This window comes from Labrys neptuniae (genome assembly GCF_040797145.1).
Classification (GTDB): Bacteria; Pseudomonadota; Alphaproteobacteria; order Rhizobiales; family Labraceae; genus Labrys; species Labrys neptuniae.
Map to the genome: position 1 here is coordinate 282,708 of NZ_JBFNQD010000006.1, position 98,326 is coordinate 381,033.

Annotated in this window: 89 protein-coding genes and 1 pseudogene (1 of these 90 running past the window's edge); 46 read left to right on the forward strand and 44 right to left on the reverse strand. The window is 64.4% G+C overall.

Annotated elements, in window-relative coordinates:
• On the forward strand, window positions 1-149 hold the end of the coding sequence (locus tag ABXS05_RS19285) for an MFS transporter (protein ID WP_367625050.1). The gene continues 1,159 nt to the left of window position 1, outside the view; the window shows 149 of its 1,308 coding nt (coding positions 1,160-1,308); the start codon falls outside the window, past its left edge; it ends in the stop codon at window positions 147-149.
• Window positions 150-232: 83 nt separating this feature from the next.
• Here ABXS05_RS19285 and glmM read toward each other — a convergent pair whose 3' ends face one another.
• Both glmM and ABXS05_RS19295 read right to left on the reverse strand, forming a co-directional pair.
• Window positions 233-1,573 (reverse strand): phosphoglucosamine mutase, encoded by a 1,341-nt coding sequence (gene glmM / locus ABXS05_RS19290; protein WP_311932889.1) that lies wholly within the window; start codon window positions 1,571-1,573, stop codon window positions 233-235.
• Window positions 1,574-1,787: 214 nt separating this feature from the next.
• Window positions 1,788-2,159, reverse strand: a pseudogene (locus ABXS05_RS19295) (winged helix-turn-helix transcriptional regulator); the annotation flags it as partial.
• A 184-nt stretch (window positions 2,160-2,343) separates the two neighbouring features.
• Between ABXS05_RS19295 and ABXS05_RS19300 the strand changes: the two are divergent.
• On the forward strand, window positions 2,344-3,060 hold the full coding sequence (locus tag ABXS05_RS19300) for an SDR family NAD(P)-dependent oxidoreductase (RefSeq protein WP_311932888.1): 717 nt from the start codon (window positions 2,344-2,346) through the stop codon (window positions 3,058-3,060).
• A gap of 66 nt (window positions 3,061-3,126) precedes the next feature.
• On the opposite strand, the gene ABXS05_RS19305 is transcribed toward ABXS05_RS19300, so the two are convergent.
• From ABXS05_RS19305 to mnmA, 4 genes are all read right to left on the reverse strand, one after another.
• On the reverse strand, window positions 3,127-3,594 hold the full coding sequence (locus ABXS05_RS19305) for a GNAT family N-acetyltransferase (RefSeq protein ID WP_311932886.1): 468 nt from the start codon (window positions 3,592-3,594) through the stop codon (window positions 3,127-3,129).
• Window positions 3,591-4,628 (reverse strand): peptidoglycan -binding protein, encoded by a 1,038-nt coding sequence (locus ABXS05_RS19310; protein WP_068297785.1) that lies wholly within the window; start codon window positions 4,626-4,628, stop codon window positions 3,591-3,593. The genes ABXS05_RS19305 and ABXS05_RS19310 overlap by 4 nt, the downstream gene beginning before the upstream one ends.
• Before the next feature lie 16 nt (window positions 4,629-4,644).
• Window positions 4,645-5,634, reverse strand: coding sequence for a flagellar motor protein MotA (locus tag ABXS05_RS19315; protein ID WP_311932885.1), 990 nt, complete (start codon window positions 5,632-5,634; stop codon window positions 4,645-4,647).
• Window positions 5,635-5,754: 120 nt separating this feature from the next.
• Window positions 5,755-6,924 carry a tRNA 2-thiouridine(34) synthase MnmA gene (mnmA, locus tag ABXS05_RS19320; protein ID WP_367625051.1) on the reverse strand — a complete coding sequence of 390 codons (1,170 nt, stop codon included), beginning with the start codon at window positions 6,922-6,924 and terminating at the stop codon, window positions 5,755-5,757.
• Window positions 6,925-7,229: 305 nt separating this feature from the next.
• Here mnmA and ABXS05_RS19325 point away from each other — a divergent pair, with 305 nt between their 5' ends.
• Together ABXS05_RS19325 and ABXS05_RS19330 are read left to right on the forward strand one after the other, a co-directional pair.
• Window positions 7,230-7,994 carry an outer membrane protein gene (locus tag ABXS05_RS19325; protein WP_367625052.1) on the forward strand — a complete coding sequence of 255 codons (765 nt, stop codon included), beginning with the start codon at window positions 7,230-7,232 and terminating at the stop codon, window positions 7,992-7,994.
• 127 nt (window positions 7,995-8,121) lie between these two features.
• Window positions 8,122-8,637, forward strand: coding sequence for a prolyl-tRNA synthetase associated domain-containing protein (locus ABXS05_RS19330; RefSeq protein ID WP_311932878.1), 516 nt, complete (start codon window positions 8,122-8,124; stop codon window positions 8,635-8,637).
• Between the two features lie 263 nt (window positions 8,638-8,900).
• Here ABXS05_RS19330 and ABXS05_RS19335 read toward each other — a convergent pair whose 3' ends face one another.
• From ABXS05_RS19335 to ABXS05_RS19360, 6 genes are all read right to left on the reverse strand, one after another.
• Window positions 8,901-9,494, reverse strand: coding sequence for a hypothetical protein (locus tag ABXS05_RS19335; RefSeq protein WP_311932876.1), 594 nt, complete (start codon window positions 9,492-9,494; stop codon window positions 8,901-8,903).
• Window positions 9,495-9,603: 109 nt separating this feature from the next.
• Window positions 9,604-9,975: a hypothetical protein gene (locus tag ABXS05_RS19340; RefSeq protein WP_202908557.1), complete on the reverse strand. Its 372-nt coding sequence runs from the start codon at window positions 9,973-9,975 to the stop codon at window positions 9,604-9,606.
• A 99-nt stretch (window positions 9,976-10,074) separates the two neighbouring features.
• Window positions 10,075-10,614 carry a hypothetical protein gene (locus tag ABXS05_RS19345; RefSeq protein ID WP_367625053.1) on the reverse strand — a complete coding sequence of 180 codons (540 nt, stop codon included), beginning with the start codon at window positions 10,612-10,614 and terminating at the stop codon, window positions 10,075-10,077.
• Between the two features lie 222 nt (window positions 10,615-10,836).
• Window positions 10,837-11,427, reverse strand: coding sequence for a hypothetical protein (locus ABXS05_RS19350; RefSeq protein WP_367625054.1), 591 nt, complete (start codon window positions 11,425-11,427; stop codon window positions 10,837-10,839).
• Window positions 11,428-11,794: 367 nt separating this feature from the next.
• On the reverse strand, window positions 11,795-12,310 hold the full coding sequence (locus ABXS05_RS19355; RefSeq protein WP_311932872.1) for a hypothetical protein: 516 nt from the start codon (window positions 12,308-12,310) through the stop codon (window positions 11,795-11,797).
• Window positions 12,311-12,589: 279 nt separating this feature from the next.
• A complete protein-coding gene (locus ABXS05_RS19360; protein WP_367625055.1) occupies window positions 12,590-13,480 on the reverse strand; it encodes a response regulator transcription factor in 891 nt (296 codons plus the stop codon).
• A 683-nt stretch (window positions 13,481-14,163) separates the two neighbouring features.
• On the opposite strand from ABXS05_RS19360, the gene trxA reads away from it, so the two are divergent.
• The 4 genes from trxA (at window position 14,164) to ABXS05_RS19380 (ending at window position 17,331) form a co-directional block, all read left to right on the forward strand.
• Window positions 14,164-15,060 carry a thioredoxin gene (gene trxA / locus ABXS05_RS19365; RefSeq protein ID WP_311932871.1) on the forward strand — a complete coding sequence of 299 codons (897 nt, stop codon included), beginning with the start codon at window positions 14,164-14,166 and terminating at the stop codon, window positions 15,058-15,060.
• 127 nt (window positions 15,061-15,187) lie between these two features.
• The gene (locus ABXS05_RS19370) at window positions 15,188-15,847 is read left to right on the forward strand and encodes an LON peptidase substrate-binding domain-containing protein (RefSeq protein WP_311932870.1); all 660 of its coding nucleotides are present in this window, start codon (window positions 15,188-15,190) and stop codon (window positions 15,845-15,847) included.
• A 12-nt stretch (window positions 15,848-15,859) separates the two neighbouring features.
• Complete coding sequence (locus ABXS05_RS19375) at window positions 15,860-16,060, forward strand: Trm112 family protein (RefSeq protein ID WP_367625056.1); 201 nt, start codon at window positions 15,860-15,862, stop codon at window positions 16,058-16,060.
• 68 nt (window positions 16,061-16,128) lie between these two features.
• On the forward strand, window positions 16,129-17,331 hold the full coding sequence (locus tag ABXS05_RS19380; protein ID WP_367625057.1) for a serine hydrolase domain-containing protein: 1,203 nt from the start codon (window positions 16,129-16,131) through the stop codon (window positions 17,329-17,331).
• A 32-nt stretch (window positions 17,332-17,363) separates the two neighbouring features.
• Here ABXS05_RS19380 and ABXS05_RS19385 read toward each other — a convergent pair whose 3' ends face one another.
• Window positions 17,364-18,251 (reverse strand): LysR family transcriptional regulator, encoded by an 888-nt coding sequence (locus ABXS05_RS19385; protein ID WP_367625058.1) that lies wholly within the window; start codon window positions 18,249-18,251, stop codon window positions 17,364-17,366.
• 98 nt (window positions 18,252-18,349) lie between these two features.
• Between ABXS05_RS19385 and bla the strand changes: the two genes are divergently transcribed.
• The 4 genes from bla to ABXS05_RS19405 all read left to right on the forward strand — a co-directional run bounded on the left by bla (window position 18,350) and on the right by ABXS05_RS19405 (window position 23,285).
• On the forward strand, window positions 18,350-19,234 hold the full coding sequence (gene bla, locus ABXS05_RS19390; RefSeq protein ID WP_367625059.1) for a class A beta-lactamase: 885 nt from the start codon (window positions 18,350-18,352) through the stop codon (window positions 19,232-19,234).
• Window positions 19,235-19,354: 120 nt separating this feature from the next.
• Window positions 19,355-20,911 carry a DUF4153 domain-containing protein gene (locus tag ABXS05_RS19395; protein WP_367625060.1) on the forward strand — a complete coding sequence of 519 codons (1,557 nt, stop codon included), beginning with the start codon at window positions 19,355-19,357 and terminating at the stop codon, window positions 20,909-20,911.
• A 17-nt stretch (window positions 20,912-20,928) separates the two neighbouring features.
• Window positions 20,929-21,633, forward strand: coding sequence for a response regulator transcription factor (locus ABXS05_RS19400; RefSeq protein WP_311932864.1), 705 nt, complete (start codon window positions 20,929-20,931; stop codon window positions 21,631-21,633).
• The gene (locus tag ABXS05_RS19405; RefSeq protein ID WP_311932863.1) at window positions 21,630-23,285 is read left to right on the forward strand and encodes a sensor histidine kinase; all 1,656 of its coding nucleotides are present in this window, start codon (window positions 21,630-21,632) and stop codon (window positions 23,283-23,285) included. Before ABXS05_RS19400 ends, ABXS05_RS19405 begins: the two co-directional genes overlap by 4 nt.
• 14 nt (window positions 23,286-23,299) lie before the next feature.
• Here ABXS05_RS19405 and ABXS05_RS19410 read toward each other — a convergent pair whose 3' ends face one another.
• The 3 genes from ABXS05_RS19410 to ABXS05_RS19420 form a co-directional block, all read right to left on the reverse strand.
• Complete coding sequence (locus ABXS05_RS19410; protein WP_367625061.1) at window positions 23,300-23,608, reverse strand: type II toxin-antitoxin system RelE/ParE family toxin; 309 nt, start codon at window positions 23,606-23,608, stop codon at window positions 23,300-23,302.
• Window positions 23,544-23,834 (reverse strand): type II toxin-antitoxin system ParD family antitoxin, encoded by a 291-nt coding sequence (locus tag ABXS05_RS19415; protein ID WP_367625062.1) that lies wholly within the window; start codon window positions 23,832-23,834, stop codon window positions 23,544-23,546. Before ABXS05_RS19415 ends, ABXS05_RS19410 begins: the two co-directional genes overlap by 65 nt.
• Window positions 23,835-23,985: 151 nt before the next feature.
• Window positions 23,986-24,921: a LysR family transcriptional regulator gene (locus tag ABXS05_RS19420; protein WP_367625063.1), complete on the reverse strand. Its 936-nt coding sequence runs from the start codon at window positions 24,919-24,921 to the stop codon at window positions 23,986-23,988.
• Between the two features lie 162 nt (window positions 24,922-25,083).
• Between ABXS05_RS19420 and gstA the strand changes: the two genes are divergently transcribed.
• Complete coding sequence (gene gstA, locus ABXS05_RS19425; protein ID WP_367625064.1) at window positions 25,084-25,710, forward strand: glutathione transferase GstA; 627 nt, start codon at window positions 25,084-25,086, stop codon at window positions 25,708-25,710.
• Window positions 25,707-26,402, forward strand: a complete 696-nt coding sequence (locus tag ABXS05_RS19430) for a glutathione S-transferase family protein (RefSeq protein WP_367625065.1) — start codon at window positions 25,707-25,709, stop codon at window positions 26,400-26,402. Before gstA ends, ABXS05_RS19430 begins: the two co-directional genes overlap by 4 nt.
• A gap of 174 nt (window positions 26,403-26,576) precedes the next feature.
• Here ABXS05_RS19430 and ABXS05_RS19435 read toward each other — a convergent pair whose 3' ends face one another.
• Both ABXS05_RS19435 and ABXS05_RS19440 read right to left on the reverse strand, forming a co-directional pair.
• The gene (locus tag ABXS05_RS19435; protein WP_367625066.1) at window positions 26,577-28,571 is read right to left on the reverse strand and encodes a CocE/NonD family hydrolase; all 1,995 of its coding nucleotides are present in this window, start codon (window positions 28,569-28,571) and stop codon (window positions 26,577-26,579) included.
• 115 nt (window positions 28,572-28,686) lie between these two features.
• A complete protein-coding gene (locus ABXS05_RS19440) occupies window positions 28,687-29,586 on the reverse strand; it encodes a GntR family transcriptional regulator (protein WP_367625067.1) in 900 nt (299 codons plus the stop codon).
• 121 nt (window positions 29,587-29,707) lie between these two features.
• Here ABXS05_RS19440 and ABXS05_RS19445 point away from each other — a divergent pair, with 121 nt between their 5' ends.
• The 5 genes from ABXS05_RS19445 (at window position 29,708) to ABXS05_RS19465 (ending at window position 35,976) form a co-directional block, all read left to right on the forward strand.
• Entirely contained in the window at window positions 29,708-30,901 is a 1,194-nt protein-coding gene (locus ABXS05_RS19445; RefSeq protein WP_367625068.1) for a C45 family autoproteolytic acyltransferase/hydrolase, read from the forward strand.
• Between the two features lie 69 nt (window positions 30,902-30,970).
• Window positions 30,971-32,530, forward strand: coding sequence for an ABC transporter substrate-binding protein (locus ABXS05_RS19450; protein ID WP_367625069.1), 1,560 nt, complete (start codon window positions 30,971-30,973; stop codon window positions 32,528-32,530).
• 49 nt (window positions 32,531-32,579) lie between these two features.
• Window positions 32,580-33,524 (forward strand): ABC transporter permease, encoded by a 945-nt coding sequence (locus tag ABXS05_RS19455; protein WP_367625124.1) that lies wholly within the window; start codon window positions 32,580-32,582, stop codon window positions 33,522-33,524.
• A complete protein-coding gene (locus tag ABXS05_RS19460) occupies window positions 33,521-34,360 on the forward strand; it encodes an ABC transporter permease (protein ID WP_437178678.1) in 840 nt (279 codons plus the stop codon). The genes ABXS05_RS19455 and ABXS05_RS19460 overlap by 4 nt, the downstream gene beginning before the upstream one ends.
• A complete protein-coding gene (locus ABXS05_RS19465) occupies window positions 34,357-35,976 on the forward strand; it encodes an ABC transporter ATP-binding protein (RefSeq protein WP_367625070.1) in 1,620 nt (539 codons plus the stop codon). The genes ABXS05_RS19460 and ABXS05_RS19465 overlap by 4 nt, the downstream gene beginning before the upstream one ends.
• A 56-nt stretch (window positions 35,977-36,032) precedes the next feature.
• Here the strand turns inward: ABXS05_RS19465 and ABXS05_RS19470 are convergent, their stop codons facing one another.
• Genes ABXS05_RS19470 through ABXS05_RS19485 form a run of 4 tightly spaced genes read right to left on the reverse strand, consistent with a single transcriptional unit; the run spans window position 36,033 to window position 42,107 of the window.
• Window positions 36,033-37,376, reverse strand: coding sequence for a lysine N(6)-hydroxylase/L-ornithine N(5)-oxygenase family protein (locus ABXS05_RS19470; RefSeq protein WP_311932849.1), 1,344 nt, complete (start codon window positions 37,374-37,376; stop codon window positions 36,033-36,035).
• On the reverse strand, window positions 37,373-39,232 hold the full coding sequence (locus tag ABXS05_RS19475; protein ID WP_367625071.1) for an IucA/IucC family protein: 1,860 nt from the start codon (window positions 39,230-39,232) through the stop codon (window positions 37,373-37,375). Before ABXS05_RS19475 ends, ABXS05_RS19470 begins: the two co-directional genes overlap by 4 nt.
• A complete protein-coding gene (locus ABXS05_RS19480; RefSeq protein ID WP_367625072.1) occupies window positions 39,229-40,320 on the reverse strand; it encodes a GNAT family N-acetyltransferase in 1,092 nt (363 codons plus the stop codon). The genes ABXS05_RS19475 and ABXS05_RS19480 overlap by 4 nt, the downstream gene beginning before the upstream one ends.
• On the reverse strand, window positions 40,317-42,107 hold the full coding sequence (locus tag ABXS05_RS19485) for an IucA/IucC family protein (protein ID WP_367625073.1): 1,791 nt from the start codon (window positions 42,105-42,107) through the stop codon (window positions 40,317-40,319). Before ABXS05_RS19485 ends, ABXS05_RS19480 begins: the two co-directional genes overlap by 4 nt.
• A 153-nt stretch (window positions 42,108-42,260) precedes the next feature.
• On the opposite strand from ABXS05_RS19485, the gene ABXS05_RS19490 reads away from it, so the two are divergent.
• Entirely contained in the window at window positions 42,261-43,487 is a 1,227-nt protein-coding gene (locus ABXS05_RS19490; RefSeq protein WP_367625074.1) for an MFS transporter, read from the forward strand.
• Here the strand turns inward: ABXS05_RS19490 and ABXS05_RS19495 are convergent.
• Genes ABXS05_RS19495 through ABXS05_RS19505 form a run of 3 tightly spaced genes read right to left on the reverse strand, consistent with a single transcriptional unit; the run spans window position 43,469 to window position 47,273 of the window.
• Window positions 43,469-44,707: an MFS transporter gene (locus tag ABXS05_RS19495; protein ID WP_367625075.1), complete on the reverse strand. Its 1,239-nt coding sequence runs from the start codon at window positions 44,705-44,707 to the stop codon at window positions 43,469-43,471. The genes ABXS05_RS19490 and ABXS05_RS19495 overlap by 19 nt on opposite strands.
• The gene (locus ABXS05_RS19500) at window positions 44,704-45,072 is read right to left on the reverse strand and encodes a hypothetical protein (RefSeq protein WP_311932842.1); all 369 of its coding nucleotides are present in this window, start codon (window positions 45,070-45,072) and stop codon (window positions 44,704-44,706) included. The genes ABXS05_RS19495 and ABXS05_RS19500 overlap by 4 nt, the downstream gene beginning before the upstream one ends.
• A gap of 2 nt (window positions 45,073-45,074) precedes the next feature.
• Window positions 45,075-47,273, reverse strand: coding sequence for a TonB-dependent receptor (locus ABXS05_RS19505; protein WP_311932841.1), 2,199 nt, complete (start codon window positions 47,271-47,273; stop codon window positions 45,075-45,077).
• A gap of 263 nt (window positions 47,274-47,536) precedes the next feature.
• Between ABXS05_RS19505 and ABXS05_RS19510 the strand changes: the two genes are divergently transcribed.
• Window positions 47,537-48,580, forward strand: coding sequence for a helix-turn-helix transcriptional regulator (locus tag ABXS05_RS19510; protein ID WP_367625076.1), 1,044 nt, complete (start codon window positions 47,537-47,539; stop codon window positions 48,578-48,580).
• A gap of 83 nt (window positions 48,581-48,663) precedes the next feature.
• Here the strand turns inward: ABXS05_RS19510 and ABXS05_RS19515 are convergent, their stop codons facing one another.
• Entirely contained in the window at window positions 48,664-49,173 is a 510-nt protein-coding gene (locus ABXS05_RS19515; RefSeq protein ID WP_156771783.1) for a hypothetical protein, read from the reverse strand.
• Window positions 49,174-49,341: 168 nt separating this feature from the next.
• Window positions 49,342-50,280, reverse strand: a complete 939-nt coding sequence (locus ABXS05_RS19520) for a LysR substrate-binding domain-containing protein (RefSeq protein WP_367625077.1) — start codon at window positions 50,278-50,280, stop codon at window positions 49,342-49,344.
• A 104-nt stretch (window positions 50,281-50,384) separates the two neighbouring features.
• Between ABXS05_RS19520 and ABXS05_RS19525 the strand changes: the two genes are divergently transcribed.
• The 3 genes from ABXS05_RS19525 (at window position 50,385) to ABXS05_RS19535 (ending at window position 52,293) form a co-directional block, all read left to right on the forward strand.
• Window positions 50,385-50,555: a hypothetical protein gene (locus ABXS05_RS19525; RefSeq protein WP_367625078.1), complete on the forward strand. Its 171-nt coding sequence runs from the start codon at window positions 50,385-50,387 to the stop codon at window positions 50,553-50,555.
• A 67-nt stretch (window positions 50,556-50,622) separates the two neighbouring features.
• A complete protein-coding gene (locus ABXS05_RS19530) occupies window positions 50,623-51,228 on the forward strand; it encodes a methyltransferase (protein ID WP_367625079.1) in 606 nt (201 codons plus the stop codon).
• Between the two features lie 102 nt (window positions 51,229-51,330).
• A complete protein-coding gene (locus ABXS05_RS19535; protein ID WP_367625080.1) occupies window positions 51,331-52,293 on the forward strand; it encodes a nucleoside hydrolase in 963 nt (320 codons plus the stop codon).
• A 112-nt stretch (window positions 52,294-52,405) separates the two neighbouring features.
• Here ABXS05_RS19535 and ABXS05_RS19540 read toward each other — a convergent pair whose 3' ends face one another.
• A complete protein-coding gene (locus ABXS05_RS19540; RefSeq protein ID WP_367625081.1) occupies window positions 52,406-53,626 on the reverse strand; it encodes a BaiN/RdsA family NAD(P)/FAD-dependent oxidoreductase in 1,221 nt (406 codons plus the stop codon).
• A gap of 41 nt (window positions 53,627-53,667) precedes the next feature.
• Here ABXS05_RS19540 and ABXS05_RS19545 point away from each other — a divergent pair, with 41 nt between their 5' ends.
• The 8 genes from ABXS05_RS19545 (at window position 53,668) to ABXS05_RS19580 (ending at window position 64,711) form a co-directional block, all read left to right on the forward strand.
• Window positions 53,668-54,579 (forward strand): LysR substrate-binding domain-containing protein, encoded by a 912-nt coding sequence (locus tag ABXS05_RS19545; protein ID WP_367625082.1) that lies wholly within the window; start codon window positions 53,668-53,670, stop codon window positions 54,577-54,579.
• Between the two features lie 260 nt (window positions 54,580-54,839).
• Window positions 54,840-55,982 (forward strand): ABC transporter substrate-binding protein, encoded by a 1,143-nt coding sequence (locus ABXS05_RS19550; RefSeq protein ID WP_367625083.1) that lies wholly within the window; start codon window positions 54,840-54,842, stop codon window positions 55,980-55,982.
• Between the two features lie 300 nt (window positions 55,983-56,282).
• Window positions 56,283-57,314 (forward strand): ABC transporter ATP-binding protein, encoded by a 1,032-nt coding sequence (locus ABXS05_RS19555; protein ID WP_367625084.1) that lies wholly within the window; start codon window positions 56,283-56,285, stop codon window positions 57,312-57,314.
• The gene (locus ABXS05_RS19560) at window positions 57,314-58,255 is read left to right on the forward strand and encodes an ABC transporter permease (protein WP_311932832.1); all 942 of its coding nucleotides are present in this window, start codon (window positions 57,314-57,316) and stop codon (window positions 58,253-58,255) included. Before ABXS05_RS19555 ends, ABXS05_RS19560 begins: the two co-directional genes overlap by 1 nt.
• A gap of 219 nt (window positions 58,256-58,474) precedes the next feature.
• On the forward strand, window positions 58,475-59,281 hold the full coding sequence (locus ABXS05_RS19565; RefSeq protein ID WP_367625126.1) for an ABC transporter permease: 807 nt from the start codon (window positions 58,475-58,477) through the stop codon (window positions 59,279-59,281).
• Between the two features lie 131 nt (window positions 59,282-59,412).
• Window positions 59,413-60,843 (forward strand): gamma-aminobutyraldehyde dehydrogenase, encoded by a 1,431-nt coding sequence (locus tag ABXS05_RS19570; RefSeq protein ID WP_367625085.1) that lies wholly within the window; start codon window positions 59,413-59,415, stop codon window positions 60,841-60,843.
• A gap of 343 nt (window positions 60,844-61,186) precedes the next feature.
• Entirely contained in the window at window positions 61,187-62,929 is a 1,743-nt protein-coding gene (locus ABXS05_RS19575) for a tetratricopeptide repeat protein (protein WP_367625086.1), read from the forward strand.
• A gap of 135 nt (window positions 62,930-63,064) precedes the next feature.
• Window positions 63,065-64,711 (forward strand): AMP-binding protein, encoded by a 1,647-nt coding sequence (locus tag ABXS05_RS19580; RefSeq protein ID WP_367625087.1) that lies wholly within the window; start codon window positions 63,065-63,067, stop codon window positions 64,709-64,711.
• Window positions 64,712-64,788: 77 nt separating this feature from the next.
• Here ABXS05_RS19580 and ABXS05_RS19585 read toward each other — a convergent pair whose 3' ends face one another.
• The 5 genes from ABXS05_RS19585 to ABXS05_RS19605 all read right to left on the reverse strand — a co-directional run bounded on the left by ABXS05_RS19585 (window position 64,789) and on the right by ABXS05_RS19605 (window position 70,741).
• Window positions 64,789-66,030 carry an amidohydrolase family protein gene (locus ABXS05_RS19585; protein ID WP_367625088.1) on the reverse strand — a complete coding sequence of 414 codons (1,242 nt, stop codon included), beginning with the start codon at window positions 66,028-66,030 and terminating at the stop codon, window positions 64,789-64,791.
• Window positions 66,031-66,032: 2 nt separating this feature from the next.
• On the reverse strand, window positions 66,033-67,556 hold the full coding sequence (locus tag ABXS05_RS19590; protein ID WP_367625089.1) for a gamma-glutamyltransferase family protein: 1,524 nt from the start codon (window positions 67,554-67,556) through the stop codon (window positions 66,033-66,035).
• Window positions 67,557-68,133: 577 nt separating this feature from the next.
• A complete protein-coding gene (sciP, locus tag ABXS05_RS19595) occupies window positions 68,134-68,409 on the reverse strand; it encodes a CtrA inhibitor SciP (protein WP_068297942.1) in 276 nt (91 codons plus the stop codon).
• Between the two features lie 129 nt (window positions 68,410-68,538).
• The gene (locus ABXS05_RS19600) at window positions 68,539-69,825 is read right to left on the reverse strand and encodes a chloride channel protein (RefSeq protein ID WP_367625090.1); all 1,287 of its coding nucleotides are present in this window, start codon (window positions 69,823-69,825) and stop codon (window positions 68,539-68,541) included.
• Window positions 69,826-69,961: 136 nt separating this feature from the next.
• Window positions 69,962-70,741 carry a class I SAM-dependent methyltransferase gene (locus ABXS05_RS19605; protein WP_367625091.1) on the reverse strand — a complete coding sequence of 260 codons (780 nt, stop codon included), beginning with the start codon at window positions 70,739-70,741 and terminating at the stop codon, window positions 69,962-69,964.
• A gap of 169 nt (window positions 70,742-70,910) precedes the next feature.
• Between ABXS05_RS19605 and ABXS05_RS19610 the strand changes: the two genes are divergently transcribed.
• Both ABXS05_RS19610 and ABXS05_RS19615 read left to right on the forward strand, forming a co-directional pair.
• Entirely contained in the window at window positions 70,911-71,774 is an 864-nt protein-coding gene (locus ABXS05_RS19610) for an alpha/beta fold hydrolase (RefSeq protein ID WP_367625092.1), read from the forward strand.
• Window positions 71,775-72,003: 229 nt separating this feature from the next.
• A complete protein-coding gene (locus ABXS05_RS19615) occupies window positions 72,004-73,575 on the forward strand; it encodes a serine hydrolase (protein WP_367625094.1) in 1,572 nt (523 codons plus the stop codon).
• A gap of 306 nt (window positions 73,576-73,881) precedes the next feature.
• Here the strand turns inward: ABXS05_RS19615 and ABXS05_RS19620 are convergent, their stop codons facing one another.
• Together ABXS05_RS19620 and ABXS05_RS19625 are read right to left on the reverse strand one after the other, a co-directional pair.
• A complete protein-coding gene (locus tag ABXS05_RS19620; RefSeq protein ID WP_367625095.1) occupies window positions 73,882-74,742 on the reverse strand; it encodes a DMT family transporter in 861 nt (286 codons plus the stop codon).
• Window positions 74,743-74,768: 26 nt separating this feature from the next.
• Window positions 74,769-75,296, reverse strand: a complete 528-nt coding sequence (locus ABXS05_RS19625; protein ID WP_367625096.1) for a GNAT family N-acetyltransferase — start codon at window positions 75,294-75,296, stop codon at window positions 74,769-74,771.
• Window positions 75,297-75,404: 108 nt separating this feature from the next.
• Here ABXS05_RS19625 and ABXS05_RS19630 point away from each other — a divergent pair, with 108 nt between their 5' ends.
• Entirely contained in the window at window positions 75,405-76,811 is a 1,407-nt protein-coding gene (locus tag ABXS05_RS19630) for an aminotransferase-like domain-containing protein (protein ID WP_367625097.1), read from the forward strand.
• Between the two features lie 8 nt (window positions 76,812-76,819).
• Here the strand turns inward: ABXS05_RS19630 and ABXS05_RS19635 are convergent, their stop codons facing one another.
• The 3 genes from ABXS05_RS19635 to ABXS05_RS19645 form a co-directional block, all read right to left on the reverse strand.
• Entirely contained in the window at window positions 76,820-77,611 is a 792-nt protein-coding gene (locus ABXS05_RS19635) for a metal ABC transporter permease (protein WP_367625098.1), read from the reverse strand.
• A 121-nt stretch (window positions 77,612-77,732) separates the two neighbouring features.
• On the reverse strand, window positions 77,733-78,521 hold the full coding sequence (locus tag ABXS05_RS19640; RefSeq protein ID WP_367625099.1) for a metal ABC transporter ATP-binding protein: 789 nt from the start codon (window positions 78,519-78,521) through the stop codon (window positions 77,733-77,735).
• Window positions 78,518-79,396 carry a metal ABC transporter solute-binding protein, Zn/Mn family gene (locus ABXS05_RS19645; protein WP_367625100.1) on the reverse strand — a complete coding sequence of 293 codons (879 nt, stop codon included), beginning with the start codon at window positions 79,394-79,396 and terminating at the stop codon, window positions 78,518-78,520. The genes ABXS05_RS19640 and ABXS05_RS19645 overlap by 4 nt, the downstream gene beginning before the upstream one ends.
• 245 nt (window positions 79,397-79,641) lie before the next feature.
• Here ABXS05_RS19645 and ABXS05_RS19650 point away from each other — a divergent pair, with 245 nt between their 5' ends.
• The gene (locus ABXS05_RS19650; protein WP_367625101.1) at window positions 79,642-81,687 is read left to right on the forward strand and encodes a DUF4139 domain-containing protein; all 2,046 of its coding nucleotides are present in this window, start codon (window positions 79,642-79,644) and stop codon (window positions 81,685-81,687) included.
• 263 nt (window positions 81,688-81,950) lie between these two features.
• Window positions 81,951-82,535: a class I SAM-dependent methyltransferase gene (locus tag ABXS05_RS19655; RefSeq protein ID WP_311932811.1), complete on the forward strand. Its 585-nt coding sequence runs from the start codon at window positions 81,951-81,953 to the stop codon at window positions 82,533-82,535.
• A gap of 28 nt (window positions 82,536-82,563) precedes the next feature.
• Here ABXS05_RS19655 and ABXS05_RS19660 read toward each other — a convergent pair whose 3' ends face one another.
• Entirely contained in the window at window positions 82,564-83,451 is an 888-nt protein-coding gene (locus ABXS05_RS19660) for a cupin-like domain-containing protein (protein WP_367625102.1), read from the reverse strand.
• Window positions 83,452-83,837: 386 nt separating this feature from the next.
• Between ABXS05_RS19660 and ABXS05_RS19665 the strand changes: the two genes are divergently transcribed.
• The gene (locus ABXS05_RS19665) at window positions 83,838-85,556 is read left to right on the forward strand and encodes a caspase family protein (RefSeq protein ID WP_367625103.1); all 1,719 of its coding nucleotides are present in this window, start codon (window positions 83,838-83,840) and stop codon (window positions 85,554-85,556) included.
• A gap of 227 nt (window positions 85,557-85,783) precedes the next feature.
• Complete coding sequence (locus ABXS05_RS19670) at window positions 85,784-86,407, forward strand: GNAT family N-acetyltransferase (RefSeq protein WP_367625104.1); 624 nt, start codon at window positions 85,784-85,786, stop codon at window positions 86,405-86,407.
• A gap of 1 nt (window position 86,408) precedes the next feature.
• Here the strand turns inward: ABXS05_RS19670 and ABXS05_RS19675 are convergent, their stop codons facing one another.
• The 4 genes from ABXS05_RS19675 to ABXS05_RS19690 all read right to left on the reverse strand — a co-directional run bounded on the left by ABXS05_RS19675 (window position 86,409) and on the right by ABXS05_RS19690 (window position 88,991).
• On the reverse strand, window positions 86,409-87,554 hold the full coding sequence (locus tag ABXS05_RS19675; RefSeq protein WP_367625105.1) for a PQQ-dependent sugar dehydrogenase: 1,146 nt from the start codon (window positions 87,552-87,554) through the stop codon (window positions 86,409-86,411).
• A gap of 57 nt (window positions 87,555-87,611) precedes the next feature.
• Window positions 87,612-88,127 carry a hypothetical protein gene (locus ABXS05_RS19680; RefSeq protein WP_367625106.1) on the reverse strand — a complete coding sequence of 172 codons (516 nt, stop codon included), beginning with the start codon at window positions 88,125-88,127 and terminating at the stop codon, window positions 87,612-87,614.
• Between the two features lie 205 nt (window positions 88,128-88,332).
• On the reverse strand, window positions 88,333-88,587 hold the full coding sequence (locus tag ABXS05_RS19685; protein ID WP_367625107.1) for a hypothetical protein: 255 nt from the start codon (window positions 88,585-88,587) through the stop codon (window positions 88,333-88,335).
• Window positions 88,584-88,991, reverse strand: coding sequence for a VOC family protein (locus ABXS05_RS19690; RefSeq protein ID WP_367625108.1), 408 nt, complete (start codon window positions 88,989-88,991; stop codon window positions 88,584-88,586). Before ABXS05_RS19690 ends, ABXS05_RS19685 begins: the two co-directional genes overlap by 4 nt.
• Window positions 88,992-89,163: 172 nt before the next feature.
• Between ABXS05_RS19690 and ABXS05_RS19695 the strand changes: the two genes are divergently transcribed.
• Window positions 89,164-90,078, forward strand: coding sequence for a bestrophin family protein (locus ABXS05_RS19695; protein WP_367625109.1), 915 nt, complete (start codon window positions 89,164-89,166; stop codon window positions 90,076-90,078).
• A gap of 76 nt (window positions 90,079-90,154) precedes the next feature.
• Here the strand turns inward: ABXS05_RS19695 and ABXS05_RS19700 are convergent, their stop codons facing one another.
• On the reverse strand, window positions 90,155-91,213 hold the full coding sequence (locus ABXS05_RS19700) for a putative bifunctional lysylphosphatidylglycerol flippase/synthetase (RefSeq protein ID WP_367625110.1): 1,059 nt from the start codon (window positions 91,211-91,213) through the stop codon (window positions 90,155-90,157).
• 381 nt (window positions 91,214-91,594) lie between these two features.
• On the opposite strand from ABXS05_RS19700, the gene ppaT reads away from it, so the two are divergent.
• The 6 genes from ppaT to ABXS05_RS19730 all read left to right on the forward strand — a co-directional run bounded on the left by ppaT (window position 91,595) and on the right by ABXS05_RS19730 (window position 97,980).
• Window positions 91,595-92,818, forward strand: a complete 1,224-nt coding sequence (ppaT, locus tag ABXS05_RS19705) for a pyridoxamine--pyruvate transaminase (protein ID WP_367625111.1) — start codon at window positions 91,595-91,597, stop codon at window positions 92,816-92,818.
• Window positions 92,802-94,415 (forward strand): ABC transporter substrate-binding protein, encoded by a 1,614-nt coding sequence (locus ABXS05_RS19710; protein ID WP_367625112.1) that lies wholly within the window; start codon window positions 92,802-92,804, stop codon window positions 94,413-94,415. The genes ppaT and ABXS05_RS19710 overlap by 17 nt, the downstream gene beginning before the upstream one ends.
• 104 nt (window positions 94,416-94,519) lie before the next feature.
• Window positions 94,520-95,500, forward strand: a complete 981-nt coding sequence (locus ABXS05_RS19715; protein ID WP_367625113.1) for an ABC transporter permease — start codon at window positions 94,520-94,522, stop codon at window positions 95,498-95,500.
• Window positions 95,497-96,327 (forward strand): ABC transporter permease, encoded by an 831-nt coding sequence (locus tag ABXS05_RS19720; protein ID WP_311932794.1) that lies wholly within the window; start codon window positions 95,497-95,499, stop codon window positions 96,325-96,327. Before ABXS05_RS19715 ends, ABXS05_RS19720 begins: the two co-directional genes overlap by 4 nt.
• A complete protein-coding gene (locus ABXS05_RS19725; RefSeq protein WP_367625114.1) occupies window positions 96,324-97,214 on the forward strand; it encodes an ATP-binding cassette domain-containing protein in 891 nt (296 codons plus the stop codon). The genes ABXS05_RS19720 and ABXS05_RS19725 overlap by 4 nt, the downstream gene beginning before the upstream one ends.
• Window positions 97,207-97,980 carry an ABC transporter ATP-binding protein gene (locus ABXS05_RS19730; RefSeq protein ID WP_367625115.1) on the forward strand — a complete coding sequence of 258 codons (774 nt, stop codon included), beginning with the start codon at window positions 97,207-97,209 and terminating at the stop codon, window positions 97,978-97,980. The genes ABXS05_RS19725 and ABXS05_RS19730 overlap by 8 nt, the downstream gene beginning before the upstream one ends.
• Window positions 97,981-98,326 lie beyond the last annotated feature (346 nt).

Here is a 98,326-nt window from a genome sequence, read left to right on the forward strand (position 1 = left end):
GCGGCCTGACGCCCGTCGTCGGGGTCTGGCTGGTCAAGACCTATGGCGTGCAGTGGCTGCCGCTGTCGCTGCTCTTCATGGTGATCGCCGGGCTTACTCTGCTAGCGAGCCTGTTCCTGCCCATCGAAGAGGAGCAGGTCCGGTCCTGAAGGCGCTTTGGGGGGCGGGTCTTCTGACCCGCCTTTCCGGTGAACGCGATGTTTCGAGCGGGTCGGAAGACCCGCTCCCCGACTCACGCTGCCTTGGTAATGGCCTCGATCACCTCGTCCACGGCAGTCTCGACGCTGACGCGGTCGTCGCCTTCGGCCATGACGCGGATGACCGGCTCGGTGCCGGAGGGACGGATGACCAGGCGGCCGCTGTCTCCGAGCTGCTTGCGCGCGCCCTCGATTGCCTTGGCGACCTTGGGATCATCAAGCACCTTGCCGCCACCCGTGCGCACATTCTTGAGGATCTGCGGCAGCGGGTCGAAGCGGTGGCAGACCTCGCTGACCGGGCGATCGGCCTTCTTGAGCACCGCCAGCACCTGCAAGGCGGCGACCAGGCCGTCGCCGGTGGTGGCGAAATCGGACAGGATGATGTGGCCCGACTGCTCGCCGCCGACATTGTAGCCCTGCGCCCGCATGCGTTCGAGCACGTAGCGGTCGCCGACCGCCGTGCGCTCGAGCTGCAGGCCGAGCCCGCCGAGATAGCGCTCCAGGCCGAGATTGGACATCACCGTGGCGACGATGCCGGGCTGGGTGAGCTTGCCCTCGTCCTTCCAGTCCGAGGCCACCACCGCCATCAACTGGTCGCCGTCGATGACGTGCCCCTTCTCGTCGACGATCACCACGCGGTCGGCGTCGCCGTCGAGGGCGATGCCGATATCGGCACGTAATTCGCGGACCTTGCGGGCCAGGGCATCGGGTGCAGTGGAACCGACATCCTTGTTGATGTTGTAGCCATCAGGCTCGACGCCGATCGGAATGACGTCCGCCCCGAGTTCCCACAACGCTTCCGGGGCGACCTTGTAGGCGGCGCCATTGGCACAGTCGACCACCACTCTGAGGCCATCGAGGCGGAGCTGGCGCGGCAGGGTGCGCTTGGCGAATTCGATATAGCGGGCACGCACGTCGTCGATACGGCGGGCCCGGCCGAGATCGCGCGAGCCGGCCAGGCGCGAGGACAGGTTGGTGTCGATCAGCGCCTCGATGGAGCGCTCGGTCTCGTCGGAGAGCTTGAAGCCGTCGGGACCGAACAGCTTGATGCCGTTGTCGTCATAGGGGTTGTGCGAGGCGGAGATCATCACGCCGATGTCGCAGCGCAGCGAATTGGTGAGCATGGCGACAGCCGGGGTGGGCATCGGGCCCAGCAGCATCACGTCGACGCCGACGGCGGTAAAGCCCGCCACTAGCGCATTCTCGATCATATAACCCGACAGGCGGGTATCCTTGCCGATCACCACGCGATGACGGTGCTCGCCGCGCTGGAAGGCGAGGCCGGCCGCCATGCCGACCTTCATCGCCAGTTCCGGCGTAATGACACTGTTGGCCCGACCGCGAATGCCATCGGTGCCGAAATATTTGCGACTCATGCGACAACCCCAAGATTTTCCGGCACGATTATGCCCGAAATCATGCGGAAATTTGCTTCAAAAAATGTTTTCAACCGTAACAGGACACCTGTGCCGCCGGCGAGCGGGTTGGCTCCTGCGCACCTGTCTTGCCGCACGCTCAGCGAGGGCGAGCCATGGCAGTGCCGACATGGCCGGCGGCGGGAATGAGCGGGGGCCCTGAGGGCGCTTCATGGCTTTGGTCATATTGCGCGCGTGCCTGGTCGATAGCCTGGCGGTTGATATAGGCCCAAGCGACCAAGGCCTTGGCCGCGGGGAACAGGCCGCGGCCAACCTCCGTCAACTCATAGTCCACTCGCGGTGGGATCGTCGCAAAGGTCGTGCGGGTCAGCAAGCCATCGCGCTCCAGCCCGCGCAGGGTGAGTGTCAGCATGCGCTGCGAGACACACCCGATCCGTCGCTTGATTTCGTTGAAACGCAGCGGGCCGTCATTGAGCTTTGCGATGACCAGAAGGGTCCACTTGTCGCCAACCCGGTCGAGGATCTCGCGGAACGGTCGGCAGGTTTCCTCACTGGGTTCAGGCAGGTCGATGTCACTCGGTATCACGCGTGTGCCTTCTTGCGGCGTGGAAGTCGGTCTTAATAATAGTCTTGGTCACAAAGAAATACCAATCCGGCCGGCGCGAAAGCCGGCGTTAGCGAGGGCGGTGCACCACCGCTCGCGCCAACCCGTTTGCGTGCGCGCCGGAGCGATGCCGACCGAACCAACGTGTAAAATGAAGGATGTTTGGATGACCAAGACAATTGCAATCTTCGGAGCCGGTTCAGGGCTTGGCACGGCCGTCGCCCATCGCTTCGGCAAGCAGGGTTACAAGGTCGCGCTGGTGGCGCGGCGCCGGGAGCCTCTCGACAGCCTGGCCGCCGATCTCGGCAGCGGCGGTATCGAAGCGGCGGTCTTTACCGCCGATCTGGCCCATTCCGGCAATATTGCTGCGGTGGTTTCTGCGATACGGCATCGCTTCGGCAGCATCGATGCGGTCTATTATGCACCCGTTTCGGTCATTCCGTTCTTCCCGGCCCAGGAACTGCCAGTAGAGGTCTTGCGCAACCATATGGAGCTCTTCGTCTATACGCCCCTCGTGCTGGCACAGGCCGTACTGCCCGAGATGCTCGACCGCGGCGAGGGTACCATCCTGATGCCGCATGGCCTGTCAGGCCATACCGCTTTTCCCTTCATGAGCGGGCCTGGGCCGGCGGCGGCGGCTTTGCGCAACTTCCTGCAAAGCCTGCATGGCGAGGTGGGTGCCAAGGGCATCTATGTCGGCATGCTGTGGATCGGCGCACTGATCCAAGGCAGCGAATTCCATCGGCAGCATCTCAAGAACGAAGCTGGCGGCCAGTTAACCGGCGAGTTTCCGCAAGCAAGGCCGGACGAACTCGCCGATATCCTTTGGGAACTCGCCACCAGGAAGGATCGCTTCGAAGCCGTCTATCCGCCGCAGAGCTGACGAGCCTGCGCTGTACCTATTGCGGCATGTCCCGGTGAGGCCGGGACATGCCCGATGCCGAGACGACTATCGCCGCCATTCATAGTCGAAGGTCGGCAGGCCGGAGGCGGGGTTGACGCCGCTGCCGATGCGCTCGAAGTCCTCGCGCTCATAGAAGCGGATCGCCCTGTCGTTGAAGGCATTGACGGTGAGGCGCAGGACGGAGCGAGCCTGCTGCTTGGCAAACAGCATCAGCAGGTGAGCGGTGCCGCTGCCCCGTTCGCTGGATGGCAAAGCGATCTGTTCCAGTTCCAGCACGTCGCTTGCCTTCTGGATCAGCACCAGCATGCCGATGATCGGGCTCGCCCCGGCGTCCTCGCGTGACGCCACGAAGATCTCAGCCTGAGATCCCTGCCAATGGGCCCACATTCCAGGCCAGCGCGCCTGGTAGTCGAAGGCGGGATAGGTTTCCTGCCAGGCTGTGCACCACAGCGAGCATAGAGCGGGTTGATCGGCTGCGCCGGCCCGGCGCAGCGTGACGGCGGTCATGCTCATCGCTCGGTCAGCTTCAGCTCGATGCGGCGGTTCTTCTTGCGCGCCTCGTCGGTACCGGCGGTATCGATCGGCTGGAATTCGGCAAAACCGGCTGCGACGAGGCGCTGTGCCGGGATCCCCTTCGACATCAGATATTGCACAACGGAGATGGCGCGGCTGGATGACAATTCCCAGTTGCTCGGAAATTGCGGCGAGTTGATCGGCCGGTCGTCGGTGTGGCCGTCGACGCGCAGCACCCAGGGAATATCGGTGGGAATCTTGTCCTGCAGGTCGAGGAGGGCGGCTGCGAGCTTGTCCATCTCGGCCTTGCCCTCGGGCTGCAGCGTGGCCTGCCCCGCCTGGAAGAACACCTCCGACTGGAAGACGAAACGGTCACCGACGATGCGGACATCCGGACGGTTGCCGAGCACTTCGCGCAGGCGCCCGAAGAAGTCGGAACGGAAGCGGGAGAGTTCCTGCACGCGCTGGGCCAGCGCCGCATTCAGGCGCGAGCCGAGATCGGCAATCTTGGTCTGGCTCTCGCGGTCCTTGGATTCGGAGGCGTCGAGGGCCTGTTCCAGCGCGGCGATCTGGCGGCGCAGGGCCGAGATTTGCTGATTGAGCAGTTCGACCTGCGCCATCGCCTGGTCGGAAATGCGCTTCTGGCTGTCGAGCTCACCCTGGATTTGCGCGACCTGTCCGCCCTGGGCGCTGGCGGCTGCGGCATCCTTCTGGGCGTCGTCGAGCAGGCCCTGCAAGCGCGTCTTGTCGGCATTGGCCTTGTCGAGGCCGCTGGTGAGTACCGACAGCTGTTCCTGGGCGTTGCGGCCATTGGTGCGTTCCAGCGCAAGCAGCTGCGACAATTCCGCGATCTGGGCATTGAGCCGGTTGAGCGCCTCGTCCTTGCCGGTGACTTCCTGGGACAGGAAGAACTGGCCGAGCACGAAGATCGACAGGATCATGATGATGGACAGGAGCAGGGTCGACAGGGCGTCGACGAAGCCCGGCCAGTAATTGATGCCCTCGCCGCGACGGCGGCTGCGCCCAAGCGGCATTACTCTGACTCCGGCATCAGTTCTTCTCGCGCTCTTGCGTCAGGCGCTCGAGCACGCTCTTGATGTCGCGCTGCTGTTCGGCCTGGCTTTCGACCCAGTCGCGGATCATCTGCTGCTCGGAGCGCATATGCTGCACCAGGCCCTGGATGCCCTCGGCGAGCTGAGCCATGGCGGCGGTGGCATTGCGGCCGGAACCGGCCTCGCGCGAGCCGTCGGCCATGCGCTCGATCGCCGATTTGATGGCTGCCATCTCGCCGTCCGAGCCGCCGCGGGCCAGGCCTTCGGCCTCGATGTCCGTCACGGTGGCGGCGAGCCAGTCCTCGAGTTCGGTATAGAAGCGGTTCTGGGCCTGCCCGGCCTGCAGGTCGAGGAAGCCGAGGATCAGCGAGCCGGCAAGGCCGAACAGCGAGGACGAGAACGACACGCCCATGCCCTTGAGCGGGGCAGCGAGGCCGCTTTTCAGGCTTTCGAACACGGTGCTGGCGTCGCCGCCGCCCACCGACATGGAATTGATGACGTTGCCGACCGAACCCACGGTCTCGATCAGGCCCCAGAACGTGCCGAGCAGGCCGAGGAAGACCAGGAGACCCGTGAGATAGCGCGAGACTTCGCGCTGCTCGTCGAGGCGCATGCCGATCGATTCGAGGATGGAGCGCAAAGTGGAGAGCGAGATCGAGCGCCGGCCGACCTTGTCACCCAGCAATGTCGCCATCGGTGCCAGCATCACCGGCTGGTCCCGAAGCTCCAGGCCGGGATCGCGCAGGCGATAGGCATTGACCCAGCGCACTTCCGGCAACAGGCGGATCACCTGGCGGAAGCCGAAGACGATGCCAAGCAGCAGCGTGAAGATGATCAGGCCGTTGAGGCCGGGATTGGCCATGAAGGCGATATAGAGCTGGCGATAGAGCACGGCGGTGACGCAGGCTGCCAGCACCAGAAAGATCAGCATGCGGATGAAGAAGATCCGGGGGGAAGACAGCTTGTAGGGATCAAGGTCTCTGGCCATCGCACCACGCCGTTTCAACAATCCACACGCGAACCCTCGACAGGAGGGCTCTCCTTTTCGGCCAGAGCTTAACGCAATGCAAGGACCGAAAGCACGCGCTCAATGGCGCGCCGGGCCGGATCAGGCTGCAGCGGTCTGGCCGCCATAGGCGAAGACGGTCTGCGGCCGTGCGCCCCGAATGAAGCCGCCACCGAGCACGCGGGCCTGGCCATCGGCGTGGTCGTAGAACACGGCAGCCTGTCCGGGTGAAACACCGTCCTCGGCTTCGGCAAGCTCGATCGTCGGGCCTTCCGGACCGAAATGCAGTAAGGCCGGCTTGGGCGCGCGGGTGGAGCGCACGCGCACCGCGATCTCCAGGCCTTCGGAAGGCAGGTCTTCAAGCGCGCCGTCGCCGATCCAGTTCACATCGCGCAGGGCGACATGGCGCGTCGCTAGTGCTTCGCGCGGGCCGACGATCACCCGTGCCGCCTCGGCATCGAGACGGATGACGTGCAGCGGTTCGCCGGTGGCGATGCCAAGGCCCTTGCGCTGGCCGATGGTGTAGTGGATGACGCCCTGGTGCTGGCCGAGCACGCGGCCGTCCAGATGCACGATTTCGCCGGGAACGGCGGCACCGGGCTTGAGCTTCTCGATCACCTGGGCGTAGCGGCCCGACGGCACGAAGCAGATGTCCTGGCTGTCGGGCTTGGCCGCTACCGACAGGCCGAAACGCTCGGCGGCCAGGCGGGTTTCCGGCTTGGTCATCTCGCCGAGCGGGAAGCGCAGGATGTCGAGCTGCTCCTTGGTGGTGGCGAACATGAAATAGCTCTGGTCGCGCTCGGCGTCGCGCGGGCGGAACAGGCCGCGCCCTCCGGGCACCGCACGGCTGGCAACATAATGGCCGGTCGCCAGCACGTCGGCGCCGAGGTCGCGTGCCGTGCCGAGCAGATCGCGGAACTTGACGCGCTGGTTGCATTCGACACAGGGGATCGGCGTCTCGCCGGCAACATAGGAATCGGCGAAACGGTCGATCACCGCCTCCTTGAAGCGGCTTTCATAGTCGAGCACGTAATGGGGAATGCCGATGCGGTCGGCGACCTCGCGCGCATCGTGAATGTCCTGGCCGGCGCAGCAGGCGCCCTTGCGATGGACCGAGGCGCCATGGTCATAGAGCTGAAGCGTCACCCCGATCACGTCATAGCCCTGCTCCTTGAGAAGAGCGGCACAAACGGAAGAGTCGACGCCGCCCGACATGGCAACAACGACACGGGTGTCCTGCGGCCGGCGCGGCAGGTCGAGCGAGTTCAACATGGCATCCTTCCGTCCATCAGAGGGTCAAGGTCTCTGCGACGGCGCTCCTTTACGCGATTTTGGCCGCGAGGGGAACGCCGATGTTCGAACGAAAGCCGCCGGGTGCGGCGCTGCCGATGTTTGTTCCTATCTTACTCTACGTAATTATTTTGTGCCATTTGGGGCGTTAACTATAATTATTAAGTATATCTATTATGGATTGCTCAATAAAAAAACCGGTGTTGCATTTATGTCATAGGATTTCATGTAAAGGCGGTGCTATCAGGCGTTCGAGCGTAACAAGTGCCAAGTGCTGGGGTATTAAAATGCAAATTCTTAGGAATGCTCTGCTTGCGGGCGTCGTCATTCTCGCGCCGGCAGCGGCATTCGCCGCCGACCTGGCGCCGCCGCCCGTCGAGCCGGTCGCGCCGGAAATCGTGCCATCCTTCACCTGGACAGGCTTCTATGCCGGTCTGAGTGCGGGCTATGGCCGCGGCAATCTCGACACGGATCTGAAGGCGGTGCCGACTGCGACGGCAAATGATCTTCCTACGGCGCTTGGCTTCGGCCTGAACGGTGGTGTGGCTCGCGTCAAGGATACCGCCAATGGCTTCGTCGGTGGCGGCCAGATCGGCTACAACTACCAGCTCGATCCGCATTGGGTGATTGGCGCCGAAGCCGACCTGCAATATGCCGGCCTCGATTCCAAGAAGACCTTCATCGGCGACCAGAACATTCCGGTGACCGTGAAGACCGAGCTCGACTGGTTCGGCACGGCCCGTCTGCGTGCCGGCTACGCCTTCGACAATGTTCTGGTCTACGGCACCGGCGGCCTGGCCTATGGCCATGTGAAGTCGAAGGTCACCACGGGTGGCACCAACCTGTCCGGTTCGGAGACCAAGTTCGGCTGGGCCTTGGGTGCCGGTGCCGAATATGCGCTGACGCAGAACTGGACGATTCGGGCCGAATATCTCTATGTCGATCTCGGCAAGGCCGAGACGATCAAGGCCAACAGCGACATTGCCCAGGTTACTGCCAAGGCGGACGTCTCCGTGCATACGGTGCGTGCCGGCGTGAACTACAAGTTCTGACCGGAGCTTCGCTGCCGCGCCAATTCTCAGGGCTCCGCATGGCGGGGCCCTTTTACTTTGGCCGGTCAGCCTTGCGCCAGCCGGCCCGTCGTTCTAGTCAGGGGGCCTTTCCAGGAGACCCCGAACCATGCCGGCCACGCCTGACGACCTGTTCGCCTTCTTCGCCAAGCTCGGCATCGCAGTGACGACCGTCGAGCATCCGCCCCTGTTCACGGTGGAGGATTCGAAGGCGCTGCGGGGGCAGATCGCCGGCGGTCACACCAAGAATCTCTTCCTGAAGGATCGCAAGGGCCGGCTGTTCCTGGTGGTGCTGGAGGAGGATGCCAGCGTCGACCTCAAGCGCATCCACGAGATCATCGGTGCTCAGGGCAAGGTGTCCTTCGGTTCGGCCGAGCTGCTGACGCAGGTCTGGGGGGTGTTGCCGGGCGCGGTCACGCCCTTCGGCGCCATCAACGATACCGAAGCGCAGGTGACCGTGGTGCTCGATCAGGCGTTGCTCGAGAATGACAAGCTCAACCATCATCCGCTGGTCAATACGCAGACCACCACGATCGCCCGCGAAGACCTCATTGCCTTCCTGCGCGCGACCGGACACGAGCCCAGGATCCTTGCCGTCTCGCAGCCTCAGCAGGCGGACGCCTGAGGCCGAGCGCGCTTCCATCGATGCGCACCTCGCTCTGATTCCAGGTCTCGAAGATGCTGGGTCTCGAAGATGCTGGCGCATCCGAGGCTCGAACACCTGGCGGCATCAGGCGTCCTGTCGAGGATTCGGCGAAAATCATCAGAAGGCACCAAGAATCAAAAGCACCCAGAGCCACTGAACATGGCTCTGGGCACAAGCCCCGACATCCCGTGCCGGCGCATGGTGTGGAAAGCCCGTCGGGTTGCCGACGGGCATGATCCCGTTCAGTCGAGACAGCCGCGGAAGATGTCGTATCTCATACATTTGCGGCGAGGCGCGTAGGCGGTTTGGGTCGCGGTAGTCCCGCGGGCATAGCGCTGGGCCGGTTGCTGCACGCCGGCTACGCCAGCCGATGGTGCCGCCCTGGGGCCGACCTGGCAACGAATGCCTTCCGTTGCCAGGGCACCGGCAACATCGGCATCATAGCACAGCATCTGGGTAGCGGCCCTGCGATAGCCCATGGCCTGAAGGGTGCGGGCGTAGAGGCGGATATTGCAGCCCTGGTCGAGCTTGGTGGTGCCGAAGCTGAAGCCGAAGCCGGCGCCCGAGCCGCCGACGCTGACACTGCCGAGGCAGGCTTCGATGCCGGCCGCCGCGAGGCCCGGGGCAAACGCCGCGGGAGCCTGGCGTCGATCGCGATTGTTCAGCGTGGCGCCGCCGACATTGCCTGTGATGTTGCCATTGCCGTTGCCATTGCCGGATCCGTCGCCGGAATTATTGCCGTTGTTAGTTCCGTTCTGGGCCTGTGCCAGCGAGGCAGCGGTAAGGAAGATGACGATGGTGAAGAAATAGACAATACCCTTCGCAAGCGATTTCATATGCGTTCCCCCAAACACAAACACGCCCACAAACTTTTGGAAAGTCTATGAGGTGTACAGGAGGCTACGCTACAAATGTGATTTTCGCAATGAATACAATATTTTATCGCTAAGGAACCTGACGGGGAGTAATGCCGCAGCGTTGAAGTTCTTTCATGAGGCGCTTGTAGTCCCAGCTATACGTTGCCTCGTTGTGGTTTTCGTTATTGTCACTTGTGAAGCAGTTTCCGTTTCCGTTACCAGAATTGAAATTGCCGTTATTGTTTCCTTGATTGAAATTTCCATTAAAGTTGCCGGTATTGCCGTTGCCGTTGTTGTTTCCTCGCCCAACGCTGTATTGAACAAGGATAACATCATCTCTCCGCAGTATCCGGATTTGAGATGCCCCGTGCTGCGGGCCTGGGACATGGCAGCGGGAAAGCGCCGGAACCTGGGGGGTAGGGGGAGTCTGCCAACAGCCGATATCGAGGTCTGCGATCATGGTTGCATTCCTGTGATCAGGGACGGCGTGGTTCAGTATAAACCATAAAGGCCGGACCGACCCAGCAGTCGATCCGGCCGAAGCTGCCTCGGCAGCCTCCTATGGGTTGCCGTTTCCGTTGCCGTTGAACGAACCGACGTTTCCGTTGCCGTTGAACATGCCACCATTGTTGTTGCCGTTCAGCGCGCCGATATTGTTGTTGCCGCTGGTGGAACTGGAGTTGCCGCGGCCGTTATAGGCGCCGATATTGCCGGTGCCGCCATTGCCGTAGCCAATATTGCCGTTGGCGTCCGGCGCGCCGTTGCCGTTGGCATTGCCGTTCAAGGTGCCGGTATTGGCATTGCCGTTGTAGTTACCGTTGCCGAGCCCGTAATTGCCGTTGCCATTGCCGTTGCCGTTGGCGAGGCCACTATTGGCGTTGCCGTTCCTATTGCCGCTGAAGCCGCCCCAGTTGCCGTTGCCGTTGCCGTTGCCGTTGCCGATGCCGGTATTCATGTTGCCGTTGGCATTGCCGTTGCCGACGCCGACATTTCCGTTTCCGTTTCCGTTTCCGTTTCCGTAACTGAAAGCGTGAGCTGCGGAGATCGAGGTGCAGGCGAGCGCGGCGTAGAGGGCCGCATGGAACACGGTGATTCTCATGGTTCTACCTTTCCTGGACTGGGTTCGGGAAAGGCATTGCCTTCCCATTGTGGTCGTCGGATTTCCGGAAAAACTGGGAGCGCGTGGACATGCGATCGACCCCGTCCCGCGGCGATGGGCGCCGGGGGACTAAAGATGGGGCTTTGCCGGGATCACGTGCCTCGGGCGATCGTCCGGCGTGCCTTCAGGCCGAGGAAGGCGCGCCGTCTCGCGTCCTTCGGCTTACCGCGAGGTGCAACCCAGGTTCTGGATATTGCAGCTTGAGGGCAGGGCCTGATTTCTGGGCGACGCGCTGGTTGCAGTGACCTTCACGCCGGCGGGCGGATCCGGGTCATTGGGATCACCCATGCCGTAATTGCCGTTGCCGTTCATGTTGCCGTTGCCGACGCCGGTGTTGAAATTGCCGTTGTAATTGCCGTTCAACGTGCCGGTATTGAAGTTACCGTTCAGGTTGCCGTTGCCGATACCGGTATTGCCGTTGCCGTTATAGTTGCCATTGTCGGTTCCGGTGTTGCCGTTGCCGTTCATATTGCCGTTGCCGGTCCCGGTATTGCCGTTGCCGTTCATATTGCCGTTGCCGGTCCCGGTATTGCCGTTGCCGTTCATGTTGCCGTTGCCGGTTCCGGTGTTGTTGTTGCCGTTGCCGTTGCCGTTGTTGGTGCCGGAATTGCCGTTGCCGTTGCCGTTACCATTGCCGGTTCCGCTGTTGCCATTGCCATTGCCGTTGCCATTGCCGAATCCCGCATAGGCGCTGAGGACCGGGGTGCAGACCAGTGCCGCACTCAGCAGCAGCCGCGTGAGGAGGGTGCGCATGATACTGTCCTTTCTTGCGACTCGAAAAACAGCCTGGCCCCGGAGGCCGGGAGGCGTGTTCAATGATCGGGCGGTGCGGTCTGTCGCTGCCGCGGCCCGTCCATGATGCAATCTGACTGGACCTGCACGGAGCGTTCGAAGCGGTTCGTCCGTCGGATCGAGCCGCCTGATGCCGGGCCGGAAAGGCCTGGATGCGGGATCCTCTTCCGTCGGCCGTCCGCAGGACGCTACGCCGGAGCAGGGAGGGAGGAGGAGTGCCGCATCCAGATTTCAGAGCTCGAGCAGCGAACGCTGAACGCCAGGGGAGGCGGGAGCTGACCAGTGGCTGGGAGGAAAGCCGGGCCAGCTCCCTGAGAGCAAGCAAAGCTTACTGGTTGGCGTTGCCGTTGCCGTTGCCGCTGAAGGCGCCCCAGTTGTGGTTGCCGTTCACGTTGCCGTTGCCGATGCCGTAGTTGGCATTGCCGTTCACGTTGCCGTTGCCGAAGCCGAAGTTGTGGTTGCCGTTGGCATTGCCGTTGCCGAGGCCGACGTTGCCGTTGCCGTTGGCATTGCCGTTTCCGATGCCGGCGTTGCCGTTGCCGTTGCCGTTTCCGTTGACGGCGCCGGCATTCCCGTTGCCGTTCAGGTTGCCGTTGAGGGCGCCCCAGTTGCCGTTGCCGTTGCCGTTGCCGTTGAAGGCGCCGGTATTGGCGTTGCCGTTGCCGTTGCCGTTGCCGAAGCCGACATTGCCGTTGCCGTTGCCATTGCCACTGCCGACGCTGAAGGCCATCGCGGCGCTGGAAACGCTCAGGATCAGGGCGGATGCGATGAGAAGCGATTTCATAATGGTCTCTCCACTCAGTCTGTCTTGTGAGGTGCTTAAGGCTGTAATCAGCAGAAGCATTTGCTTTAAGCCCGCGGTGATTACAGTTTTAAGCTTATTGATTTTTCAGTGTAGAGAAACTTGTCTATTGGAATTAGTACAAAGGGGTATTAAATCAAGGGCGATATACTAAAAATTGATTTGGGCATGCCAAATATTGCCGCGCAGCGACGCAAATACGCGCCATGCAGCTCAAAAGCCCCGGATTGTTCGAGAGGAAATTTTCAAGGCGTGGAACGGCTGGATCAGAGTTCCCCAACACACCCAGCTCGGTCCATCGGACGTCTTTTGTGGCCGTCGTCAGTAGGCGATGGCAGGAACGGCCATTTGGCTGTCTTCGCAATCGGGCCCGATCATCATGGTGGTGCCGGGTGCGCGCATCTGGCTGCCGCACATCAGGGCGACTTCGGTCCGGTTGCGCAGATGGAATTTGCGCATGATGTTGCGGATATGAACTTTTGCGGTGCTCTCGGAAATGTTGAGGGCATGCGCGATGATCTTGTTCTGCTTGCCCTTCTGGAGCAGGCTGAGGACGTCCATCTCGCGGTCGGTCAGGCTGAGATGGATGTCGGAACGCAATTGACGTTCGGGCCGCGGTTTGGGCGCGCTCAAGGACGGTTCCGTAAACAGGGGAGGCGCGCTCGCATAGGAAATTGGCTGAGAAGCTGCTTCCTCACGTGGTGGCAGCGACAGGCCCTGCCGGATCGCACTCACCATGGCATTGAAGCCCATCGAAGCTGTGATCCAGCTATGAACGCCGGCCTCGTCCATCAATCGTCCGATTGCAGGATCGCTGTTGTCGGTAACCACCAGCAGGGGCAGCTTGCCGATACGGTTTTGCAATTGCTGAATGACGAAGTTGATGAAGAGCGGGTCCGTGCTGCGCTGTACCAGGCTCAGTATGGCGAGCGAGGCTTGTGTGCCACCTTCTCCGGGAGCGCCCATGATGCGGACATCGATATCGTCGGCCGCCTCCTTGAGGGCATGGGAAAAGATCTCGCCCAGCAGGGGACGGCTCTCGATCAGCAAGACGACTTTGCGGTCCACAACAGGCAACGCGCCTGGCTCCGTTTGTCTATGATCATGGCAATCCAGCATGTCATTGCAGGTGACGTGGTGACTCATGATTTGGCCTCTTGAAAGTTCTGGCGTTACTTCCTCTACAAGTCTTCTTGTGGGTTGGGCCTTCACCCTAATACGTCGTTAGGGTGTTAGCCATTACACCTGTGTGGCTGTTCTGCGTTGCCAACCTGCACGGTCGGTTGTCGCACGCAGCCACCTTCATCGGCCGCCACGAAATTCTTTGCCGTGGGGCTCGAAAAGTAAAACGATTCACGAATAATAGGATGCCAGAATATTGATTATCGCGATGTGCCATTTATCTCACAGAAACGACTATTCGCGAAAGTCTTTTGGGATTAATCCGAAAGGGACCTTCCCCATCGTCAACACCAAAAGGTATCATATTGAGGCAAAAGGCGATTTTCAGCCTTCCCGGTTCGTGTATGCAGGTTATATTAAGGGTGGCGTGAATTCGCCGTGATTTGAGTGAAGTTTCCGAATACGATTAAAAAACTTTAATCTTTAAAAATATCCCGGTAGTCGTCCGTGTATAGGTAACAATCTTTTCTTTCTATACGCGGCAGCCTGTGGCGCTCTTCAATATGTTGCGGGGCCGTTTTGCTGGTGGTTGACTACCGCCGTTACCCCTTTTGGGGGTTATTGGCGAAAAATAGGTACCAAGTTTCATTTGTTCCATTCTCGCAACAAGCAAGATGAAATTTATTGTTTCGTACGGCAATGGCATCTGACGGTTGCCTTCGAGGCGTTTTGCCCCCATCTAACCGCGGACGAAGCTTTCCAAGCGGGTAGGAATGATGAGCAACGACGCTGCCGGAACCAACGGTCTGATCAAGGATACCACCACCCAGACCTTCATGGCCGACGTGATTCAGGAATCGATGAAGCAGCCGGTGCTGGTCGATTTCTGGGCCGAATGGTGTGGCCCTTGCAAGCAATTGGGGCCGATCCTGGAGAAGGCCGTGCTTGCAGCCAAGGGCAAGGTCAAGCTGGTGAAGATGGATATCGACAAGCATCCGCAGATCGCCGGGCAATTGGGGGTTCAATCGATTCCCGCCGTCTTCGCCTTCTCCAAGGGTCAGCCTGTCGACGGCTTCATGGGGGCCATTCCCGAAAGCCAGATCAAGGAATTCATCACCAGGATCGCCGGTCCCGGCGGCGATCCGGATACGGAGGCCTTGCTGGCCGAGGCCGAAGCCTTGCTCAACGAAGGCGATGGAGCGGCAGCGGCTCAGCTCTTCGCGCAGATTTTCGAGCAGGACGCCGAGAACCTGAAGGCGATCGCCGGCCTTGCGCGCTGTGCGCTTGCCGCCGGAGAGCTCGATCAGGCCAAGGCCACGCTTTCGCTTACGCCAAAGGGCAAGGAGAATGATCCCCTCATCGCCAGCGCCCGGGCCGCACTGGAACTGGCCGAACAGGCCAGCGATGTCGGTGATCTGCAAGGGCTGGCGCGCCAGGTCGAGGCTGATCCAAAGGATTACCAGGCCAAGTTCGACTACGCCCTGGCTCTCGCCGCTGCCAATAGGCGCGAGGAGGCGGTCGACCAGCTGCTCGACATCGCCCGGCGCGACCGCAAATGGAACGAGGACGGCGCGCGCAAGCAGCTCGTGCAGTTCTTCGAGGCCTGGGGCCCGATGGACGAAAACACCATCTATGGTCGCCGCCGGCTGTCGTCGATCCTGTTCTCATAAATAGTGACGCGGCCCGCTAGCAGGCCGTAAGATGCCGCCCGGAGGTCGCGGTCGCGACCTTGAGAAACTGTCATGCCCCGTCCTTGGGCCATGACAGCCTCCAGGCCCGTTTGAGGAATGGCAGCCGATGCATCCCTTGTTCAAGACGGAGGCCGATCTGCCTCCTGTCGTTCCGGTCTTTCCCCTGGCCGGCGCCCTGCTGTTGCCGCGTGGCCAACTGCCGCTGAACATCTTCGAGCCGCGTTACCTGGCCATGATCGACGACGTGCTGAAGGGACCGCGCCTGATCGGCATGATTCAGCCCGAGGACGAGGAAAACGAGACGATGCCGCGCCTGTTCCAGGTCGGCTGCGTCGGGCGTCTCACCCAATTCGCCGAGACAGGCGATGGGCGCTACCTCATCCAGCTCACCGGCATCTCGCGTTTCAAGGTCCTGTCGGAGGAAACCGTCACGACGGCCTACCGCCAATGCCGTATCACGGCCGAACCCTTCGCCATCGATTTCACCCCGCGTGCCGGTGAAGAGGAGGTCGACCGCAAGAGCCTGATCGATACGCTGCGCGCCTATCTTGCCGTCAATCGCTTCCAGGTTGACTGGAACGACATTCACGAGGCCTCCAACGAGGCGCTGGTCAATGCGTTATCGATGATGAGTCCGTTCGGGCGGCGCGAGAAACAGGCGCTGCTCGAGGCCTCCTGCCTGCGGGAGCGCGCCGAGATCCTGGTCGCCATCACGCAGATCGAACTTGCCAAGAGCGGCGACGGCTCCGATACGCCGTTGCAGTGAGGATGAGTGCCGATGCCCACGCCGACACCGCACCGCCCACCGCCGCTGACCGATCCCAAGCTCCTGGAATTGCTGGTGTGCCCCCTCACCAAGACGACGCTGGAATATGATGCGGAAAAACAGGAGCTGATCTCGCGCGCCGCCAAGCTTGCCTATCCCATCCGGGATGGTTTCCCTATCATGCTGCCCGAGGAGGCAAGGATCGTCGAATAGGACGGCTGATCGAATAGATCGGATCGTTCCGTTCATTTGCCTCGATAGCCGAAAGGAAGACGCAGAGAATGTATGACAGCCCGCCGGAGCTCCAAGGATCGACACAGGAACCGACCGTTCTCGGCGCCGCCTCCATTCCACGCGAGGATTGGGACCGGGCGCCGTGGAACCGCTGGTCGTTCCAGCATGTGCGGGAACTGGTGCCGACGGCGCAGGTCTGGCGTGGGCCGGGGCCGGCCACGGCGCTGCCGGTCGCCTTGCAGGACATCGATGGGATCGCTTTTGAGAGCGACGGCCAGCCGGCAACGATCGGAAGCTTCTTCGAGGCGAATTACGCCGACGGATTTCTGGTGCTGCATCACGGCAGAGTGGTGGCGGAGCGCTATTTCAACGGCATGACGAGCCACAGCCAGCATCTGTCGCAATCGGTCGCAAAATCGGTGGTGGGTACGGTTGCCGGCATCCTGATCGGGCGCGGCGTGCTCGATCCCGCCGCGCCGGTCACCTATTATCTGCCGGAGCTGGAGACGACCGCCTATCGTGGCGCCACCGTGCAGCAAGTGCTCGACATGACGACCGGCGTCGTGTTCGACGAAACCTATACCGCGCTCGATTCGCATATCGCCAAGATGGACGTGGCCAGTGGCTGGAAGGCCCGCAAGGATCCGAGCTGGCCGACCCATGTCTTCGAGCTGATCCTGCAACTCCAGGCCAGCCAAAGTGTCCATGGCGCCATCTTCAACTACCGCTCCGTCGAGACCGACGTGCTGGCTTTCGTGCTGCAGAGCGCCACCGGCTTGTTGCTCCCCGAATTGGTGAGCCGAGAGCTTTGGTCACCGATGGGGGCCGAGGAAGATGCTTATTTCACCGTCGATTCCGCCGGCTATGGCCTGGCGGACGGTGGTTTCAATGCCACCTTGCGGGACTACGCCCGTTTCGCCCTGCTGCATCTCGGCGGTGGGGAGATCGGGGGCCGGCGCCTCCTTCCGTCCTCCTGGCTGGAAGACACGCGTTTCGCTGCGCGGCCCGATCTCTTCCAGGGCGTCTATCGCGACATTCTCCCTCGGGGCGCCTATCGCAACCAGTTCTGGATCGAGGATGTCGAGCGCGGGGCCTATATGGCCCGGGGTGTGTTCGGACAGCTCATTTATATCGATCCCGTCGGCGAGTTTGCCGCCGTGGTGCTGTCCAGCTGGCCGGAATTCCTGCACGCACCGCGGACGCGCGCCAGCCTGGCCGCGGTCCGGGCGATCCGCGACGCCCTGGCGTAGGCGGAGGGGCGCGCGAGGGGGCTTTTTCGAGGTCACGCGGGCAAGGTCGTTTGCGTCTGGCAGCCTGCCAGGAGCCAGGCTCGGAACGCCAGCATCGCGGGCGAAGGCTGGCGTGATTTGAGATGAGTCAGCCAGTATGAACCGGCGTGAACCTCGGTCTCGAAGGGGCGCATCAGCCGGCCGCTGGCCAAGGCGCTCGAGAACATCGCCGTCGGCAACAGGCCGACGCCGATGCCTTGGGCGATGGCCTCGGCCATGGTGACCGAGGAATCGAAGACGACGGCATGGGTGGCGGGGCCGCTGGATCCTGCTGCGGCGAACCACAATTGCCATTCATCCTCGCGATAGGATCGCAGAAGCACTTCACCTGCGAGATCCGCCGGCCGGCGCAACCGTTCGGCCGCGGCCGGCGCACAGACGGGCGAGAGCGGGGCAGGCATCAGAAGCATCGCCTCGGTGCCATGCCACAAGCCGTCACCGAAGCGGATGGCATAGTCGAGGCCGTCGCCGGCCAGATTGATGCGGTTGTTGTTGGTCAGAATGCGCAGGTCGATGAAAGGATGCGCCTCGCCAAAGGACCGCAGGCGCGGCAGCAGCCAGCCGGCGGCGAAAGTACCGACCACGCCGACCGTCACCACGTCGCGGAAATGGCCTTTCTCGAAGCGGTCGAGCGTGGCGCCGATGCGCCCGAAAGCTTCGTTGAGGACAGGGACGAGCGCCTGGCCTTCCTCGGTGAGGGCGAGGCCGCGCGGCAGGCGGCGGAACAGGCGCACGCCCAGGATCTCCTCCAGGTTCTTCACCTGGTGGCTCACGGCAGTCTGGGTCACCCTCAATTCGAGCCCGGCGCCGGTGAAGCTGAGATGACGCGCCGCCGCCTCGAAGGCGCGCAGGGCATTGAGAGGCAGATGCGAACGGATCATGGATCCCCAAATTTTTCTCAGGTCTGAGGCGATTTATCATCGTTTGCCCTCCGCTCAGACCGCAGCCATCCTGACATCGAACGGTGTAAGGAGTTGGTATGACCAGACGGAATTTCATGGTTGGAGCAAGTGCAGCCCTGTTCTTGCTACCATTCGGCGTCGCGTTTCCAGTGGCCGAATCGCGAGCCTCGACGGATTTCGCAGCGGCAATCAGGCGGATCGAAGGCGAGGTGGGCGGACGCCTGGGCGTTGCCGCTCTCGATCTCAAATCGCGCATGAGGCTGGCTTATCGACCGGACGAGCTCTTCCCGCTCTGCAGCACCTTCAAGCTGTTGGTTGCCGCTGCGGTGCTCGCTCGGGTCGACCAGGGGCATGAACAACTGTCCCGTCCGGTCCCGATCGGGGCCGCGAGGCTGCTGCCCAATTCGCCGATAACGGCCAGGCATGCCGGCGGCCATCTGACCCTGGCGGAGCTCTGCGAGGCTGCGATCACCGTGAGCGACAACCTGGCCGGCAATCTCCTGCTGGAAGCCGTCGATGGACCGGCCGGATTGACCCGTTATCTGCGCTCGATCGGTGACCCGGTCAGCCGTCTCGACCGCTGGGAGGTGGAGCTCAACGAATCGCTGCCGGGTGATCCGCGCGATACCACCAGCCCCGCAGCCATGCTGGCGGACCTCCAGCGCCTGCTGGTCGGAGAGGCGCTGTCGCCGTCCTCGCGCAGCCAGCTCACGGCCTGGCTGAAGGCCAGCCGAACCGGTGATACCCGCCTGCGGGTCGGGTTGCCCGCAGGATGGGCCTTCGGTGACAAGACAGGAACCGGCGAGCGCGGTTCGACCAATGATGTCGCCATTGCCTGGCCGCCCGGTCGTCCGCCCCTTCTCATTGCTGCCTATCTGACCGGCACGATTGCGGCGGCCGACCGCCGCAATGCCGCCCTGGCTGCCGTGGCCAAGGCCGTGATGGAGCATTTGCCCGCGTGAGCGCGGGAAGGGCGCAGTGGGTCCCTGCACGATTTCTGCACGAGGAGCCCACCGTGCCGCCACGAATGCTGTATGACGGCTGAACACCGGCGCAGCAGGATGGAGGCCATGGAGGAACCCATGCCGATCGCATCCGCCTCGCCGGGCCAGACCCTGCCGGCCCGCAACCATTCGCCCCTTCGACCGAGCTTCGTTCTCAAGGTCCTGGCCATCACGGTGCTGGCCGTCCTGGCCGACTTCGTCCTGTCGGCCGGGCAAGCCCTGCCGCAGGTGGGCAGCATCATCGGCTTCCTGGCTTTTGCCTGGCTTGGAGCGCTGCTGGCCTGCGACAGCCTGATGCGCCGCAGCCGGGCCAGTCGCTTCGCGGTGATCGGCGCCAGCCTGGCGGGTTTTGCCTTGATCGTCGAGCCGAGCCTGCTGGCCGGCCTGCTCTTCCTGACGGGATTGGCGCTGGCGCTGTTGATGCCGCGCCATGGCGAGTTCGGCAATGCGCTGGCCTGGGCCGTGCGCCTGCCCCTTTATGGGGTTCTCAGCCCGATGGCGGCCCTGCTCGATGCAGGCCGGCTGGTTCGGATCATGCGGTGGCGAGGAGGCTTCGCTCTTGGCGGGATCGCGGGGGGACTGCTCGTGGCCAGCCTCGGCTCGGTTCTTTTCCTGCTCTTGTTCTCCGACGCTAATCCCCTGATCGGCCTTGGTTTCGCTGCCTTTTGGGATGCGCTCGCCCTGCAGAGCGGAGGTACAGGCCTGTTCTGGCATGGTCTGTTCGTCCTGGCGAGCGTGGTTGCGCTATGGGCGAGCTTCAGGCCGCTGCGCCTGCGCCCCTTTGCCGGTGCCTCCACGCGTGCGTCGCTGCCGGTCCTGCCTTCCTGGCCCGGGATGGCGCCGGTGGTGATCGCGCTTGCTGCCTTCAACCTGGTGTTCGCCCTCCAGAATGCCTCGGACATCGCCTTTCTGTGGAGCGGCGCCAAGCTTCCCGAAGGCGTGACCTTTTCTCAATATGCCCATCGCGGCACGCAAGCCCTGGTTCTTGCGGCCTTCCTGGCGGCGGGCTTCGTGCTGGTCTGCCTGCGTACGGGCTCGCCATTGGCGGGCAAGGCGAGCGTGCGCCTGCTGGTCTATCTGTGGATCGGCCAGACCATGCTGCTGGTGGCCTCCACCATGGTGCGCATCGTCGCCTATATCGAGGCCTATTCGCTGACCTATCTGCGTATCACGGCCTTGATCTTCCTCTTCCTGGTGTTGACGGGATTGGCGCTGATCTCATGGCGTATCGCCCGCCGGCGCGATGGCGTGTGGCTGATCAATGCCAACGCCTTATGCCTGGCCAGCGTGCTCGGCGTCTGCTGCTTCGTCAATTTCGAGGGGGTGATCGCCCGCTGGAATCTCGAACGGCAGGGATCGCCGCAAACCTTCGAGCGGCGAGACACATTTTATGTGGGGAGCCTCGGCGGCACGGGCACGCTGCTGGCGCTCAAGGATGCCAGCATGGCAACCGACACGGCGCAGAGCCGCGATCTTGCCGAACTGCGCGGACTGAGGCAGGCGGTGCAGACCAGGCTGGAGGCGCAGCAGGTGGACTGGCGCCGGTGGACGCTGGCCGGCGCCTGGCGGCTGCAGCAGGCGGGACCCTTACCCGATCCGGCGCCGCCGAACCCCGCTTTGACACCTTCCCCTTGAAATGACATTCATCGCTCATGTCCCGCACCATTCTCATCGTCGATGACGATCCGCATATCCGCGAATTGCTGGCTTTCGCCCTTGCCAAGGCCGGCATGACCACGCACCAGGCCGGTGACGGCGAGGAGGGCCTGGCCAAGGCTCTCTCCCTCAAACCGGACCTTGCCATCCTCGACATCAACATGCCGCGCATGGATGGCCTCGAGGTCTGCCGCCGGCTGCGGGCGCAGAGCGAACTGCCGGTGCTGTTCCTGTCTTCCCGGGATGACGAGATCGACCGGGTGCTCGGCCTGGAAATGGGCGCTGACGATTATGTGGTGAAACCCTTTTCGCCGCGCGAAGTGGTGGCGCGTGTCGGTGCCATCCTCAAGCGGGTGGGCGCCAGGCCGGCCCAGGCCGTACCGGCATCGGTGCTGGCGCGCGGCCTGCTCAACCTCGACCCCGAGGGCTGGCAGACGCAATGGGCCGGGGAGCCGGTCGGTCTCACGGCCAAGGAGTTCCAGCTCCTGCAGATCCTGGCCGCGACGCCGTCGAAGGTCTTCTCCCGCGATGAGATCATCGATCGCCTGCACGGGCCGGGCTTTGCCATCACCGACCGTACCATCGACAGCCATATCCGGCATATCCGCCAGAAATTCTCGGTCGTGGGTGCCGAGGATGTGATCGAGACCCGGGCGGGCATCGGCTATCGCATCGGCGCCTGCGCGGGTAAGGCGGCGTGATCCTGCTCAGCCGGCTGAAGGACGCCATCAAGGCGCGCTGGCCGGCGCTGCGCCTGCGCTCGATCCTGATCGGGGTGCTGCTGTTCACCGCCCTGATGCCGGGCATCGGTGCCATCTTCCTCAGGGTCTACGAAAACGTCCTGGTGCGCCAGACCGAGGCGGAGCTGATCGCCCAGGCTGCGGTCTACGATGCGGCCTTCGATCTCGCCTGGCCCGGCCCAAAGCCGCTGCCGGTACCGCCCCCGACGGAGAACGATCCGAACGACTCCTATCGGCGGGACGATCCGTCAGCCGAGCCCTATTTCACGCCGGAGCAGCTGACGATCGATCTCAACACGATGCCGATCCTGTCCCAGCGCCCCCAGCCCATCGCTGCGTCGCAGGCGCCGGATGCGGAAGCGCTGCTCGCCGCCAACGCAATCACGCCGCTGATCGAGCAGAGCCGACGCACCACGCTTGCGAGTGCGCTGATCCTCGACGCCAGGGGAACGGTGCTCTCCGACGGGCCACTTCAGGGCCAGAGCTATGCCTTCCTGCCGGAAGTCCAGTCGGCCATCGCGGGGCGCTCGCAATCGGTCCTGCGGCGGCGCGGAGATTATGTGCCGCGCTATGCCTTCGAGGTCTTCAGCCGTGCCTCGGCCATCCGCGTGCATTATGCCCGGCCGATCAAGCTGGGGGAGCGCACTGTCGGCGTCCTCCTGCTGTCCCGCTCGCCTCGCGCCCTGTTCCGCGGGATTTATGACGATCTCGGCAAGATTGCGCTTGGTTTCGGCATCATCCTCGCCGTGATCATCGGCCTGGCCGGCCTGCTGTCCAGGGCCATCGCCAAGCCGATCGAACAATTGACGCTGGCGAGTGCGGAGGTCGGCCGCCACCTCGGCCGTGGCGGCAGCGAGGTCCCCCCGACGCCGGCAACCGCTACCATCGAGATCCGGGCGCTCTTCGACAATTTCCGGCGCATGGCCGTGGCCATCGACCTGCGCTCGCGCTATCTGCGCGATTTCGCCGCCGCGATGAGTCACGAGTTCAAGACGCCGCTGACCGGCATACGCGGGGTGCTCGAGCTGCTCGACGAACATGGCGACACCATGAGCGCCGAGGAGCGCCGGCGCTTCATCGCCAATGCAGAGGACGACGCCGAGCGCTTGTCGCGCCTGGTGGCACGGTTGCTCGAGCTCGCCCGTGCCGACATGGCGGATGAGAGCGAGGCCGTGTCTACGCCCCTGGCCGATCCCGTGCGGCGCATCGCCGATGCCGGTTCCGACGACCGATTCAAGGTCGAGGTCATCATCGATGCCGGCTTGCCCACCGTGCGCATTCCGGCGGACGTCCTGGAGGCGGTCTTGACGACCCTGGTGGAAAACAGCCGCCAGGCCGGGGCATCCAGGGTGACGATTTCGGCGGCGGTCGGCGACGACCATCTCGACCTTCAGGTCGCCGATGACGGGCCGGGCATTCCGCCTCACGACCGAAGCCGCCTGTTCGAGCCCTTCTTCACCACCAAGCGCGCCAATGGCGGCACCGGCCTCGGCCTGCCGATCGCCCGCTCCCTGCTTGCCAATAGCGGTGCCAGCATCGACTATGTCGACGAGGGTCCTGGTGCCTGCTTTCGCCTGCGTTTGCAGCGGAATGGGATGAGTGATCTGGGTTGAATGTCGGAATTCTTCTAGAGATGCCGGCCGATATCCATGCGCTGGTGCAATATGCGGATAATGTCGGTGGTTTGCCCCGCGCGGCGATAGAATACGATGTGTGAGCCGACATTATATTTGAGATAGCCTTCCCGGATCTCGACCGGGCGGCCGGTTTTCGTCCCGACCGCGAGCCCTTCGAAGGTTGCCAAGAGTGTACGGAAATAGCTGTCGGCTTGCTCGCGGGACCATGTTCGCAGTGTATAGAGCCAGATTTCCTCAAGATCGCTTTCGGCGAGTGGCGTGAGACGATAGCGGCTGCTTCTGTCCGGTATGCTTGTCATGCAACCTTTTGAGGAAGGCTTCACCGTCGAATGGTTTGGGAGACCCGGACTCCTCGCCGGCGATCAGGGCATCGCGCAGTGCCTGAAATCGCACTTCCTGCTCTTCCAGCAGGCGAAGGCCTGCCCGTACGACATCACTCGCCGACCCGTAACGCCCAGTGCCGACCTGTTCGTCGATAAAGGCCGCGAAGTGATCTCCTAGGGAGACAGAGGTATTGCGGGCCATGTCCATATCTCCAAATCGATACCAATATATATCATTGTCTGGTACAGGACCATGCCGATCGCGTTTTAGCGCAAGACATTTGAGGCCCAAGATCGGACGAGCTGCGTTTCGGGTTCGGTCAGCACAGGTTTGCGCACGCGCTTTCATCTTTTCATGACCTGACCGGTACCTGCCCGTCCGGGACGCCATGCCCCTCGAACAATCGCTTCTCCGCGGCGAGGCCGTTGCCGACCAGATCGAAGAAGGCACGGATACGGGCGGTGTTCTTGAGGTCGCCATGGGTGACGATCCACAATTCGCCCGTCAGTTCGGGCATTGGTTCGGCAAGGGCACGGACAAGGTCGGGGTCGCCGTCACCGAGATAGCAGGGCAGCAAAGCAAGACCGAGCCCGGCCTTGGCAGCGACGGCCTGGTTGACCAGGCTGTTCGAGCGATAGGCAATGGCGTCGGTTGGCAGGTGTTGCGCCAGCCAATCGGCCGCACGGATTCCTGCCGTCCCTTCCTGCCAGCCGACAAAGGTCCGGCCGGCGAGATCGGCCGCGGCAATGGCCGGGCCGCCATTCGTCGCAACGATGGCGGGCGAACCATAGAAGGTCCAGGCCATGCCGGCGAGCTTCCTGCCCCATAGATCGCCTTCCCTCGGTCGCACCGGCCGGAAGGCGATGTCCGCCTCGCGGCGCGACAGGCTGAGCACACGGTTGTCGATGGCAAGCTCGACCACGATGCCCGGATGGGCCTGGCGGAAGGCGGCGAGGTGCTGTGTCAGGCGGCTATAGGCAAGCGTTTCGGAGGACGTGACGCGCAGCCGGCCCGAGAGGCGATGGTCGCGGCCGGTGATGTCGCGGTCGAGGGCCAGCGCCTCATCCTCCATGCGTTCGGCCGCGACGGCCATGCGCTCGCCGGCGGCCGTCGCCTGGTAGAGGCCACCGGGCAGTCGCTCGAACAGGCGCAGATCCAGACGTGCTTCCAGGGCGTTGAGGCGCCGGAAGGCTGTCGAGTGATCGATCGTCAGGGCCTTCGCCGCTGCCGTGAGGCTGCCCGCGCGCTGGATTGCCAGCACCAGACGCAATTCGTTCCAGTCGTCCATGGCTTCTTCATAGCATTGCGACGGCTTGCAGTCACGCAAGCGCCACTGGTGCAATCCCAATTGGCCATGCGTACGTGCATTGCCCTAACCTTTGCGTCGAACAAACCGCAGACCTGCCGGATACCGGCGGGGCGGTCGCGTCAAACTGAAGGGAAATGGAACATGAAACTCTATTACGCCACCGGTACCTGCTCGCTCTCTCCCCATATCGTGGCGAAGGAGGCCGGCATCGGGCTCGAGCTCGAACGCGTCGACCTGCGCAAGACGCCGCATGTCACCGAACGGGGGGTGGATTACACCAGCGTCAATCCCAACCATTATGTGCCCGCGCTCGAACTCGATGATGGCTCGGTCCTGACCGAAGGCGCGGCGATCAGCCAGTATCTCGCCGATCTCAAGCCCGAAAGCGGTCTGGCCCCGGCCGCCGGCACGGTCGAGCGTATCCGGCTGCAGTCCTGGCTGAACTTCATCGCCTCGGAACTCCACAAGATGTACAGCCCGTGGCTGTTCCATCCCGAATATGGCACGCAGGCCCAGGACGTCGCCCGCACCAAGATCGCCGAGCGCCTCGCCACCGTCGAGCGCCATCTGGCTGAGCGCAGTCCATTTCTCCTGGGCGAGACCTTCACCGCTGCGGACGCCTATCTCTTCACCATCGTCGGCTGGTCGCCCTACACCAAGGTGGACCTTGCACCCTTCCCGGTGATCCGTGCCTTCATGGCGCGTGTCGGCGCGCGTCCGGCCGTGCAGGCCGCCATGCAGGCAGAAGGCATGAGGGTGGCGGCATGAGCAGCGAGTTCCGTCCCGCCAGGCTGACGCTCGTCAGCCATCATCTCTGCCCCTATGTGCAGCGCGCAGTGATCGCGCTGATGGAGAAGGGAGCGCCGTTCGAACGGCGCTTCATCGATCTTGCCGCCAAGCCGGACTGGTTCATGGCCCTGTCGCCGCTCGGCAAGGTGCCGTTGCTGCTGGTGGAGCCGGCGGGGGCGCCTCAGGCCGTACTGTTCGAGAGCAGCGTCATCTGCGAATTCGTCGAGGAGACCGTGGAGGGGCCGAAGCTGCATCCCGACGATCCGCTGGAGCGCGCCCGGCATCGGGGATGGATGGAATTCGGCTCCTCCATCCTCGCCGATCTCTGGGGCCTGGAGACGGCCACCGACGCGGTGGGCTACGAGCGCGCACGTGCCAGGATCGCAGACAAGTTCGCCCGCGTGGAGGATGTGCTCGGCAACGGCCCCTATTTCGCCGGCGACGCCTTCAGCCTGGTCGACGCCGTCTTTGCGCCGATCTTCCGCTATTTCGACCTGTTCGACACGCTTGCCGATACCGCCGTTTTCGCGGCGCTGCCGCGAGTCCAGGCCTGGCGCCAGGCGCTCTCGGTCCGCCCCAGCGTGCGCGCGGCGGTCGAACCCGACTATCCCGATCGGCTGCGCGACTTTCTCGTCCGGCACGATGCCTTCCTGCTGAAACAGGCAGCGTGAAGCGAGCGATCAAGGGTCTGTCATCCCCGGCCGAGCGTAGCGAGGGGAAGGGGATCCAGGGGCTCTGAACGCGATCTATGGCTCCTGGATCCCCTTCCCTCGGCCTTCGGCCTCGCCGGGGATGACAGATCCGTCAGCCTGGCGAAATTGGAAGGCACCGCCACGCCCGCCTCCTCACACCAGCCGGCGCGGGATCACCTCGTGGAAGCCGCGGTCAGCGATCTCGACCCAGTCCCGCAGGGCGCGGACCCGGGCGCTGATCTCGAAATTCTCGTCATCGGCGATCATGCGAGCCTCGGCCTCGATGCGGAACTCGATGCCGTCGCAGGTAAGCGTGCAGTGATGCGTCACCGTCTGGCAGGCGCTGTGTGGCTCGCCGTCGCGGATGGAGAATTCCCGGCGCAGCTTGTGGGCGAAATCGGTAGCGATCTCCTCGAACCGCATCGGCGCCGAGCCGAAGGCGTCGCCGTCGACCACCAGATGGGCGGTGCCTTCGATGAGGTCGAGGCTGAACTTGCGCTCGGCCTGGGGCGTGCCGCTCGCATGCACCGGGCCGGTTTCTGCCATGCTGACGGGCGGGAAGGCGAGGGCGGCATCCTCGCGCCGCGGACGGCGCACCGGCAGGATCAGGGCGGCTTCCCCGGTGCGGACCGTCAGCGTCGCCTGGTCGCGCGCCGGCCAGGCCATGGGCCAGGCCGAGGTCGCGATCGACAGGCGAACGCGGTTGCCGGCAACAAAGGCATGGGCGCAATCGTTGAGCCTGATCCGGACGGTCTCGAAGACACCCGGGGTAAGGGGCTTGGGCTCGGCGTGGCCGTCCCGGTGGCTGAGGTTGAGGATGGCGTAGGAGACGCGCTCGGACGAGCCGTCCGGCGCGACATCGCAAAGCCGCACATGGATCTGCGCCGTCGGCTGGTCGGAGGCGATTTCCAGCACGAGTTCGGGCGCGCCGAGGATTTCGGTGCGGTCGGCGAGCTCCTTGGAGTCGAAGACGAGGGACAGGCCGTCGTCGAGGCGCTGGTCGGCGGGCGCCTCGCCCGGCAGGCCCGAGCTCATCCATTCGCCGCCGCCGGCACCGCACCACAGCGGCGAACGGATAGTAAGCTCCGCGGCGGGGGCCGGCCGCCACCAGAGCTGGCCGGGCGACAGGAACATCGGACGCCGGGTGATCAGGCGCGAGGGCCAGGAGGCCTCGCCGATCCAGCGGCCGTTGCGGCCTTCGTCCGACGTGCCGCGCTCCTGCATATAGGCCCGCAGCATCGGCTCGGACATGATGCCGTTGTGCTGCCCCTTGAGCCAGTGATCCCACCAGCGCAGGGCCTCCTCCAGGAAGCCGATGGCAGGACCGGGCATGCCCTGATGCGGATAGTGATGGGCCCAGGGGCCGATCAGGCCGAGGCGCGGGCCGGGAAGATGTTCGATGAGGCGGGGTATCGCATTGGAATAGGCGTCCGCCCAGCCGCCAACCGCGAAGACCGGCACCGCGATGGCGGACCAGTCCTCGCACACCGAGCCCTGGCGCCAATAGGCGTTGCGGTGCTGCTGGCTGGCCCAGATCGCCGGAAAGAAGGGCAGGTGGTCGAGGCGCTGCTCCCAGGCCTCGCGCCAGCCCTCGCCATGGAGCGAAGGCGTGGGCGGCAGGGCCTGCCAGGCCATCATCGCCGAGCCCCACCAAAGATTGTCCGCCAGCAGGGCGCCGCCCATGAAATGCACGTCGTCGGCATAGCGGTCATCGGTGGAGCATACGCTGATCACCGCCTTCAGGGCCGGTGGCCGGCGGGCAGCCACCTGCAGGGCGTTGAAGCCGCCCCAGCTCTTGCCGATCATGCCGACCTTGCCGTCGCACCAGGATTGCTGTGCGATCCAGGCGATGACAGCGCAGGCATCCTCCTGCTCCAGCGGCAGATATTCGTCGTCGAGCAGGCCCTCGCTGTCGCCCGAACCACGCATGTCGACCCGGATGGCCGCGTAGCCATGCGCTGCGAACCAGCCATGCATCGCTTCGTCGCGCGAACGCGTGCCGTCCCGCTTGCGATAGGGGATATATTCCAGGATGGCGGGAACAGGCTTCGTCTCCGCTCCTTCCGGCAGCCACAGGCGCGCCGCCAGCTTGACACCGTCGGGCATGGCGATCGTCAGATGTTCGATGATGCGGACGGGATTGGGCATGCTTCACTCTGGATTGGCTGGACCGTTTCTCATAGCACGGTCGGGGAACGCAGGGCGACCACGGGCATTTTGTGACTTTGATCATCACGAAAGACACAAAGTGCCCGGGATGTTTCTAGACCAGGCTGGCATTGAGGAGATGGCGGCGCAGCAGCGCGGCGGCGACCTCGAAATCGGCGGCCTCCAGCCGGTCGAGTATCTCCATATGCTCGCGGCATGAAATTTCTACGCGATCCCGGCCATAGGTCCAGTCATAGTTCGACAGGCGCCGCAGCCGCGACTGGCGCCGGACCGCATGAGCGAGGTAGCGGTTGCCGGATGCGGCGCCGATGCCTTCGTGGAAGGCCGCGTTGGTTTCGAAAAAGGCGATGCTGGCCGAAGCGCTCCACTGGCCCGCCCGGGCAGCGGCGAGGGCGGCGGCATGGCGTTCGCGCATGTCTTCGGCCCATCCAGGTCTCAGCTTGAAGCCGGGCTCGAGGATGGCGGCCGGCTCCACCAGCATGCGGAAACGATAGCTTTCCTGATTGGCGCCGTCATCCCGTAGAAGATCGGCGAAATGCCAGCCATAGCCGGCTTTGCGCTCGACGATGTCGAGTTCCTCGAGCCGGGCGAGGGCGTCCCGCACGCGCTGGCGGCTGACGCCGTAGCGTTTCATCAGCTCGGCTTCCGAAATGTCGACCGGCAGGCTCTGGCGTTCATGGTCGTGGGCGATGCGCACCAGCAATTCATCGTCGAGGTCGGTACTGCGCGAGGGGGGAGGTGCCGGCTGCGGCGGCAGGGCGATGAGCTCGACGCCCCGGTTGGGCCGGCGACCCACGAAGCCTCCTGCGGCGAGCTGGTCGAGGGCGGCCCGGATCGGCGTGCGGGAGACACCGAGCTCCTGGGCGAGGCGGTTCTCGTTCAGCCGCGCCCCCGGCTGCATCGCCTCGTCGTGGATCAGGCGCACGATGCGGTCGAGCAGATCTTGCCGCAGACGGGTCGACGGTTCCTTGACATCCAACTCAGATTGTTTCATGTAATCACAAAATACAATTCATGATGCGTGGACCTGTTCAGTTCTGATGTATCAGGTCCCGCTGCGACAATGAAGGCTCGGCCTTCATCACAGGCACATGCAAAGTGGGAGACGGTGGAAAATGAGTTCGCGAAACGGTGATGGCACGGCGTCCTATCAGCCGCGGGTGCTGCCGCTTCCCCTGATCGAGGTTGCCGGTGCTCCGCGGGAGCGAGGCCGGCAATATGGCGAGCAGGCCGCCGCACGCATCCGGCACGGCATCGAGCATTATTCGGCCCAGTTGGAGGCGGCCAGGCTGCCCTGGCACGAGGTGGAGGGGCTGGTCTCGCGCTTCGAGCCGACCATCCGCGATTTCGCCCCGGCCTATATCGATGAAATGCGCGGCATCGCCGAGGGGGCAGGGCTGCCCTACGCGGCCATCGTGCTGCTGAATGCCCGCACCGAAATTCTCAAGCTTGCCGAAATGCGCGAGAACGGCATTGTCGCGCCGCTCGAAGCAGACGGCTGCACCGGCGCCGTCGTCCTGCCGCAGGCGACCGCCTCGGGCCGCCTGCTCCATGCCCAGAACTGGGACTGGAAGGCCGAATGCGCCGAGACCGCTATCGTCCTGAAGATCCGCAGCGAGGACGGTCCCGACATTCTTACCTTCACCGAGGCGGGCGGGCTTGCGCGCAGCGGCTTCAATTCAGCCGGCATCTCCATCACCGCCAATTATCTGGAAACGGATCGCGATTATCGCCGCCTTGGCGTCCCGCTGGCCCTGATCCGGCGCAAGGTCCTGGAGCAGAAGCGGCTGGCCCTCGCCATGCATGCCGTCTATGCCACACCGAAATCGGCCGCCAACAACATGATCGTGGCCCAGGCCAACGGCATCGCCATCGATTTCGAATGCGCCCCCGACGAGACCTTCCAGGTGCTGCCGCAGGCCGGGCTGATCGTGCACGCCAACCATTTCCAGAGCCCGGTCGCCCTGTCCAAGCTGATGGATCGCGGCATCGCCGACACGCCGGATTCGCTCTATCGCGACCTGAGGGTGAGGGCGCTGATCGAGCCCCATCTCGGCGCCGTCACCATGGACCATGTCAAGGCGGCGCTCTTCGACGATTTCGAGACGCCCTGGGCTGTCTGCCGCCCGCCGCATCGCGAAGGCTCCACCAACCTCTCGGCGACTGTCGCCATGATCGCGATGGAGCCCGCGCTCGGCGTGATGGAGGTGGCGATGCTGCCGGCTCTCAACCGCAGTTTCGAAACCTACCGCCTCGACATGGACATCCATGTGCCAAGCAGCGGCGTCCTGTCCCGGCAGGCCGCCTGATGGGCCGAGGCGGCGCAGACCGCCCGGCTCCACCACCAGCCCGACCTCAAGTCTGCATAGGGGACTGACATGACGAATCTTGGGATCCTCGCCGGTAGCGCGGTCGCCTTGGGATTGCTGGCTGGGGGGCCCGCCCTAGCCCAGTCGCAGGATGTGCTGCGCATCCAGCTCAATGCCGATATCCGTTCGACCGATCCCGGCATCAATCGAGACGCCAATTCCGACGCCGTGGTGATGAACGTGCTCGAGGGGCTGGTCGCCTTTCGCGAGGACGCCTCCGTCGGTCCCATGCTGGCGGAGAGCATCGATACCTCGGCGGATGGCCGCAGCTACACCTTCAAGCTGCGCAAGGGCGTCACCTTCCACGACGGCACGCCGCTGACCGCCGCGGATGTGGTGTTCGACTGGCAGCGCTACATGGCGCCGCAGAACAATTGGCGCTGCCTGCCGGAATTCGACGGTAGCGGGCGCATGAAGGTCACCGGCGTCGAGGCCGTCGACCCGCTCACGGTGCGCTTCACCTTGGCCGAACCCTCGGCTCTGTTCCTGACCACGCTAGCGCGGGTCGATTGCGGCGGCACCGGCATCTATGCGCGTAGCTCGATCGGCGCCGACGGCAAATGGGCCAAGCCTGTCGGCACCGGCCCGTTCAAGTTCGAAGCCTGGGTGCCCGGACAATATATCGACCTATCCCGCAACGAGGCCTATGCAGCCTTGCCCGGCAAGCCCGATGGCTATGCCGGCAACAAGATGCCCAAGGTCGCTGGCGTGCGCTTCATGATCATTCCCGATCCCTCGGCGGCCAAGGCGGCCCTGCTCTCGGGCGGCATCGACGTCATTCCCGATATCGCCGTCTCCGACATGGCCGAACTGCGCGCGAATGCGGATGTGAAGGTGCAGAGCAAGCCGACCATGGAGCTCAATGCCATCCTGTTCCAGGTCAAGGATCCGCTGCTATCGGATCCGCGCATCCGGCAGGCGCTCGCCCTCTCGCTTGACGTGCCGCAGCTCGTCCAGGCAGTCACCGAAGGCGAGGGCAAGCCGAACCGCTCGCTCATCCCCGTCAGCTCGGCCTATTACGGCGAACCCGAGGCGAAGATGCCGGAGCGCGATCTCGATACCGCCAGGAAGCTGCTGGCAGAGGCCGGCTACAAAGGCCAGCCGATCCGGATGCTGACCTCCAAGCACTATCAATATCTCTATGACATGGCCGTGCTGGTGCAGGCGATGGCAGAGGAGGCCGGCATCAAGATCGAGCTCGAAGTGCTCGATTGGGCGACCCTGCTCGACCACTACACCAAAGGGGACTATCAGGCGGCGGCCTTCTCCTATTCGGCCCGGCTCGACCCGTCCCTGTCCTTCGACATGGTCAGCGGCGACAAGGCCAAGGCCCCTCGCAAGGTCTGGGACAATCCCGCCGCGCTCGCACTGCTCAAGCAGAGCACGCAGGTCGCCGACAAGGCCCAGAGGCAGGCGCTGATCGACCAGATGGAGACGATGTTCCGCACCGACGTGCCGATGATCGCGCTCTACAACCCCGCGGCGAAGGGGGCGACGCGCGCCAATGTCGAGGGCTTCGAGGTCTGGTCGCTCAGCCAGCCGCGAGGCTGGGGCGTGATGCTGAAATAGCGCGCGCCCGGATAGTCCAGCTCGGCGAGGTAGCTCAGCAATGAAAGCACTGGCTCTTTATGTGGCGCGCCGGATCCTGTGGGCGATACCGACGCTCCTGCTCGTTGCCGTCATGGTTTTCGTGCTCGTCCGCCTGATCCCGGGCGATCCGGCCCAGGTCGCCCTCGGCGACAATGCCAGCGAGGCCCAGCTCCTGGCACTGCGCATCGCCATGGGGCTCGACAAGCCCATCGTGGTGCAGTTCTGGTACTGGCTCCAGCACATGCTGCAGGGCGATCTCGGCCAGTCCATCACCAATGGCCAAGCGGTGCTGCCCCTGATCGTGGATCGCTTCAAGGTCTCGGCCATCATCGTGCTCGCTGCCGTGTTCCTGGCTGCCCTGCTGGCGGTGCCGGGCGGGTTGCTGGCAGCCTGGAAGCAGAACCGGGCTGCCGATCTCGCCATCGTCTCCAGCGCTACGCTGCTCTTGTCGATCCCGAGCTTCTGGCTTGGCATGATCTTCCTGCTCGTCTTTGGCTCGAAGCTGCACTGGCTGCCGGTGGTGGGCTATGTGCCCTTCTCGCAGGATGCCGGCCAGGCCCTGCTCTATGTGATCCTGCCGATCGCCACGCTCGCTTTGATCGAGACCGGTGTGCTGACCCGGATGTCGCGCGCCAGCGCCATCGAGGTGCTCAGGCTCGAATATGTCATGCATGCCCGGGCGAAGGGCTTGAAGGAAAGCCGGGTGCTGCTGCGCCACGTACTGCCCAATGCCTTTGCGCCGACCTGGACCGTGATCGGCCTCACCCTCGGCAACCTGCTCGGCGGCATCGCCGTGCTCGAGACGGTGTTCACCTTGCCGGGCCTCGGCCGGCTGATGGTGGATTCGATCTTCTCGCGCGACTACCCCGTCATCCAGGGCTGCCTGCTGATGACGGCGCTGATCTATGTGCTGGTCAACCTGGTGGTGGACCTGTGCTACCCGCTGTTCGATCCGAGGGTCTCGGCGACATGAGCATGCTTCGCATCCCCCGCTTCCGCTTCAATGCTGCGCTAGGCAGCGTCTTCGTCGGCATCGTGGTGGCGATGGCGCTGCTGTCGCTGGTCTGGACGCCCTATCCGCCGATGAAGGTGCATTTCACCGCGCTGCTCAAGCCGCCTTCGGCTGCTCATTGGCTCGGCACCGACAAATATGGCCATGACGTGCTCTCCGGCGTGATGGCCGGGGCATCGATCAGCCTGGGCATCGCCTGCCTGTCGGTCGGCTTTGCCGTGGTGCTCGGCACCGCGCTTGGTCTTCTCGCCGGCTATCTCAAGGGAACGGCCGATCGCGTCCTGATGGTGGTCAGCGATGCCCTGCTGGCCTTTCCCGGCCTGCTGCTGGCGCTCGGCGTCATCGTCATCGTCGGGCGCGACCACAGCGTCGGTGCGATCGTGCTGGCCCTGGGTCTCGCCTATACCCCCTCCGTGCTGCGAGTGGTGCGCGGCACGGTGATGTCGGTGCGCGAGCGCGAATATATCGAGGCTTCGCGCGTCATCGGCAATTCCGAATGGAAAACGATGGTCAAGCATGTGCTGCCCAACTGCCTGGCGCCGATCATCGTGCTGGCGACCTCCATGCTGGGCTGGGTGATCCTGTCGGAAAGCTCGCTCAGCTTCCTCGGCCTCGGGGCGCCGCCGGAGATGGCGAGCTGGGGCAACATGCTGGCGGCGGCCCGGCCCTATATCGAGCGGGCGGCCTGGCTCGGCATCGCCCCCGGTCTCTGCCTCGCCGTCACGCTGCTCGGCATCAACCTGATGGGCGATGCCATCCGCGACCGCTTCGATCCGCGCATGGAGGGACAGCGATGAACGAGACGATCGCAAACCCGCTGCTCAGCGTGCGCGGCCTCACCATGGAGGGGCCCGGCGGCCTGCGCATCCTCGATGATGTCAGCTTCGATGTCGGGGCCGGGGAAATCGTGGCGCTGGTCGGCGAATCCGGCAGCGGCAAGACCATGGCGGCGCGCTCCGCCTTGCGGCTGGTGCCGCCGCAGGTGCGCCGCATCGCCGGCGAGGTGCTGTTCGAGGGCCGCGACGTCGACGGCCTGAGCACGGAGGCGATGCGCCGGCTGCGCGGGGGCTCGATCGGCATGATCTTCCAGGAGCCGATGGTCTCGCTCAATCCGGCCATGACCATCGGCGCCCAGCTCGCCGAAGGGTTGATGCTGCATCGCAAGGTCACTGCGGCCGAGGCCGATCGCCTGGCCTGCGCAATGCTGGCGCGGGTGCAGATCAAGGATCCCAAAGGCTGCCTGAGCGCCTATCCGCACCAGTTCTCCGGCGGCATGCGCCAGCGCATCATGCTGGCCTCGGTGATGTTGCTGAAGCCGAAATTGCTGATTGCCGACGAACCGACCACGGCGCTCGACACGCTGTCGCAGCGCGAGGTGCTCCGGCTAATGGTGGAACTCACGCGGACCGAGGGTACGGCGGTGCTGCTCATCACCCACAATCTCGGCCTGGTGGCGCAATATGCCCATAAGGTCGTGGTGCTGCAGCGCGGGCGGCTGGTCGAACGGGGCGGCGTGGCCGAGGTGCTGACCCGGCCGCGTCAGGCCTATACGCGGGCCCTGCTCGATGCCTTGCCCAGGCGCGAGGACAGTCGCGCGCCGGTCCCCGATGCGCCGGCCCTGATCGAGGCGCGCGAGGTCAGCGTGCGCTTCCCGGGCTCTGGTGGAATGTTCTCGTCGACCCCGCCCAAACTGGCGGTCGATGGCGTGTCTCTGGCTGTGCGTCCCGGCGAAGCGGTGGCGGTGGTCGGCGGTTCCGGTTCCGGCAAGACAACGCTGGGGCGGGCGATGATCGGCCTGTTGCCTCTGGCGAGCGGCGAGGTCGCCTTTCGCGGCGAGCCGATGGCGGGGGCGGAGCGGGCACGCCAGCGCGATTTTCGTCTCAACTGCCAGCTCGTCTTCCAGGACCCCTATTCCTCGCTCGATCCGCGCCAGCGCATCGGCGACATCATCGCCGAACCCCTGGCCCATGGACCGGGACTCAGCCGGGCGGAACGGCGCGAGCGCGTGGAAGCCATCCTGGCCGAGGTGGGGCTCGCCGGTTTTGCGGAGCGCTTTCCGCATGCCCTGTCGGGCGGCCAGCGCCAGCGCGTCGCCATTGCCAGGGCCGTGGTGCGCAACCCCGCTTTCGTGGTTGCAGACGAGCCGGTGTCGGCGCTCGACATGACCATCCAGAAACAGGTGCTCGAATTATTTCGCCGCCTGCAGGACAGGCACGGCTTTGCCTGTCTCTTTATCTCGCACGACATGGCGGCGGTCTCGCAGGTCGCCGACCGCATCGTGGTGATGAAGGACGGCCGGATTGTCGAGCAGGGCAGTGTCGCCGAGATCTTCGACCGGCCGCAGCACGCCTATACGCGCGCCCTGCTGGAAGCGACGCCCTCCCTGGCCGTCCCGCAGGCGCTGTCGGCCTGAGATAGCCAGGCAGGGGAGGGGTAGTGGCGGCAGGCCCCCAGCCTTTCATCCTGTCCTCAGCAACTACGATGGGATGGACGGCGCAGATACTCGACCTCGGCATCGGCCATCTCCGCCTGGTCGCTGCCCGTCGACCAGGCCAGCGGCGAGGCCGGCGGCTCGACATCGAAGAAGGGCTGGCCGATCAGGGCATTGGCGATCACCGCGCTACGCCACGCCATCAGGCTGAGCTGCGGTTCGGCGATGCCATGGCTGATCAGCCCGGCATTCAGGGCGAAGATGCGGTTATCGGCGGGGCCGTCCCATTTCACCGAGAAATCGGCTTCCAGCCGCAGCCGGCCCGTTCCGTCGATCGCGATACGGTCCTGCATCGGGGCGAGGCAATCGGGCAGACGATAGCTGTAGCCGGTGGCCAGCACGATCATTTCGGCCTGGCTGAATTCGATGCCGCCGTCGAAGCCGTTGCGCATCACCAGCCGGAAGCCGCCGGCGTTCTGCTCGACATCCAGCACTTCGCGATGCGGCATCAGGCGGGCCTGGGGCCCGCCGCGCTCGATATGGCGCAGCGTATAGAGGCGCCGATAGATTTCCGACAACGTGGAAGCTGAAACGCCGTCGCCCGCCAGTTTCTCGCGCTCCACGGTGGACAGTCGCCGCCCTTCGGCGAGATTGTGGAAGTTGCGCACGTAATGCGGCGTGAACAATTCGTTGGTGAAGGGGGTTGCATCGAGCGGTTGGAAGTTCGGGCGCAGACTTATCCAGTCGACCGAGGCCGCGGCGGCTTCACCCGCTCCGAGCAGATGAAGCAGGATCTCCGCGCCGCTCTGGCCGCCGCCGATCACCGCCACGCGCTTGCCCGCGGCGCGGGCGAGTTCGAAGGCGGCGCGCGAGGAGTGGAAATGGTTCTGGCCGGTCAGCTTGCGCACGAAGTCGGGCTGGTAGGGCTGCAGGCCGATGCCGAGAGCGACGTTGCGGGCCTCGACCGTGCCGTTGCCCGTTTGCAGGATGAAATGGCGGCCGTCGAAGTCGAGGGCCTGGACGTCCTCGCCAAAACGCAGGCTGTCGAGGCCCTTGGCGACCCAAGCCAGGTAATTGGCGAATTCCTGGCGCGGCACGTCGGCGAATTCGGCATTGATGAAGTCATAGAAGCGCCGATGCGCGACGAGATAGGCGATGAAGCTCCACGGGCTGGTCGGATTGGTGGCCGTGACCAGGTCCTTGAGGAAGGAGGTCTGCAGCGTCACGTCGGGCAGCATCATGCCCGGATGCCAGTCGAAGCGCTCGCGCTTCTCGAAGAAGGCGGCTTCGACGCCGTCGATGGCGTCGAGCTGGGCGGCGAGGCTGAGGTTGAACGGGCCGATGCCGATGCCGGCGAGGTCGAGCGGATTGCGCTGTGTCATGCCTGGACTCCTGCGGATTTGTCGGCGAAACCGCGGTCCCGCAAGGGGCGGGATTCGCGTTCGGCGAGGTGAAGGGGATTGTCGAGTTCGCTGCCCAGGCTCGGTACCGGGCGGCGATTGGCGTCGCCATAGCCGATGGCGAGCCTGACGCGGTTGATGCAGATGCGCGGCACCTTCGGCGTGAAGAGATCGAACAGCTCGAAGCGATCCGCCAGATCGGGGTGGCGCGCCTGATAGAGGCGCAGGCGCTGCGCCAGCGCGCCATAGAACTCGATCTCGGGAAAACGATCGTGGCTTGCGAGCGTATCGGAAAGAAAGCGCAGCACGCTGGCGAAGTGCCCGGTCTGTAGATGCTGCAGCAGATGGGCGGCCGGCCGCTTCAGCAGGGTGTCACGGATGGCAGGCTCGAGGTCGGCGGCCTCTTCGAACGCCTGATCGACGAGGTCGACATCGCCCTGCAGATCCTTCAGCGCGACGCCGTAGGGGATGGCGCCGTCGAGCAGCACGGTGATGTTCTGGCCGTGGGCGATGAAGCCCACGCCGTAGCGGCAGAGGAAATGGTAGAGCGGCAGGACCACGGCATCGAACAGGCGGGCCAGCCATTCGGCATGTGACAGCCCTGATGCTGCGATCAGGGCGCTGGCGAGCGGCACGCCGGCAAAGTCGCTCTTGATGAGGGCACCGAGCATCAGCGGGCGCCGCCCGGCGGCGAGGCCGGCTTCCGGGCTCTCGCGCCAGATCACGCCCAGCATCTCGCGGAACTGGTAGGGAGCATCCGCGACGCGCTCATAGAGGGGGTGGGGGTAGAAGGCTCCCGCGCATTCGCGCAGCACCAGCGCGTTGGCGAGCTCGGGATCCTGCCTGGCTTTGTCGGCGAGCCAGTTCGAGAAGGCGGGGCCGATCGCCATGTATTTGCCGGGCACGCCGCGCCAGGCCGAGGTGTTTAGAATGGTGAGCGAGAGCTTGAGGTGGAGCTTGGTCGGCGAAGTTGTATTGGCCAGGGTGCGCAGTGACTGCAGAGGACGGTAGGCGTCACCGAAAAGCCCGAGTGGCACGATGCGCCTGGTCGCGATCTCGCCGGCGAACTGTGCCACGATCATGTTGTCCCACTGCCAGGGATGCACCGGCAGGAGCATGAAGCGGGCCGGATCGAGGCCTGCCGCCTCGCAGGCGGCCTGCAGCCTCTCGCGCTCCGCCTCGCCAAGGGAGGCAGCGAGCAGCGCCTCTTCATCGATGTCTCCGGCCAGGCTGAGGCGGCAGCGGCTGCGGTCCGCCGCCAGCCAGAACAGCTGGAAGGTCGGCTGGAATTCGGGCGCGTAACGGGAGAAGTCGCTGAGGCCCCAGCCGATCCGGCCCTTGCTGGCCGGCGCCTTGGGATGGCCGTCGAGATAGGCCTGGACCTGGTCATCCGGCAGGCTCAGCAGATGTTCGCTCTCGCCGGATCCGGCCATGGTCGCGATCCGGGCATCCGCCAGCAAGGTGCTGAACAGCTCCTTGGCGTAGATGCACAGCGTATCCGGCTCGATGTTCAGGGTTTCGCGGGCATCGAGCATGAAGCCGGCGGCATCGTCGGCTGGGCATAGGGCGGCGCCGTCCTGCCGCATCAGGCTGGCGGCGTCGATCGACAGATTGCCCCAGATGCGGCGCACGGCCTTGAAGCGATAGGCGACCCCTCCGGCAAAGCGCAGGATCCACTGGGTTCCCTCGGCATTGGCGGGCTCGGGTGCCAGGCCCTCCTCGAAGGCGAGTTCGCTGATCGCCTTGGCGATGACGGCCCGGTTCAGCGCCAGCCAGAGCCCGGCATCGATCGGGCTGCCGTCGGGCAGGGGGCCAAGGGTTGGCGTGCCCTGGCTCATAGCACCACCTCCCGGAAGAAGCGCTCACGCTGGCAGCACACCAGCGCCGCGCGCTTATGCGGGAAGTCGAATTCCTTCACCTTGTCATAGGCGGTCTGGGCGCAATAGCTCAGCATCTTCTGGTGCGAGGCGCGGGGCTCGCCAACCACCCGGCGCGTGCGTGGCTCGTCGAGGAACAGGCTATGGGTCACCGAGCGGAACCAGGTGCCGGTCCTGGCGCGGCCGAGGTGGCGGGAATTGCCGATCAACCCGTGCCAGCCGCGATCATAGTCTTCCGCGTCGTAGAAGGGGCCGAGCCGGTCTTCCTTGGCCCAGTAGAATTCGAAATAGCCGGAGGGCTCGTCGCCCAGGCTGCCGATCACGCCGAAGATATGCGGATCGGCTTCCTGCTCGGCGAGATAGCGGTCGAGCTCGGCCTCACTCTGGGCCAGCTCCCAGAAGAAGGCGACGCGGGGCTGGTTCATCCAGCCATGGAAGAGCTTGAGATCGCGGCGGCGGTCGATGGCCCGCATCGACAACGTGGTGCCGAGTTCCGGAATCCAGCGCCGATAGAAGATGCCGGTCGGCTGCGGCGGCCGCAGGGGCGGCAGGCGATCCTGCGGGCCGATGGCGGAGCGGATCTCGGGAAAGGCCCGCAGCCCTTCCGGCCGGTGCCAGAGCAAAGGCAGCTGGTAGAAATGCTCGCGGGCGATGCGCACGGCGCTCGTACTGGTCGCGTCGTCCGTCACGGTCTGCGCAGTGAGGGGCAGCAGGGCCGGTTTGCCGGCGACATCGGGCAGGTGCAGGGCAACCATGGCAGGAAAAAGCTGGAAAGCGGCTTCCACCAGGATGGCAATGACATGGATATCGCCGGGATGGGTCGCATCGGGCCGGTGGATGACCAGAATGCCCGGGCCATCTCCTTCGGGCGTGCGCAGCCCGGCACGTCCGATCGTCGCCGAGCCGGCCTGCGCCGTCAGCTCAAGGCTGCCATCCGCCTGCAGGCGGCTCTCGATAACGGCTTCGCCGTCAAGGCGGAGGGGCCAATGCCGGCTGGGGGCGGTGGGAGCGGCGACTTCGGCGGGAGCGATCTTCATCTGCAGGGTCATGCCACGGCCTCCGCGATGGGGTTGCTCAGGGGTACATAGCCGGCAAGGGGATCGGTCACTTCGGTGTTTTCATTGATGTTGCGGAAGCAGATCATGAAGTTTCCTTTGCTGCCGAGCGTCGGCGCGGTGAGGAGGTAGGTGAGGCAGATCTTGTCGGCGAGCGGCAGGGCGGCGAGCTCCTCGAGGAAGGCTCGCAGATCGCCGATCAGGACGTCCTCGGCGATGAGGCGCGAGGTGCCGAGCGCGCCGATCACCGCGAAGACCGAATTGACGAGGAGGTAGTAGCCCACGAGCTGGGCCGCTTCGTCCGAGTTGAAGACATGGCCTGCCTTCATCGGGCTGCCGGGAGCCTTCCTGGCGAGCTCGGGCAGGAATTCGCGGATATAGCCGGTGCCCTGGCAGTCACGGAAATGCACGGCCACCGGCCAGCCTTCGGCAAGTTCCACCACGATGTTCTGCTGATGCGCACCGAAGAGGAGGCCGATATCGGCCTGGATCAACAGGAAGGGCGCGACGACCTTGTCGAGGAACTGGCGGAACCAGCGGCGTGCCACCGCGGCGGGATCGGCCGGCTCCTGCCCGGCAATGCGCCGGATGATGGTGGCAAGGGCGCTGTCATGCCCGTCGGGATAGATCTCGCAAAGAGCGGCCAGCACGGCGGCTGGCGGCTGGCTTGCTCCCTTGAACGGGTTTTCGCGCAGGATCACCGTGGTCTGCGGCAGGGCCTTGCCGTCGGCATCCTGCAGCAGGAGATAAGCGGGCTCGCCCATCACCTTGAAGCTCGGGAAACGCCGGGCGATGGTCCGGCCGACTTCACCGGCCAGAAGGCGGTCGATCTCGATGCCGCGCTCGCATTCACGGGTTTCGATGACCCGGCGCGAATTGGTGAGGCGCAGGCTGAGCGAGAATTTCAGCATCCAGTCGGCGTGCGGGGCATGGATGGCGCGCAGCGAGGAGGTCGCTTGCCAAAGCGAGCCGGCATGGCCGAGATCCTTCAGCAGGCCGCGGCGGAACAGCCCGTCAATGGCCGGGTCGAGCGCCAGCTGGGCGGCCTGCCAGGGATGCATCGGCAAAAGAACGCGGCCCTTGGCGGACTGCACGACCTCCGGATCCATCGCAGGATCGCCGGCGGCCAGGTTCTGGCAGAACTCGGCCGCGGTCTGGGGGCGCGAACTGTCCTGAAGCACCAGAGCCGGATCGGCAGCCCACCAGCGCAAGGCGAATCCCTGCCGATATTCGGGGGCGAAGCGCCGGGAATCCTCCAGGGTGAACTGGTCCCGGCTGCGCGGCGTGGGATGCACGGCATGGCCGAAGCGCAGCGAGCCCTCCGCCTCGGCGAAGCTGGGGTCGCGCTGCGCGAAATAAGCATCGGGGGACGGGACGCGTGCCGCCACATCCTCGATGTTCCGGATGCTGTCGAGCACCCGCGACAGGAAGGTCAGGCTCCTGTCCTTGTCGCCGCTGCCGACGATGTCCGGTTCGCTGGCGAGCAGGAAGACGAACTCCTGAAAGCTGATCGGGCGCGGCGGCGCGGTGCCTGAGAATTCCAGAAAGGGCGGACGGAAGCCGTGATAGGCCGCCCGCGATCGATGCGTCATCTCGATGGCGACATGGCCGCCCCGGCGGGGCAGGGGGAAGCGGGCGAGAAGCCGGCCGCTTCCGGCGCTGGTGTCTTCATGTTCCATCGTCCAGCCCTGCCATTCGCGCATCAGGCTGTTGAGGAAGGCGCGCATGGAGACGTCGTGGGCGATGTCGATGGATCGTCTGATCAGGTCGATGGCGTTCATGGTGTTCCTTTTCGGAAGAACTCCGAATTGCAAAGAAGTTATATAAATAACTACTTGTACAATTTATAATATTTCTACAAGTTTTCTAAAATTACTATTGAATTACCTAGAGTTTGTTTTTAGTTGGATCAAGGAAATTGTTTGGAGAAAAGCATGGCCGCCGATGCCGCCCTCTCTGTTTCGCGCGCGGACAGCCTTCGCCTGGCGCTGATCGCGGCCTCGTCGGGCTTCGGCCAGTCGGCCCTGCTGGCGCTGGTACCGATCGTCACGGAAAGGACGGGGCTGGCGTCGCCGCAGATCGGCGCGGTCGCCTTCCTGGGCGCAGCGGTTTTCCTGGTGGCAGCGCCGCTCTGGGGGCATCACGGCGCGGCCTGGCGGATCAGGCCGTTCTTCGCCGGGCTCGCCTGCCTGATGATTGCAGGCCAGGGCCTGTTCCTGGGGGCGCTCTATGTCGGTGTGCCTGCAGCCGCGCTCGGGCTGCTCTTGGTCTCGCGCCTGCTCTACAGTGTCGGTGCTGCCGGGGTGATGCCACACGCTCAGGCCGCCATCGTGCAGCGCAGCGTCGCCGAGCGTCGGCCGGCCGCGCTTGCCAATCTCAGCGCTGGCCTGAATGTCGGCCGCATCGCCGGTTCCCTGGTGACGCTGGGCGCGGGAGCCGGCGTCATCGTGCCCGTCGTCATGATGGTTGTCAGCCCGGTGCTGCTGCTGTGCGCGCCGAACCTGCCGGCGGCTCCCGCAGTCGGCAAGAAAGGCGAAACCTCGAGCAGGCGTGCCAATATCCGGCGTGTCCTTCCGTTGCTTGCCGTCGGCTTTGCGCTGACCTTCGGCTTCGGCCAGATCCAGCTCGTCCTCGGCCTGTTCCTGCAGCATCGCTTCGGCCTCGAGGCCATTGCCGCCGCGGGCCTGGGAGGCGCGACCTATGCCGCGGTTGCAGTCGCCATGATCGCGACGCAGATCCTGCTCGTGCCGCGCCTTGCCTTCAAACTGGGGCGCAACATGCGCTGGGGCGTTGCGGGCTTCGCACTGGGGTGCCTGGCCATTATCCTGGCGCCGCTGCCCTGGCTGGTGCCGGCCGCCGCGGTCTGGGCCGGCATCGGGTTGGCGGTCGCGACGCCCGCCTATACCGCCTGCCTTAGCCAGCGTGTCACGGCGCATCGCCAGGCGGGGGCCGCCGGCTGGCTCGCCAGCACCCATGCCGCCGGGCAGGGTCTGGGCGCGCTCTGCGGCGGCGCGGCCTTCGCCTTGTCGCCGGAGCTGCCCTTCGCGATGGCCGTCGGCATTGCGATCGCAACCTGCCTCGCTTTGCTGCGTCTGGATGACCGCGCCGAGGACGAGATGCCCCGGGATGAGGTATCTCGGGATCATGGTGTGGCTCCCTGAGGGCGGGCCACATTCGCCAGCAACCTGATGGTGGCGAGAACGGCGATGGCCGAAAGGGCGGTGGCCAGGCCGAAGAGCGCGCCATAGCCCATGAGGTCGGCGAGCTTGCCCGAGATCAGCGACCCGACGAGATAGACCACCATCTGGGCGCAGGCCAGGATGGTGAAGTCGGTGCCGGGCTGGTCCGATGACGTCACCGTCATGAACAGGCTGTAGAGCGCGACGATCTCCATGTAGCGGATGAAGGTCTGGAAGCCTGCGGCGCCGAACAGCGGCCAGGCTCCGGTGACCACGCCGAGCGCATGAGCAGCGAAGAGGGCGAAGCACAAGGTGCGCAAGCCGCCGAGCAGGCCGAGCGTGGCGGCGGTGCCGCAGCGCTTGACCAGGAGGGCAGCGATCGCCGATCCGGCAAGGCCCGCCGTCGCCGCCGATACGCCTGAAAGATAGCCGATACGGTCGAGCGGTACGCCGGCATCGACGAGATAGGGGCCTTCCATCGCCTTCACCAGGCCCTCGCTCATCCGGTAGATCAGCGCGATCCACAGCACGGTGCGGATTTCCGGGCGTCGGAGGAAGCCCATGATGGAGGGGCGCGTCAGCCGGTCGGACGGCGAGGCGGGGGCCTCCCACATGGCGAAGGCGGCGATCAGCGGCAGGGCCGAAAAGGCGGCGATGACCAGGAGCATGCCGGCCCAGCCGATATGGTGGTAGAGCACCAGGCCGAGCGTGCCGCCGATCACCACGCCGAAGGCCACCGAGCCGCCCTGGATGGCGTTGCCGATGGCGCGGTCCTCCGGCGCCAGATATTTGGCGGCATAGCCGTCGGTAGCGATGTCCTGGGTCGAGACCAGCAGCGCGGTGACGAGGCCGATTCCCAGAATGCCGCCGACATGGGTTGGGCCAAGCGGCAGCAACGCCAGGATGGAGGCGATCACGCCGAGTTGGGTAAGGATCACCCATCCTGCCCGATGCGCCCGGGCGAAGGGCCGGATGCGATCGACCAGGGGCGCCCACAGGAATTTCAGCACCAGCGGCAGGAAGAGCAGGCTGAGATAGCCGATCGCCGTGCGCGAGACCCCTGCCTCGCGCATGATGGGGGGCAGAGCGGCGGCGATCAGGTAGGAGGGAATGGCCTGGGCCAGATAGAGGCCGCCGAGGACCGCGAACAGGCGCAGGCGGCCGGGCCTGGAGGCAGGGATATCCTGGGCAAGCGCCGTCATGCCGTCTCCATATGCTGCGTGATGAAGCGTCTGGCCGCCTGTTCGTCGCAAGTCGCGGTCAGCGGCATCGACCACAGGCGCTGGAAGGTCTCGATCATGCGCGGGTTCGCGTCCGGCCGGACGATGGCGAGGGCGCGGCAATGGTGTTCGAAGCGCTCCCGCGTCGCCTTGAACCAAAGGGCCTGCTCGCGTTCGCCGGCCTGGGAGAGCCCGCCGCCGCCGGCGAAGACGGCCAGCAGGGCAAAGGTGCTGTCCCTGCGGCCGATTTCGATCAGCGCATCGAGATAGGCGCGCTCGTCGCGATCCTCGTAGGGCGGCAGGTAGCGCAGGATCAGGAGCGCGCCATGCTTGTCGAGTTCCACCATGATCAGAACGTCTTGCGGTAGCCGAGCGTCACCGTACGACCCCAGGAATAGACCGGGAGGTTGCGCACGGAAGTCGCGGTGGGGTTCTGGAAGCGGGTGTCGAACAGATTGTCGACGGACACATAGGCCTCACCGCCCTTCACCGGTGCTGACAGGGCTACGTTCATGGTGGCGCCCGGCTTGATCTTGTAACGGGTGCCCTTGAGGTCGATCGCCTTGTCGCGGCCGGAGAAGCCCTCGCCCTCCACGCGCACCGACACGCCATTGTCGAAGACGTAGCTGGCATAGAGCGTGCCGCGGAAGGGGGTGGCGATGCGGTTGTTGGGCAGCCAGCTGTCGAGCTTGCCGTCCTTGTTGGAATCGTAGCGCCCCTCGCGATAGCCGAGCACGGTGCCGATGGTCAGCTGGTCCGTCGCCGCATATTCGCCGGTGAACTCGCCGCCATAGATGAATTCCTTCTGCTGCGAGATGGTGTTGGTGATGGGATCGAAGGTCACGCCCTGGCTGGAGGTGGAGATGAAGCCCGTCAGGCTGCCCTTGAAGCGGTCATGGCTGCCGCGGATGCCGAGTTCGTAGTTGTTGACGATCTGGGCCTCGGGACTGATGGAGGCATAGGAAACACTCGCGCCGGCGGGAAGGCAGTTCGGCCGGGCAATCGGGCAGGCATAGGCCGTCGACAGGCCGGCGCGGCGGGTATAGGCGCCGACGTCGGGCAAGGCGAAGCCCTGCGAGAAACCGCCGAAGATCTCGCTGGTCTCAGTCAGCTTGAAGGTGCCGCCAATGTTGAAGGTCGGCTTGGAATAGGTGAAGCTCCCACCGGTGACGCGCAGTGCCGGCAGCACGTATTGTCTGGAGGCGACGACGGTATAGGCGGCCGGGCGGGTGAAATCGTCGACGTCGAGGGCGAAATGCTCGAAGCGCACCCCGCCGCGCACGGTAAGGCGATCGGTCAGCGGCACTTGCAACTGGCCGAAGGCCGCGGTGGTGACCTGCTGCAGCGGCGTGAAGACATCCTGGCCGTTGGTCAGGGTCTGATGGGTCTTTTCAAAGATGAGATCGCTGCCCCAGGTGAGCTTGGCGCCCTGCCAGATGGTATCGAGGGGCGTGTCGATGGTCAGGTTGACGCCGCCGCGGTCCGAATAGAGCGTGGTCTGATTATAGGGGCTCGTCGGGTCGGCTGGATTGAAGGAATAGTAGACCGGATTGTTGTATATCGGATCGAAAGTTGAATAATTGAAGCGCTTCTTGATGTTGTTGTAGAATCCGACGATGTTGAGGCTGCCAAGCGCGAAATCCTTGTCGCTATAGCGGAGCGACAGGGACTTGGTGTCTTCGAGTACGCTCTCTCCCGTATAGGGCCGGGCAAAGTCCGGGCGAGCATAGGGCGGAGAATAGGCGGTCAGATAGCGCGGCGTCTGGTTGAAGTAGTACCAGCCTGCCGAGAATTCGAGCCGCTTGCCGGCGTCGAAGTCATAGCCGAACTTGGCGAGAAGATTGACCCGGCCGAAACGGTCGCCGCCGCCCTGGCCCAGCATGGCGTCGGATGGCAATTCCCGCCCGGAACCGTCATAGGTGCGACGCCCGAGATAGCCGCTGCCGCTCAGGACATAATCGAGCCCATTCTCGGCCTTGCCGGAGATGCTGGCGGACAGTTCCGGCGCCACCGAATCCACGGCATTCGCCGTGAAGGCGCGTAGGGCCGTGTTCACGGTGATGCGGGGCTTGCCGGGTTCAGCCTTCTTGGTGATGAAATTGACGGTGCCGCCGGTGGCGCCGGCCCCATAGAGGCTGGACGCGCCGGCCACCATCTCGATGCGCTCGATCGAGTTGAGGTCGATCAGGGACAGGATGCGCGAAACGTCCCGCAGCGGGGTGCTGAGGGGAACGCCGTCGACCAGCACGAGCAGGTCACGGCCGCGATAGCTTTCGGAAGCGCCCGAGACCGTCTGGTTGGAAACCGAAAAGCCCGGCACCAGCTTAGCCAGGGCCGCCGACGCGCTCGAGCTTTGCTGGAGCTGCTTGTCGATTTCCTGCCTGTCGATCACCTGGACCGATTGCGGAATATCGGAGACGGATCTTTCGGCGCGAGAGGCGGTAACGGTAACCGGATCGAGCTCAATCGGCTGCTCCTGCGACTGTTGTGCCAGTGCAGGCGAAACAACCGATAGAAACATGACCGCCGATACGGATATCTTGCCCATGATGAATTTTTAGACCTCCAGCCACTCTCGATCCGAAACTAAGTTATATTTGGCGATTCCAGACGAATTCCTGTTGTATATTCATAGTACATTCCCAGTTTATAACGATTATAATCTGGGTTTGGATGGCATATACTTCTGGATATCCGACCTTTCGCGCTCTATATTGATGAGCGGTCTTACTTGTCGAGTTGTTTGATTTCTTGGACTTGGGCGCATTGATTGATGGACTGAAGCGAACTGGAGGCGCGGATCACGCCGTTTTGACGCCGCGAGAGCCCTTTGCGGGAAGGCTGCGGCCTGTCTGGCTGCTTGGGCACGGGCTGACGAGCGAGGAACTGGCGCTGATCGAACTGCGGGCCAGCGGACGCTTGGCTGCGCAGCGCAGGCTCGGTCCATCGGATCCGGTCTTGCTCGGCGCCCGGGCATTGCTGCGCCTCGATCCCGATATCGGTCCGATCTCCTGCTTCTCGCCGCTCCAGGACAGCGAACTCGTCCTCGATGCCGCGGGTCTGGATAGCACCGAAGCCGGCGCAGGCGGCATGCTGTTGCGTCCCTCCAACGGCCGGATGGAGGTGGTGCGGGACGGGCAGCGCACCGTCGTCTCGGCCAGGGAGGCGATCTTCCTGGCGGGCGGCAGGCCTGCAAGCGTCTGGCTAAGGCATGTCGACCGCGTCGATTGCCTGATCCTGGCGAGCGAACGCATCACCGCGAACATGCTCGAATGCTCGGCCAGCCTGCGCGTCTTCCCGCAAAACAACGACACGCTGGTTCTGCTCGGCAACTACGGCGCGGCGCTGATGCGCGGCCTGCTGCCGATGAGCGGTCCGGTGCTGCTGCAGCATGCCTGCGCCTATATGGGCGATCTCGTCGACATCCTGTGCGGCGAGGCGGAGGCGCAGACGCCGCATACCGTGCAGGATCGCGCAGCCGCGCGGCTGAACGCCATCAAGTCGGATATCGAGGCCCATCTCGACGACCAGGCGCTCAATGCCAGCCAGATCGCCCTACGGCACGGCATCAGCACACGCTATCTCCAGAAGCTGTTCGAGGGAGAAGGCGAGACCTTTTCGGAATTCGTGCTGCAGCGCCGGCTCGACAGGGCGATGCGCCGCCTGCAGTCGCCGGACGAGCGCAAGCGTTCGATCAGCGAGATCGCTTTCGATGTCGGTTTCGGCGACCTGTCCTATTTCAACCGCACCTTCCGCAGGCGCTTCGACACCTCGCCGCGCCTGGTGCGCGCCAAGCACCGCTCCGTGCTCGTCCCCCCAGCGGGGAGCGAATTGCCGGATGCGGGCAGCGCTTGAGCGTGGACTGTCCCGGTTCGCGGCCATCCATATCGACGGCCTCGAACCACCGGCCGGAATCGGCCGTCTTGTCGCGCCTTGTTTCAGTGGGCCGTCGCGGAGGGGGGCTTCATCCGGGTCATGGTGTCCAGGGCGCAGGGGCTGACGGGTGCGATGAACAGCCCGACCCTTGCGAGAGCCTTGGCAAGAGCGGTGGTGGCATCGAGCGCCCGGTGCAGGCCATCGCTCTTCAACAGGTAGGAGGCGGCGTGGAGCAACTGGACCCTGTCGTCGCGCTGCGCCGCATCGACCATGGCAAGCACCAGGCATTCGTCGCGGCACAGGGCACGGCAGGCGGCCGGCCGCCAGCCGATCTCATTGTCGGCCGTTGCCCGCAGTGTGCGCACGAAATGGTGGAACTCGCCGAACAGCGGCTTGGCGTTTTCTTCCGGCATCTCGCGCGCCAGCCCTTCCCAGGCGATATCCCAGCAGGCGGCATCGCCGGTGGCATAGCCCGCCATCCAGCAGCGGAAGACGGAAAAGAGCAGGTTCTCGGCCGGAGCGTCGATATGATAGCCGACGGGGCGTGCGACGTCGGGGCTTGGCAGGGTCATGATGGTGTCCTTCAATCCGCGGGGTTCAAGGTCCCGGCATTGGCAACGGCGCGCATAGGACCACACCGAGCTGATTTGTTCAAGAAAATCTCTTTTTATTTCAATAGTTTATAGAAGTTCCAGGGTGCGCGGCCGGCTGCACGCCCTCGGGTGCTTGAGCGGCAGCGATCAGTCGCGCCGGGTTGCTCCGGCTGCCGGGAGTTCGCGCTTCTCGCGGCTGCGGATCTCAGCTGTCTGCGCGAGGATCCAGTCCCGGAACACTCTGATCTTGGGCGTCGTGCGCCGCGCTTCGGCGTGCACCAGCCAGTAGCCATCGCCATCAGACCCGGTGACGTCGAAGGGCTGGATCAACTGGCCCTTGTCGAGGAAGGCCGCGTAGAGGTTGTGCGTAAGCATCGCCGCGCCCTGGTCGGTGATCGCTGCAGTCGCCTCATAGGCCTGGGTGCCGAAGGTCGGGCCGGGAATCACCCGATCCGGCTCGAATCGTGCTCCCGCTGCCTTGAACCAGACCTCCCACCAGGGATCCTGCGGGCAGCACAGGGGAACCTTGTAGAGGTCCTCGGGCGCACGGATACCACCGACCTTCTCCGCCAGTGCAGGGCTGAGCATCGGCGAATAGTCGGCCTTGAACAGGTAGTGCGCCGATAGTCCGGGCCATTTTCCGGCGCCGACACGGATGCCGACATCCACGTTTTCGCGAGCGATATCGAGGGAGCGGGATGTGACGTCCATCTTCACGGCAAGATCGGGATACATCAACTGGAATGTTCCAAGGCGGACGGCAAGCCAGTTCGACGCGAAGGTATCGATCGTCGTGACCGAGAGCACGCCGGAGGCGCCGCCCTTGGTTGCAAACCAGGCGTCCGACAGGGTTGAAAACGCATTCGAAACCAGGGGGGCGAGCTGTTCACCCGCTTCGGTCAACGCGATCTGCCTGGTTTTTCTGATGAAAAGCGGTGTTCCGGCGCGTTCCTCGAGAACCTTGATCTGATAGCTGGCAGCCGATTGGGTCATGCCGAGCTCCTCGGCCGCCTTGGTGAAGCTGCCGAGCCGCGCGGCGGCTTCGAAGACTCTGATGGCGCCCAGAGGCGGCAAATCCCACGGCATGATGCATCAATCCAGTTGATGCATACTACGCGACGTTCGATTGGAATCCAAGGCTCGGCGGCGGCAGGATGTCTCCATCGCTCCAGCCTAAAAGGACCACGAACATGACGAAACACATCAAGCGCTACAGGCTTTCGATCCTCGACTTTTTCGCCGCGCCGTTCCGGTCGCGTGCCCATCGCCTGCTCGATCCCCGCGACCTCTGCGACGACCTGAAGCGCGACCTTGGCCTGGTCGATGGAAACCGGGTTGTCGGCGGTGTCCGCTGGCGCTGACCCGCATTGCCGACGCGATGCGACAGGATGGGGAAGGCCCATCCCGAAGAAGAGGGAGGCCATTGTCATGAACAGGACGACCAAGGCACTCGAACAGTGCCGCCAGACCATTCAATCCTATGAGGGCTGCGCGGATCGCTACTATGCCCGCATTCCCGAAATGCCGAATCTGCGCGACCAGGCGGCATTGCGGCGCATCGCCGAAATGGCAGGACGTGGCGGATTGATCCTGGAGGTCGGGTCGGGCCCCGGCCGCGAGGCGGATTTCCTGGAGACGCTCGGCGTCACGGTGCGCCGCACCGATGCGACCCGCCGCTTTCTCGAGTTGCAGGCCACTCGCGGCAAGCATGGCGAACTGCTCGACATCGTCACGGACGATCTCGGCGGTCCCTACGATGCCGTCGTCGGCCTATGCGTGCTGATCCACGTTCCCCGCGATCGGATCGATCACGTGCTGGCCAAGGTTGCCGCGTCGCTGCGTCCCGGTGCACCTTTTCTCGTCTCGATGCGCGATGGCGACGGGGAGACCGTCGGAAACTTCCATACGGTCTATTGGCGACGCGATGCGTTTGCCTTGCGGCTCGAACAAGCCGGGCTGACCTTGCTGTGGGACGAGTTCTCCGTCGATCCGGATGGCGATCCCTGGAACACCTTCCTGGCCGTCAAGCCTTGAAACGGGCGTTGCCGGGGTGTCGCAAGGGGCTTCGCGGCGTTGACTTTCCCCATGGCCGGGCGCAGAGGCAAAGGTTCCCGCCTTTTTCCCGGTTTGCCTGCGATGCCCAGCCATAAAGTCATCTATGATACCGATCCCGGCGTCGACGACGCCATGGCCCTGTTCTTCCTGCATTACCATCCGGACATCGAGCTCGTCGGCATCACCACTTGCCACGGCAATGCGCCGGTCGAGATCACCACGCGCAACGCCCTCTATCTCAAGGAACGCTTCGGCATCGATGCGCCGGTGGCGCGCGGCGCGGCGGGCCCGGTGACGGGAGATGACGCCCATCACGCTGCCGTTGTCCATGGTGACAATGGCCTCGGCGAGATCGAGCTCCCTGCCGAGATCAAGACAAAGGCGATCGACACGCCCGCCCACCGCTTCATCATCGAGACTGTGCGCAAGCATCCCGGCGAGGTCACGCTGCTGGCGGTTGGGCGCATGACCAATCTGGCCCTGGCCCTGCGCGAGGATCCCGAGATCGCCGGCCTGGTCCGCCAGGTGGTGGTGATGGGCGGTGCCTTCGGCTATCGCGGACATCTGGGCAACGTCACCCCGGCGGCCGAAGCCAACATCCATGGCGATCCGCATGCTGCCGACGAGATGTTCGCCGCAGCCTGGCCCGTTACCGTCATCGGCCTCGACGTCACCCACGAAGTGCTGATGCCGCAGGACTATCTGCGTCGGCTCGGGGAGGAGGCCGGCGAGGTCGGCCGCTTCATCTGGGACATCACCCGCTTCTACGAGAACTTCTATCTCGACAAGGGGCTGGCCGGCATTTCCGTGCATGATGCCTCGGCGGCGATCTATCTGGTGGCGCCGGACTTGTTCGAGACCCGCTCCGGCCCGGTCCGGGTGGTGTGCGAGGGGCTTGCCTTCGGGCAGACCATCCAGCGGCCCGCCGGGATCGGTTTCCCGCCCAATGACTGGGATGGCCGTCCCAGCCATGCCGTCTGCATCGAGGTCAAGGACCAGCCTCTGCTCGATCTCTACCGGCAGACCCTGTTGCGAGCGGTATAACGAAATTGCGGACGAGACGTCCGCGGTCCCAGCCGCCGTGCTGCCCTTGCGAACCTTACCAGGTTTGCGCTGGAAACGCTGCGGTTGGGACCGCGGACATCTTGTCCGCCTCTTAGTTTGTCGCCAACCACGCCTCGATGCCCCTTGCCGCCGCCACCCCGGTGGCGAAGCAGGCCTGCAGCAGGTAACCGCCGGTCGGCGCCTCCCAATCCAGCATCTCGCCGGCGACGAAGACGCCGGGCGCCTTGCGCAGCATGAACTCGCTATCGATCGCGTCGAGCGCGACGCCGCCGGCGCTGGAGATGGCGCGTTCGAGGCCGCGTTGCGCCGTCACCGTCAAGGGAACTTGTTTGATCAGGCGGGCGAGGGCGGCCGGACCGCGCGGCAGGGCGTTATCGGTCGCTTCGCGCAGGAGCCCGATGGCGACAGGCGCCAGTTTGACGGTCTTGCGCAGATAGGTCGAAAGGGATTGGCTGCCCTGCGGCCGTTCGAGCAGGCGGGCCAGTGCCGCTTCGTCGAGATCGGGGCGCAGGTCGATGCCGATCTCGGCATGGCCGTGTGTGGCGATCGCGCTGCGGATGACAGGGGAGAGCGCATAGATCACGCCGCCCTCCAACCCCTGCTCGGTAACGACGGCCTCGCCGCGGTGCGTGGTGCCGGCGATGGAAATGGCAATGCGCTTCAGCGGTTCGCCAGCCGATTTCTCCGCATAGGCCCGGCTCCAGGTGATTTCGGCACCGCTGTTCGACGGCGCGAACTCGGTGACGGTGACGCCGCGGCCGCGCAGTAGCGGGACCCAACCGCCATCCGAACCCAGGCGCGGCCAGGAGGCACCGCCGAGGGCCAGCAGAGTCGCGCGGGGCTTGCGGCTGACGGCGTCGCCGTCCGGCCCGCGAAAAATGAGCGTTCCTTCGTCATCCCACCCCGTCCAGCAATGGCGGCTGTGCAAGGTCACGCCCAGGCGTGCCAGCCGGGCCAGCCAGGCCCGCAGCAGCGGCGAGGCCTTGAAGCTTTCGGGAAAGATCCGCCCGCTCGAACCGACGAAAGTCTTTTCGCCCAATCCCTCGGCCCAGGCGACCAGATCGCCGGGTGCAAAGGCACGCAAGGCGGGTTCTAGGACGCCGCGGGCCGGGCCATATCGGGTCAGGAAGCGATCGAGATCCTCGCCATGGCTGAGGTTCAGCCCGCCGCGCCCGGCCATCAGGAACTTGCGGGCCGGCGAGGGCATGCGCTCATAAATAGCCACGCCATGCCCGGCCTCGGCCAGCTTTTCGGCGGCGATCAGGCCCGCCGGCCCGGCGCCGATGATGACGATGTCGCTGCTATCGGCCACGTCCGTCTTTATTTCCCATTCGCGTTGTGCTCACTGCCCTCATGGCATTCTCCTTCCGGCAAATCCAATATTTCGTGGCGGTGGCCGAGAATGGCGCGGTATCGCGTGCCTCGCACGAGCTTTCGATTTCGCAATCGACGGTGACGGAAGCCATTCGCGAATTGGAGGGTGATCTCGGCTTTCCCCTGTTCGATCGGCGCTCCCATGGCGTCGAGCTCACGCTGAAGGGGCACCAGTTCCTGCGCCATGCCCGCAAGATCCTCTCCGAGATTGCCGATGCCCGCCGTGCCTTGCGCTCGGAAACGGCGCCGATCGAGGGGCGGCTTGCCGTCGGCGTGACGCCTCTGGTGGCCGCCTATGTGCTCCCGGACCTGCTCGCCCGCTTCCGACGGGCCTTTCCCCATGTCGCGGTCGAGATCATCGAGGATACCAGGGACTATCTCGACCATCTGCTGGTGGGCGGCGAGCTCGACGTTGCCGTGATGGTGGCGGGCACCGAGCGCAGCTCCGCCGCCCTGCATGTGGAGACGATGGAAGCCTCGCCCTATCGTCTCTGGCTGCCGATCGGCCATCGCCTGGCGGAGGCCGAGAGCATCGGCATCGTGGATCTCGCCGAGGAGCCCTTCGTGCTCCTGATGCTCGACGAGATCGCCGAGGCTGCCGAATATGCCTGGCGGCGGGCCGGTGTGCGGCCGCCGGTCGCCATCCGCACCCGCTCGGTAGAGGCCGCCCGCAGCCTGGTGGCGACGGGGGCCGGCGTCGCCATCCTGCCCGACCTCACCTATCGGCCCTGGTCGCTCGAAGGCGACAAGATCGAGGCGCGCGACCTAGCCGAGGCCCTGTCGCCGGTGGAAGTGGTGATCGGCTGGCGGCGCGGCTCCCCGCTCGATGCCATCGCCACGCAATTCGTCGCCGTGGCGCGCACCTATCGGGCGGGGAGAGGGCGCAGCTAGAGCGTTGTGCGGCTCGACGGAACGTCGAGAAGCGCCAGGATGCGTCAGGCCAGAGAAGCTTAGGAGACGGGCATTTCGGCCGTACGGCTTTGCTCGAGGCGGCCGGAATGCAGCGAAACGATCACTCGGCGATGATATCGGAAAAATCGATATCATCGATCTCCCGAATGGTGTGGCGCCTGTGGCTTTTCCAAGGCATGCTCGCCTCAATCAAGAATTCGCCCTGTATTCGAACGGACGGCAACCAGAGGAAAAGCACCATGTCCAGGCTTAGATGGGTTGTGGCGTTGGCGGGTATTACGGCAGTGGCCGTACCGGCGCTCGCCAAGGAGATCGGCAAGGGGGAGGGCCAGCTCAACATCGTGGCATGGCCCGGCTATATCGAGCGCGGCGACACCGACAAGAGCTATGACTGGGTCACCGATTTCGAGAAGAAGACCAGCTGCAAGGTCAATGTGAAGACCGCCAGCACCTCCGACGAGATGGTCGCCCTGATGAACGAGGGAGGCTATGATCTCGTCACCGCGTCGGGTGACTCCTCCCTGCGCCTGGTCGCCGGCAAGCGCGTGCAGGAGATCGATACCTCGCTGATCCCGAGCTGGAAGACCGTCGACGAGCGCCTGCAGAACGCACCCTGGCACACGGTCGACGGCAAGCATTACGGCGTGCCCTATCAGTGGGGCCCCAATGTGCTGATGTACAACAGCGACGTGTTCAAGGAAGCGCCCAAGAGCTGGAGCGTGGTGTTCGAACCGCAGAACCTGCCGGACGGCAAGCCCAACAAGGGTCGCATCCAGGCCTATGATGGTGCCATCTACCTCGCTGATGCCGCCAATTACTTGATGAGCAAGAAGCCCGAGCTCGGCATCAAGGATCCCTATGAGCTCAACGAGGACCAGTACAAGGCGGTGCTCGAGCTGGTGCGCCAGCAGCATGCCCTGATCCAGCGTTATTGGCACGACGCCAACATCCAGGTCGACGACTTCAAGAATGAAGGCGTGGTCGCGTCCGGTTCCTGGCCCTTCCAGGTCAATCTGATGCGGGCCGACAAGAAGCCGATCGCCTCCACCGTGCCGGAAGAAGGGGCGACGGGCTGGGCCGATACCACCATGATGGCCGCCGATGCCGCCAATCCCAATTGCGCCTATATGTGGCTCGAACATTCGATCCAGCCCAAGGTTCAGGGCGATGTCGCCGCCTGGTTCGGCTCGCTTCCCTCCGTTCCGGCGGCCTGCAAGGGCAATGCGCTGCTGACCGATACGGGCTGCGCCACCAACGGTTTCGACAATTTCCCCAAGATCAAGTTCTGGCGCACCCCGGTGGCCAAATGCACCACGCAGAGCGCCTGCGTGCCCTATTACCGCTGGGTCACGGATTATATCGCCGTGATCGGCGGGCGTTGAGGCAGGCGCGCGCGACGAAGGCGCTTATTCGGAAATACTCGAAGTGCTACCTTTGTCATGCCCGGACTTGATCCGGGCATCCAACGGCCCCGCCCACAGCGCTCGGTGGGGGCTGGATTGCCGGGTCGAGCCCGGCAATGACAAAGGTCGAGCGGAAATCGCACTTTCTCCAGGGTATGCCGATCTGAAGATCGGCGTACCAGCGCTTCGCCTTTGTGCCCATGCGGGCCATGAAATTTTCGTCCAGATAGAGGCGGCTGAACCAGCCCAGGTTGCGTCTCCCGTCCTCGAGGTATCCTCATGGCTGTAACCAGCACCACTCCTGCCGTCTCGTTCCGCGGCGTCCAGCGCCATTTCGGCAGTGTGAAGGCGGTCGACGGCGTCGATCTCGACATCGCGCCCGGCGAATTCTTCGCCATGCTGGGGCCGTCCGGCTCGGGCAAGACCACCTGCCTGCGCCTGATCGCGGGCTTCGAGCAGCCGACCGGAGGCCATATCGAGATCTTCGGTGAAGCGGTGGAGGGCATGCCGGCTTATCGGCGCCCGGTCAACACCGTCTTCCAGGACTATGCCCTCTTTCCGCATTTCAACATTCTCGACAATGTCTGCTACGGCCTGATGATCCGCGGGGTCGCCAGGCAGGAACGCTACCGCCAGGGACGCGAGGCCCTTGCCATGGTCAAGCTCGCGGGCAAGGAAGACCGCCGGCCCGGCCAGCTTTCGGGCGGCCAGCGTCAGCGCGTGGCGCTCGCCCGCGCCTTGGTGGTCAGGCCCAAGGTTCTCTTGCTCGACGAGCCGCTCGGCGCTCTCGACCTCAAGCTGCGCGAAGAGATGCAAAGCGAGCTCAAAGCGCTGCAACGCTCCCTCGGCCTCAGCTTCGTCTTCGTCACCCACGACCAGGGCGAGGCCCTGTCCATGGCCGATCGCGTCGCCGTGTTCAACGAGGGGCGCATCGCCCAGGTCGGCAGTCCGCAGGACATCTATGAGCGGCCGCGCACCCGCTTCGTCGCTGATTTCGTCGGATCTTCCAATGTGATCGAGCCGGGCCAGACGCAGGGCTGGATCGGTGTGCGCAGCGCGGCCAGCCTGCGGCCGGAAAAGATCACCTTGCTGCCCCAGGGCGTGGGCGCCGCCGGCGATGCCGTGGTGGTGCCGGGCACCGTGACCCAGGTGCTCTATCATGGCGCCGTCAATCGCCTGGAACTGCGCACCGATGACGGCGCCCGCCTCAGCGCCGCCATTCCCGCCGCCATCGGCACGCCGCCGGAACAGGGAGCGGCCGTGCGCGTCAGCTTTCCACGCCAGGCGCTGCACCTGATGGAGGACGCGTGATGAGCCTCGCCACCCTTCAGGCCCCACGGGACGGCCTTCTGCGGCGCATCTCGGATGTGCTGGTCGCCCGGCGTGGGCTCTATCTCCTGCTCCTGTTGGTGCCGCCGCTGCTCTGGCTCGGCATCGTCTATCTCGGTTCGCTCTTTGCCCTCTTGGCGCAGAGCTTCTTTTCGATCGACGAGTTCTCCGGCACCATCGTGCGCGAGCCCTCGCTCAAGACCTATGGCGAATTGCTGTCGCCCTCCAATCTCGACATCATCATCCGCACGGTGAGCCTTTCGGCGGTGGTGACGCTGCTCTCCGCCGTGATCGCCTTCCCGATCGCCTATTATGCCGCCCGCTATGCCCGCGGGCGCATCAAGGCGCTGTTCTATATCGCGGTGATGATGCCGCTGTGGTCGAGCTATCTGGTCAAGGTCTATGCCTGGAAGCTACTTTTGGCCAAGGAAGGCGTGATCGGCTGGATCATGGCCAAGCTGGGCCTTGCATGGCTGCTGGAGGCCTGGCTGTCGCTGCCCATCCTCGGCGGCCCCTCGCTCTCGGTGAGCTATACCGGCATGGTGCTGGTGTTCCTCTATCTGTGGACGCCCTTCATGATCCTGCCGGTGCAGGCGGCGCTGGAGCGCGTGCCAGGCTCGCTGATCGAGGCCTCCGGCGATCTCGGCGCCAGTCCGGGCCAGACCTTTCGCAAGGTCATTCTGCCGCTGGCCTTTCCCGGCGTGGTGGCTGGGGCGATCTTCACCTTCTCGCTCACCCTCGGCGACTACATCGTGCCGCAGATCGTCGGACCGTCCTCGCTGATCCTCGGCCAGGTCGTCTACACCCAGCAGGGCACCGCAGGGAACATCCCGCTGGCCGCAGCCTTTTCGGTGGTGCCGGTGCTGATCATGGGCATCTTCCTCACCGTCGCCAAACGATTGGGGGCCTTCGATGCGCTGTGATCGCAAAGAGAGCGCGGGTATCGTGCCCATGAATGCTAGCTCAAGGCGCAAAGACGCAACGTCAGCCACCCCTTCTCCCCGTAAGAACGGGGCGAGGGGACTCCTATGTCGCGCTCTTTTGTCAGGCCCATCATCTCGTACGACCGGCGTATCGGTGCCCGCCGGCATTCGGCCTGCGGCAACTCTGTCGCCAGCTATCGGCGTTCCGGCGAGGGCACCATGACCGAGAACCACTCACCGCTGGGCCTGCGCCTTGCCGCTGCCGCCGGCCTGCTCTTCCTGCACCTGCCGCTTCTCTTTATCATCCTCTATGCCTTCACCACCGAGGAGCGCAGCTTCGAGTTCCCGCCGCCGGGCTACACGCTAAAGTGGTTCGGCGTCGCCTGGAACCGGCCCGATGTCTGGGCCGCGCTGGGGCTCTCGGTGAAGGTCGCGCTGGTCTCGACGATCCTCGCCATCATTCTCGGCACGCTGGCGGCGGCAGCCTTGTCGCGCACCAGATTTTTCGGCCGGGAAGCCATCTCGCTGCTGCTGATCCTGCCGATCGCCCTGCCGGGCATCATCACCGGCATCGCCTTGCGGGCCGCCTTCAACCTGGCCGACATACCCTTCTCCTATTGGACGATCGTGCTCGGCCACGCCACCTTCTGCATCGTGGTCGTCTATAACAATGCGGTGGCGCGTTTCCGCCGCTTGTCGCCTTCGCTGATGGAGGCCTCGATGGATCTTGGAGCCGACGGCTTCCAGACCTTCCGCCATGTCGTCCTGCCTTCGATCGGCACGGCCCTGCTGGCAGGCGGCATGCTGGCCTTCGCCCTGTCTTTCGACGAGGTGATCGTCACCACCTTCACCGCCGGCCAGCAGCAGACCCTGCCGATCTGGATGCTGTCGGAATTGATCCGGCCGCGCCAGCGCCCGGTCACCAATGTGGTGGCAGTGATCGTCATCCTCGTCACCGCCTTGCCGATCCTGGCCGCCTATTACCTCACCCGTGAAGGCGAGAGCGTCGCCGGCTCCGGCAAATGACCAAGCCTCTTGAGCAAGGTGCGATCTCTCAATCGCACCTTGCTCAAACTCTTTGTTTTGACACGTTTTCTTAAGCGAAAAGTCCGTCGACTTTTCTGGAAAACGCTTCTGGAATGCCCAAGGAGATCGCCATGCTCGATACCAAAATGCTGATCGGTTCGAAATTCGTGCCCGGCACCGAGGCGCCGGAAAAGGTGCTCAATCCCAAGACCGAGGAGACGCTGGTCGACCTCCCCGAGGCTTCCGTCGAACAGGTCGACGAGGCCGTGGAGGCGGCAGTTGCGGCTTTCGCCGGCTGGTCGCGCACCACCCCGGCCGAGCGCTCGGCCCTGCTGCTCAAGCTGGCTGATGCGATCGAGAAGGATGCCGAGGCCTATGCCACGCTGGAGGCGCTCAATTGCGGCAAGCCGCGCATCCGCGTGCTGCAGGACGAGATCCCCGGCGTCGTCGATTGCTTCCGCTTCTTCGCTGGCGCCGTGCGCAACATGCACGGGCTGGTCGCCGGGGAATATCTGGCCGGGCACACCTCGATGATCCGGCGCGATGCCGTCGGCGTGGTCGGCTCGATCGCACCCTGGAACTATCCCCTGATGATGGCAGCCTGGAAACTGGCGCCGGCCCTGGCGGGCGGCAACACCATCGTGATCAAGCCGTCCGAGCAGACGCCGCTGACCCTGCTCAAGCTCGCCACCAGCATTGCGGAGATCTTTCCGGAAGGCGTGGTCAATGTCGTGGTCGGGCGCGGCGAGAGCGTCGGCAATGCCCTGATCCATCATCCCAAGGTCGCGATGGTGTCGCTGACGGGTGATATCGCCACCGGCAAGAAGGTGCTGCAGGCGGCCGCCAAGACGGTCAAGCGCACCCATCTCGAGCTCGGCGGCAAGGCGCCGGTGATCGTGTTCGACGATGCCGATCTCGAGGCCGTGGTGGAGGGCGTCAAGCTGTTCGGCTATTACAATGCCGGCCAGGATTGCACCGCCGCCTGCCGCATCTATGCCGGCAGCAAGATCTACGACAATCTGGTGTCCGAACTCGCCGGTGCGGTAAAAGGGCTGAAATACAACCAGCCCAATGATGACGAGAACGATATCGGCCCGCTGATCTCGGCGCGCCAGCGTTCGCGCGTCGCCTCCTTCGTCGAACGCGCCACCGAGCACAAGCATATCGAGATCGCCACGGGTGGCCACCAGGCGGCCGGCAAGGGCTTCTTCTATGAACCCACCGTGGTCGCCGGGGCCCTGCAGAGCGACGAGATCGTGCGGCGCGAGGTGTTCGGGCCGGTGGTCTCGGTGACGCGTTTCGACGATGTCGAGGAAGCTCTCGGCTGGGCCAATGATTCCGACTACGGCCTGGCCTCCTCGGTGTGGACCCGCGACATTTCCAGGGGCATGCAGATGGCCTCGCGCCTGCAATATGGCTGCACCTGGGTGAACTGCCACTTCATGCTGGTGAGCGAGATGCCGCATGGCGGCGTCAAGTCCTCCGGCTATGGCAAGGACCTGTCGATGTATGCCCTGGAAGATTACACCGTGGCGCGCCACGTCATGGTGAAGATGGGCTGACGCTCGCTTTCGCAAACCGAGCGGGGATGTAATGCGGTCCACTTAGGCAGGAGCCACTGCGAGTTTGTCATAGCCGGGCTTGACCCGGCTACCCAGAAAGCCGCACGCACAAACCGTCGGGGAGTTGGATTGCCGGGTCAAGCCCGACAATGACAAAGGGCGAGCAGATTCGAAAATGCTTAAGTGAACCGCATTAGGGCAGGGATGGCCATGTCCCAGGCAAGGTCCGCCCCTTCCTTTTGGACAGCGATGCCGAGTTCGGGCATGGTCTGGTGTTGTGCATGGAACAGCCTGCGCAAGCCATTGATTTCATCATGCCTTTTTCATGAACGAGGTGATTGCCATGGAGCTCGGGAAACGGCTGATCCCGGCAGCGATACTGGTCGGTGCCTTGTGGGCAATGCCGACGATCGCGCCAGCCAGGACGGCACCGGCCACCGTCGAGGCGCTCTGGCAGAGTTGCCGGGCCATCGCAAAGGATCCGGCAGCCAGCGTCAAAGCCTGCACGCAGTTTCTCGATCTGCCCGAGGGACGGCGAGAGCAGTTTCGCACCTATGCCTTTTCCAACCGTGGCAACGCCTATGTCAGCCTGCAGCGCTATGACGAGGCGCTGGCCGATTTCGTCGAGGCGCTGCGCCTCGATGCGAGGAACGAGACGGCCTATGTCGGCCGTGGCAACGTGCATTTCTGGCGCGGCGAAAACGATCTCGCCCTCCAGGATTTCGGACAGGCCATCAAGCTCGATCCGCGGGATGCCAATCCTCATCACGGCCGCGGCAACGTCTATTTCAACCAGGGCCGCTACGAGGAGGCGATCAAGAGCTATAGCGAGGCGATCCGCATCAACCCGAAATTCTTCAACGCCTATAGCGGCCGCTCCAATGTCTACGCCGAACTCAAGCAGACCGACCGGGCAATTTCGGATCTCTCCCAGGCGCTCAAGCTCAATCCGACCTATGTCAATGCCCTCGTCAATCGCGGCAACAACTACGTACTCGCCAAGCGCTTCGACGAAGCGATCGCCGACTACGACCGTGCTCTGGCCCTCCAGCCGGATACCGTCCTCGCCTGGAGCGGGCGGGCCGGCGCCTATGGCCTGAAAAAGGACTATGAGCTCGCAATCGCCGATTTCACCAAGGCGCTGGACCTCGATCCTTCCTATCTCAACGCGCGTTACGGCAGGGGCCAGGCCTACAAGGAACTCGGCAAGCTCGACCTGGCCGCGGCGGATTTCCGCAACATCCTCGCCCAGAAGTCCGACTTCCTGAACACGCGCGACCTGCTGGCCGCCGTCGAGAAGTCCGGCGCGGTAGCATCCGTTCCGCCGTCCGGCGCCAATGTGGCGCCCATGGCCGGCGCGCTCGCGGCCATCAAGGCGCAGCGCCGCGTTGCCCTGGTGATCGGCAACGCCGCCTATCCGCAGGCTCCCCTTGCCAATCCCCACAACGATGCCGCCGATGTCAGCGCTCGCCTGAGCCAGCTCGGCTTCGAGGTGGTGACCGGCTACGACCTCACTCTCGCGGGCTTTTCCGACACGGTGGAGCGCTTCGTCGCCAAGGCGCAAGGCGCCGATGTCGCCGTCTTCTATTATTCCGGCCACGCCATGCAGGTGGATGGCGAGAACTGGCTGCTGCCTGTCGATACCAGGGTGCGCAGCCTGTTCGATGTCCAGCAGTTCAACGTGTCGCTGCAGCGCCTGCTGCAGACCGTGGATACGCAGGCCAAGACCACGCTGGTCTTTCTGGACGGCTGCCGCAACAATCCGTTTGCCGATGCCCTCAAGGCTCAGCTGAAGGCGCGGAATCGGGCCTATGCGGAGACGCGCGGGCTTGCCCGCATCACGGTCGATTCGCCCGATACGCTGGTGGTGTTCGCCACCCAGCCCAATGACGTGGCGGCGGACGGCACCGGGCGCAACTCTCCCTTCACCCGCGCCTTTCTCGACAATGTCGGCGCGCCGGGTGTGGAGGTCGAAACCCTGATGAAGAGGGTGACGGCCGAGGTGAAGGAGGCGACGGGGGACAAGCAGCGTCCGGAGCGCCTGTCGGGCTTGACCACGGAATTCTACTTCGTTCCCCCGAATTAATGTGCGTCCGTTTCGAGCCAGCTTGCCCGACGCGACAATTCCGTCATGATATCGTCAACCATAAACGGATTGGGAGGAATCATGACGGCGGTTTCGTCTGAGCAAAGGCCATGGTTGGCGGCCTATGACGGAGACATGAAACCGCATGTCGGGGAGGTGCCCTACAGATTGCTGGGCGACATGATCGTCCAGAGTGCGCGCGAGACCCCGCGCAAGACCGCCTACACCTGCGTCATGCCCAACGGAATGCATGGCTCGCTGAGCTTTGCCGAGGCCGATCGACTGTCGGATCAGTTCGCCGCCTATCTGCACGCCGAGCTGAAACTGCCGCCGGGCTCGCGCGTGGCCATCCAGGCGCCCAATGGGCTTGCCTATCCGGTGGTCGCTTTCGGCGTGTTCAAGGCAGGCTGCGTACTGGTCAACGTGAACCCGCTCTACCTGGCCGAGGAGGCGGGCGCTGTCTTCGCCGATGGCGGCATTTCGGTGCTGGTGGTGATCGACATGTTCGCCGACCGCACCGCCAAGACCCTCGCAACGGTGAAGGTGCCGCATGTGGTCCTGATCGGCGCGGCCGAATTCTTCCCGGGCTGGCCGCGTACCGTGATCGGCCTGGTGCAGAAACATGTACGCAAGGAGATTCCCGCCGCGACTTTCCCGCATATCCGCCTCAGGCAGGCCCTGGCACTCGGCCAGGCCAAGCTCGCGCGTGGCTTGAAGGTCGCGGACATCACCGCCGGCATGGACGCCTCGGCCACGGCCTGCCTGCAATATACCGGCGGCACCACCGGGGTGAGCAAGGGGGCCATGCTTACCCACCGCAACCTGGTCATGAATGTCCTGCAGGTGCTGGCCTTCGGGGGCGGCGCCTTCACGCGGGACGATGTGATCATGACGGCGCTGCCGCTCTATCACATCTTCGCCTTCACCGTGAATTTCCTCACCTTCACGGCGCGCGGCGCCCATGTGCTGATGGTGCCCAATCCGCGTCCCCTGAGCAATCTGCGCAAGGCTTTCGAGAAATATCCGGTCAGCTACATCACCGGCGTCAACACGCTCTATAACGGCCTGCTGAACGAGGCCTGGTTCACCGCCATGCCCAAGCCCCATCTCAGGGTCTGCATCGCCGGCGGCACGGCCCTGCAGGCTGCGGTCGCCGAGCGCTGGCACAAGGCCGTCGGCGTGCCGGTGGGGGAGGGCTACGGCCTGACCGAAACGTCGCCCGTCGTCTGCTTCAACCCGTTCGGGTCGGGGCATAATGGGGCTGTCGGCGTTCCCTTGCCGGATACCGATGTCAAATGTGTCGATGACGATTTCAACGAGGTGGCGCTCGGAATGCCCGGCGAACTCGCCGTGCGCGGGCCGCAGGTGATGGCCGGCTATTGGCGCCGCCCGGACGAGACGGCCAAGGTGATGCGCGGCGATTGGATCCTCACCGGCGACATCGCCGTGATGGATCAAGCCGGCTATTTCCGCATCGTCGACCGGCGCAAGGACATGATCCTGGTTTCGGGCTTCAACGTCTTCCCCAACGAGGTGGAGGACGTGCTGGCCAAGATGCCGGGGATCAAGGAAGCAGCGGTGATCGGCGTGCCAGACGGCGCGGCCGGCGAAGCACCCAAGGCCTTCGTGGTCAGGAGCGATCCCGCTTTGACGGTCGAGGCGGTGCGCGCCTATGCCAAGCAGCATCTCACCGGCTACAAGGTACCGAAATTCGTGGAATTCAGGGACGACCTGCCGAAATCCAATGTCGGCAAGATCCTGCGCAAGGACCTGCGGGGCTAGCAACAAGCGTTTCGGTCCAAATGCGCTTTGCTCCAGCTGGGGAATTCGACTGCCTCTGGCGTTGCAGCCCGGCGACATCAGTAATCTCGACGAATGATCTCCGGCCTCGTCGTACGGAATGTCGGGCGACCGCGCTTCCAGCCTCGTATCACGCGGCTGTTCTCGCGTATCGCCTGTTCGGGCGTCACGCAGTCGATCAGTACGATGTCGGCTGCCGCTCCAACCGATAGGCCGGATGCGCGCCGCATTCCGCGCGCTGCAAGGGGACCGATCATGTCAAAGACGAGCCGCAGATGCTCGGTGCGCGAAAGTTGAACGACATTGGCATAGAGGTTCGCCATGCGGAGGAGTGAGGCATCGCCAAATGGCGTGAAGGGGTTGAGAATATTGTTGGTGGCGATCGAGGCATTCACGCCCCTCAAGGCCAGAATATGAGTCGGAGCGACCCCACGCGGCACCAGTCGCTCATACTCGCGGCCATTTAGGAACAGGTCGGTGGCTGGTAGGGCCACCACTGCAATACCGGCCTCCCGGAGCCCTGTCGCGATCGCTTCAACCTCATGCAACGGCCGCGCCGAAAGGCTCGTCATGTGTCCGAGCGAAACGCGTCCCTGCCAACCGCGTCGTATCGTTTCCTTCAGGACGACGGGCAGATTGCTCTTTTCGGGTGCGAGATCGAAATCGAGATGGAAGTCGGCAGCGACGCCGTGCGCTTGCGCGAGGTCGAAGATCAGGCTGATTTGTCCAGCCGGATCGGGATCGGTGTAGGGAGCGCCACCCACCAGATCCGCTCCGCCCGCCAGGGCCTCGTTCAACAAACCTAGCGTTTCCGGCTCGTTGGTGAGCCCTTCCTGCGCGAAGGCGCAGATCTCGATATCGATGGCGAACGCGTAATCCCGGCGAACGCGTTTGACGGCTTCGAAGGAGCGCAAGCCGGCGCGCGGATCGACCTCGACGAAGCTGCGCATCGCCATGGTGCCTTGTATGATGGCCTGCTCGACGACGCCAGCGGCCCGTGCATAGACATCCGCCTCGGTGAAGGACGCCTTGGCTCTTGCCGTCTCGCGCACCGCCTCCGCCAAGGTACCCTCGCAGATGCGGCAGCGATCGAGGATACAGGCCTTGTCCAGATGGATGTGGCTGTCGACGAAGCCGCCGCAAGCCAGCGCACCGTCGGCGTCGACGATTTCAACCGCTTCACAGCGAAGTTCTCGCCCGATCGCGACGATCGCCTCATCCCGTATCGCCAAGTGAACCGGTTCCTCACTGGTCGGCAGGCGGGCATTGCGGATAAGCAGGTCGGCTGGGGGAATGTTCATCGTCAAAGACCGATCGCCCCGCCATCGCTGCGCGGATCATGTGCAGCGATGATCGTCCCGTCGGGTCGGAGGCGAATGATGCCGGCATGTCCGCCGAGTTGGCTGAAGGGTTCGATCCGGCCCACCTGATGTCCCCTGTCCGCAAGCTCGGCAAGGAGTAAATCTCCGGCATGGGCCTCTATCTTCAGGCTGTCGCGACTGTCCGAGAAGGTGCGTCCCAGAAGGAAACGCGGCCGGGATAGCGCCGCAAGCGGATCGAGCCCGTGGTCGATCAGCAGCGACAGCAGCAGAGCGAGGGTCTGCGGCTGTCCGTCGGCGCCTTGAGTGCCGTAGAGCAGGCAAGGACGCCCGTCCTTCAAGGCGATACCGGGGTTCAACGTGTAGAAGGGACGCTTGCCGGCCCTGATGCAGTTCGGGCTCGCCGGATCGAGGCTGAAGGCCGCGCCGCGGTTCTGCCACAGGATGCCGGTGTCGCCGGCGACGACGCCGCTGCCCCAGTCGAAATAAAGGCTCTGCAGCATGGCGACGCTCCTGCCCGCGCTGTCCGTCGCCGCCAGGAAGGCCGTGTCGGCGGTCTGGAAGGGGTGCGGCCAAGGCAACGCCCTGTCGAGATCGATCGAGCGTGCCTTCGCAGCCAACCGGCGCCCATCGAGCAACCGCGCGACATTCACGTCTGCGAAGGCGGGGTCGGCGATCGATGGGCGATCGAGGAAAGCCCGTTTCACGGCTTCCACGAGGAGGTGATAGAATTCGGCCGAGGCAGGGTCGAGCCGGCCCAGATCGAAGGAAGACAAGACGCCCATGATGGCAAGCGTCGTCGCGCCTTGCGTCGGCGGCGGCGGCGCAAGAAGGGTCACGTCGCGATAGCGTTGCATAAGCGGCTGCTCACGGAGTGTGCGGGTGCTGGCGAGATCCGCGGCAGTCAGGGGTGAACCGGCGGCCCGGAGGCCCGACGCGATGCGCGCGCCCAGCTCGCCTTCGTAAAACTCGCGCACGCCGCGATCGGCTATGGCGCGCAGCGAACTCGCCAAAGCCGGCTGGCGCTGTATGCCGTCCCGGGAGAAGATCTCTTGGAAGCCAGGCCATTGCGTGACCTCGCTTGCGCGGAAACGATGCCAGAATTCTTGAGAAGGACTGACGTCGAAGCCGTCCTGTGCCAGCGCGACGGCGTCGTCGAGCAGGCCGGTGATGGACAATCGGCCCTGCCAGTGGCTGTGGGAGTAGTCGAGGACTTGTCCCCAACTGTCGGCGAGGCACGCCGTCGTCATGGCCGAAAGCGGCCCGCGGAGCGGGATGGCAGGCAGATCGGGGATGAACCTCGCCGCCTGGCCGATACCCAGGAAGACGGTGGCAGAGCCCGCGCGATCGGCAACAAGCCAAACCGCGTCTCCGCCGAGACCACAAAAATGTGGATAGAGGACCGAGAGTGCCGCACTCGCGGCAACCAGCGCCTCGATGGCATTGCCCCCCTGTTCGAGGACCTTTGCCCCGGCCTCTGTGGCGAGCCAGTGCGGCGCGACGACCATGCCCCCGCTCGACGTCGCGTTGTCGCTGGGCCTTTGCCGTGGGACGGTCTTCATGCAATCGCCGCGATTGTGTGAACAGACCTCCAGTCAAGCAAGTTCCGGGCCATCTCTGGCGTAGGCGCGTCCGAACTCTTCCAGGCCCCGACGTCGGTGCACCCGGCGGAAATCCCCGCGATGGGCAGACGACAGCGAAGCGTTCGCAGCGCTGGACCGGCCAACCCAAGGCGTCCGGACGTTGTCTATTCGTGGCGTCGCTGGCGTCCGTCCTCGCTTCCGATCGGCCGGCCTGAGCGCTTTAAAGAGCGGGCGAGGACGCCAGCGTTTCCAGGAAGGTCATGTCCAGGAAGGTCATGCTTCGCCCGGTCGGCATCGTCGAGCCTTGGTATGACGCCAAGACCCTTTGTGCGGGGAGCATGAACCCGATCTCGCAGATCAACAGGCTATTATAGGCCGTGGAGATGTGGCGCGCCGCGCGACAAAAAAGAGCAGATTGCGGCTTTTGATCATCGCAACCTGCTCTTGGACTGTCGTATCCGCAGCAAGCGGAAAGAGCAGGCCGGAAGGCCTGATCCCGAGTCTACTGACGATAGTGCTGGATGCGCGTGGTACGCAAACCCGCCAGGCCGTGGCGGTCGATCGAGGCCTGCCAGGACAGGAATTCCTCGGTGGTCAGCACATAGCGGTTGCAGGCCTCCTCGAGGCTCAGAAGTCCGCCGCGCACGGCGGCCACCACTTCTGCCTTGCGCCGGATCACCCAGCGCTGGGTACCGGGAGGTGGCAGGTCCGCAACGGTCAGGGGGCTGCCGTCGGGGCCAATGACATATTTCACCCGAGGGCGAAGAGTTTCGGTCATGGGTACGCTCACACAATTCGAATGACCATGTGAGCTGCAGGCTAGGAGCGCTCGCTTAAAAATTGTTGAAGGAAATTCAGAAAAGTCATTGATCTCGCTTCGATCATTACAATTCGGCAACAAGCTGAATCAGGCCTTAACTTCGTCACCATCTGTCCGGTTGCCGGGCGCCAGGAAGGGTTTGGCCAGGGCGTGGTAGAGCTTTTCCCGGCAGATGAGGGCCGAGACCCCGTCGGCAATGATGGCGGCCGCGAGCAGGGGCAGCACCATGGCGCGGCTGTCCGACATTTCCGAAATAATGATGACGGCGGTGAGCGGAGCCCTGACCACACCGACGAAATAGCCGATCATGCCGAGAAGCACGATGGCGCCGAGCGGCTGATCGGGAAAGGCGAGGGCGATCAGATTGCCGACTCCCGCACCCGTGGCGAGCGAGGGTGCGAAAATCCCGCCCGGCACGCCGGACAGCACGGTGATCAGGCTCGAGAGGAACTTGGCCGGCCCGAACCAGAGGGGCTCGGCGTGGGATTCCACCAGCCGGCGGGCGACCTCATAGCCCGTGCCCCAGGTGGCGCCCTGGCTGAGTACGCCGAGGATTGCAACCAGGAGGCCGCAGACCAGGGCAAGGCGGATGGGACGGCGACGTAGCGCCGCAATCGGGGCGAGCGCCGTGGCGCCGAAGGCCAGGATCGCCCGCGAGAACAGGCCGCCGGTGATGCCGCCGATCACGCCGGCCAGCGGCGCGATGAGCAGGGCGGCGCCGAGCGGCAGCGCTTCGTGCACGGACCCGAAATAGATGTAGTCGCCGGCAATGCCCAGGCTGACCAGGCCCGAGATCATCACGGCCGCCATGGCCAGCAGAGCGAGGCGCTGGTGGTAGGAGGCCGCGAGTTCCTCGATGGCGAAGGCGATGCCGGCGAGCGGTGTGTTGAAGGCAGCGGAAACCCCTGCCGCCCCACCGGCAATGATCACCGCGGGCGACAGGTCGATCTTCAGCAGGCGATGCATGAAGGCCATGATTGCGGCGCTGATCTGCACCGTTGGTCCCTCGCGACCGACCGAAGCGCCGACCAGGATGGCGCCGACCGTCGCCGCGAATTTGAAGACGGCGACCTTCATGGAGATCAGGCCGGTTGCAACGGCATGACGGGGATCGCGGGCGCCGGCACTTATCTGGGGAATGCCGGAGCCCCGCGCTGCGGGAGCGAAACGACGCGTGAGCCAGGCCAGGAGAGCGAGCCCGAGGGGCGTCACCACCAGTGGCGCATAGGGAGCTTTGGCTACCATCAGCTCGAACAGCTTCGCGGCCTGGTCGGCTGTCCAGGTGAAGGCAAGGGCGACGAGGCCGAGAACGACGGCGCCGATGGTCGTGGCGGTGCGGCGACGCAGCAATATTGGAAGATCGTCAGGAATCATCGGGCAAGCAAAGTCCTTTGCGTCCCTTCTACACCGCCGGGGCCTTGCGACGGCAAGCAAGAATGGCGGATCGTTCTGCAAGGCGCCCTGGCTGGCGCGGGCTGGGGGCAAATTGCCCCTCACCCTGTCATTTCCACTAATCCCTCGCCCGTTCGGCGCTGATGATCCAGGCGCGCGAGTCGAAAAGCACGCCCTCGGCCGTCATATGGGCGTCCAGCAGATCTCGAAGCCGCTGCAGGGGCCGATCCGGTGGTTCGTCCGTGCGCGCGAGCGCGTCCTTCACCAGATAGAGGCCGGCGATGGCATCGAAGGCGGCATCGACATTCGGCCCGTAGAAGACCGGCTCGTTCACTTCAGCGAAGTCGATCGAGGTGAAGCCGGCGGTGCGGAGAAGCGCCGTGGCCACTGCAGGATCCCCGAGTGAAAACGGCTTGCCGGCATCGACGGAAATCACCCCTCCCGGAGCCAGTGCCTGCCTGATGGCGCCCGACCACCTGTTGCGCTCCTGGCTTTGCCACACCATCCATGCCAGGCGCGCACCGGGGCGCAGGGCCCGCGCGATATTGGCGAAGGCGGCGGCCGGATCGGCAAAGAACATCACGCCGAACCGGCTGATGCACAAATCGAAGACGGCAGCCGGAAAGGCATGGTGTTGTGCGTCGCCCTGTTCGAAGGCGACGTTCCTCAAGCCCGCCTCCAGGCTGCGTTGTCGCGCAATCGCGAGCATCTCGGCGGACGTATCGACGCCGACGACACCCGCTTCCACCGCGATGCTGGCGGCTTCGCGCGTGGTCTGGCCGGCACCGCAACCAATATCGAGCACCCGGTCGCCTGGGCCGACACTGGCGGCGGCCCGTAAATGGCGATTATGCCGGGACAATTCCGCGTCGTAGAAATCGGCACAGTCCAACGCCATGAGGTCCATCCGGTTCTGTCGTGGCTATGAGAAGCGCATCCCGCTGCCGAATACTGGACGGCCCGAAGGCCGGAGCATACCAGGTCCTTCGCCACAAACTGATTGCATAATAGGATCAGATATGCAATGTCGAATCCAGTTGCGATATGCAAGCAGAAGGATGGTGTATATGGAATGGGCCGGATCATCCCGCGTCACCGAGAAATCGGTCGCAGTCAAAGGCGCGAAACTTCAGACGCAGGCTTTCGGCGCGCCATCCAGCCCGCCCATCGTGCTGATCATGGGGATGATGTCCTCGATGCTGTGGTGGCCGGAGAGGTTCTGCCGGGACCTGGCCGCTCAGGGACATTATGTGATCCGATACGACCAGCGCGACACCGGCCTCGCCACCCACTATCCGCAAGGCGAACCCGGCTACTCTTTCAGCGATCTGGCCGACGACGTCATGGCGGTTCTCGACGGCTATGGCCTGGAAGCGGCGCATCTGGTCGGCATGTCGATGGGTGGTTTCGTCGCGCAGGAGACCGCATTGCGCCATTCCCGCCGCGTGCTTACGCTCACGCTGATCAGCACCTCGCCGCTCGCGGTCGAGGGACTGCCGCCTTCGACCAAAGCCTATCGGGAGCATTCCGCGGCGGGCGAGGCAGTCGACTGGTCCGATCTCGGGGCCATCGCCGATTTCCTGCGCCGCGATGCTGCCATGCTCGCCGGCACCAGGCATCCGCATGATGCCGAAGCCGTCAGTGCGCTGATTGCGCGCGACATGGCTCGGGCGCCGTCATTTGCCAGCGCCACCAACCATTTCGCGCTGGTGGGCGGGGAGGAACCCGCAAGGCTGAAAGCCTCCGATCTCACGATAGCGGTTCTTGCGATCCACGGTACGGCCGATCCCTTGTTTCCCATTGCCCATGGAGAGGCCTTCACCAAGGCCGTGCCGAATGCGCGGTTGCACCGGATCGAAGGCGGCGGGCACGAAATCCACGACCGGGACATCGACGAGATGGTGCAAGCTATCGCCCATCATGCGACATAACGCATGTCCGGGAGGGCAGTCGCGCCCATCTTTCACGCGTTGAATTCGTAGTAAATTTCGTACAGCGAACCGTGCTGATCGAATACAGCTTGGCGGGCTATTTCACGCTGGCAAAAATAAACTGAAAAGGGCAGGGTGGTCGGAGTCTTTCTCATGTCATCGGAAGAATTCGGCGATGCCTATATGTCACCAGGGTAGTAAAGTTCGCTCTCGGTTGCGGCATTCGCTGATGACAGCCGTCGTCGCCGGTTCGACGATGCTGTCGGCTATGGCGGTCGCTCAGTCGCTCAAGCCGGAGATCGGGCCGTCGCCGCCCGAGGATGCCATGCCGCTCTACAAGGGCGGCGTCGAGAAGGCGATCGCCGGCTTGCCTGAGATCGTTCGTGACGTCAGGGCTCAGTCACATGTCCCCGGTATCGCCGTGGCGGTCGTGCACGGCGGCAAGACCGTGTTCGCAAAGGGATACGGCGAACGCGTCAAGGACGACAAAACCCAGCCGGTCGATGAATTCACGGTGTTCCAGGTCGCGTCGGTCTCCAAGTCCATTTCCGCCACGATCGCCGCGATCGCGATGACCAAGGGCACCATGGCCGGCAAGGCCATCAGTTGGGACGATCGCGTCCGCACCTATCTGCCCGGCTTCCTGCTTGGCAACGACTATGTCTCGAATCAGGCCACCATCGGGGATTTCTTCGCCCATCGTTCGGGCCTGCCGGAAGCGGCCGGGGACGATCTGGAGGATCTTGGCTTTGAGCGGAGGGACATCATCCCGCGACTCCGGCTGATGCCGCTCGACCCCTTCCGGACCTCCTATCATTATGCCAATTACGGTACGACGATCGGGGCCGAGGCAGTCGCCGCCGCCATGGGCGAGCGCTGGGAGGCCCTGGCCGATCGGCTGCTCTTCCAGCCTCTGGGCATGCGGTCGACCAGCTATCTTCACAAGGATTTCCTGGCACAACGGAACCGTGCCGTTCTGCATGCCTTCGAGGGTGGTGAGTTCAAGGCCCGCTATGATCGCGATCCCGACCAGCAGGCGCCGGCGGGCGGGGTTTCCTCCAATGTCACGGAACTGGCGAAGTGGCTGCAATTGCTGCTCGCGGGCGGCAAATATGGCGGCGAAACGCTGATGGCGCCCAAGGCCATCCTGCCGGCGCTGACGCCCCAGGCGGTGGGCGGGCGCGGCGAGACGCTCGATGCGCGCACCAGCTTCTACGGCTATGGCTTCAATGTGAACGTCAATGCCAATGGTCGGACCTCCATGGGCCATTCGGGCGCGTTCCTGCTGGGGGCGGGCACCACCTTCCAGATCCTGCCTTCGGCCGATGTCGGCATCGTGGTCCTGACAAATGGCGCGCCGATCGGCGCCGCCGAGGCCATCGCAGCCCGCTTCATGGACATCGTGCAATATGGCGAGGAAACGCGGGACTGGTATACCCTAATGCATCAGCACATGATGGGCTTTTTCAAGCCGATCGGCGACCTCGTGGGCGAGGCTCCGCCAGCCCATCCCAAACCAGCCAGGCCGCTTGCCAGTTACGCCGGCGCCTATGCGAGCCCTTATTTCGAGGTCGGTACGGTGCAGGTCGAGGGTGACCATCTGGTCCTGCTGCTCGGCCCGCGCCCGATGAAATTCCCTCTCCGCCACTGGGATGGCGATGTCTTTGCCTTGAAGCCCGACGGCGAGAATGCGCCGGAGGGTTCCTTGTCTTCAGTCAAGTTCCAGGGCGAGGGAAGTAGCCCGAGGACGATGGTAGTCAACTACCTGAATGCCGAGGGCCAGGGCAGTTTCAGCCGATGATCGGCTCTCCGTTCCCGCTCTGACCGCCCCAAAAAAGCCCGCTGGACAGCGGGCCTATAGCGTTTTGCGATTTGACGGAGTCACCAAGAATCGCAAAGACGCGTTCACATTTGAACGCGTTTTGCTCCGGAGCATCGTCCCGAAAAGTGGAGGCCGGTGTTCGGCAGGACCGATGCGACAACAAGAAACGACAGCATCAGACTCGATTCCGAAATCGAGTCTGATGCTGTCGGTACGAAAATCACGCTTTCCGGGGCATACCGCCGCGGGGGAAGCGGCGGGATCGTGTCGGCCATGGCGCGCGCATCAGGCATAGCGCTTGGCGCCGGCGACGCAGATCACCACGCCGGCGGCCACGGCCCACACCGCCAGGCCGACCTGTTCGTGCAGCAGCAAGGCCGCGAGAGCCAGCGACATGAAGGGCTGCAGCAATTGCAACTGGCCAACGGCGGCGATGCCACCCTGGGCAAGGCCACGATACCAGAACACGAAGCCGATCAGCATGGAGAACAGCGAGACATAGACGAGGGCCGAAAGGGCCGGCCAGCCGATGGCGCCGAGATCGGCAGGCAGCCACCAGATCGCCAGCGGCAGCATCACCGGCAGCGACAGGATGAGAGCATAGGAGATCACCTGCCAGCCGCCGAGATCGCGCGACAGCCGGGCGCCTTCGGCATAGCCGAGGCCGCACACCAGGATGGAGGCCACCATCAGCCCATCGCCCCAGGCATTGCCGGCGGCACCCTGGCTCAACGCATAGGCGGCCACCATGGCGGCCCCGGCGATCGAGAACACCCAGAAGCCCAGGCGAGGACGCTCGCCACCCCGCAGCACCCCGAAAATGGCGGTGGCGAGCGGCAGGAGCCCGATGAAGACGGTGGCGCGCGAGGAGGTGATACTTTGCAGGGCAAGCGCGGTCAGCAGGGGAAAGCCGACCACGCAGCCGATGGCGACCAGGCTCAAGGAACCCAGTTGCGAGGCGCGTGGCCATTTCTGCTTGAGGACGACGAGGAGGGCGATGCCAAGGAGGCCGGCGATGGCGGCGCGGGCCGTGGTCAGGAAGAGCGGCGTCAGGTCATGCACCGCGACGCGGGTGGCCGGCAGCGATCCGGAGAAGATTGCCACGCCCAGGAAGCCGTTGAGCCAGCCTGCCGACTTGTCGTCCATTTTTGTTTCTTTCGTATTTCGTTTCGTCAGCCGGCAATGCCGCGGACATAGAATTTCGTGTCGACCGCCATGATCGGGAAGCTGGCGGGCAGATGGTGCCGGGCGATCTCGGCAAAGCCGTTCTTCTCGTAGAATCGGTGGGCAGCCAGGAATTTAGCCGTGGTTCCCAGGAAGACTTCCTCGACGCCGCGTTCGCGCGCTTCGGCCAGGAGATGGTCGAGCAGGCGCGAGGCCACGCCATGAGGCCGGCCGCGATAGGGGGCGGCCACGAACATCTTGCGCAACGCGGCCTGTGGTCTGTCTGCCCGCCCCAGGTCGACATCCTTCATGCTGATATCCTTCAAGCCGATCGTGCCGATGACGGCTCCCTCATGCTCGGCGACCCAGAACCCGCCGCAGCCGGTCTGATAGAAGGCGTCGATCCCCAGCAGATCCGGCTGGTCGCCCGCCGTGATCTCGATGCCGAATTCCTCTCGCTGAATGGGGAGGATGACGCCGAGCACGCCATCCTGGTCGGCCGGCTCGAATTGTCTGATCCTGATGGCAGTCGTCATGGGGAAACCTTCGAATATTTCGGTTTCTTGTCCCAGAACTGCGCTGGCGCCGACAGGGACAGACCGGTACAATCGATCTGAACTGTACTGGGTCATGGAGAGGTACGGATGCTGGACCAAATCGGTGGTTCGACCCTGATCGAGGCGACGATGGCGGAGATACGCCGGCTGATTGCCATGGCGCCCGGCGCGCGCCTGCCTTCCATCCGCCGGCTGGCCGAACGGCAGGGCGTATCGAAATCGACCGTCGTCGAGGCCTATGACCGGCTGGTCGCGCAGGGCGCCGTGGCGGCGCGGCCGGGCTCGGGCTTTTTTGCTGCCGGTCGCATCCGCCCCTTCGCCTTGGCGGAGAGCGGACCGAGCCTTGACCGTGCCATCGATCCGCTCTGGATCTACCGGCAGTCCCTGACCCAGCAGACGAGTGCGCTGCATCCCGGCTGCGGCTGGCTGCCCGATTCCTGGCTGCCCGAGGACATGGTGCGGCGCGGGCTTCGTGCCGTGGCGCGCGACGAGAGCGCCAATATCTCGACCTATAGCGTGCCCCAGGGGCTGCGGCCACTCCGTGAGCATCTGGCCCGCCGTTTCACGGAGCGGGGCCTGGAAGTGGAGCCTGCCGCCATTCTACTGACCGATTCGGGCTCGCGCGCCATCGACCTGGTCTGCCGTTTCCTGATCCAGCCCGGTGACGTCGTGCTGGTGGACGATCCTTGCTATTTCAACTTCCAATCGCTGCTGCAGGCGCAGCGTGCCCGCATTATCGGTGTGCCCTACACCCGCCAGGGTCCCGATCTCGAGCATTTCGCCAGCCTGTGCGCCGAGCATCGTCCCAAGCTCTATCTGACCAATGCCGTCCTCCATAATCCCACCGGCGCGACGGTGAGCGTGGGAACCGCCCACCGCCTCTTAAAACTGGCCGAGCAGCATGATTTCATCCTGGTCGAGGACAATATCTTCGCCGATTTCGAAGCCCGGCCTTCACCGAGCCTGGCGGCGCTCGACGGTTTCGAGCGCGTCATCCATCTCGGCAGCTTCTCAAAGACGCTGACGGCGGCCTTGCGCTGCGGCTATATCGTGGCACGGGCCGACTGGATCGAAGGACTGACGGATCTGGCGCTCGCCACCGGCATCGGCTGCAGCGATGTCGCGGCCCAGACCACGCTGCGCCTGCTGACCGATGGCAGCTACCGTCGCCATCTCGACAGTCTGCGCCCGCGGTTGGCCAAGGCAATGGCCGCAACGGCGGAAAGACTGGAGGGCTGCGGGCTGCGCCTGTGGCTCGAGCCGCAGGCCGGCATGTTCCTGTGGGCCGAACTGCCCGAGGGCTTGGATTCGGCGGTGATCGCACGCAAGGCCCTGGAGCGGGACGTGGTGATGGCCCCCGGCAACGTCTTCAGCGTCTCGCGCAACGCCGCTCGCTTCCTGCGCTTCAACGTGGCCCAGTCGGCCGACAAGCGCATTTTCGATGTCCTCGCCGCAGTGATGGAGAAGACGGCAACACTGTCCGGGGGTGCGTGATCTCCTGTTCAGCGCCCGCGCTTGCGTGCCACAAGCCCCGCAGCGAGATAGGCGAGCGCTCCCAGGGCCGTGATCCAGAAACTGGTCGGCCAATCGGTATAGAAGGCCAGAATCAGGCCGATCCAGGCGATGGCGACCGCCAGGACCACGGAGATAATCAACCCTTGGCGGACCCGGTGACTGATCCGCAATGCCGCCGCCGCAGGGGCGACCATCAGCGCGAAGACCAGCAGGACGCCGACGATCTGCATCGCCTCGGCGGTGGCCAGGGCGACGACCACCATGAAGAGGGCTGATATCAGGGATGTCGACACGCCCTTGGCCTCGGCGAGTTCGGGCTGCAGGCTGGCGAACAGGAGGGGCCGCCCGATGACGGCAAGACCGACCAGGCAGAGGAGGCCGAGGCCGGCCAGGATCCAGACCGTGGCGATGCTGACGCCGAGTACATTGCCGAACAGCAGATTGGTCACCGCCCCGGCATAGGCCTTGTAGAAATACAAGAAGAGCAGGCCGATGCCGAGCGAGAGGGTGAGCACGATGCCGATGGCGACGTCGCGATGGGCGCGTTCCCCCAGCAGGCCGATGCCGATGCCGGCCAGGACGGTGAAGATGGTGAAGCCCACAAAGGGCGAGAGGCCGAGCAGCGCGGCGCCGGTCGCCCCGGGGAAGCCGACATGCGCCAGGGCATGGCCCGCAAAGGTCTCGCCGCGCAGCACCAGGAAATAGCCCACGGTACCGGCGACGATCCCCACGATCGTGCAGGCCATGAAGGCGTTGCGCATGAACTCATACTCGAACATCGTGGGGCTTCTTTCCTGGGACCGCCGGCTTCCAGCCGGCTCTTGGAACCGTATCGGTCAGGGGGTGGGAAGAGCCGGCTGGAAGCCGGCGGTCCCGGGAGGATGCCCGCGCTCCCAGGCGTCACCCATCATGCACGTGGCTTTCCAGCTCGCCTTCCTCGGCCATCACGAAGATGCGGCCATTGACGCGGGCGACGTGAATGGGCGTGCGATAGAGATCGGACAGGACATGGCGGTTGACGACTTCGTCGACGGTACCGATCGCGGCGCGGCCATGGCCGAGATAGAGCACCTGATCGACGGCGTTGAGCAGCGGGTTGATCTCATGGGCGCAGAACAGCACGGCGATGCCGCGCTCCGAGGCGACCTCCTTGATCAACTCGACGATACCGCGCTGATGGGCCGGGTCGAGACTGGCGAGCGGCTCGTCCATCAGCAGGAGCCTGGGATCGCCGATCAGGGTCTGGGCGATCAGCAGGCGCTGGCGCTCGCCGCCGGAAAGCTGGGAGATCGGCCGGCGGGCGAGATCGGCGGCGCCAACGCGCTCGATTGCGGCCCAGGCCGCTTCCTTGTCGGCCGCGGATGCGAAGGGCCAGCCCCAGCGCGTGCCTTCGATGGCACCGAGCACGAGTTCGTAGCCGCTGAGGCCTGATAGCGCTGCGCTGCGCCGCATCTGCGGCATGTAGCCGATCTTGGGGTTGCCGCGCCGCGGTGCTTCGCCGAGCACGCTGATCCGCCCGGCCTGCGGGCTGACCAGGCCGAGTACGGCTCGCATCAGCGTGGTCTTGCCGGCACCGTTGGGACCGAGCAGGCCGACAAACCGGCCTTCGGCAATGGAAAAGGAGACGCTGGACAGGATCCGGCGCCTCCCGAGGGTCAGGCTGACTTTTTCGAAACCGACAGCACTCACTGCGTCAAACCGGAAAGGGCCAGATCGACCTGGCCGAGCTGTCCGTCGAACCAGGCCTGGATAGCGGTGCCAGCCGGCATGGTTTCGGTGACGCCCACCACCGCGACCTTGTGATCCCTGGCGATCTGCAGGAGCCGCTTCGTGGTCTCGTCGGTGACCTGATTGTTGTAGAACAGGATCTTGGCCGAGCCGTCCTTGAGACTGTTCTCGAAGGCGGCGACCTGGCTGGGGCTCGGCTCGCTGTCATTCATGATCGCGGTCTGGAAATCCTGGTTGAGCATCTTGAGGCCAAGGGCCTCCGCCATATAGCCGAAAACCGGCTCGGTGGCAGTCACCTGCGTGTCCTTGTACTTGGTCTTGATCGCATCGACCTGCTTCGTCAACTCGGAGAAGGAGGCTTCGAACTTGGCGAGATTGGCCTTGTAGTCGGCGGCGTGGCCAGCATCGCGCTTTTCGAGCTCGGCGGCCAGCGCCGTGGCCACGGCGGGGAACGTCTTCAGTTCGTACCACAGATGGGGATTGTCGCCCACTTTGTGTCCGGTGAGCTCGGCGGCGACGATCGCCTTGCGATCGGGATTGGCGGAGGCGGAAAGCAGCTTGTCCATCCACGGGTCATAGTCGGCGCCATTATAGACCACGATCGCGGCGGTCGAGAGCGCGCGCGCAGTGGACGGGCTCGATTCGAACAGATGCGGATCGTCCTCGGGATTGGACAGGATGGAGGTGACCTCGACGTGCTCGCCCCCGATCTGGCTGGCGAGGTCGCCATAGAAATTCTCCGCGGCGACGACCTTGATCTTCTCGGCGGCGGTGGCCGGGTGGGGCATGATCGCTGCCGCGGCCATCAGGACGGCGGCAAACATCATCGAACGCATCGTGATCTCCATGACACTGGAAAGGACAGGCTGCAGGCCCATCGCAAAATCTGAAATGTTATAATGTAACAATCTCTGATTAGTCGGCAGGGCGAGGGATGTCAATCGCGTCCTGGTTGGCGGCGGTGCGAACGCCGGCCCACCACCGGTTGCGCTTGCCTGTAACCGCCGATACACCTCCGATAAGCCGCAAAGCTGCTACAACGGCATCGAGACCCGTCGCCGATCTCCCTTGAGGGCTTTTCATGCGTTCCCCCATTCTCCTCGTCCTGATGGCCACCACCATGCTTACCGGTACCGCTGAAGCCGCCGAACTCGTCCTCAAGCGTGCCGTGCTCGGCACCGGAGGTGTCGGCTATTTCGAATATGCTGCCGAGGTTTCCGGCAAGGAAACGCTGACTCTGCGTGCCCGGCTCGACCAGGTCGACGACATCCTCAAGAGCGTGCTGATTCTCGATCCGGCCGGCACCGGTTCGGCCACGCTGCCCGGCAAGGCCGGTGCGGACGAGACTTTCGCTTCCCTGCCTTTCGCGAAATCCGATCTCGACAGCATGCCCGCCCTGATCGCGGCCCTGAAGGGGGCCGAAATCAAGCTTTCGGGCCCGCGCAAGCTCGAAGGGCGCATCGCCAGCGTGCAGACGGAGACGGTGACCAGCAAGGACGGCGGCACCATGACCCGCACCCGCGTCTCCGTCTTCTCCGGCGCCGCGATCGAGCAGTTCATCCTGGAAGAGGCCGAAGGGCTGGAATTCAAGGACGCCAGGCTCGGCGAGCAGGTCGAGACGGCGCTGAAGGCCCTACGCACGGCGCAGGACCGTTCCGGCCGCGACATTTCCATCCAGCTCGCCGAGGGCGGCAAGCGCACCGTGCGCATCGGCTATGTGGCGGAAGCGCCGGTCTGGAAGGCGGCCTACCGCCTGACCCTGCCCAAGGCCGACGAGGACAAGGCGCGCCTGCAGGGCTGGGTCGTCCTGGAAAACATGACGGGCAATCCCTGGAAGGACGTCGAGGTGACCTTGTCCTCGGCCTCGCCGGTGACCTTCCGCCAAGCACTCTACGATCCCTATTACGTCACGCGCCAGACCATCGCGCCGCCAGTGAGCCGCACGGCCTTGCCGCGCACCGATGCCGGGCAGCAGGGCGTGGCCGGTGCCGCGGCTGGCGAGGCCAGGTCCGAGACGATGTACGACTTGGCGGCGCCAGCCCCAGCCGCCGCGCCCGCTCCGATCGCGCCGTCGGCGCGGCTCCGCAAGAACCAAGTTTTTTATGACGCGAGAGCCGGAGCGCAGAATTTCGGTATGGCCGAGCCGCAGGAAGCCGGCAGCGCCGCCGAGGAGAACGCCGCCGGCGCCAGCTTCACCCTGTCGAAGCTGGTCAGTGTCGGCTCGGGCGAGAGCCTCACCATTCCCTTCGTCGATCTCAAAATGCCCTCGCAGGCCGTGGCCTGGTATCAGGGCGGCAGCCGCAATCCCTGGCAGGCGCTGACCTTGAAGAACGACGGCGCCACCTCGCTGCCCGCGGGCTCGGCCACCATCTATGAAGGCACCGAGGCCGGGCCTCTCTTCTCGGGCGAAGCCCAGTTCCCGCTGCTGCCGACCGGCGATTTCCGCCTGATCGGTTTCGGCGCCGACCAGAAGGTGCTGGTCGATTCGGAGTCGAGTTCGGCCAAGGCGATCACCAAGATCAAGGTGGTCGACGGTACGCTCCAGGTCGAGAGTCGCCTGCGCCAGACCACGACCTATCGGGTCAAGAACGGCGCCGGTGAGCTGCGCCATATGGTGATCGAGCAGCCGCGCGTAGCCGACTGGACCCTGGTGGAGCCCAAGGCCGAGGAGGCGACCATCGCCGGCCAGGCTTATCGCATCCGTTTCGACGTCGAGGCGGGCAAGTCCAGGCAATACAAGGTCACGCTGGAACGGCCCGTAGTCGAGGCGATGGCGATTGCCGATGTCACCGGCGAGCGTATCCAGGCCCTGATGGCCGCCCCCGATCTCGATGCCGAGACCAAGGCCCGGCTTGCCACGGTTGCCGAGGCGGCCAAGGCGAGCGACGAGGCACAGGCCGCGACGAGCCGCCTCGAAGAACAGCGCGACGGCATCACCCAGGACCAGGAACGCATCCGCGAAAATCTCAAATCGGCACCGCAGGGTTCCGACCTAGCCCGGCTCTATTCGCAGAAGATGCTGGAACAGGAAAAGGCGCTCGACAAGCTCGATGGGGCGATCAAGGAGGCCCGGGCCAAATATGAGGCGGCCCGCAAGATCCTCGGCGATCGCGTGAGGGCCCTGTAGCGTCGGGAGACAAGACCGGTCCCGCAACGGGGCCGGTCTATGCCGCTTTTTTGACGACCGCCTAAGGGTTGCAATGCTGGCTCAATGCAGCCGGGCAAAATGGTCGTGCCTGCCGGCGAAGATTGAGTCGCGTTCCGCCTCTCGATGTGATGGCAGGCACCGGCGGTGCAGGCATGATCGAGGCTGCATCCGTTTCGGCGGATGCATGGAGCCTGCCTCAGCCGCGATGCTCCATGTGGTCTCGATCGCGAGCGGACGATGGCATGACCATGCGTGACGTATTGCCCTTCTTGCGGGCCTTGAATTCCGATCCCCTCAGTGTGGGCGCCATCGCGCCTTCCGGGCCGGCCCTTGCCGAGCTGATCACCCGGGAGATCACCTCGTCCTCGGGACCTGTCGTCGAACTGGGGCCGGGTACGGGTGTCTTCACCAGGGCCCTGCTGGCGCGTGGCATACGGGAGGACGAGCTCACGCTGCTGGAGCGGGGCACCGAATTCGTCGAATTGCTGCGTGTGCGCTTTCCCCTGGCGCGCGTGCTGCAGGAGGATGCGGCCAGCCTGGGAGCGCTCGAGCTCTTCGGTGGGCCGATGGCTGGGGCGGTGATCAGCGGGCTGCCGCTCCTCAACCTGCCCCGGGACAAGGTTCGTGCCATACTGGCAGGCGCCTTCGAAATCCTGCGCCCGGGCGGCGCTTTCTATCAATTCACCTATGGCGCCCGCTGCCCCGTGCCGGGGCCGATGCTCGAAGAACTTGGCTTGCGGGCGGTTCGGATCGGCCGGGCCTTCGCCAACCTACCGCCGGCCACGGTGTATCGGATCGGCCGCCGCGGAGCTTCTGCGCCGCGCTGATCTCGCGGCGCGCCAGCCGAATCTTGCCTCAGCGACCCACCAGCTTCTTGACCTGGCGGACACAACCGATGGTGGCGGCCTTGGAGCGGTCGACGATTGCCGAATGGCCCGGCGAACGGGGCTTCAAGCCCATGCGGCGCAAATAGTAATTGGCCCGGTAGACATCCTTGTACTTCCAGTTCGGAAATTCGAGGTTGAGCGACAGGCTGATCGAAATATTGTCGTGATTCTGCAGCCAATGCGCGCCGTGCGTAGGAATATGCACCGCGTCGCCGGGCCGCAGTGTGATTTTGCGCGCCTTCCGCTCGGCTTCCGGCTTGAAGGTGCCGGCCGTGGTCGTCACCGCGTAATAGCGCTCGAGCTCATCCTCGGTGGTGATGCTGCGATCCATCGGATCGCAGACCCAGATGTCCTTGGTGCCGTGAATCTGGGTGAGGACGTTGACCTCGGCATCGAAGTGATAGGGGGTCTTGCGCCGCGGCGAGGTGATGAAGATCAGCATTTCGGTGTTGCTGAGCAGCTTGGAGCCTTCGGGGCCGGCAATCTGGCGAATGAAGTCGTCGAATTCGTCCAGCAGCTTTTTGTAGCGCGGATCGATTTCGATGTGCTTCAAAACCATCCAGGCACCGGCCGTCTCGATGCGGTCGATGACCTGGCGTACCGTCATGTCCGGCTTGGGGACCGAGCCCCATTTGTCGGTGATCGACAGGTCGCCGGCATCCCAATAGAGGTCGCCCGGACGTTTGGCTGCTTCTTCGGCCACATTCACCAGGGCGTCGATCGAAAACAGGGGATGGCTGGCCAGCGGGTGCTGCATCGAGAATGCGGCCTTGTGCAGCAGGCGACGGCATTCCTCGAACGGCTCCACCGTTGACCATTGCTCCGAATGCTGAACAATAGATGGCTTCGTCAGCATGCCTTGTTTCCTCTGAATTGAGCAGAATGTATCAGTAGTTAAGTTCTATTTATTGATTTATCGCAGATTTTTACTTTGTGGGCGAGGCGGATGGAGGAGTCTTTCGGGGGCGTCCAAATCAATCTTTAGTAGGAGGGGAGACCTTCTCTCACTCGCTCGTAAGCCGTATCACTTAAGGGAAGTCGATGCGTTGCCCATGACAAGAAGAACGGTCCGGGCAAGCGCTCGCGACTGGCGTGAACAGGATCGTGCAAGGCGATCGGAGTGCGCAAAGGCACGGTTCGGACCGCAAAACTCGTGCCTTCTGCCGCCAGGCGAACTATACAAGCAAACTATAAAGGCGCGGCCGGCGACGCCTGACTGATCCTGCCGGTTTCGAGGGTATCATGCGGCGTTCGGCACGCTTCTTCACTAGTCTGGTTCTATCGCTGGCGCTCGGCCTGTGCGCAGCCGAAGCTGCCCTGGCCCGCAATCTCGCATTGGTCATCGGCAATGATTCCTATGCCAATGTCACCTCTCTCCAGAAGGCGGTCTCGGATGCCCGCGCCATTGCCGACCAGCTCGAAAAGCTCGGCTATGTGGTGAGGCGGGTCGAGAATGCCGATCAGCGCGGCATGAGCCGGGCCCTGGTGGCTTTCAACGCCGATATCCAGCCCGGCGACCGGGCGCTGTTCTACTATGCCGGCCATGGCTTCGAGATCGGCGGTACCAACTACCTGCTGCCCACCGACGTGCCATCGGTCCAGACCAATCAGCAGGATCTCATCCGCGATGCATCCTTTTCGGTGGAGCGCGTCATCGACGGGATCCGGGACAGGGGAGCCGGCGTTGCCGTGCTGGTTCTGGATGCCTGCCGCAACAACCCCTTCGCCAATGACAGGTCGCGCTCGGTGGCGGCGACCCGCGGCCTTGCCCGTGTCGATGCGCCGGAGGGCGTCTTCGTCCTGATGTCGGCGGGCGCCAAGCAGGAGGCGCTCGATCGGTTGTCGGACCAGGACGGCAATCCCAATTCCGTGTTCACCCGCAGCTTCCTCGGCGAATTGTCGAAGCCCGGCCAGACCCTGGTCGAGATCGCCAAGAAAACCCAGGTCGATGTGCGTGCCTTGGCCGCGAGCATCGGCCACGACCAGACGCCGGCCTATTACGACCAGGTCATCGGCGACGTCGTGCTGTCGGACGCGGTGGACACCACCCCCCAGGTGGGGCAGCAGGTCGCCTCGGCGAGCCCGCAAGGCAATACCGGTCCGAACATCCGCACCGAGATCAACACCGTCGGACGGACCGAGGCCGGCAAGGGTGTCTCGATCGGGCCCGGCGTGAAGCTCGGGCCGGGGGTCACGATCGGTGGCAAGGACTCCCGTATCGCCCTTCAGAATCCGGCCAATCCGCCCACGACGGATCCGGCCAAGGCCTTGAATCTCCAGCAGGGCGGTGCGGCGACCGGCCAGCAGCTCGCCCTGGTCCGTCCGGACACCAAGCCGGGCCAGCTGACGCAGCCCATCGGCCGTGCTCCGATCGCCAGCTTCTCGCGCTCCAATGCCGGCTGGACGGTGACATTGTCCCTGCCCGAGCCGGCGACGGCCCTGTCGTATCGGGTCGGCGAGGCCGGCGAGTTCAAGGAGACCGGCCTGCTCGACGTCCTCGACCAGCGTACGGGCGGGCGCATGCCCAATCCATCCTTCTCGATGTCGCCGCGCGCCCAGGCGGGCATCATCCAGGTGCGTTATCGCAGCATCGATGGCGCCGATGTCGGCCCCTTCTCGATTCGCTTCGACCCGGACATCGCCCTTTACGAGGACCAGCGCCGCAATCTCACCTCGATCCAGGGCAGCTGGGTGGAGTTTCGCGATTTCAACGGCGTGCTGGTCTATTTCACCACGCTGGTGAGCTATCGCTGTGCCGTCACCGAGGTGCGCTATGGCCTCAACGGCGCACCGCCGTTGACCCGCTTCGACCTGCCTGTCTGCAACATGAAGGATCCCTATTCGATCCCCAACAATGCCAAGACTTATCTGAAGTTACCGGGCAGTACCAAGTCGATCAGCGTGCAGGTGACCTGGCGCGACGGCTCGCAGTCCGAGGTCAACACGGTGGAGAAGGATTGAGGCCGGGAGATCGGGTGAGGCAAGGTGGATTTTGGGGAAAGTGTCGCGGTACCCCAGAGCAAAGCACGTTCAAGACCGAGCGCTTGTTTGCTCCAACTCTTTGGTTCGACGAGTTTTTGCGATTCTTGGGAGCTCCGTCAAATCGTTATAGCTCTTTGCTTCGACGCGCCGTTGTGATTTGAAGTGCTTCATTGAGATCACAAAACGCTTCAGCATTGTTCGGTTCCATGGCCTCCTCCGCTCCCATTCTTCCCGCCGGCTACTCCAACGTGCCGCCCGGCATGCTCGCCAATGTGGTCACCTGCCTCGAGATGCTGCAAAAGCCCAGGCCCAAGCCGGCGAAGCCGCTCGAACGGCCGTTGACGCTGGAGCGGATCGAGAAGCCGGAGTTGAGCGACTATCGCGCCCTCTATCGGGCCGTCGGCGAGGATTGGCTGTGGTTTTCGCGCCTGGCCATGCCGGACGCCGAACTCAGGGCGATTCTGGAGCATCCCGATGTCGAGGTCTATGTCCTCATGGCAGGCAAGCGGCAGCTTGGCCTGCTGGAGCTTGATTTCCGCCAAAAGGGGCAGTGCGAACTCGCCTTTTTCGGCCTGGTGGCCGAGGCGATCGGGCAGGGCGCCGGCCGCTTCCTGATGGACCAGGCCCTGGCCAAGGCCTGGGCGAGACCGATCGAGCGGCTATGGGTGCATACCTGCACGTTCGACCACCCCGGTGCGCTTGCCTTCTACCGCCGCTCCGGCTTCGTGCCCTTCGCCTTCGAGGTGGAAGTCTGCGCCGATCCGCGGCTGAGCGGATGCCTGCCGCGCCAGGCGGCGGCGCATGTGCCGCTGGCGGACTTCACCGCCTGAGCTATTTTGCCGGCGTCAGGCGCAGCAGGTGCCCGTCCGAAGCATCCTCGATCAGCCAGATCGCGCCGTCGCGATCGACGGCGACATCACGGATGCGGGCGCCCATCTCCCAGCGATCCGCCTGGCGCGCGCCATCCTTGCTGTCGAAGGCGATGCGCATCAGGGCTTCGCCCCGCAGCGCCCCGATAAAGGCGGAGCCCCGCCATTGCGGAAACAGCTTGCCCGAATAGAAGGCCAGGCCAGCGGGGGCGATGATCGGGGTCCAATAGATCACCGGGGCTTCGAATTCCGGGCGGGTCCGGTGCCGAGGGATCGGCACGCCGCTGTAATTGTCGCCATTGGAGACGATCGGCCAGCCATAATTTGCGCCCCTGCGGATCAGATTGAGCTCGTCGCCGCCGCGCGGCCCCATCTCGTTTTCCCACAAGCTGCCGTCGGGGGCGAAAGCCAGGCCATAGGGATTGCGATGGCCCAGGCTCCAGATCTCGGCCTGTACGCCGCCCTGGGCCGCCATCGGATTGTCGGCAGGCGCCGTGCCGTCGAGATTGAGCCTGAGAATCTTGCCGCGATTGGTCTCGGTGTTCTGGGCGGTTTCCGGCTCCATGCGGTCGCCGGAGCTGAGGAAGAGGTGGCGCCCATCGGGGGCGAAGGCGATGATGCCGCCCGGCTGGCCGCCTCCGCCTTTCGGCGAAGCGCGCCAGATCACGGCAAGATCGTCGAGACCCGCTTTGCCGCTCGCCTCTTTCAGCCCGGCCCGCGCCAGGGCCAGTGTGCCGCCGCCGACGCTTGGTTCGACATAGCTGAAATAGATCAGCCCGTCTCGGGCGAAGCCCGGCGAGGCCGCAATGTCGAGCAGGCCGTTCTGGCCGCCGGCCTGCACCCGCGGAACGCCGCTAACCTCAGACTTGGCGCCGGCTGGGGTCACCAGGAACAGCTGCCCGCCCTTTTCGGTGACGAGCATGCGCCCGTCGGGCAGGAAGGCGATGGCCCAGGGCGTGTCGAAACGCGCGACAGCAGTGGTCTTGAAGGGGCGGCTCGTCGAGGCCGGGCTGTTCGCCGCATTCACTTCGGCCAGGGCCAGGCCGGGAAGGGCCGCTATGCCCCCAATGATTGCGGCAGTCAGAGCGATTCGGACGGCATTGCGCATCGATGAGTCCCCCACCGGCCCGTGCAACCTGCCGGCCCGGACCCGGATGCATCAATCTCAGCCGATTGCGTCCTTCCAATGGCCGGACGACGTTGTCCGTCTGCAGCGCAGCGGACAGATATCGCCCTTGCGCAGGATGGCCTCGGCGCAGCGCAGGTTGATCCAGGTCGCTGTCAAAAAGATCACGGCAAAGATCAGGCTCTGGGGCGAAAGATCGATCATAACCATGCCGCGCCGTGCCAGCTGGATGACGAAGGTCGCCGCGACCAGCGCCGAGAAGCCGGCGCCGATCGCGCTGAAGGCGAGGCGCAGGAGTGGCCAGACGGTCGATGAGCGCCGGCGCTCCCACAGGAGAATTCCGAAATTGGCCAGGGGCCCCACCAGAAACACTGCCACGATCGGACCGAAGAAAAGCAGGATCCATTCGAAATTGCACAGAAGTTCGCGGCAGGGCAGGCTGTCGATGTAGAGATAGACACCCCAGTAGAACAGGGCGAGCGCAACGCTCGCGAGGGCATAGGCCAGCAATCCGTTGGAGAAAGCCCTGGTCTGTGACGGCGTAGGAGAGGTCATGGTCCTGTCCTGCTGGCTTGCTCGAGATCATTTAAGTTAGTGAACGAACGCTAACTTAAATGATCTCGAGGCCATCGTCAACCGCATTTGGGTCTTATCGAAGACGACGAGGGGGCCGTGTGCGATCGGACACCAGACCATCGAAAATGGCGAAAGGCGCCACCGAGCGGATCACCCCGCGTCAGGAGCGGAAAAGGCGGCAATTCTATTCGCGCACCGCGAAAATCCTGCCATTGGCCCAGGCGCTGCGACGGATGTCTTCCTCATTGGCTGGCTCGGCATCTTCCTCATCCAGGAGCGTCAGAAAGCCGTCCCTTGCCGCCAGCCTGTCCGGCGATCTATATCCCCATTCGCATTCCTCGCAATGGCCATAGACGGTGCCTGTGTCAGCACTGCGATAGAGGAACAGCCGGCCCTGACCGCAGCCCGGGCATAGGCCGGCATGGAAATGACAGCTCATGCCGGCCTGTCCGACCCGCTCAATTGCAGCAGGTCCCAGAGATTGCCGTATAGATCCTCGAATACCGCCACCGTGCCGTAGGCCTCCATCCGCGGCTCCTCGTGAAATCGCACGCCACGCGCGAGATAGAGGCGATGATCGCGCCGGAAATCGTCGGTATTGAGGAACAGGAAGACGCGGCCCCCCGTCTGGTTGCCGATTGCCGCCGCCTGTGGCGGCGACGCGGCCTTGGCGAGGAGGAGGCGGGTCTGGCCAGCGCCCGGCGGAGCAACCAGAAGCCAGCGCTTGCCGTCGCCGAGGTCGCTGTCCTCGACCACCTCGAAACCGAGCTTGCCGACATACCAATCCCTGGCCTCGTCATAGTCGCGGACGACCAGTGTGACTGCACCCAGATGCTGCGGCATCGTTTCTCCTGTTTTGAAGCGCCGATCGGGGCTGGCCTCCAGCGCACCCGGCCGAGCGCGACAATACGGCATCCCGATGCGGCGGCGAGAAAATTCACGTCGCCTTCGCGGTGTGGCACAAGCTGGCCTGCGTGCCACATGCCAGGATACGCCCCAACCGGATCACTCTTTTATGATTGTTCGCAAAAACCCGCAGGCATGGGAACTCTTCTTCATCATGCGCGGCTCCATCGTGCCGCAGATCTGGCCCCAAATGCTGGTGGTGGTGCTGATCTCGGTTGCGGTGACGCTGCTGGAAACCCGCGGCTTCATGCATGTGCCGCCGATCGCCGCCTTGCCCTTCTCCCTGATCGGCGTGGCGCTGTCGATCTTCTCGGCCTTTCGCAACACTGCGAGCTATGATCGCTGGTGGGAGGCGCGCAAGATCCTGGGGGCTCTGGTGATCGATGCCAGGGGATTGTCGCGCCAGGCCCTTGCCTATCTTGCCGCCGAGCCGGAGGTGGCGAGGCGGCTGGCGCTTCTTGCCATCGCTTTTTGCGATCTGGTCCGCTGCCATTTGCGCGACGAGGCGCCGGACGAAGTGGCGCTACGCCATCTCGACGCCGCCGATCGTGCTGCCGTCACCGCAAGCCGGCACGGGCCGAATCGCCTGTTGCTGCAGATGAGCCGGCTGGTCGGCGAAGCGCTCGACAAGGCACGGATCTCGGCGCAGATGGCGCAAGTTCTCGAGGAGAGAATTTCGGGGCTCTCGACCGACCTGACCGCGGCCGAGCGCATCAAGCAGACGCCGCTGCCCTTCGCCTATTCCTTGCTGCTGCACCGCACCGTCTATCTGTTCTGTTTCCTGCTGCCCTTCGGCCTTGCCGACAGCATGGGCCTGTGGACGCCAGTGATCGCTGCCATCGTGACCTACACCTTCTTCGGTCTCGACGTGCTCGGCGACGAATTGGTGGCGCCCTTTGGCGCCACACCGAACAGCCTGCCGGTGACGGCGATCTGCCGGACCATCGAAATCAACATTCTGGAGGATCTCGGCGAGACCGACCTGCCCGAGGCACCCACGCCCGTTGATTTCGTGCTGAGCTGACATGAAGGCAGGGCCTGATCGAGCGATCTGCGCCCTGACTTCAAGGCAAATCGAGCAAGCGCCGATCTGGCCGGGCTTACGAATGCTGCGGAGGGTCCTGGCGCACGGTTTCGAGCTTGATCGTCGGCTGGGTGTCCTTGCCTTCGACCGACTTGCCACCGACGACGGAGCCGAGCAGGCCGCCCAGGGACTGGCGCTCGGTGTAGAGCACGATGACGCAGGAAATCGCCAGCGGGATGAGCAGATAGAGCAGGCGGAACATCAGGAGAGCCGCAATGATCTCAGCCTTGGACTGAATCACCGCAGGATCGCTCGGATTGGCGCCGGCCGGCAGCATGATCAGCAGGAAAACCGCTTCGAACACGCCGACACCACCCGGGGCGTTGGAAATCAGGCCGGCGCAGAAGGAAGCCAGGAACATGCCCAATACCACGAAGAAACCCGGGTTGAGGGCGTCGGGCAGGGCGAAGTAGATGATGCCGGCGGCACCGACGATTTCGATGGGAGCGGCGAAGAGCTGCCGGAAAGCGATGGTCGGCTTGGGATAGGCGATCTGCAGCGAACGGATGCGCAGGGGCTTGAGATGCAGGATCGCACCGGCCTGGTAGAGCAGTACGAAGGCCAGCATGGCCAAGCCCAGCATGAAGGCGGCGCTGGGCGGGAAATGGAACAGGCGCGAAAGCAGTTCCGGCTCGCCCACCAGCACGATGCCGCCGAGGAACACGGCACCATAGGCAAAGGTGAAGGCACAGAAGGCCGTGACGACGGCAACCTCGGCTGCGTTCAGCCCCATCCTGGAATAGGCCCGGTAGCGCACCAGGCCGGAGGAGAGCACGGAGACGCCGATATTGTGGCCGAGCGCATAGGCCACGAAGGAGACGATCGAGACCACCGGCCAGGACAGCTTCTTGCCGACATGCATCAGCGCGATGCGGTCGTACCAGGCCAGCGCGGCGTAGGCGAGCGTGGTGGAGGCGAAGGCCAGCAGGATCATCACGGGGCCGCGATCGACCACGGCCTGCCAGACCTGGCCGACTTCGACGCCCTTGAGCTCCTTGGACAGGAGATAGACCGAGAATACGACGGCGGCGAGCCCGATGACCGGCCAAACATATTCGAGTTTGTTCTTCATCATGTCCGTCTGGGTAAGGGTTCGAACCGGTTGCCGAAACGTGTCATCACACCATGTCCCGCAAGTAGGTCTCTCTTGATGGGGCGGCAAGGATCATCAAGAGAGACTGCTCGTTATCGGGCATTCGCAGAGTTTCCCGATGAAGCCCATCCGAACGCTTCATCGGGAAACTCTACCTGGTGCCATTAACAACGGGATCGTGTCGAACACAAGACAACCCGATGATGAGCGTCGCAGAACAGTCACGCCGGAGACAGTCCTATTTTTAACGCAACTAACATGTATTTCCCCATGAGGCGCGTTAACTCGCTGTAATTCATGCGTTGTCGGCGATGCGCCGCAAAGCTAGCATCCAATCAAATCGTTTTCCGCGCGGACTGTTCCATGCTTGCACCACCGCCTTTCATGCTGACGACCGGGCCGGTGACGGCCTATCCCGCTGTGCTCAACGCCATGGCCCGGCCTGCCGTCTATGATGGACATCATGCTTTCCAGCATTTCTACCGCTCGGTGGTGGGTAAGTTGCAGGCCGCCTTGCGCCTTTCGAGCCTGCCCCTGATCCTGCAGGGGGACGCATTGCTGGGGCTCGAAGCTGCCGCCGCTTCCCTGATCGGCCGCAAGGACGTCGTGCTCAATCTCGTTTCGGGCGTCTATGGCAAGGGCTATGCCGGCTGGGCCCGCCGCTATGCCAGCGAGGTGATCGAGCTTGCAGTGCCGTTCGACGAGGCGATCGACCCGGAAAGGGTGCGCGAGGCGCTGGCGGCGCGCCCCGATATTTCGATCATCACCGTTTGCCATCACGACACGCCCTCCGGCACGCTCAATCCCCTGGCTGAAATCGGCCGCCTCGGCCGCGCGCACGGCGCCTATGTCATCGCCGATGCCGTTTCCTCCTTCGGCAGCCTGGACGTGTATCCAGAGGAGGCCGCGATCGACATCTTCGTGACCTCCGCGGCCAAATGCCTGGGGGCCACGCCGGGCCTGAGCCTGCTTGCCGTCAGTGAGAGGGCCTGGGAGAGAATCAAGGCCAACCCGGATGCCCCGCGGGCTTCCTTCCTGTCGCTGCTCGACTGGGAACTGGCGGCCGAGGCCGGGCGGGCGTTTCCGGTCACGCCGTCGCTCGCGGAGATTCATGGCCTCGACGCGGCGCTCGACCTTTATCTCCGGGAAGGGCCCGAACGGGTCTGGGCCCGGCATGCCCGTACGGCGGCAGCCGCGCGGGCCGGGCTTAAGGCGCTGGGCCTGCAGCTGTGGCCGGCACGAGAAGCAATCGCCGCACCCTCCGCTACGGTCTTCCGCTTGCCCGAGGGCATTGCGGACATCCGTCTGCGCGATACGCTGCTGGAACGTTACGGCGTGATGCTGTCGCTTGGTCGCGGCGAGACGGCGGGCAAGGTGCTGCGCATCGGCCATATGGGCCCGGCGGCCGAGCCGATGCTGGCCGTGACCGCGGTGGCGGCGCTGGGCGGCGCGCTGAACCAACTCGGCCGGCAGGCCGATGCCGGCACCGGGGTCAATGCTGCGCTTGCCATTCTCAGCCAAGCATCATCCAATCACGCTGATTCGAACGGCTCCTCCCGGGAGGTTGCACATGCCGATCCTGCTTAGCCGCCGCTCATTCCTGCTCGCCAGTGCCGGAACGGCCCTGGCGCTTGGGCTGCCGCATCGCCTGGCTGCCAGCGAAGTTCCGGCCGGTCGCCTGACCGTTGCCGCCGATTCCGAGCCGACCAATCTCAACCCTGCTATCGTTGCTTCGAACGGCGTTTTCTTCGTCGCCAGCAAGGTGGTCGAGCCCTTGGCCGAGGCCGATTACAACGGCCCGGACGGATTGGTGCCGAAGCTTGCCCTGTCCTGGGAGGGGTCGGCTGACGGCAAGGCCGTCACCTTCAAGCTGCGCCCCGATGTGAAATGGCATGACGGCAAGCCCTTCACCTCGGCCGATGTCGCCTTCTCCGCCCTGGAAGTGTGGAAGAAGCTGCAGAATCTCGGCCGTGTCGTATTCAAGGATCTCGAAAGCGTTGATACGCCCGATCCCCTCACGGCGGTCCTGCGTTTCTCGGCGCCCACACCCTTCCAGCTCATCCGCAACTGCCTGCCGGCCCTGACCTCGGTGTTGCCCAAGCATGTCTTTGCCGGGACCGACATCATGAAGAACCCGGCCAATGAGAAGCTCATCGGCACCGGGCCCTTCAAATTCGTCGAGCACAAGCCGGGCGAATATTATCTGCTCAGGCGCAATGAAGCCTATTGGGCCCAGGGCGAGCCGCACTTCAACGAGATCCTGTTCAAGGTGCTGTCCGATCGCCAGTCCGCCGGTGCGGCGCTCGAGGCGGGCGAGATCCAGCTTGCCGCCTTCTCGGCCGTGCCGCTGGCCGATCTCGATCGTATCTCCAAGGTGCCGGGCCTCAAGGTCTATTCCACGGGCTATGAGGCGCTCACCTATCAGATGATCATCGAGATCAACCATACCCGCAAGGAACTGGCGGATCTGCGCGTCCGCCAGGCGATTGCCCATGCCATCGACAAGGGCTTCGTTGTGCAGGCGATCTTCCGCGGCTATGCGACTGCGGCCACCGGACCGGTGCCGCAGACCGACAAGACCTTCTACAACCCGGATGTCGAGCGTTACGAATTCGATCCGGCCAAGGCCGAGACCTTGCTCGACGAAGCCGGCTACAAGAAGGGAGCGGATGGCATCCGTTTCCATCTCAAGCTGTTACCGGCGCCCTTCTTCAACGAAACCGTGCAGTTCGGCGCCTATCTCCGGCAGGCTTTGGCCAAGATCGGTATCGATGCCGAGATCGTCTCCAACGATTCGCCCGCCCATCTGAAGGCCGTCTATACCGATCACGCTTTCGATCTGGCCGTCGGCACGCCGGTCTACCGCTCCGATCCGGCGATTTCCACCACCATCCTGTTCCAGAGCGGCATACCGGCCGGCGTGCCGTTCTCGAACCAGTATGGCTACGCCAATCCCAAGACCGATGCGCTGATCGCGGCGGCCGCGGTCGAGATCGATCCCGAAAAACGAGCCGAGCTCTACAAGCAGTTCCAGAAGCTGGTGGTGGACGATCTCGCGCTCATCAACGTGGCCGAGTTCTCCTTCATCACCGTGGCCAGCGAGAATTTGCAGAACGTCTCCAACAATCCGCGCTGGGCGGTGTCGTCCTGGGCGGATACCGCCCTGCCGGAGATGGCGCCGTGATGTCGTTTCCGGGTGCGCGGACGTCTCGTCCGCTCTTGGAACCGCCACGTTCCCGGGAGACCAAGAGGCGGACGAGACGTCCGCGCAGCAGGGAATAATCGCCCGTGATCCCGCGCTTTCTCCGACGGCTGGGCGGGGCCCTGGTGGTTCTGCTCCTGGTCGTCATCGGCGCCTTCTTCATGCTCGAATCGGCGTCGGGCGATGCCGTCGATGCCTATGTCGCCGGTATCGGCGGGGCGGATGCGGCGCGGATCGCCGAGCTGAGGAGCGAGTGGGGTCTGGATCAGGGGCCCGCCTTTCGGCTCAAGGCCTATCTGTCGGCCTTGGCTCACGGCGATTTCGGCTGGTCGACCGCCTTTCAGCGGCCGGTGCTCGGCGTCCTGCTCGAGCGCCTGCCGGTGACGCTGATCACCATGGGCTCGGCGTTGGCGCTGGCATTCCTGCTCGGCATCGGGCTCGGCTTCCTGGCGGGCTGGCGCCCGAATGGCTGGCTCGATCGCGTTTTGTCGCTGGGCTCGCTCGCCCTCTACGCCATGCCCGGCTTCTGGCTCAGCCTGGTGCTGATCCTGGTCTTTTCCGTCATGCTGCGCTGGCTGCCGGCTAGCGGCTTCGAAACGATGGCTTCCGGCAAGACGGGCCTGGAACGGGCAGGGGACATCGCCCGGCATTTGGTGTTGCCGGTCGGCGCGCTCGGCCTGCTCTACATGACCCTGTTCCTGCGCCTGTTGCGCGATGGCATGGAGGAGGTCTGGCATGCCGACTTCATCCGGGCCGCGCGCGCCCGCGGCGTGACGGGCTGGCGGCTGGCGTTGAACCACGTCGCTCGCAATGCCCTGGCGCCGGTGATCACCATGCTTGGCCTGCAGTCGGCTTCCCTGCTGGGCGGCAGCGTGGTGGTGGAGAGCGTCTTTGCCATACCCGGCTTCGGCCGCCTGGCGGCCGAGGCGGTCTCTCGCCGCGACACGCCGCTGCTGCTCGGCGTAGTGCTGTTCAGCGCCATCGTCGTCATCGCCATGAACCTGCTGGCCGATCTGGTGCAGGCCTGGCTCGATCCGCGCATCGGCGCCAGCGAGCGTGTCGCATGACCATATTGATGGCCATGCTGCGCAGCGGGGAGGGCCGTGTCGGCCTGGTGTTGCTTGCTTTGTTTGCTGCGCTGGCCTTGACGGCGCCATTCATCTTTCCGGGCGATCCGCTTGCCATCAGCGCGCCGCCGCTGCTTCCGCCTTTCACCGATTCGGCCCACCCTCTGGGAGCCGACCGGCTGGGGCGCGACATCGCCGCCGAGCTCGCCTGGGGCAGCCGTACCACGCTTCTCGTGGCCATCGCTTCTGCGCTCGCCTCGCTGCTGCTCGGCTGTTTCGTCGGCACGCTGGCCGGTTTCCTCGGCGGCTGGACCGACGACGTGCTGATGCGCCTCTCCGATGCCTTCCAGACCGTGCCGGCCTTCCTGCTCGCCATGGCGCTGATCAGCGTGACCGGGCCGAGCCTGCCGGCCGTCGTGCTGGCAATTGGTGCCGGCGCCTGGCCGCAACCTGCCCGCATCGCGCGCGCCGAAATCCGTTCCCTGCGCGAGCGCGATTTCGTCGCCTCCGCCCGTGTTGCCGGCATGCATCCGCTCGTCATCGGCTTTCGCGAGATCCTGCCCAATGCCCTGCCGCCGGTGATTTCGCTCGCTGCGATCATCGCGGCGGCGGCGGTGCTGATCGAAGCGGCTCTGTCCTTCCTCGGTTTCGGCGATCCCAACCGGCCGAGCTGGGGCAGCATGGTGGCCGAAGGGCGCTCGCTGCTGCGCAGCGCACCGTCGCTATCGCTGGTGCCGGGTCTTGCCCTTGTTGCCATGGTGCTGGCGATCCATCTCACCGGGCGAGGCTATGCCAAGGCGCTACGCGTGAAGGAGCCGGCGGCATGAAGCTCTTTTCCTTGCGCGGCTTCGGCGTCTCCTATCGCGATCGTGCCGGCATGCATCCGGCCTTGCAGGCCATCGACCTCGACATCGAGGCCGGCCGGCATCTGGCCTTGCTGGGAGAAAGCGGATCGGGCAAGTCAACCCTGGCGGCGGCCCTGGCGGGGCTGCTGCCATCCAATGCGGTCAGCACCGGCCGGCTGACCCGGCCGGGCTTTGCCTCGCAGCCGCGTCCCGGGCGCGATATCGGCATGGTCTTCCAGGATCCGGGCGGCAGCCTCGACCCGCTGATCCGGGTGGGCGATCAGATCGCCGAGGCGCGCCGGGCCTGCCGGGGCGGGAGTCGTGCGGACGCGTTGGCCCTGGCGCAGGATTGGCTCGGCCGCATGGCCTTGCCCGATCCGCACGCCGCATTGCGCAAATATCCGCACCAGTTTTCAGGTGGCCAGAAACAGCGCATCGCCCTCGCCGCGGCCCTGGTCAGCGAGCCCAGCATGCTGATCGCGGACGAGCCGACCAGCGCCCTCGATTCGATCACACAGCATGCCATCGTCGAATTGCTGCGGACGCTGACGGCGGGAAGTGGGCTCACCCTGATCTTCGTCACCCATGACATCGCCCTTGCCTCGCAACTGGCAGACGATGTCGCGGTGCTCTATCAGGGCCGCCTGGTCGAGGCCGGCCCGGCGGAGCGGCTGTTCCGGGCACCATCCCATCCCTATCTCAAGGCCTTGCTGGCGACACGGCAGGAACTGAAGAGTCTGGAACCGAAGGGTCTGGACCTCGAGAATCAGGGGCTCGGACGTCCCCGCTCGCACCGCTTCGCCGAGATCGATCCCAGGGATTTTTCCGTCAAGGTTCCCGCCGTGGGGGAGGGGGCCGGTCATGGCTGATGCCCTGCTTGAAATCGAGGCGCTGTGCAGCAGCGTGCGTGGTCTGGCGGGGCGGCATGCCATCCTGGGTGGCGTCGACCTTGCCATCGCACCGGGCGAGATCGTCGGTCTGGCAGGAGGCTCCGGCGCGGGCAAGACCAGCCTCGCCCGCGCGATTCTGCGACTCAATCCGGTCGATTCCGGTTCCATCCGTTTCGAAGGACGCGAGATCACCCATCTTGCCGGCAAGGCGTTGCGCCATATCCGGCCGCGGCTGCAGATGGTGTTCCAGGACCCCCTGGCTGCCTTCAATCCGCGTGCCCGGGTCGAGCGCGTCATCGGCGATCCCTTGCGAATCTGGCATTCCCTGTCTCGGACGCAGGAGAGGCAGCGGATCCTGGCATTGATGGAGCGGGTCGGCCTGCCGGAACGGTTGCTCGGCCGTTTCCCCCATGAACTGTCCGGTGGCCAGCGCCAGCGTGTCGCCATCGCCCGGGCCCTGGCAACGGATCCGGCCCTGATCGTCCTGGATGAACCGGTCTCGGCGCTCGACGTCGCCGTCAGGGCGCAGATCCTCAATCTGCTGCTCGACATCCGCGAGAAGGCCAACACGGCGCTCCTGTTCATCGCCCATGATCTGGCCGTGATGGCGGCCCTGTGCGATCGGCTCTGCGTGATGGATGCCGGACGGATCGTCGAATCCGGTCCTCCCGATCTTCTTGTTGCGGTGCCGCAAAGCGAAATGACGCGTTTGTTGGTCGCCGCAGCCCCCAAAATGAGGTTCTGAAAAATTTTTCGCGAGGGTGAGGCCGATTCCGACCCGGATTTGGAGCAAGCCGACCGGGCTGGCTGGAATTTATCCACAGAGCGCAGGAAATTTTTGATGCGGCGCAATATGGTAAATTATTCCTGATTGGGGCTCTAGATGCAGCAAAATGGGCCTTTCGGGTGGGTTTCGACCGGGATGCCGATCCGCGGCCTCTACTGGCCCGGCATGGCCCCATGACGATTTTGCAAAAATCCGCAAAAGGGGGCGTTGACAGTTCGGCTTGGGGCCCTCTATACAGCGGCCATCGACGGACGGCGTTGCCGCGGATTGAGCGGCGGCGCTGACGTGTCGCTTCACGGACAAG

Excerpts from the sequence above, each read along its gene's own strand:
- glmM (WP_311932889.1), bottom strand. The coding sequence starts at position 1,573 with ATGAGTCGCAAATATTTCGGCACCGATGGCATTCGCGGTCGGGCCAAC.
- ABXS05_RS19300 (WP_311932888.1), top strand. The coding sequence starts at position 2,344 with ATGACCAAGACAATTGCAATCTTCGGAGCCGGTTCAGGGCTTGGCACG.
- ABXS05_RS19305 (WP_311932886.1), bottom strand. The coding sequence starts at position 3,594 with ATGAGCATGACCGCCGTCACGCTGCGCCGGGCCGGCGCAGCCGATCAA.
- ABXS05_RS19310 (WP_068297785.1), bottom strand. The coding sequence starts at position 4,628 with ATGCCGCTTGGGCGCAGCCGCCGTCGCGGCGAGGGCATCAATTACTGG.
- ABXS05_RS19315 (WP_311932885.1), bottom strand. The coding sequence starts at position 5,634 with ATGGCCAGAGACCTTGATCCCTACAAGCTGTCTTCCCCCCGGATCTTC.
- mnmA (WP_367625051.1), bottom strand. The coding sequence starts at position 6,924 with ATGTTGAACTCGCTCGACCTGCCGCGCCGGCCGCAGGACACCCGTGTC.
- ABXS05_RS19325 (WP_367625052.1), top strand. The coding sequence starts at position 7,230 with ATGCAAATTCTTAGGAATGCTCTGCTTGCGGGCGTCGTCATTCTCGCG.
- ABXS05_RS19330 (WP_311932878.1), top strand. The coding sequence starts at position 8,122 with ATGCCGGCCACGCCTGACGACCTGTTCGCCTTCTTCGCCAAGCTCGGC.
- ABXS05_RS19335 (WP_311932876.1), bottom strand. The coding sequence starts at position 9,494 with ATGAAATCGCTTGCGAAGGGTATTGTCTATTTCTTCACCATCGTCATC.
- ABXS05_RS19340 (WP_202908557.1), bottom strand. The coding sequence starts at position 9,975 with ATGATCGCAGACCTCGATATCGGCTGTTGGCAGACTCCCCCTACCCCC.
- ABXS05_RS19345 (WP_367625053.1), bottom strand. The coding sequence starts at position 10,614 with ATGAGAATCACCGTGTTCCATGCGGCCCTCTACGCCGCGCTCGCCTGC.
- ABXS05_RS19350 (WP_367625054.1), bottom strand. The coding sequence starts at position 11,427 with ATGCGCACCCTCCTCACGCGGCTGCTGCTGAGTGCGGCACTGGTCTGC.
- ABXS05_RS19355 (WP_311932872.1), bottom strand. The coding sequence starts at position 12,310 with ATGCTTCTGCTGATTACAGCCTTAAGCACCTCACAAGACAGACTGAGT.
- trxA (WP_311932871.1), top strand. The coding sequence starts at position 14,164 with ATGATGAGCAACGACGCTGCCGGAACCAACGGTCTGATCAAGGATACC.
- ABXS05_RS19370 (WP_311932870.1), top strand. The coding sequence starts at position 15,188 with ATGCATCCCTTGTTCAAGACGGAGGCCGATCTGCCTCCTGTCGTTCCG.
- ABXS05_RS19375 (WP_367625056.1), top strand. The coding sequence starts at position 15,860 with ATGCCCACGCCGACACCGCACCGCCCACCGCCGCTGACCGATCCCAAG.
- ABXS05_RS19380 (WP_367625057.1), top strand. The coding sequence starts at position 16,129 with ATGTATGACAGCCCGCCGGAGCTCCAAGGATCGACACAGGAACCGACC.
- ABXS05_RS19385 (WP_367625058.1), bottom strand. The coding sequence starts at position 18,251 with ATGATCCGTTCGCATCTGCCTCTCAATGCCCTGCGCGCCTTCGAGGCG.
- bla (WP_367625059.1), top strand. The coding sequence starts at position 18,350 with ATGACCAGACGGAATTTCATGGTTGGAGCAAGTGCAGCCCTGTTCTTG.
- ABXS05_RS19395 (WP_367625060.1), top strand. The coding sequence starts at position 19,355 with ATGCCGATCGCATCCGCCTCGCCGGGCCAGACCCTGCCGGCCCGCAAC.
- ABXS05_RS19400 (WP_311932864.1), top strand. The coding sequence starts at position 20,929 with ATGTCCCGCACCATTCTCATCGTCGATGACGATCCGCATATCCGCGAA.
- ABXS05_RS19410 (WP_367625061.1), bottom strand. The coding sequence starts at position 23,608 with ATGACAAGCATACCGGACAGAAGCAGCCGCTATCGTCTCACGCCACTC.
- ABXS05_RS19415 (WP_367625062.1), bottom strand. The coding sequence starts at position 23,834 with ATGGCCCGCAATACCTCTGTCTCCCTAGGAGATCACTTCGCGGCCTTT.
- ABXS05_RS19420 (WP_367625063.1), bottom strand. The coding sequence starts at position 24,921 with ATGGACGACTGGAACGAATTGCGTCTGGTGCTGGCAATCCAGCGCGCG.
- gstA (WP_367625064.1), top strand. The coding sequence starts at position 25,084 with ATGAAACTCTATTACGCCACCGGTACCTGCTCGCTCTCTCCCCATATC.
- ABXS05_RS19430 (WP_367625065.1), top strand. The coding sequence starts at position 25,707 with ATGAGCAGCGAGTTCCGTCCCGCCAGGCTGACGCTCGTCAGCCATCAT.
- ABXS05_RS19435 (WP_367625066.1), bottom strand. The coding sequence starts at position 28,571 with ATGCCCAATCCCGTCCGCATCATCGAACATCTGACGATCGCCATGCCC.
- ABXS05_RS19440 (WP_367625067.1), bottom strand. The coding sequence starts at position 29,586 with ATGAAACAATCTGAGTTGGATGTCAAGGAACCGTCGACCCGTCTGCGG.
- ABXS05_RS19445 (WP_367625068.1), top strand. The coding sequence starts at position 29,708 with ATGAGTTCGCGAAACGGTGATGGCACGGCGTCCTATCAGCCGCGGGTG.
- ABXS05_RS19450 (WP_367625069.1), top strand. The coding sequence starts at position 30,971 with ATGACGAATCTTGGGATCCTCGCCGGTAGCGCGGTCGCCTTGGGATTG.
- ABXS05_RS19460 (WP_437178678.1), top strand. The coding sequence starts at position 33,521 with ATGAGCATGCTTCGCATCCCCCGCTTCCGCTTCAATGCTGCGCTAGGC.
- ABXS05_RS19465 (WP_367625070.1), top strand. The coding sequence starts at position 34,357 with ATGAACGAGACGATCGCAAACCCGCTGCTCAGCGTGCGCGGCCTCACC.
- ABXS05_RS19470 (WP_311932849.1), bottom strand. The coding sequence starts at position 37,376 with ATGACACAGCGCAATCCGCTCGACCTCGCCGGCATCGGCATCGGCCCG.
- ABXS05_RS19475 (WP_367625071.1), bottom strand. The coding sequence starts at position 39,232 with ATGAGCCAGGGCACGCCAACCCTTGGCCCCCTGCCCGACGGCAGCCCG.
- ABXS05_RS19480 (WP_367625072.1), bottom strand. The coding sequence starts at position 40,320 with ATGACCCTGCAGATGAAGATCGCTCCCGCCGAAGTCGCCGCTCCCACC.
- ABXS05_RS19485 (WP_367625073.1), bottom strand. The coding sequence starts at position 42,107 with ATGAACGCCATCGACCTGATCAGACGATCCATCGACATCGCCCACGAC.
- ABXS05_RS19490 (WP_367625074.1), top strand. The coding sequence starts at position 42,261 with ATGGCCGCCGATGCCGCCCTCTCTGTTTCGCGCGCGGACAGCCTTCGC.
- ABXS05_RS19495 (WP_367625075.1), bottom strand. The coding sequence starts at position 44,707 with ATGACGGCGCTTGCCCAGGATATCCCTGCCTCCAGGCCCGGCCGCCTG.
- ABXS05_RS19500 (WP_311932842.1), bottom strand. The coding sequence starts at position 45,072 with ATGGTGGAACTCGACAAGCATGGCGCGCTCCTGATCCTGCGCTACCTG.
- ABXS05_RS19505 (WP_311932841.1), bottom strand. The coding sequence starts at position 47,273 with ATGGGCAAGATATCCGTATCGGCGGTCATGTTTCTATCGGTTGTTTCG.
- ABXS05_RS19515 (WP_156771783.1), bottom strand. The coding sequence starts at position 49,173 with ATGACCCTGCCAAGCCCCGACGTCGCACGCCCCGTCGGCTATCATATC.
- ABXS05_RS19520 (WP_367625077.1), bottom strand. The coding sequence starts at position 50,280 with ATGCCGTGGGATTTGCCGCCTCTGGGCGCCATCAGAGTCTTCGAAGCC.
- ABXS05_RS19525 (WP_367625078.1), top strand. The coding sequence starts at position 50,385 with ATGACGAAACACATCAAGCGCTACAGGCTTTCGATCCTCGACTTTTTC.
- ABXS05_RS19530 (WP_367625079.1), top strand. The coding sequence starts at position 50,623 with ATGAACAGGACGACCAAGGCACTCGAACAGTGCCGCCAGACCATTCAA.
- ABXS05_RS19535 (WP_367625080.1), top strand. The coding sequence starts at position 51,331 with ATGCCCAGCCATAAAGTCATCTATGATACCGATCCCGGCGTCGACGAC.
- ABXS05_RS19545 (WP_367625082.1), top strand. The coding sequence starts at position 53,668 with ATGGCATTCTCCTTCCGGCAAATCCAATATTTCGTGGCGGTGGCCGAG.
- ABXS05_RS19550 (WP_367625083.1), top strand. The coding sequence starts at position 54,840 with ATGTCCAGGCTTAGATGGGTTGTGGCGTTGGCGGGTATTACGGCAGTG.
- ABXS05_RS19555 (WP_367625084.1), top strand. The coding sequence starts at position 56,283 with ATGGCTGTAACCAGCACCACTCCTGCCGTCTCGTTCCGCGGCGTCCAG.
- ABXS05_RS19560 (WP_311932832.1), top strand. The coding sequence starts at position 57,314 with ATGAGCCTCGCCACCCTTCAGGCCCCACGGGACGGCCTTCTGCGGCGC.
- ABXS05_RS19565 (WP_367625126.1), top strand. The coding sequence starts at position 58,475 with ATGACCGAGAACCACTCACCGCTGGGCCTGCGCCTTGCCGCTGCCGCC.
- ABXS05_RS19570 (WP_367625085.1), top strand. The coding sequence starts at position 59,413 with ATGCTCGATACCAAAATGCTGATCGGTTCGAAATTCGTGCCCGGCACC.
- ABXS05_RS19575 (WP_367625086.1), top strand. The coding sequence starts at position 61,187 with ATGGAGCTCGGGAAACGGCTGATCCCGGCAGCGATACTGGTCGGTGCC.
- ABXS05_RS19580 (WP_367625087.1), top strand. The coding sequence starts at position 63,065 with ATGAAACCGCATGTCGGGGAGGTGCCCTACAGATTGCTGGGCGACATG.
- ABXS05_RS19585 (WP_367625088.1), bottom strand. The coding sequence starts at position 66,030 with ATGAACATTCCCCCAGCCGACCTGCTTATCCGCAATGCCCGCCTGCCG.
- ABXS05_RS19590 (WP_367625089.1), bottom strand. The coding sequence starts at position 67,556 with ATGGTCGTCGCGCCGCACTGGCTCGCCACAGAGGCCGGGGCAAAGGTC.
- sciP (WP_068297942.1), bottom strand. The coding sequence starts at position 68,409 with ATGACCGAAACTCTTCGCCCTCGGGTGAAATATGTCATTGGCCCCGAC.
- ABXS05_RS19600 (WP_367625090.1), bottom strand. The coding sequence starts at position 69,825 with ATGATTCCTGACGATCTTCCAATATTGCTGCGTCGCCGCACCGCCACG.
- ABXS05_RS19605 (WP_367625091.1), bottom strand. The coding sequence starts at position 70,741 with ATGGCGTTGGACTGTGCCGATTTCTACGACGCGGAATTGTCCCGGCAT.
- ABXS05_RS19610 (WP_367625092.1), top strand. The coding sequence starts at position 70,911 with ATGGAATGGGCCGGATCATCCCGCGTCACCGAGAAATCGGTCGCAGTC.
- ABXS05_RS19615 (WP_367625094.1), top strand. The coding sequence starts at position 72,004 with ATGACAGCCGTCGTCGCCGGTTCGACGATGCTGTCGGCTATGGCGGTC.
- ABXS05_RS19620 (WP_367625095.1), bottom strand. The coding sequence starts at position 74,742 with ATGGACGACAAGTCGGCAGGCTGGCTCAACGGCTTCCTGGGCGTGGCA.
- ABXS05_RS19625 (WP_367625096.1), bottom strand. The coding sequence starts at position 75,296 with ATGACGACTGCCATCAGGATCAGACAATTCGAGCCGGCCGACCAGGAT.
- ABXS05_RS19630 (WP_367625097.1), top strand. The coding sequence starts at position 75,405 with ATGCTGGACCAAATCGGTGGTTCGACCCTGATCGAGGCGACGATGGCG.
- ABXS05_RS19635 (WP_367625098.1), bottom strand. The coding sequence starts at position 77,611 with ATGTTCGAGTATGAGTTCATGCGCAACGCCTTCATGGCCTGCACGATC.
- ABXS05_RS19645 (WP_367625100.1), bottom strand. The coding sequence starts at position 79,396 with ATGCGTTCGATGATGTTTGCCGCCGTCCTGATGGCCGCGGCAGCGATC.
- ABXS05_RS19650 (WP_367625101.1), top strand. The coding sequence starts at position 79,642 with ATGCGTTCCCCCATTCTCCTCGTCCTGATGGCCACCACCATGCTTACC.
- ABXS05_RS19655 (WP_311932811.1), top strand. The coding sequence starts at position 81,951 with ATGACCATGCGTGACGTATTGCCCTTCTTGCGGGCCTTGAATTCCGAT.
- ABXS05_RS19660 (WP_367625102.1), bottom strand. The coding sequence starts at position 83,451 with ATGCTGACGAAGCCATCTATTGTTCAGCATTCGGAGCAATGGTCAACG.
- ABXS05_RS19665 (WP_367625103.1), top strand. The coding sequence starts at position 83,838 with ATGCGGCGTTCGGCACGCTTCTTCACTAGTCTGGTTCTATCGCTGGCG.
- ABXS05_RS19670 (WP_367625104.1), top strand. The coding sequence starts at position 85,784 with ATGGCCTCCTCCGCTCCCATTCTTCCCGCCGGCTACTCCAACGTGCCG.
- ABXS05_RS19675 (WP_367625105.1), bottom strand. The coding sequence starts at position 87,554 with ATGCGCAATGCCGTCCGAATCGCTCTGACTGCCGCAATCATTGGGGGC.
- ABXS05_RS19680 (WP_367625106.1), bottom strand. The coding sequence starts at position 88,127 with ATGACCTCTCCTACGCCGTCACAGACCAGGGCTTTCTCCAACGGATTG.
- ABXS05_RS19685 (WP_367625107.1), bottom strand. The coding sequence starts at position 88,587 with ATGAGCTGTCATTTCCATGCCGGCCTATGCCCGGGCTGCGGTCAGGGC.
- ABXS05_RS19690 (WP_367625108.1), bottom strand. The coding sequence starts at position 88,991 with ATGCCGCAGCATCTGGGTGCAGTCACACTGGTCGTCCGCGACTATGAC.
- ABXS05_RS19695 (WP_367625109.1), top strand. The coding sequence starts at position 89,164 with ATGATTGTTCGCAAAAACCCGCAGGCATGGGAACTCTTCTTCATCATG.
- ABXS05_RS19700 (WP_367625110.1), bottom strand. The coding sequence starts at position 91,213 with ATGATGAAGAACAAACTCGAATATGTTTGGCCGGTCATCGGGCTCGCC.
- ppaT (WP_367625111.1), top strand. The coding sequence starts at position 91,595 with ATGCTTGCACCACCGCCTTTCATGCTGACGACCGGGCCGGTGACGGCC.
- ABXS05_RS19710 (WP_367625112.1), top strand. The coding sequence starts at position 92,802 with ATGCCGATCCTGCTTAGCCGCCGCTCATTCCTGCTCGCCAGTGCCGGA.
- ABXS05_RS19720 (WP_311932794.1), top strand. The coding sequence starts at position 95,497 with ATGACCATATTGATGGCCATGCTGCGCAGCGGGGAGGGCCGTGTCGGC.
- ABXS05_RS19725 (WP_367625114.1), top strand. The coding sequence starts at position 96,324 with ATGAAGCTCTTTTCCTTGCGCGGCTTCGGCGTCTCCTATCGCGATCGT.
- ABXS05_RS19730 (WP_367625115.1), top strand. The coding sequence starts at position 97,207 with ATGGCTGATGCCCTGCTTGAAATCGAGGCGCTGTGCAGCAGCGTGCGT.